This is a genomic window from Microbispora sp. NPDC088329 (assembly GCF_040685655.1).
GTDB lineage: Bacteria > Actinomycetota > Actinomycetes > Streptosporangiales > Streptosporangiaceae > Microbispora.
On record NZ_JBFBIP010000001.1, the window covers coordinates 507,397 to 618,570 of the forward strand.

A 111,174-nucleotide genomic window follows, 5' to 3' on the forward strand; every position below is an offset into this window, starting at 1 on the left:
GCGTGCTCGTGACGGCCGGGTCGGCGGACAAGCTCGCGCGCTGCCGCGAGCTGGGCGCGGACGAGGGCGTGAACTACCGCGAGGAGGACTTCGCGGAGCGGTTCGAGGGCCAGGCCGACGTCATCCTCGACATCGTCGGCGCGAAATACCTGCCCGGGAACCTCCGCGCCCTCGCCACCGGCGGCCGCCTGGTCGTCATCGGCATGCAGGGCGGCGCAAAGGGCGAGCTCGATCTCGGCACGCTCCTCGCCAAGCGGGCGGCGGTCCACGCGACCGGGCTGCGCAACCGTCCGGTGGACGACAAGGGCGTGATCTGCCGGGGCGTGGTGGACAACGTGTGGCCGCTCGTCACGGCCGGGGCCGTACGGCCCGTGGTGCACGAGCGGATCCCCCTCGACCAGGCCGCCCACGCCCACCGCATGCTCGAAGAAGGGCAACACGTGGGCAAACTCCTGCTGGTGAGGTGAGCTAGGTTGATGGGGTGAGCACGGTGTGCCCCGGCGAATCAGGAGATGTAAGCGATCGATGAACGCAGACGAGAGCACGCCGCAGATCGTGGTCGTGGGGCCGCAGGGCCTCTCGGTCTCCGGCGGCAACGGTAATGGCGAGCACGAGGAGCGGTCCGTCGCCGACCTGGTGGAGCAGCCCGCCAAGGTGATGCGGATCGGCAGCATGATCCGCCAGTTGTTGGAGGAGGTGCGGGCGGCTCCCCTCGACGAGGCCAGCCGCAAGCGGCTCAAGGACATCCACCAGAGCTCGATCAAGGAGCTGGAAGAGGGTCTCGCCCCCGAACTGGTGCAGGAGCTTGAACGGTTGTCCCTGCCGTTCAGCGACGAGACCGGCACCGCGCCCAGCGACGCGGAGCTGCGGGTCGCGCACGCCCAGCTCGTCGGCTGGCTGGAGGGCCTGTTCCACGGCATCCAGACCACGCTGTTCGCCCAGCAGATGGCCGCCCGCGCCCAACTCGAGCAGATGCGCCGCGCACTCCCCGGCGGCATGAACCCGGGCACGCAGGACGACCAGGGCCACCGCGCCGGCGGACCCTACCTGTAACGCTGGGCCCTGCCTTCACCTCAGAACAGGTTCTCCAGCACCACCGCCACACCGTCGTCGTTGTTGGCCGCCGTCACATGGTCGACGGCGGCCAGCACGTCGGGATGGGCGTTCGCCACGGCGTACGACGTGCCGGCCCAGGTCAGCATCGGCAGGTCGTTCGGCATGTCGCCGAAGGCGACCACCTCCGCGGGCTTGATCCCGCGCTCGTCGGCCAGCGCGGCGAGGGCCGTGGCCTTCGTCACACCGTGCGCGCTCATCTCGATCAGCGCCCGCCCGCTCGAGTGGGTCGGGGTCACGATGTCGCCGACGATCTCCAGCACTCCCCGGTGCAGCTCGTCGGGGTCCATCGAGACGTGCTGCGCGAGCAGTTTGGCGCACGGCCGGGACGTCAGCGCCGAGATCGCCACTTCCTGTCCGTAGGACAGCTCGCGCGAATCCCAGCCGCCCAGCGCGTAGTCGGACTCGTGCGCGAAGCCCCCCTCGTACTCGACCGAGAACGTCAGGCCGGGCACCTGCCGTCGCAGGCGGGCGACGCACTCCTGGAGGACGTCGGAGGCGATCAGATGCGCCTCGACGATCTCCTCGGTGTGCAGGTCGTACACGAGCGCGCCGTTCGCGCAGATCGCCAGCCCACGGTGCCGTACGGCTCCCGCCACGGTGTGCATCCACCTGGGCGGGCGGCCGGTGACGAAGACGAGCGTGCCGCCGGCCTCCTCCACCCGGGCGAAGGCGGCGGCGGTGCGTGGAGAGATCGTTCCGTCGGTGCGCAGAGCGGTGCCGTCGAGATCCGTGGCGACAAGGCGGGGGCAGGTCATGACAGGTTCCAGTGTGCACCGACATACGCCCGGGGACGCCCCCGGCCGCCCTCGGCACGAGAAATCTCCCCCGGACGTGGAACACCAACGGGCTACATAGTGTTAGATGTGAAGGCGTTGTATTAGCTGTTCCCGTAGCGAAAACCAGTTTGACTGTATGAGCCACCCGGGGAGCTGTGCGACACACCCGGGGTCCACGAGGTGTGGTCCCCAAGATTCACTTCCTTAGGGAGAGCAGTAATGGCTCAGGGAACCGTCAAGTGGTTCAACGCTGAGAAGGGCTTCGGCTTCATCGCACCGGACGGCGGCGAGCCCGACGTGTTCGTGCACTTCTCCGCGATCACGGGCAGCGGCTACCGCAACCTGGAGGACGGCCAGCGGGTCGAGTTCGAGGTCATCGCCGGTCCGAAGGGTCCGCAGGCGTCGAACGTCCGTGGCCTCTGACCTGACGACTTGAGAGAAGCGGGGCTCGCCGTGGCGAGCCCCGCTTTTCGCATTCCAGGGGCCGACCGGGCCCGAGGTGCACGCCCTCGGCCACCCCGCCAAGCCCGTCGGCGGGCGCCGCGAGGCCTGGCGGGAAGAACGCAGCACCAAGACCCCGCCGAGGCCGAGCCGGTGGCTCTGCGCGGGATTGAGGGCCGTCTGGGGCTTCTGAGGCCGTGTGCGGGGCCTTGGGCCGAGCTGAGGGCCGGTCTGAGGCTCTGAGTGGCTCTGAGCCGGGTTTGAGGGCCGCATCCGGGGCTGCGGCACGTGCTGCAGGCGGCAGCGGGGCCGTGGGCATGGCGTGAGGGTGGGCATGGCGTGAGGGTGGGCATGGCGTGAGGGTGAACGTGCCGCCGCCCAAGCCGCACACGTGGAGCGCGACGTACCGGACGGCCTTTGCGCATGAAAGTTTCACGATGAGGGCCTTCTCCGCGCCCCAACCTCGCCGAAACAGAGAGATTTACATCACATCTGACATCCCCTGCCGCCAACGCGCATATCGCATCCTTTGCCACCTCTGACGCTTTCGGCCCCCCAGGCCCCCCATGGGGCGTTCCGCTCGTATTCGGCCGGCCCGCACGGCAGGGCCGGGATTCGCCGGCCACGACCCCGGACATTCGGGCCGTCACGGTGAAACACGAAGACCTCCGGACGTGGCAGGCGGCACCACGCCGGAGGTCCTCATTCAGAGCGGGTCGATCGACTCCCTAACGGGACAGCGGCTCCAGCACGTCGAGCCCCACGTACGGCCGCAGCGCCTTGGGAACGACCACAGAGCCGTCGGCCTGCTGGTGGTTCTCCAGGATCGCCACGATCCAGCGGGTGGTGGCGAGCGTGCCGTTGAGAGTGGCCACGTGCTGCGGCTTGCCGTCCTCGTCCCGATAGCGCACCTTCAGGCGGCGGGCCTGGAAGTCGGTGCAGTTGGAGGTCGAGGTGAGCTCACGGTAGCGGCCCTGCGTGGGCACCCAGCCCTCGCAGTCGTACTTCCGCGACGCGGACGAGCCGAGGTCGCCACCCGCCACGTCGATCACCCGGAAGGGGATCTCGACCTTCTCCAGCATCTCCTTCTCCCACGCGAGGAGCCGCAGGTGCTCCTCGTGCGCGTCCTCGGGACGGCAGTAGGAGAACATCTCCACCTTGTCGAACTGGTGGACGCGGATGATGCCCCGGGTGTCCTTGCCGTACGACCCGGCCTCGCGGCGGAAGCAGGACGACCAGCCGGCGTACCGCATCGGCAGCGACGCCCGGTCGAGGATCTCGTCGGAGTGGTAGGCCGCCATCGGCACCTCGCTGGTGCCGACCAGGTAGAGGTCGTCGGCCTCCAGCCGGTAGACCTCGCTCGCGTGGGCGCCGAGGAAGCCGGTGCCGGCCATGGCCTCGGGCTTGACCAGCACGGGCGTGATCATCGGCGTGAAGCCGGCCTCGACCGCCTGCTGCATCGCCATGTTGAGCAGCCCGAGCTGGAGCCGCGCGCCGACGCCCTTGAGGAAGAAGAAGCGGGCGCCGGACACCTTGGCACCGCGCTCGGTGTCGATCGCGCCGAGCAGCTCGCCCAGCTCGACGTGGTCGCGTGGCTCGAAGTCGAAGACCGGCTTCTCGCCGATCTCCTCCAGCACCACGTAGTCGTCCTCGCCGCCGGCGGGCGCGCCCTGCTCGACGATGTTCGGCACGGTCATGAGCAGCTCGTCGAGCTCGCTCGCCAGCGCGGCGGCCTCGCTCTCGGCCGCCTTCACCTGCGCGGCCAGATCCTTCGCGCGATCGAGCAGCGCCTGGCGCTCGTCTCCGGACGCGCGGGACACCGACTTGCCGATGCTCTTCTGCTCGGCGCGCAGCGACTCGAAGTTGTTGAGCGCGGCACGGCGGCGCTCGTCGAGCGACAGCAGGGTCTCCACGACCGAGTCGTCCTCGCCGCGGACGCGCTGCGACGCCCGGAGCCGGTCAGGGTCCTCACGAAGGGTTCGCAGGTCAATCACGGCTCAAAGGCTACCGGAGCCGGTGCGGCTCCCGCCCGTTAAGCGAGACCGGCGCGGATCTTGGCGAGCCATTCTCCGGCCTCGGCGAAGTCCGCGTCCGCCGTACCCTCCCTGACCTGCGTCGCAACGCGGTCGGCGCGCGGATAGCTGCCGAGGAAACGCACGTCGTCGCAGAGCCGGCGGAGCCCGGTGACGGCCTCCCCGACCCGGGCGTCGGCGATGTGACCTTCCAGGTCGAAGTGGAAGAAGTAGCGGCCGATGCCGTCTCCGGTGGGTCGCGACTCGATGCGGGTCAGGTTGACCCCGCGCACCGCGAACTCGCTCAGCATCTCCAGCAGCGCGCCCGGGTGGTCGTCACGGAGGAAGGCCACGAGCGAGGTGCGGTCGGCGCCGGTGGGCTCGGGCAGCGGGCCGGGACGGTTCACCTTGATGAACCGGGTGACGGTGTCGGAGCGGTCTCCGATGTTCGAGGCGGCCTCGTCGAGCCCGTAGTACTCCCCGGCGATGGCCGGGCTGATCGCCGCGTCGTACGGCGACTCGGGAGAGGCGACCTCCTGCGCGGCGGCGGCCGTCGAGGAGGCCGCGATCACCACGGCGCCGGGCATCTCGCGCTCGATGAACCCACGGCACTGGGTGTGCGCCGCCGGATGGGTGATGATCCGCTTGATCTGGGCCAGCTCGGTGCCGGAGCGCACCAGCAGGGAGAACTCGACCGGAAGCAGCCACTCACCGGTGATGTGGAGCGGCTTCCCCCCGGCCAGCTCGTCGAGGGTCTGGGTGATCGCCCCCTCCACCGAGTTCTCCAGCGGGACCACCGCGCCGTCCGCCTCGCCGTCGCGGGCGGCGTCGAGCGCGGCTCCGACATTGGCGCAGGGCAGACGCTCGGCATTCGGCTCCAGAAGTCGTAGAGCCGCTTCACAGAAGGTGCCCTGGGGCCCTAGATACGCGAGCTTCGACATGTCATCCAGAGTATCCGCCGGCAGGTGTCGCGGTCGCGCGACGACACTCCTGTGGAAAACGTCCTCGTCAGCCCCGCCCTGTGGACGCCTCCCGCCCTCCGCCGTCCCACCTCAGCGTCGGACGCGATGCGGCTCGACCTCAGGACCCATGCCGAGTCTGGCCGCCCGTACGGCCCGGTCCTCCTCCGGCGACAGCGGCTGCACTCCCCTCCCTCCGCGTACGGCGCGGGCGTACGTGCGGGTCTCGGTGCGCCCGTTGATCGACGTCAGCACGACGCCGTCACCGAAGCCGTTGATGAGCGCGAGTGAGAACGACAGCCTGCCGGTCATCTCGTCGAGCGCGTCGTACCGGTACAACGCCACGTCGCGAATCGCCCTGGCGTCCACCCGCCCCTCGACGGCCGCCCGCCGGGCGAGGACGTCCAGGCATCGCCACACGGAGCGGCGGGCGGCCCGCAGCGCGATCAGGCCGATGACCATGCCGGTCGCACCCGCCACGACCCCGGCCAACCCCACAACGGTAACCAGCACGGCACCGAGAGTAATGAATTGGTCAAGTCGCCGCAGCGGGAACGGCGACAGCGGCCCGCCGCCGCGGCAACCAGGAGCCGAGGAGCCAGACGAGACCGATCGTGCCGAGCCCGAACGCGTTCTGCACGACTTTCCCCACGACCGGGCTGAGCACGGGGATCTCCAGCGCTTTGAGCGCCACCCCCCACCACGGGACGGGCAGCACGTAGTAGAGCCACACGCCCGCCGCGACCAGCAGCCGGACCGGGTCGCGCCCGGACCCCGCGAGAGCCGCGAGCACGACCACGACCCAGGCGATGTGGTGGATCCAGGCCACCGGCGACAGCAGCACCGCCATCAGCCCGGTGAGCGCCACCGCGGTCGTCACGTCGCCGTCCAGGTATGCCCGCCGGGCACGGCGGAAGCCGTACCAGCCGATCACGGCGACGGCGGCGAGCCAGAGCACCGTGGTCAGCCAGCCGGGCAGGTAGAGCCTGAGCAGCATGCCGCGCAACGACTGGTTGGTGGTGGCGGCGTTCGCGCCCAGGCGCTCGGAGTCGAGCAGCGCCCCGAACCAGAAGTCCCGGGCGTCGTCGAAGATCACCAGGAACGGCAGCAGCGTGAGCAGGGCCGCCGTGAACACCGCCATGAACAAGGCCCTGCGCTGTCCCTCATCCCCCTTCCGGGCGGGAAAGGCGGTGATCGCCAGGTAGACGAGGAACACGCCGGGGGTGAGCTTCACCGCCGTGGCGAGGCCGATCAGCATGCCGCGCGGCCACCACGGTCTGCGCGCCACGCAGTCGAGCAGGCACAACGCCAGGAGGAACAGGTCCACCTGGCCGAACCTGAACTGGTCCCTGACCGGCATCAGATACGTGCACGCGGCGCACAGCACGGCGAACAGCAACGGCGCGGCCAGTGCGCCGCGCACGCCGTCCAGGAAGGCGCGGAAGGCGTGCCGGACCGTCACGGCGAGGACGGCGACGAGGGCCGCGGTCCACACCCACTGCGCGACCGGCCACGACATCATGGCGAGCGGCACCGCCAGCATCGCGGCCACCGGCGGATACGTGAACGGCAGCAGTTGGGGAGCCGGCGTGATCACGTCGTAGACGGGCAGCCCCCGCAGCAGCGCCCAGCCGCCCGTACGGTAGACGTCCAGGTCCACCAGACGCTGGTCCTCCGGATTGGTCAGCCAGAAGGCGATCAGCGGCGCCGCCGCGGCGGCCACCGCCACCAGGGCGAGCGCCCATGCCCAGGCAGGCCGGCGGCCCCCGGCGATCCGGCCAGTCGTCATGACCAGGCAGGCTACCGTGGACCGTGTCCGCACCGTTATCGATCATGAGGGAGCGCGGGACAGTGCCACCTGGATCAGCCCCGGCTCCGGGCCCGGCGGCCCGAGCCGCGGCGGGGATCTTCGCGTCGATCCTGGTGCTCGTCGTGGCGGTCTTCGTCCTGCCCGCCTCTCCCGCGTCGGCGTCACGTCAGCCCGCCGCGGTGACGGGCCGGGTCGTGATGATCGGGGTGCCCGGTCTCCGCTGGGACGATCTGGATCCTCGGCGGACCCCCGCCCTGTGGGGGCTGGCCGCCCGCGGCTCCAGCGCGTCGCTGTCCACGAGGGCCGTCCCTCCCGAAGGGTCGCCCGTGACCTGCCCGGCCGCCGGATGGCTCACGGTCTCGGCCGGTCAGCGGGCGGGTGCGCCCGGCTCGGGCTGCACGCCCCTCCCCGGGCCCGTCACCGGCGCCGGCGGCACGGCCGCGATCCAGAACTGGTCCGAGCTGGTCGCCGTGCAGCAGGCCGGCCCGTTCAAGGCCCGGCTCGGGCTCCTCGCCGACGCCGTGACCGCCGCCGGAGGCCGCATCGCGGCCATCGGCCCGGGAGCCGCCCTGGCCGCCGCCGATTCCTCCGGCAGGGTCGCGACGTACGCCGCGACGCCCGCCGCGCTGCCCGACCTCACGCCGTACGCCCTCGTCGTCGCCGAGGCGGGGGAGATCACCGGGATCGAGACCGGCGGGCAGGGGCGGCGGGCGGCCGTGAGCGCGGCCGACCGGACCGTCGCGGAGGTGCTCGCCAAGGTGCCCGCCGGTGCGACCGTGCTCGTGGCGGGGCTGTCCGACTCCCCCGGCCGCGGCGAGGGCTCCGTCGCCCACCTGCACGTCGCGATCGCCGCGGGCGGGCCGTACGGGCACGGGTGGCTGACCGCCACCTCGACCCGGCAGCGGGCGCTGGTCACGATCACCGACGTCACGGCGACGGTCACGCACCTGCTCGGCGTTCCCACTCCCGAGGGCGTGGTCGGCAGGCCGTGGTCGGGCGGCGGCGCGGCCCCGCCTATCGCCGGGGCGGCCCGTCAGCTCGCCGACGCCGATCTCGCGAGCCAGGTGCTCAGGGAGGTCAGGGAGCCGTTCTTCATCACGCTGGTCGTCGCGCAACTGCTCTTCTACGGCCTGTCCGCGGTCGTGGTCAGGCGCCACCGGCGCATGCTGACGACCACTCGCGTCGTGGCGACGGTCAGCGGCGCGCTGCCGATATCGATCTTCCTGGCGCAGCTCGTGCCGTGGTGGAGCTTCGCGCACCCGATGCCCGCCCTGCTCGGCACGATCCTGGCCTTCGCCCTTCTGGCGGCGGGGCTCGCGTACGCCGGGCCGTGGCGCCGCCACGTGCTGGGGCCGCCCGCCGTGGTCGCCGGGATCAGCTCGCTCGCGCTCCTCGTCGACGTGGTGACGGGCTCGCGGCTGCAGGTCAACGCGGTGGCCGGGTATGAGCCGGTGACCGGCGGCCGGTTCTACGGCTTCGGCAACATGGCCTTCGCCGTCTACTCGACCGGCACGATCCTGCTCCTGGCGGCCGTCGCCCACGCGCTGCGCCGCCGGCCGCGGCTCGCCGTGGCCGTCTGCGTCGCGTACGGCCTGCTCGCGATCGCCGGGGACGGCTGGCCGACGTGGGGCGCGGACTTCGGCGGGGTGCCGTCGTTCGTCCTCGGCGTGGCGGTGTGCGTGCTGATGGTCGCGGGCAAACGGATCTCGGTCGTCCGGCTGGGGCTGATCGCCGTGGCGGGCGGCGTGCTCATCTCGCTGATCGCGGTGGCCGACTGGCTGCGTCCCGCCGATCGGCGCACGCATCTCGGCGCGTTCGTCGAGCAACTGATCGGCGGCGAGGGCGGCTCGGTCGTGGGACGCAAGCTCGGGGCGATGCTTCACACGCTGGGCAACCTTCCGCTGACGCTGCTGTCGCTGGTCGCACTGGCGTTCCTGTTCCTCGTGCTGGCCCGGCCGTCGCGGTGGGGCGCGCCCGCGCTGAGCCTGGCGTACGAGCGGGCGCCGGAGCTGAGGGCAGGACTGTTCGGCGCGCTGACCGCGGCGTTCGCCGGGTTCCTGATCAACGACTCGGGGATCGCGATTCCGGCGATGGCCCTGACGGTCGTGGTGCCGCTGGCGCTGGCGGCGTCCGTACACGCCCTCCAGCTCGCGCCGCCCACCACAACAGCACGATCGTCAGCGCCAGCAGAAGCGACGGCGCCACCCACTGCCTGACCACGTCGACGAGCCACGACAGGTCGTCCGGCTGGTGCGCCTTGCGCGCCGGGAGATAGGCCAGCGAGAGCACGGTGAGCCGGGCGACCAGGAACGCCTCCAGGCCCGGCCAGGCGACCAGGGCGAGCAGCGCGAAGCCCAGCCCGTCGTACCACGGCAGCGCGTACGGCGTGGCGAACAGCCAGGCCACCGCGACGGCGAGGGCGACGACCGGCCCCTCGCGCTCCGCCGCCGGACGGCCGCGCAGCATCAGGACGGCGAGCGCGGCCAGCAGGAGCAGCGACCCCGCCTGGATCCACGCGTGGTACGCCCCGGGTTCGAACACCGCCTGCAGCGCCTTCTTCGCGAGCGCCCACGGGGTGGCGAGCGAGACCAACCTGCTGGCGTTCAGCAACTGGTCGAGCGAGTGGGGCCCGGCCAGCAGGTACGCCACGACGACGGTGAGCGTGGCGAGCCCGGCGACCAGCGCGAGCCGCCGCGGGTTGCCGCGCAGCTCCCACGCCGTGCCCAGCGCCACCACGCCCACGGTGGCCTTGACCGCGACGCCGAGGCCGAGCGGCACGCCCCGGCGGGCGACGAGCCCGGCCACGACGAGCGCGACCGCGAGGGTGTCGAGGTGCATCCCGGCCACAAGCTGGTAGACGACCAGCGGGTTCGCCGTCCAGAGCAGGGCCGCGCGGCGCTGCCGCACGGGATCGCCGGCCGTGGCACGGTGCAGCAGCAGGCCGGTGGCGACGAAGGCGGCGGCGTTGACCAGAGCCATCACGAAGACCGTCAGGCGGACCGACTCGCCCCCGGCGTGACTCGCCAGCGCCTGCACGGCCGTCGCGACCGGGCCGTACACGCTGGGGGTGTCACGCCACTCCTCCACGCTGCCGACGACGGGATCGGCGGGCAGGTCGGCGGGCACGGTCGCGTACGGGTCGTAGCCGAGGGCCGCCAGCCGGCCGTACGCCGCGTAGTTGAGGTGGTCGGCCGACCCGGAGGGCGGCAGGAACGCGAGGACCGCGGCGGCGGCGCACCCGGCGACGACCAGCGTGCGCGCCCGCGGCATCCGGTCGGCGTACGCGAGGCCGGCGGCCAGGCCGAGCGTGCCGAGGACGAGCGCCGCGGCGGCCATGGCGACGACGAGATGACCGTCGGGCGCGACTTCGAACGAGTAGGAGGGCTGCCACGGCCGTCCGGGCAGCCGGGGCACCATCGCCGACGGCCCGAGGGCGCCGATCGCGATCGTGAGAAGGATCGAAAGACCGCCGGCGGCCGGGGCCAGCCGGGCGGCGATCCGTGCGAGCCCCCGCGAATCCACCCGAGAATTCCACCACATGAGGCCGCCGCCACCGGCCGGGCCGGCGTGCCTGTCGGCACGGCCGGGCGGCGTGCCCGGCGGCACCGGCCGGGCGGCGTGCCCGGCGGCACCGGCCGCGCGGAGGAAGACCATCGCCGCGCCGGCACGGCCTCTGGGGTGAGGCGCGGGTCAGCGGCGCGGGTCAGCGGCGCGGGTCAACGAGCCCCGGTCAACGAGCCCCGGTCAACGAGCCCCGGTCAACGAGCCCCGGTCAACGAGCCCCGGTCAACGAGCCCCGGTCAACGGGCCCAGGTTGGCGAGCCCGGGCCGGCGAGCCCAGGCCGGCGAGCCCAGGCCGGCGAGCCCGGTCAGCGGCGTGGGGAGCGGAGGGCGGCTCGCGCCTGGTTCACGGCGGGCTCGCGGGCGGCCAGGGCCAGGCCGACGTCGCGGAGCTGCTTGGCCCTGTGCATCTGCGAGCGCCAGTCGGTGCCGGTCGCCCGGTGCGACATCTCGACCTCGACCTCGGTCACCCTGAAGCCCTTCCTGAGCAGGTCGACGGTCATGCCTGTCTCGACGCCGAAACCGTGGGCGAGCGGCCGGGCCGCCTCGAACGCCGCCCGGGTGAGGCACCGCTGCCCGTTGAGCGGCTGGGTCGCCTCCCAGCCGGTGAGCCGCTTGATGCCGTCGCGGGCCAGCCGTACGACCATGCCGTGCCCGCCGAGCTTGACCCTGGTCGCGAACCTCGCGATGGTCATGTCGGCCTCACCCTCGCGGATCGGCGCGATCAGCGGAAGTGCCGCCGCCGCCGTTTCGCCCAGGTCGGCGTCGAGGAACAGCAGATGCCGGGGACGGTCCTCATCCAGGAGGCGTACGGCCTCGGCCCCGCTCTCCATCGCCGCGGCCTTGCCCCGGTTTCGGCTGTGCCGTACGACCCGGGCGCCCGCCGCCCTGGCCACCCGGCCGGTCTCGTCGGACGAGCCGTCGTCGACCACGACCACGAGATCCACGCCGGGCAGCTTCAGAGCGGCGGTCACGGTGGCGCCGATGCGGTCAGACTCGTCCTTCGCCGGGATCACCACCGCGGTGTCCGGCTCCGGCACTGCCATCTCCCCCATTCGCCTAGCCCTGATGCTCGGCCGTGAGCAGGTCGGCGGGCACCGTGTCGTGCACGGTGAACACCGAGTCCAGTCCTGTGACCTGCAGAATCTTTCGTACCGCCGGTCTCGGCGCGGCCACCTCCAGTGTGCCGCCACGCTCGCGCAGGCGCTTGAGCGCCGACAGCAGCACGTTCATGCCCGTGGAGTCGCAGAACTCCACTCCGGACATGTCGATGACCACGCGGTCCGGCCCGGTCTCCAGCAGACGGGTGAACTCCGCCTGCAGCCGGGGCGCCGTATATAGGTCGATTTCGCCGAAGACGGCCATGACGGCCTGACCGGCGTGGGATTGCGTCGCGACTTTGAGCTCCACGAGGCGCACACTAGCGTCGTCCCGGCCCCGGGTCACGCTCCATCGGATTCGTCGAAGAGTCGTCCGCCCTTTGTCCCCGATTCCGGCCCCATGTAAACGCCGAGTGCGCGAAGCTTGACGCTACGCGACACCGGCGTCGCCGGATGGAGGGCCCGGAACCTCCGCGTCTTGGTCGTCACTTCGCGAAGGAGGGCGGGCGCCGAGCACAGCGGGCCCGAGAGCAGATGAACAGTGAAATACCCGAGGATCCCCAGCGTCGAGTGCTGCGTGAGCATCTGGAGACCATCCAGGTCCGCACCGAGAAGGCCTCGTCGTGGCGTGACGCGGCCGAGCCGCTGCGCGGCCTGGTCAACCGCGAAGGGTACGTCCCGGTCAGCGCCCGGCTGGCGGCCGAGGACCTCGACTTCCTCGCCGAGGCGCGGGAGGAGCTGCTGAGCTTCTCTGAGCTCGGCATCCGGCTGCTCGACCTGCACCAGCCCAGGGACGCGGGCGGCATCTCGAGCGACTTCGCCAACCCCATCCTGCGGTGCCGCAGCTGCATGTGGCGCTGGCCGTGTCCCACGTTCCGCGCGATGGCGGAGGCGTTCACCCCGCGCCGGCGGGAGACCGCCCCGGACGTGCCCTCATGGCGCGGCCAGCTGGAGCACCAGGGCGACGACACATGACCTACATGCGGGCCGGCACCCCGCCGGCCTGCGCTTTCGCGCGGGAGCCCACGGCTCCAAGCGCCATCAAAGTCATCGTTAAGTGTTCTCCATGGAGGCGCTCGTAACTTCCCCTGTGTGAGGGCCGGCGTGCGGAGACGGACGCCGGCCGAGACAGACGAGGACCGCCGGGCCGCGGCACGGCTCGCCGGGTTCCGGATGGGAAGAGCGTCATGAAACTGGTCTACAAGATCCTGGCCTCGCTGGTCGCGGCCGAGGTCGCCGTGCAGGCGATGATGGTCGTGCTCGGCGACGCCGGCCTGTTCAAGTACGTCGAGCAGGGCGGTGTGATCGACAAGGCGGCCGCGGAGAGCGGGAACATCCAGTTCCCCGAGTTCTTCGCCTTCATGGTCCACGGCATGAACGGGATGATGGTCATCCCCACGATCGCGCTGCTTCTGCTGATCTCCTCGTTCTTCGCGAAGATCCCCGGAGCGGTGAAGGGGGCCGCCCTCGTGGTCCTGCTCGTCGTGGTCCAGGTCTCCCTGGGCCTGCTCGGCCACGAGATCCCCGCCCTGGGCGCCCTGCACGGCCTGAACGCGCTGCTGCTGTTCAGCGCGGCCGTCCACGCCGCGCGCCGCGGCCGCAAGGCGGCGGCGGACACGACGGCGAGCGCACCCGGCCAGTCGTACGCCCGTGCCGAAACCGTCGCCTGACGAACTCCCATGAACGCGACTCGCCGTCGCGGCGCCCGTCTCCGTCTCGTCCTGGCGGGCGCCGCGACCATCGCCCTGCTCGGCCCGGTGGCCTGGCTGTGGCAGGACAGTCTCATGCCCGGTGCGTACTCGGTCATGGACATGGGATACGCGGACCACGGCGGCGCCCTGACACACGTGGCCGGCACCTCCGCACACTCCGCACACTCGGGGCACGGCGGGCACGGCGGGCAGATGGCGCCGGCGCGCAGCCTGACGTCGTTGACCGCCGATCCGGAACGCACGCCCGACGTCGCGGTCACCCTGGTCGCCCGCAAGCAGCGGTTCCGGCTGCCCACCGGCCGCGAGGTGGACGGATACACGCTGAACGGCACCTCGCCCGGTCCGGTCATCCACGCGACGGTCGGACAGCTGGTGCAGGTCCGCCTGGTCAACGAGTCGGTGCCGGACGGCATCACGCTGCACTGGCACGGCGTCGACGTGCCCAACGCCGCGGACGGGGTCGCCGGCGTCACCCAGGACGCGGTCGGCGTGGGCCGGTCCTTCACCTACCGCTTCGTCGCGGATCGGGCGGGCACCTTCTGGTATCACTCCCATCAGGTGTCCCACGAGCAGGTGCGCCGCGGTCTGCTGGGCGCCCTGGTGGTGGCCCCGGCGGCGCGACCGCCCGCCGCCGTCGACGTCGTGGCGCTGCTGCATCTCTACGACGGAGCCCGCACCGTCAACGGGCGGGAGGGCGACGTCCGCACCGAGGCGGCCCCCGGCGCACGGGTGCGCGTGCGCGTGATCAACACGGAGAACGGCCAGACGCCCGTATGGGTCGGCGGCGCCCCGTTCCGGCTCGCCGCCGTCGACGGCACCGACCTGCACGAGCCCGCCGTCGTACGGGACACCGCCGTGCTGGTCACGGCCGGGGGAAGGGCCGACATCGAGGTGACCATGCCCGAGGACGGCTCACCGGTGCGGGTCCACGTCGGCGGCCCGACCGGCGTCGTGCTCGGTTCGCGGTCGTACGACGCGCCCGCCGCCCCCCGGCCCGCGACCACTCTTGACCTGCTCTCCTACGGCACGCCGGCGCCGCTGGGCTTCGACCCGGACCGGCCCGACCGGCGGTTCGACTACGAGATCGGGCGCCGCCCCGGCTTCCTCGACGGACGCCCCGGGATCTGGTGGACGATCAACGGCCACATGTTCCCCGACGTGCCGATGTTCGTGGTCGCCGAGGGCGACGTGGTGCGGGTGCGCATCGTCAACGACAGCAGCGAGCCGCACCCGATGCACCTGCACGGCCACCACGCCGTGGTGCTGAGCAGGGGCGGCGTGCGGGCGACGGGCAGCCCGTGGTGGGTGGACTCCCTCGAGGTCGGCACCGGCGAGACGTACGAGATCGCCTTCGTCGCCGACAACCCCGGCGTCTGGATGGACCACTGCCACAACCTGCCGCACGCGACCGAGGGTCTCGTCGCCCATCTCATGTACGAGGGAGTCACCACGCCCTTCACCGTGGGCGGGACGGCGGGGAACGAGCCGGAATGACTTCGGGGGCGAGGGCGCGCGACGGCACGGCACCGAAAGCACGCCGTCGCCCCGCGATCTCGGTCTCGCGTGTTGGAACGCTCCGCCCTCGGCCGTGAACCTTTCATGACAGACGATGTCAACGACACTCCGGCTCTCGTGCAGACCGGAAGGAACGCCGCATTCCACCGCAATGGAACCCCTGACAACGCTTCTCACTGACCACCTCGCGAAGGCTCATCGGTTGATCTCCATCGCCTCGATGAGAACGTGAGGGCGGCTGCTCGAACGAGCGGCCGCGAAGGGAGGAGTGTCGATGGTTCGCACGTTCCAGTCCTGGGGTGACCGCCTGCTCGCCCGCCTGGTGCCCCGGACCGAGGCGTCGGCCGCCGTGCCGTGCTGGTGCCCCGGATACAGCCAGCCCGGCCCGAACTGCCCCTGCAACAACGGCGTACGGCAGGTCTGCTGCTACGGCGGCAGCTACGGCTACTACTGCTACAGCCAGGCCTGCTGACATCCCGCCGAGCCCGGCCGGGGTCTCGGTGCGTGGGACGCGCGCGGGCGACGCCCGAGCGCGTCCCGAACCCAGCCGGTCCGCGCTTCCCGGACCGAACCGGCCCGCGTGTCCCGGACCCAGCCGGCCCGCGTGTCCTGGGCCGATCCGGCCCGGCGGTCGATGCGCGGCGGAGTCGAAGCCGAAAGGGGATCCGTGACCTACCTGCTCCTCGCCTGCCGGATGACCGTCGGGCTGACGTTCCTGGTCTCACTCGCCTCAAAGCTGCGCGGGCGGGAGCCCTGGTCGCGGTTCGCCGACGCCACGGCGCGGCTGCTTCCCGGCCGTACGCGGGCCCTGCGAGCGGAGCGGCGCCACGGGCTCGCGGCCACGGTGGCCGTCGCGGAGGCGGCCGTCGTCGTGCTGACGGCCGTCCCGGCCACGGCGTCCGCCGGGTTCGCGGTGGCGCTGGCCGCGCTGGCGGCGTTCTCCTTCGTCATCCGCACCGCGATCCGCAGGGGTCTCGCGGTGCCCTGCCACTGTTTCGGCGACCGGAGGCTGCCGGTCGGACCCGCCGACCTCGCGAGGAACGCCGTCCTCGGGTCGATCGCCCTCACCGGCCTGGCGCTGACGGTCCTCGTTCCCGCACGCGGGCCGGCCGAGCTCGCGGGAGCGGCGGTCGCCGCCCTGGCCGCGCTCCTGGTCACGGTCCTGGTCGTGCTGACGGGGGAGATCGTCGACCTGTTCGGGCTAACTCGGGAAAGCAGGTAGCGATGGCCCATCCGGCCCGGGTGCGGCCGATCCTCCTTCCTGGCGTGGCCGTGGCGCTCTCCGGCCTGGCCGTGGTCGCCCGGCTGCGCCGGGCCGCCCATCTGGTCGTCCTGGGCGACGACCGCCGCTCCAGCCCGGACTCGCGCCGGCGCGGCTTCGTGCCCGCCGACCGGGTCCTGGGCGTGGTCCTGCGGCGGCTGCCGCCGGACCACAGCCGATGAAACCCACGGCCCAAGCAGGGAGATCTCATGCCGTTCCTCATCGCCTTCGTCACGGTCGTCGGCGTCCTGTGCGCCGTGGACCTCGTCCTCTCGGTGGGCGTCATCCGCAGGCTCCGCGAGCACTCGGAGGCACTGGCGGCGTTGCGACGCGGCCCCGAGGTCATGGCCCCGGCGGGATCGGCCGTCGGACCGTTCGCCGCCGTGACCACGGACGGAGAGACGGTGTCCGACGACACCCTTCCCGGGACGCCCACGCTCGTGGGCGTCTTCTCCCCGGGCTGCCCGGCCTGCGCCGAGCGCATGCCGTCGTTCGTCGACGCGGCCAAGAACCGCGCGGGCGGGAGGTCGTCGGTCCTCGCCGTACTGGCCGGCCGCGAGGAGGACGTCGCGGCGGAGCGGGCCGCGCTCGAACCCGTCGCCCGCGTAGTGATCGAAAGCTCCGGCGGTGGCCTCACACGGGCGCTGTCGGTGTCCGGGTTCCCCGCTTTCGCACTGGTCGACGCCTCCCGCACGATTCTCGCGAGCGGCACCAGCATGGAGGGCCTGGGCGCGTGAGGGCCGTCCGGGCGGCCGTACGGCTGGCGTGGGAGGCGGGCAGGGCGCGGCTGGCGGTCTACGGCGCGCTGATCGCGGCCGCGGCGGTGATCCCGCCGGTGATCGCCTGGCTGACCAAGACCGTGCTCGACCTGGTCGCCCACGGGACGGCGACCGCGGAGTCGATCGCCGGGCTGGGCGCCGCGCTCGCCGCCTGCGGGACCGCGGCGGCCGTCGTGCCCCAGGCCACCCTGTATCTGCGGGAGGAGATCGGCAGGAGGATCGGCGTCGTCGCGCAGGACCGCCTGTTCGCCGCCACCGAGCGGTTCGTCGGGCTGTCCAGGTTCGAGGATCCCGCCTTCCTCGACACGCTCAGGCTCGCGCTGCAGTACGGCGGCGCCACGCCCGGCATGGTGGTCATGGCCGCTTTCGGGGTCGTCAGGTCGGTCGTGGCCGGTGTGGGCTTCCTCGGCGCTCTCGCCCTGATCAACCCGTGGATGGCCGTCCTGGTGGCAGCAACCGCCGTGCCGGGCCTCGCGGCCGAGGTCTGGCTGTCCCGGCGCCGCGCCGCGATGCTGATCGGCATAGGCCCGAACGAACGCAGGGAGTTCTTCTTCCAGGACCTCCTGCTGAGCGCCCAGGCCGCCAAGGAGATCAGACTGTTCGGCCTCGCGGGCCACCTTCGCGGCCTGATGCGCGAGCAGCGTGTGACCGCCAACGCCGAGCGCCGCCGCTCGGACCGCCGGGAACTGGCCGTCCAGAGCGTCATGGCGGGCGCGAGCGCGCTGCTGGCGGGAGCGGGTCTGCTGTGGGCCCTGCTGGAGACCCTCGGCGGGGGCCGGACCGTGGGGGACGTCTCGCTGTTCGTCGCCGCCGTCGCCGGGGTCCAGGCCGCGATCAGCGGTCTGGTCGGGGAGATCGCGACGATGCACCAGCAGGCCCTGCTCTTCGGTCACTACCTGACGGTTCTGATGGCCGCGCCGGACCTCCCGGTGCGGCCCGCGCCGGTCACCGTGCCCGAGCCGCGGCGGGGGATCGAGTTCCGCGACGTCTGGTTCCGGTACTCCCCCGAGCACGAGTGGGTGCTGCGAGGCGTCTCGTTCACCATCCCGTACGGGCACTCGGTCGGCCTCGTCGGCCGAAACGGGGCGGGGAAGAGCACCGTCGTCAAGCTGCTGTGCCGCATGTACGACCCGGAGCGGGGCGCGATCCTCTGGGACGGCGTCGACCTCAGAAACCTCGATCCCGCCGATCTGCGGCGGCGGATGGGCTCGGTGTTCCAGGACTACATGACCTACGACATGAGCGCGGCGGACAACATCGGCCTCGGCGACCTCGACGCGCTGGACGATCGGGAGCGGATCGCCGAGGCCGCCGGCCTCGCGGGTGCCGACGGTTTCGTCGGCGCGTTGCCACGGGGCTACGACACGCTTCTGTCGCGGATCTTCCTCGACGGCGGCGAGGCCGGGGTCCATCTGTCCGGCGGCCAGTGGCAGCGTCTCGCGCTGGCGCGCGCCTACCTCAGGGGCGGCCGCGACCTGCTGATCCTGGACGAGCCCAGCTCGGGTCTGGACGCCGAGGCCGAGCACGAGATCCACCGCGGGCTACGGCGGCACCGGGCAGGGCGGACGAACCTGCTCATCTCACACCGTCTCGGGTCGATCCGGGAAGCCGACCTGATCGTGGTGCTGGACGAGGGGCGGGTGGCCGAGCGCGGCTCGCACGCCGAACTGCTGCGCCTCGGCGGCCTGTACGCGAGCCTGTTCGCGTTGCAGGCGGAGGGCTACCAGGTCGGCTGACGCCGCGCTGTCAGGCCAGGGGCAGCGTGATCTCGAAGCGGCAGCCGGGGCCCTCGTTCACCACGCCGATGTCGCCGTCGTGGGCCTCCACGATGCCGCGCGCGATGGCGAGACCGAGCCCGGCGCCGCCGTCGGGGCCGGGCGTCCGCGCGGCCTCGCCGCGGAACGCGACGTCGAAAACCCGGGGAAGGTCCTCCTCCGGGATGCCGCCGCAGCCGTCGAGCACGGACAGGCGGGCGGTCGTCCCGTCCGCCGTCGCCCGCACGACGACCGTACCCCCGGCCGGCGTGTGGCGGATCGCGTTCACCACCAGGTTCCGTACGGCCCGGCCGAGCTGTCCGGCGTCCGCGTACACGGGGACGCGCGGATCCGCCTCGCCGGTCAGACGCACGCCCTTCGCACGGGCCAGCGGCTCGACGGCGGCGAGGGTGTCCGCGACGAGGTCGCCGAGCCCGGTGCGGGTGAGCGTGGGCCGCAGCGTGCCCGCGTGGATCCGCGACAGCTCGAACAGGTCCTCGACCATTCCGGCGAGCCGGTCGACCTCCACCCTGATCTGCACGTGGTAGCGCTTGACGGTCTCGGGGTCGTCGGCCACCCCGTCCTCCAGGGCCTCCACCATCGCGCGCATCCCGGCGAGAGGCGTGCGCAGGTCGTGGCTGACCCAGGCGACCAGTTCGCGCCGCGCGCTCTCCAGCGCCCGCTCACGCTCGCGGCCCAGCCGCAGGCGCTCGTACGCCTGCTCGAGGGCGGTGCTGATGGTCTGCAGTTCGGCCGGGAGCGGTGTCGGCGGCGGGACGAACCGGCCGGAGGGCGGCACGCTCTCCAGAGCGCCGACGAGGCTCCTGCTGGCGCGCACCACCGTCCGGGCGTTGACCAGCGCGACCCCGAGGCCTACCAGGCCGCCGATGCCGACGACGGTGAGCACGATGTTCTTCGGCCGGCCGTCGATGATCATGGCGAGCGTGATGGCGACCACCCCGGCCAGCGTCGCGGAGACCGTCACGGCCGCGACGACCGCGAGCATCACGCCGATCGAGCGGCGGCGCAGCACCCGCAGCAGCGCCAGGCCGAGGCCCGCGATGACGAGGCCGAGCCCGGCGGCGACCGCGACGATCTGGACGATCACGGCAGCGGCTCGTAGCGGTAGCCGACACCCCAGACGGTGACGATCCGGCGCGGCTCGGTGGGGTCGTCTTCGATCTTCTCCCGCAGCCTGCGCACGTGGACCGTGACGGTGGAGGAGTCGCCGAACGACCAGCCCCACACCTGGTCGAGCAGGGCCGTACGGCTGAACGCCTGGCGGGGATTGCGCAGCAGGTAGACGAGCAGGTCGAACTCACGGGCGGTCAGCGTGATCTCCTTGTCGCCCAGGCGCACCTCGTGGGCGCCGACGTCCACCACGAGATCGCCGTCACGCAGCACGCCGGTGCCCGTGGGCACCAGCGCGCCACGGGCCCGCCGCAGCACGGACTGCACGCGCAGCGCCAGCTCGCGCGGGCTGAACGGCTTCGTCACGTAGTCGTCCGCACCCGTCTCCAGGCCGACCACCCGGTCCATCTCCTCGCCGAGAGCGGTCAGCATGATCACCGGGACGGGCCACCGCTCCCGCAGCTTCCGGCAGACCTGAAGGCCGTCGAGCTTGGGCAGCATCAGATCGAGCACCATCAGGTCGGGCGGGTCGGCCAGGGCCCGCCGCAGCGCCTCGGCCCCGTCACCCACGCACTCGACCTCGTGCCCGTCCCGCTCCAGGTAACGGGCCACCACCTCGGCGACAGTGGGGTCGTCGTCCACCACCAGGACGCGAGCGGTATTCGCGGAGTTCTTCGAGGAGGGCACGCCCTCAACGGTAAGTCCGCCGCGCGGCCCGGCGGAGTCCCGTCACCGTCTCGTAAGAACCGGCCTCTCGAAAACCCGGCCGAGCCGCCTGCCTCACCGCCGCCTCTGTACGTGCGGGAGCCATCACCGTCGGCCGGTGAACCGCGGACCTAACGCGATGATTCACGTGAAACCTCACGGAACGCGGGTAGGGAAACCGATTTTGGATCAAGCTCGCGATTGTCGGTCCCACCGCGTACCTTGTGGCTATGGCCCGTACCGTACTGACCGTACTGGGAATCCTCGCAGCTCTCTGGCTGGTGTTCGGATTCGTGATCCCCGCGCTGTTCGCGACGCTGAAGTTCCTGCTCATCATCGGAATCATCGCTCTCGTCGCCGTGGTCGCGGTCACCGTCGTCGGGAAGCTGTCCCGCTGAGGTGAACGCTCTCCAGGCCGCCGTCGGATCGCTCGTCTGGCTGCTGGCCGGGTTGGCCGCCGGGTCCGCGGGGCCCGGCATGCTGACCGCGGTCGGCCTGGCCGGCGTGGCCGTCCTGGTGTTCGCCTGGATGCTCTGCCGGCTGACCGGCGTCCCCGTTCTGCGTCGGGGGCCGGGCAGGTCGTCGTACAACGGTGAGACGGCGATGGTCAGGCTGCGCGATCCCGGCACGCCTGGCCGTCCCCGTCCCCGTGCACCATCCGGAAGCCACGCGCTCGCCTGACCGGTGATCCGTCCGGTCACGAGCGCCTTCGTCATGCCCTCATTCACCAGCAGAAGGTCACAGACGAAAGGCTTTCCATGTTCGACTTCGTGCTCGACCCCGCCTACCGGCTCATCGGCGCGCTCAGCCACGTCACCGGCGCCGGACTCGCGATCGTCCTGGTCACCCTCGCCGTACGGCTGGCGCTGCTGCCGCTGAGCCTCCGCGTCGCGCGGGCGCAGCGGATCCGGATGCGGCTCGCTCCCCAGGCGGAAAGGCTGCGCACCCGCTGGAAGAACGATCCCCGGCGGTTCCAGCGTGAGATCAACGCGTTGTACGCCAAGGAGGGCGTCGGCCAGTTCACCGGCTACCTCCCGGCGTTCGCGCAGTCCCCGTTCTTCATGGTGACCTACCGGCTGTTCACCGCCGCGGTGATCGCGGGACACCCGAACCTGTTGCTGGCGCAGAGCGTGCTCGGCGTGCCGCTGGGGGAGCACCTGGCGGCCGCGGTCGCCGGGGCGGGCCTGGTCAGCCCGGCGGCCGGGGTGTTCGCCGGACTGCTCGCGCTGCTCGTGGCCGTGGCCGTGATCGCCGCCCGCCGGGTCGAGCCCACGGCGCCGATGCGGCGCCTCCAGGTCCTGGCGCCGTTCTGGACCGTGGTCGCGGCGGCCTTCCTCCCGCTCGCGGCGGGCGTCTACCTGCTCGTGAGCAGCGCCTGGACGACGGCCGAACGGGCCGTGCTCCACCCGCGCACGGCGTGACGTTGGGGCGAGGAACGGGGTGACGGCGCGGCCCCGTGCGAGCCGTACGCACCGGTCGGTGCGGATGCCCGCCGGTTCGGCCACCTTCACCCGGCGCAGCCCGCGCCGTGACGGGCGGGATGGAATGCTGACCGCATGGCCTCTGATCACGTGATCGGCATCTGGGCGGCCGGGGACACCGGCGGGGAGGGCCTGCGGGCGCTTCTGGCCGCCTATCACCTGCGCACCGAGGCCGAGAAGGGCGTGCCGGTCGCCGACGCGACGCATCTGCCCGAGCGCTACCGGGTGGAGGTCGAGGATCCGGGCGCGGCGTTCGCGGACGACGTCGTGCTGGTCGCACGTCGTGGGGACGCGACGATCGGCTGCGTGGTGCTCACGGCGCCCGCCGAGGAGCGGGCGAAGATCAAACGGCTGTGGGTGAACCCGGACGAGCGCGGCAGGGGCGTGGCCGCCGGGCTCGTCCGCGCCGCGCTCACCCGGGCGCACGCGGCCGGCCTGCGGTCCGTACGGCTGTCGGTGTGGCGCTGGCGGACGACCGCGATCGCCCTGTACGAGCGAATCGGCTTCACCGTCACCGAGTCATGGGACACCCGGGACGACCTCGTCTGCATGGAGTACGCCTTCGGCCGCCTCTGACCCGAACCCCCATCGACTCAAGCCGAACGCGTCCTTCGGCCCGCTGCCCCGTGTCGCTGCCCGTGTCGCGCCCCGAGGCTCAAGTGGCCGTCAACCGACCTCGCGCAGCACCGGAGTTTCGGACATCTCGACGTGTCCGTTCCGGGCGGGCCATATGGCGGGCACGACGGCCCAGACGGTGGTCGCCTCCTCCTCGTGCCGGACTCCCCAGCGCTCGGCCAGGTACTCGACGATGCCGAGTCCACGACCGCCGAGAGACGACAGCGTCGGACGGCCCGCGCGGGGTTCCGTATACGCGCCCCCGTCGCTCACGGCCACCTCGATCTGGGTGTCCGAGCAGAACCAGGCCACTTTGAGCCGGCCGCACGGGAGAGGATGGGCGTGGCGCAGCGCGTTGCTCAGCAGTTCGCTCATGATCAAGACGACGTCGTCGACAGCGGTGGCGAGCAGCCCCGCGTGCGAAAGCTCGGCGCTGAGGCGCTGACGTGCGACGGCGACGCTCGACGGTGCGTACGGCAGCATCACGACGCTCGACGCACTCACCTCCCCCTTACCCCCGTTCTGCGGCACGAGCCCTACGACCGAAATGCCCCGCTTGCTCGGCCGGGAAACCGTGCCCCGGATCACAGCTTGTGCACATTGGACAATAGTTCAGTCCTTAAGTGGTGACGCCACGCTCCGATCTGTCTTATCAGGATGAAGATCCTGCCGAGTTCAACACCAGTCGCATCCGGGTTCCCCCACCGGATCGCGGCAGCGCGGCGACGTCCCCGCCCTGGGCCCGGGCGAGGTTGCGCACGATGTAGAGCCCGAGCCCGACGCCGCCGAATCTGCGCCGGTCGCCGCTGTCGGCCTGGACGAACCGCTCGAAGACGCGCTCCCGGTCACCGGGTGCGATGCCCACTCCCTCGTCGTCCACCACCAGCACGACCCGCTCGTCCTCCGGCCATGCCTCGACCCGGATCAGACCGCCGTCAGGGGAGTACTTGAACGCGTTTTCCAGCAACTGGGCCAGGAGGATGTCGGTGGCGAGCGCATCCCCGAACACGAAGGGGAGATCGGGCGGGATGTCCACCTCCAGCCGGTGCCTGTCGGGCAGGACCGGAAGTCCGAGCGTCGCCGCGTGCACCCGGGCGGCCAGATCGAACGGCTCGACCCTGACCTTGAGCTCCTCCGCGCCCGACCGCGCGCCGAGCAGGAGATGATCCATGAGCTGCCCGAGCGAGCGGGCGCGCTCGGCGATCGTGTGGACCGCCGAACGCCGTTCCCCGTCGGACAGGTGGTCCCAGCGGGAGTCGAGCGTGCTGGCGAAGCCGTGCACGATCGTGATCGGCGTACGCAGCTCGTGGCTGGTGGTGGCGAGGAACAGGTCCTTGGCCTCCTCCAGCTCCTTGGCCCGGGTCACGTCGCGGAAGTCGACGACGCTCTCCCCCGTCTCCCTGATCTCCGCGCACAGCACGTCGAGCCAGCGGCCGGACGGAAGCTGGAAGGTGAGCTTCTCCCCCGGCGCCGGCAGCGGGAAGGGCGGCGGCCCCCCGATCACCCCGTCGGCAGGATGCCCGGTCAGCTCGGCCGCCGCCGGGTTCCACCGCACGACCACGCCCGTGCCGTCCAGCACGGCGATGCCGTCGGCGCTGGCGTCGAAGACGGCCCGCTCGTGGGCGCGCTGCCGCACCGCCTCCTGGTACGCCATCGCGTTGGCGACGGCGATGCCGGCGTGCCCGGCGAGCAGTTCGAGCAGTTCCAGTTCCAGGTGGCTGGGCTTGCGCCGGGCGAACAGCGCGTACAGCGCTCCGTACGGACGCCCGCCCACAGCGGCGATGCCGACGGCGATCGTGTGCAGGCCGGGCAGGCGCGCCCAGATCAGGTCCGGGAAGCCCTCGGGACCGGTCTCCAGCAGCACGGTCTTGCCGGTGCGCAGCAGCTTGGCGACCAGGCTGGTGTGCAGGTCGGCGGTGGCCCCGCGCAGCGTCTCCGGCAGTTGGTGCACGCCGACCAGGCGCAGCCGCTCCCCTTCGATGGACACGAAACCGCCGGCGTCGGCGCCGGTCAGCTCGGTCAGGCTCGCGGCGATCCGGTCGAGCACGACGGGCAGGTCGAGTTCGGCGTTGATGTCGCCGACGACGTCGGTCAGCCGCCGCACCAGGCGGGCGCGGCGCACCATCCTGCCGTGCGCGGCGTCGTCGTCCTCGGCGGCGTGGTAGACCTTCACGTATCCCAGCAGAACGCCGGCCGGCGAGCACAACGCGCTGGTGTCCACCCGCAGGTCGAGCAGCCGGCCGTCACGGTGGAGACGCTTGGTGGTCACCGACACCCGGCCGCCCGCGCGTACGCGTTCGAGCACGGCGTGATGCTCTGCCATCAGCTCGTCGGGCACGATCGGGGCCCGTCTGCCGAGCAGATCGGCCGCGGGCCAGCCGAAGAGCCTCTCGGCCGCCGCGTTCCAGCTCAGCACGGCCAGGTCACGGTCGAGGGTGACGATCGCGTCGGGGGAGCCGGCCAGGATCGCCTGCGCGAGGCCCTCCTCGACACCGCCGAAGGCCTCGTCCGCGTGCCCGCCGACGCTCCCGTTCGCGGTCGCGGCGGGGCTTCCGTTCACGGTCGTGGCGGCGCCCTCGCGGGGCTCCACGCCCGCACCGGGACCGCCGCCGGGCTCCACGCCGAACCTGCCCGCGGGCGGGTCCACGGCGTCAGGGATCGCGGGGGCGACACCCGCCGCCCGGCCGTCCACGCTGCTGTCACCCACGTCCCCATCGTGCCTTCTTTCACCTTTTGATCTTGGGGTTTTCCATCACCTCGCGACCGCTCCGATACGCTGCCTGCAGTAGTGACGAGAAAGTGGGGCGCCCATGTCCACCGAGGACCTCGAAGCCCTGCTCCGCGTGACCTCGCCGGGCTACGTCGGCGAGACCCCGCCCGAGGTCGCCTTCGGCACCGCCGACGCGCCGGTGGGCCGCCTGGTCCTCGCCGTGACCGCACGCGGCGTGCTGGCCTGCACCTATGAGGACGAGCACCAGCTCTTCGCCCGGATCTCCCGCGTCGTCGGCTCGTTCATCGGGCCCGACCCGCGCCGCCTCGATCCCCTGCGCAGGGAACTGGACGCGTACTTCACGGGCAGGCTGCGCACCTTCTCCCTTTCCGTGGACCTGCGCCTGGTCACCGGCTTCAGCCGTACGGTGATCCAGCTCATGCCGGCCGTGCCGTACGGCAGCGTCACCACCTACCAGGAGATCGCCGAGCGGATCGGGCGCCCGCAGGCGCCCCGCGCCGTGGCCAACGCCCTGTCGGGCAACCCGGTCTGCCTGCTCCTGCCGTGCCATCGCGCCGTGGAGGGCCCGGGCGCGCTCGGCGGGTACGCCGGCGGCCCGGCGGCCAAGGAGCACCTGCTCCGCCTGGAAGGCGCCCTCTGACCACCCCGGGCTCCACCTGGTGCCCGCAGGGCTTTTAGAAGATCACAAGTAAGCCTTTAGCCGCGCTCGGCAGGCTGCTTCCTGTCGGCACACCGGACTCGTCCCGCCGCGGCCCTCGGGCCGTGAGCGGGCTCTCCGGGCATGCCGCCGTTCCAAATGAAAGGTGGTGAAAAGCATGTCTGTTCGCATCGACGACCTCAACGGGGACGCCGAGCTGCCGGAGGACTTCCTGGACGACATCGTCGGCGGGTTGCCCCCGCTGATGGGCCCCGAGTGCGCTTGGGTGTCCTCCTCTCTCGGAGGCGGCCAGGGCGACCCGATGGACGTCCGCATCTGACGGTCGAACCAGCACGGCGGCGTGACCGGGCGCCCGGTCACGCCGTCCCCTCGGCGGGAAACCCCGACGGGAAACCTCGCCTGGAACCTCGACGGGAAACAGTACGTTGATCTTGATTCTCAGCGCCGCGGACGACGCGTCTGTGGAGATGGTCGTCCCGCATCTGCGTGAACGCGGGGCGGAGTTCCTGTGGTGGGATCCGGGCGGCTACCCGGCCGAGAGCCGGATCACCTCCCGGCTCACGCGCGAGGGCTGGCGCCACATCCTGCACACCGGCGGCAGGACGTACGACACGTCCCTGTTCAGCGCCGTGTGGAACCGCCGTCCCTCTCCGCCCCGGGCACCGGAGTCGGTGACCGACGCCGACCACCGGCGGTACGTCGAGAAGACGGCGCAGATCCTGCTGTACGGCTGGGAGGACACCCTCGACGCCCGCTGGTTCCCCGGCCGCAGCATCGACGTCATCCGGCTGCAGAACAAGCTGCTCAACCTCGCCGCCGCGGCCCGGCTCGGCTTCATCACCCCCGACACGCTCGTCACCAACGACTCCGAGGAACTCATCCCGTTCTGGGCGGAGGCGGACGGCGAGCTGATCGCCAAGCAGGTGGAGTACGTCCCGTTCCACATCGGCGGCGAGGAGCACGTGTTCTACACCACCCCGGTCACCCGGCGGCACCTCACCCATCGGCATCGGCTCGGCGCCTCCCCGGTGATCCTCCAGCCGTACGTGGAGAAGGCGATCGAGCTGCGGATCACGGTCGTGGGAGACCGGGTGTTCGCCGCGGAGATCCACTCTCAGGGGTCGCGGACGACCCGGTACGACTACCGCCACTACGAGCGCAGCTTCTCCGCGTACGGGATCCATCGGCTGCCCGAGGACGTGGAGCGCCGTTGCCTGGCGCTGACCGCCTCGCTCGGCCTGCCGTACGGCTGCATCGACATGATCCTCACCCCCGACGGGCGATACGTGTACCTGGAGATCAATCCCACCGGCCAGTGGGGCTGGATCGAGTCGGCCACCGGCCTGCCCATCTCCGCGGCGATCGCCGACTGGCTCGTCGCCGCCGAACCCGGCCCCCGCCCCGCGACCACGATGGAAAGCGCATGACCGTTCCTACCGAGGAGACCTCTTTCGCCGGCGTCCTGGCCGAGGCGGTGGAGCTCCTGCGCAGCCTGCCGCGTACGCGTGACGGCGTGGCCGCGGCGCGGCGCGCGGCCGAGCGCTGGCGGGCCGACCACCCGGACGCGCGGGCCCAGCTCGTGACCGACGTACGGCCCGGCAGCCCCACGGTCGACTACGACCTGGTGCTCGGCCATCCGGCCGGCGGAACCGTGGCGCTGACCGCCCCGGCCGACGACGGCGTCCCCTGGACGGTGGACCACTCCACCCATTGGGCCTCGGGACGGGTGCTGACCGTCGACGGCCAGGAGCTGCTGATCCAGAACGCGCTGCTGACGCTGCGCGCCCGCGCCGAGCGGGATCCCTCCGTGCCGGAGGAGCTGGTCGACCACTGCGTCCTGGAAGAGCTGATCGCGCGTGAGCCCGAGCCGACCGGGGAGGAGCTGCAGGAGGCGTCGGACGCCTACCGGCGGCGGCGCGGCCTGCACACCCGTGAGCGGATGCTGCGCTGGCTCGGTGAGGTCGGGCTCACCCAGGAGGCCTACGACAACCACATCCACGGGCTCGCCCTGAAGCGGCGGGTGCGGGCGCGGATCGAGCGGGAGACCGCGTGGGATTACCTGGAGCGCCACCCCGAGGAGTTCGACCAGGTCTGGGCGATATGGGCCGCGGGGAGCGCGGAGCGGCTGGCCGGCCTCGCCGCGGCGCGGGAACCGTTGGCCGCTCTCGGCGCGGCCGTGCTGTCGCGGGGCGATCTCAACGTGACGGCGGCGGTCCGGGTCGCCCGCGAACTGCCGGAACCGCTCCGGGACGCCGCGGCCGGCGCGGTCGTGGGGCCGATGCCGTACGGCGCCGGGCACCTGTTCGGGGTGGTACGCGAACGGCGGCCGGCCGACCTCGACGACCCGGCGACGCGGGCCGCGGCGGGACGGGCGGGCTTCGCCGCGTTCATGGCGGCGCGCCGCGCGGCGGCCGAGATCACCTGGCACTGGCTCTGAGCGGCAGCCAACGCCGTGAGCAGCACACCCGATCGTCGCCGGTCTCGCCGGCGGCGACACGAGACCTGGCCGGCGCGTATCCCGGGCTTCCTCGGCGGCGTCGAGCCGGGGCGACGCCGATGACCGCGTCAGCCCCCGTGCCCGGGCCGGACCCCGACAGCACCCGGCCGATACCCCACCGGCCCTCCGCCGGAACCGGGGAACGGGCACACCGGCCGCCGGGCCCGCCACCGGGTGGGCCCACCCCCGGCCCGCCACCCGAGCCGGGCGGTCCCGTCCCGGGGCAGGCACGCGGCGCCTTCCGGGAGGAGGCACTGCGGCGGCACGCCGTACGGAACCGGGGGCCGCGCGTGCCGGTCGCGCTCCGCGGGCCGTCGTTCCTGATGTTGTGGATCGCGGTGGCCGTGCTGGCGGCCGCCGGAGTGGTCGTGGCGGTGCTGGTGGCGGCGCAGATATCAGCGCGGTCAGCGGTGCCGACACCGGTGAAGACGCCCATGCCTGTGCCGGGGGCGGCCCGGTGAGGCGTGTCCCGGTGATGCTGCAGAACACGCCCACCGAGTGCGGCACCGCGTGCCTGGCCATGGTGCTGTCGCATCACGGCCACCGCGTCACGCTGACCGAGCTGTCGGAACGCCTCGGTGTCGGCCGCGACGGCCTGAGCGCCCGCGCGCTCCTGCAGGGCGCCCGTGAGCACGGCCTGAAGGCACGGGGGTTCTCGCTCGACCCCGAGGACCTGGCCCGGGTGCCGCTTCCGGCCGTCGCGCACTGGGAGTTCAACCACTTCGTGGTGGTCGAGCGGTGGTCGGCCGACCGGGTGGACATCGTCGATCCCGGGCAGGGGCGGCGGCGGCTGACCCAGGAGGAGTTCTCCGCCGCCTTCACCGGGGTGCTGCTGGTCTTCGAGCCGGGGGAGGGATTCCGGCGCGGGTCGTCGTCGCTGGCGAGCGCCTGGCGGCGGGAGTTCGTGCGCACGCTGCTGCGGCGCAGGCGCGGCCTGCTCGTGCAGGTCATCGCGGCCTCTCTGCTGCTGCAGCTGCTGGGCCTGGCCATGCCGCTGCTGTCGGAGGTGCTGCTCGACACGGTCATCCCGCGCGACGCCACCGCCCTGCTGCCGCTGCTCGGCGTGGGCGTGCTGCTTGCGGGGGCCGCCCAGTTCGTCCTCGCGTACCTGCGCGCGGCCCTGCTTGTGGCGGTGCGCGCCCGCGCCGACCGGGAGCTCACCGAGGGGGTGGTCGCCCACCTCGTGGCCCTGCCGTACCGGTACTTCACCCGGCGCGGCACCGGCGACCTGGTGACGCGGGCCACCAGCGTCACGACGCTGCGCGAGCTGCTCACCGGCCAGATCGTCACCGCCCTCCTGGACGGCCCGCTCGCCGTCGGCTACCTGGCGCTGGTCTACCTGCGCGACCCCGTCTTCGGCGTGGCGCTGACCGGTGTGGTCGTGCTGCAGTCGGCGCTGCTCGCGGCCACGTCCCGCCGCGTGCACCGGCTGGCGCAGCAGGAGCTCACGGCGCTGTCGGCCTCGCAGAGCAGCCTCATCCAGACGATCAGCGGAATCGAGACGCTCAAGGCGTCGGGCGCGGAACGCAGGGCGATGGAACAGTGGTCGTCCCACTTCGCCCGGCAACTCGACGCGGACGTGCGCAGCGGGCTCACCCACGGCCTCCTGGAGGCCGCGCTGTCGGCGATCCGCGTGATCACCCCGCTCGGGCTGCTGTGGCTCGGCGCCTGGCGGGTGCTGGAGGGGCAGCTCAGCGTGGGCGCCCTGGTCGCGCTCAACGCCGTCGCACTCGCCGCGCTCACCCCGCTCGCGTCGCTGATGACCGGCCTGCAGAGCCTCCAGCAGGCGGGCGCGCACTTCGACCGGCTGACCGACATTCTCGCCTCCGCCCCCGAACCGAGCCAGGGCATCGAGGTGCTGCGCCTGCGCGGCGCGATCGAGCTGCGGAACGTCGGCTTCCGGCACGACCCGCGCGGCCCGTGGACCGTACGCGGCGTGTCGGTGACGATCCGCCCGGGTCAGAAGGTCGCGCTGGTGGGAGCGTCCGGCTCGGGCAAGAGCACGCTGGCCCGGCTCCTGCTGGCGCTGCACATCCCGGTCGAGGGCGAGATCCGCTACGACGGCGTCCCCGCCGCCGAGCTGAACCTGAGCACGCTGCGCCGCCAGTTCGGGGTGGTCACCCAGGATGTGGCCCTGTTCAACGGCTCCATCCGGGACAACATCGCGCTCAACGACCCCGACGCGCCACTGGAGCGGATCATGCAGGCCGCCGGGCTGGCGGCTCTGCACGACGAGATCATGGCCATGCCCATGGGCTACGAGACCATGCTGACCGACGGCGGCGGGCTGTCCGGCGGCCAGCGGCAGCGCCTGGCCCTGGCCCGCGCCGTGCTGGCCCGGCCCAAGGTGCTGTTGCTGGACGAGGCCACCAGCAACCTCGACAGCGCCACCGAGGCCGCCGTCGAGGCCAACCTGGCCTGGCTCCCGCAGACCCGGATCGTCATCGCCCATCGGCTGAGCACGGTCAGGGACGCCGACCTCATCCTTGTCCTCGACTCCGGACACGTCGTGCAACGCGGCACCCACGACCAGCTGATGGCCCAGGGGGGCGTGTACGCCGCGCTCGTCGCGGCCGGCCTACGCCGCCAGTAGCGCCCCCACAGCCGCCGATAGCCTCGATAGCCCTCGACAGCCCTCGACAGCCCTCGACAGCCCTCAGCAGCCTTGGGGAGCCGTCCTGGGTGATCGACCGGCCGCGGCGACGGCGCGGTCCCGCCACGCGGTGAGACCCGCCCTGCCGGCGAGCCGTGCGAGCCCGGCGTGGTGCCGCGCCGCGGCGGCGTCGTCCCCCGTGGCCGAGGCGAGCATCGCCAGGAACCAGTCCACCGGCCCCAGGAAGGCGATCGCGGCTCCCACCGAGATCCGTCCCTCATAGGGCAGGAGGGCGGAGTACGTGGCCGCGCAGGCGTGCGCGTCGCCGACCGCCGCCTGCGCGGCGCCCTGGAGACAGGTGAAGGTCAGCCACGACCAGTCGCGCGGCACCGGCCGCCACCCCTCGGCGGCCTCCTCGCGCGCCTCCTCCCTTCTCCCTTGGCCGCACCGCAGGAGCACGCGGAGCGCCTGGTCCCCGCAGGGGTTGACGCCGGCCACCGCGTCGATCAGGGGCTCCGCCCCGTCCATCGTCCCCCTGTGGTAGGCGAGGAGGATGCGGCCCAGGGACACGACGGATCCCGCGTACCACATGCCGACGTGTCCGGCCTGCCGGTCGAGGTCGGCGTAGAGGGCCTCGGCGTCGTCGTACCGTCCGCGGAGCGTGAGCCGCCCCGCCCGCCACATGGTGTGCTGGAAACGCGGCCAGGGCAGGGGCATGCGGGCCAGCATGGCGTCGCAGCGGGCGGCCGCCTCGTCCGCTCCCGCGACGTCGAACACCTCCATGCGACGGTAGGTCCACATCATCTGCGCGAGCAGCTCGAACTCCGGCGCCCGGGTCTTGTGGCCCAGGTCTTCCAGCTCCCCGGCGATCTCCCGCGCCTCCTCGGTGTAGATCGAGCTGGGGATCGCCAGATATCGGGCGTTCAGCGTGTGCATCAGCAGGTGAGGGTCGCCGAGCCGGCGGGCCGTCTCGACCGCCTGCGCGGAGTAGACGTGGCAGCGCGGGTCGTCCGACCCGTCGTACAGCTCCTGGGCCAGCCCGCCGAGCAGCCGCGCCCGCTCGGGGGCGGCGGCCTCGGGCATGGCGTCCAGCGCGCGCCCGAACCGGTGCACGAGCTGGAGCTCGACCTCCTCGTACGGATTGCGCAGGTTCCAGATCGAGGGGGCGTCCAGCGCGGTGAGCGCCCGGGCGGCCAGCACGTGCCCGTCGGGGCCGGTCACCCGGTCGGCCACCCGTATCGCCCGCGCCCGCACGCTTCTGGCGGCCAGGGCGTCGCCGGCGTCGAGCAGGGCGCGGGCCTGCCGCAGCAGCAGCTCGACGTGGTCGGCGGGATCACCGGCCGCGGCCCCGTGTGCCTCGACCGCACGGCCCCACCAGGTGGCCGCCTCCTCGTAGGCCAGGCGGAGACCCGACTGCTCGGCCATCGCGGCGGCCCAGCGCGCCGCCTCCGCGTACGCCGCGGGCCCGGCCTGGATCGCGTGATGAGCGATGGCGGCGACGTCGGCGCCGGGCCGGGCGACGAACGCGTTCATCACCTGCCGGTGGATGACGGCCCTGCGCAGCGGCGGGATCTCCCGTAGAAGGGTCTCCCGCACCAGGTCGTGGGCGAAGCCCATCCTGCGCCCGGCGGCGACGACCAGACCGGTCCGCACGGCCTGGTCCAGGAGGTCGTAGACGGGCGCCGCCCGCACCTCGTCCACGACGCCGGGATCGAACTCCCTGCCGATCACCGCGGCGATCTCGAGCACCTCGGCGACCCGCGGGTCCAGCGCCGCCAGCCGCTGGCGGATCAGGCCGGCGACCGCGTCGGGCACCGTCTCCAGCGAACGGCCCCGCGCAAGCAGCCGGGCCGTCTCACGTACGAAGAACGGGTTGCCGCCGGTGCGCCGGGTCAGCAATTGAGCGGTCCGCTCGTCGATCTCCGCGCCCACGGTCACGGCGATGGCCCGGATGGCGGGGGTGTCGAGGCCCGTGAGCCGGATGCGAAGCAGGTTGTACGGGGCGAATATGCCGAGCACGTCGTCGAGCGGACCGGCCCGGGCCGTGTCCCTGAACGCGGTCACCAGCGTGAGCGGGACATGCTCCGCCGACTCGCCGACGAGCGCCGTCACATCGCGCAGCATTCCCAGGGTCGCCGGGTCGGCCCACTGGAGATCGTCCAAAATGATCACAACCGGCCGTTCCAGGGCGGCGGCGCAGAGCCAGTCGGCGACGGCCTGATGACGCCGCTGACGCGCCCCCTGTGCCGATCCCTGCGCCGATCCCTGCGCCGATCCCTGCGCCGATCCCTGCGCCGATCCCCGTGCAGATCCCTGCGGGACCTCCTCGTCGAGGAGCCCGGCCAGTGCCTCGGGGTCGGGAGCCGGACGGACGCGCTCCAGCGCCCTCAGGACCTGGATCCACGGCCGCAGTGGCAGGGCGTTTTCGAGATCGTGACAGCTACCCCAGAGGGTCAGGTGTCCCCTCTCCGCGCACCGGTCCCGGAACGCCTTCAGCAGCCATGTCTTGCCGATGCCCGGCTCCCCGGTCACCGCGATCGTGCTCACCCCGCCGCCGAGCATCGCCTCCATCTCCGCGAGCTGCCGGTCGCGCCCGTGCGGCGGGCGCGCCTTCCCGGAGGCCGGCCGGGCGGGGGTGGGTACGACGGGCTCGCCGGGGAGAGTGCGGGCCTGCGCGGTGAGAGACGGGGCAGAAGCGGACGGGGCAGGAGCGAGCAGGGTGGGGAGAGCCAGTGGGGTGAGAGACGGTGGGGTGAGAGACGGGGCCTGCCGGAGGATGTCCTGCTCCAACGCCCGCAGCTGCGGGCCCGGATCGAGCCCGAGCTGATCGGCGATGAGACTCCTGGCGCGCCGCAGTGTCGCCAGCGCGTCCGCCTGACGGCCGGTCCTGTAGTACGCCAGGGCCAGCAGCCACCACAGCCGTTCGCGTAGCGGATGCTCCCCGGTCTCGGCCTCCAGGTCCTGGATCACCGCCTCGGGCCGGCCCAGGTCGAGCTGTGCCCGTGCGCGGCGCTCGACGGCGACCAGACGCAGCTCGTGGAGGCGGTTCACCTCGGTGACGGCCCAGAGCTCGCCCGCGAAGTCGGCGTACGGCCGGCCGCGCCAGAGCCCCAGCGCATCGTCGAGCAGCGCGAGCGCCCGGGCGGGTGGCCTGCGTTCCGCGTAGGCGACGAGCCCGCCGAACCGCAGGGCGTCGACGTCCGAGGTGGCGAGCAGATAGCCCGGGCGTTTCGCGACGAGGAGCCGGGGAGGGGTGCGCGGCGCCCGCTGCGGTTCGATGACACGACGCAGGTTCGACACGTAGACGTGGATCGACTCGAGTGCGGTGGCCGGCGGCCTGCCGTGATAGAGGTCCTCGATCAACGTGTCCGTGGAGACGACCGCGCCGGCGGCGAGCACCAGCCGGGCCAGGACGGCCCGTTGCCGCGGGCCTCCGACGCCGACCGGCACCTCGCCGTCCCGCACTTCGAAAGGACCCAGAACCCCGAATTGCACTGCCCCCACGGCCTCTCTGACGGTGAAGGCCGGAGCGGGCCTTCCCTGAGCGGCAGTCTTGGGGCGTCGTCTTGCAACTCGCTTGCCTCTGGGTGAGAAGCCGACCCGAGAAACACGCCGGCCCCAGGGCGAGGCCGGCTGGGGTGAGAGGCCGGCCGGCTCTAACGGCGCGACCGCAGGCGGCGGGCCGGGACGGACAGCGCCGCGGTCACCAGCGCGGCGACGAGGAAGGCGGCGAGCGCGGCGTTCATCCAGGGCTGGTGGACGAACCCGAGAGCGAGGCGGACGTCGGTCCAGAACCCGTCCCACCAGCCGACGGTGGGGGTGGACGTCACGATCCAGTACGCCGCGAACCCGAGGATCCACGGCGCGACCATGAGCCAGCGGGAGGGGGCGTCCTCTGCCGTGTTCCACCGGGCGGCCCCGCCGAGCAGGAAGTAGTCGACCACGAGGACGGCGAACATCGGCACGAACACCGCCCCGATCACGCTCAGGAACGCGCCGTAGGAGTTCACGTCGGCGAACAGCGCGATCAGCGTGGTGAGCACGCCGATCACCACCGAGATCACCCGGCGGTCCCAGCGCGGGGCGAGGTTCTGGATCGACACCGTCGTCGAGTAGACGTTCGCGAACGACTGGTCGACCTCGCGCAGCACCAGGATGCCGAAGAACACGACGCCGAGAGGAGCGGCCACGAACGGGTCCCACACCTTGTCGCCGTCGTTGCCGACCAGGGCGAGCGCGGCGATGCCGAGGGCCAGGCAGGCGACCTGGGCGATCGTGTATCCCGCCACCACGCCGGTGAACGCCGCGCCGCTCGACCGCGAGTGCCTGGCGTAGTCGGCCGCCATCGGCACCCACGACACCGACAGCGCGATGACGTAGTCGACCGCGGGGGCGAAGGCGTCCCAGGAGCCGCCCCCCACGGACGGCCCCTGAGCGAACAGGGCGACCGACAGCCAGATCATCGCGATCACGACGCCCGCGGTGACGTAGCGGCGCAGCAGCCGCAGCGCGCCGAGCGGCCGGATCGTCAGCGCGATCGTCAGCGCGCCCGCCGTGACCGCCCACACGGCGTACGGCACCGCCGTGCCGAACAGCGCCTGCGCGCCGTTGGCGATCACCCACAGCTCGAAGGCGCCCCAGCCGAGCATCTGCACGATGTTCAGCACGGTCGGGATGTACGAGAGCCGGGCCCCGAACAGGCCGCGCAGCAGCACCATCGCGGGGCGGCCGGTCCGCGTGCCGGGGATCGCGGCCAGGCCGACCATCGCCGTCCCGACCAGGCTGCCGACGACGGCGGCCAGGACCGCGGCGGTGAACGTGAGCGGCTTCCCGCCCAGCGGGTCGAGCAGGAACAGCGCCCCGGAGAAGCCGAGAAGGCTCACCCCGAGGTTGGCCCAGAACGCCCCCTGATCGAGCAGGCCCAGATTTCTCGGGGCCTCCTCGTCCAGGGTGAGCGGAACCTCCGCGTGCGCGTCGTCGACGACGGCAGAAGTCATCACACGCTCCCTACGCCGGCATTATCCGGACAGGTTCATGCGGTCGGCGGCACGACTTCGATCCGCCCTCTCAGCCCGGTCACGCCCGAGCTCCCGCGGGTATTGATGATGTCTTTGCGATTATGGCACTACTTTGACCGTTCTCCTAAGCCTGCGCCGCCTGTTTCCGCGCCGGCCTGGTTCCCGCGCCGCCCGCTGCCCGCGCCGGCCTGGGTTCCTACGCGACGTAGGGCGCCGCGCCGGTCTCGCTCACCATCGGGCGTCCGACCGCGGCCCAGGACTGCATGCCGCCGTCCACGTTGACGGCGTCCCTGCCGATGTGGTTGAGCCACATCGCCGCGTGCGCCGACCGGCCGCCGACCCGGCAGACCACGTACACCCGCCGGTCGTGCGGCACCTCGTCCAGCCGCACCTGCAGCTCACCGAGCGGGATGTGAACGGCGCCGGGGGCGTGGCCGGCCACCCACTCCTCGTTTTCGCGGACGTCCAGCAGGTACGCGTCGTCGGGCAGGGCGTCAGGGGTGATTTCCGGCAATGTCATGCGCCCATTGTGGCGGCACGACACCCGTGCCCGGGCCCGGACCTGCAGCTGTGATCCTCGGTGGTCGCCGACGCTACTTCAGCGGCCGCTACTTCAGCAGGCGCGACAGCCGGCGGTCGGCCAGCGGCTTGCCACCGGTCTGGCAGGCCGGGCAGTACTGCAGCGACGAGTCGGCGAACGACACCTCCCTGATCGTGTCGCCGCACACCTCGCACGTCTCGCCCGCACGGCCGTGCACACGCAGGCCCGACTTCTTCTCCGACTTGAGGTCCTTGGCGGCCAGCCCCCTGGCCCGCCCGACCGCGTCCCGCAGCGTGCTCACGATCGCGTCGTGCAAATCGGCGATCTGGCCGTCGGTCAGCGTGCCGGCGACCTTGAAAGGGGACATCTTCGCGACATGCAGCACCTCGTCGGAGTAGGCGTTGCCGATGCCCGCGATCACCTTCTGGTCCCGCAGCAGGCCCTTGATCTGCGCGCGGCTGCCGCCCACGATCGTCTTGAGCAGGTCCGGGGTGAACTCCTCGGCGAGCGGGTCGGGCCCGAGGCCCGCGATGCCGGGGACCTCCCCGGCATCGCGCACCACGTAGACGGCCAGGCGTTTCTGCGTGCCGGCCTCGGTCAGCTCGAACCCGGGGGCGCGGCCGTCCTCGCCCGGCGACAGCCTCACCCGGACCGCGAGCGGGCCCTTGCCCGGCCGCACCGGCCGCGCGCCCGTGAGGTCGTCGCGCCAGCGCAGCCAGCCGCCCCGGGCCAGGTGGGTGACGAAGTGCAGGCCGTCGCAGTCGACGTCGAGGAACTTGCCTCGCCGCGCCACGCCGGTGACGAGCAGCCCTGCGAGCGCGGTGACGGGCGGGTTCACGGTCTTGAGCGCCTGGATGGCGGTCACGTCGACGCCGACGACGGCATGGCCGACGGCGTGCTCGCGGAGGAACTCGGCGAGCGCCTCGACCTCGGGCAGCTCCGGCATGCCTTCACACTAACCCGCGCGGTCAGGGGACGTCCCAGAACGCGAGCTCGTGCTCCATGCCCCGGACGAACAGCTCCCTGGCGCGCGCCGGGTCGGGAGCCGCCTCGTCGATCATCACGGCGATGCGCTCGGCGAGGGTGGCGAACCCGGGGTCGGCGTAGGTGTCCACCCACGCCTTGTACCGGGGCTCGGCGGGCGGGTCGGCGGCCAGGATCCGGCCGAGCGTCGAGTAGCCCCACATGCAGGGGTACAACGCGGCCAGGCCCTCCGCGTAGTCGGCCGCCGCCTCCAGCAGGAACGACGTGTACGCCGCGCAGGCCGGGCCCTTCACCGCGCCGTCGAGGTCGGCGCCGAACTCGGCCGACAGCGACCGGTGCAGGTCCAGCTCGTCGTGCCAGGTGGCGTACGCGAGGTCGACCAGGTCGCCGAGGTGGGCGTCCGGGGCCTGCCAGGCAAGCCGGCTGAACACCCGGACGTAGTCGAGCAGGTACAGATAGTCCTGCTCCAGCCACGACCGGAAGACCGGCTCGGGCAGGTCGCCCGCCGCGATGCCGCGTACGGTCGGGTGCGCGAGCTGGGCGTCCAGCATCGGCCGGCCGATGGCATGGAGGTCCGCAGAGATTCCCATAAGCGCCCATTCTGGCCCTGATCGGAGAGTTAGGCTCGTCTGCGTGACGCTGACGATCGCCGAGGAAGTGCTGCTGCTGGCCTACCGGGAAGACACCGGAAAGCCGGTCATCGGGTCGGTGGAGCTCGACTGCGCCCTGGGGGGTGCGCTGCTCGCGGAGCTCGCCGTACGCGGCCGGGTGGACCTCGACGGCGCGAAGGTCGTGCCCGTCGACCACACCCGGCTGGGCGAGGAGGAGCTGGACGCGACGCTCACCCGCATCGCGGAGGAGCCGCGCCCGCACAAGGCCGACTGGTGGGTGGGCAAGCTGCGCGCGGGCAGGCTGCGCAAGCGGCTGCTGACCCGCCTGGCCGCCCGGGGCGTGCTGAACGAGCAGCAGAGCAAGATCCTGGGCATCTTCCCCACCACGCGCTATCCCGAGCTCGACCCGAGCCCGGAGAAAGGCGTGCGGGAGCGTGTCCAGAGCGTGCTGGCCGGGGCCGAGCCGGACGAGCGTACGGCGGTCCTGATCGCGGTCATGCACGCGGCCAAGCTCGACCGAAAGGCGTTCCCTGACGCGCCGAAGGGCCGGATCAAGGAGATCGCCCAGGGCCAGTGGACGGGCGAGGCGGTCCGCAAGACGATCGCGTCCGTGCACGCCGCCGTGGCCGCGGCCACGGCCGCCGCGACGGTCGCCGCCACCGCCGGAAGCTGAGCGCTGCCCGCTCACCCCTGCCCGCTCGCCCCGCCCACCCCTGCCGCCCGTGCCGCGCGCGGAGCGCCCCGGACGAGCGGCCGTGTGAGCGGCCGGGACGGGTCGCATGGCCCGCACGGACCACCCGGAGGCTCCGGGAACGACCCCGCCGGGGCTACTTGGTGATGACGTCCTTGGGGACCTGCTTGTCGGCGGCGAGCGCCTCGAACAGGCGCAGCGCCTTCTGGGTGTCCCACTTGACCACCGCCTGCCCGCCGATCGTCGGCAGCGAGCCGATCGGCACGGCGGTGGCGATGGGGCCCTCACGCATGGCCAGGCCGACCGACAGCAGGTCGAACAGGCCGGAGCCGGGGTCGACGGACACCGAGTCGGCCGCGCTCAGCGCCAGCGGGACCGAGGTGAACGGGTTGATCAGCGTGCCGGGGCTCGCGGCCTTCTGCACGACGGCGGAGAAGAACTGGCGCTGCCGCTGGGTGCGCTCGAAGTCCGGGATGGCGCCGGTGGCCCGGGTCCGCACGTAGCCGAGCGCGGTGCCGCCGTCCATGTCCTGGCAGCCCTTCTTCAGGTCGATGCCGGCCTTCGGGTCCTTGATGTCCTGCTTCACGCAGATGTTGACCCCGCCGATCGCGTCCACGATGCCGACGAAACCGCCGAAGCCGATCTCCATGTAGTGGTCGATCCTGATGCCGGTCACCTGCTCGACCGTCTTGGCCAGCAGCTTCGGGCCGCCGAAGGCGTACGCCGCGTTCAGCTTGCCGCTGCCGTGCCCCTCGATCGGGACGTACGAGTCGCGGGGCAGGCTTACCAGGGTCGGCCGGCCGCTCTCGGGGATGTGCAGCAGCATCATCGTGTCGGTGCGCTTGCCGACCGCCTTTCCCGTGGCCAGCTTCCTGCGCTGCGCCGCCGTCAGGCCCGCCCGGCTGTCGGAGCCGACCAGCAGCCAGTCCGCGCCCGGTGTCTCGGCGGGCCGCCCGTTGTAGTCGGTCAGCGACTCGACCGGCCGGAGCCGGGAGCCGATCCAGAAATATCCGGCCACGGCGGCGATGAGCAGGAGCACGACCAGCACCACGACGCCCCGCAGGATGATCCTGCCGGTCCGCCGCGGTCCGCGGCCGCCGCCGCGGCCCCGCGGCCCGCCACCGCCCCCGCGCGGGGCGCTCTGCGGCTCCCCCGCCTCCTGTCCGCTCCCGCCGAGCGGGCGGACCGGGGTGTTGCCGGAACGTGGCTTTCCGTACACCTTCGAGCGAATGCGGGGGACCGTGTCCTCCCTGCCCGACCCCGCCGGAGCCGCCTGCCCGGGCTGTGCCGGGGGCCGGGCCGCCGGACGTTGCGCTGCCGGGGGCTGGGCCGTACGCCGGTACGCGCGGGTCGCCTCGTCCTCGTCGGCCACGTGAATCCCCAGCCCCTCAGCGTCCTTACGCGTGCTTTGAACGCAGCGGCCGAAGTGTTTGCCGATGCGCCCCCTTCTTCACGGTACCCAGACGCCTTCTAAGCAGTCGGTAAAGCCTGCCGGGAAACACAGGAGAGATTCCAGCCGTTACGGTGGTATACCACCACGCGAAAGGATCGTTCGTGTCCGTTTCGGACCCCTGGAGTACCTGCCCGTGCACAGGCACGGGATCTCATGATCGCACGGCGGGCGCCCGATGAGCGCCGCCCTCGGCCTTGTGGCCGTCCTCCTCCTGACCCTGGCCACCGGATTCTTCGTGGCGCAGGAGTTCGCCTTCGTGGCGGCCGACCGCGGCGTCCTGCGCGAGCAGGCCGCGGCCGGCGACGGGGCCGCACGCCGGGCCCTCGACATCACCGGACGCCTGTCGTTCATGCTCTCCGGCGCGCAACTCGGGATCACGATCACCACCCTGCTGGTGGGCTTCATCGCCGAACCCGCGGTCGCCGGCGTGCTGCGCGGCCCCCTCGAGGCCGCCGGGCTCCCCGGCTCGGCCGTCCCCGGTGTCTCCGTGGCCCTCGGCGTCGCCATCGCCACGATCGTGCAGATGATCCTCGGCGAGCTGGCCCCCAAGAACCTCGGCATCGCACGGCCCGACGACGTCGCGAAGTTCCTCTCCCGCCCGACGCACGTCTATCTCGTGGTCGCCGGGCCGCTCATCCGCCTGTTCGACGCCGCGGCGACCCGGCTCGTGCGCCTGTTCGGCATCGAGCCCGTGGAGGAGCTCGAACACGGCGCCACCCCGGAGGAGCTGTCGCGCATCGTGACGGAGTCGGCCGCGGCGGGCGAGCTGCCGCCCCGGCTCGCCGACATGCTGGAGCGGGCGCTGGAGTTCGGTGACCGCACCGCCGAGGACGTCATGGTCCCCCGCCCGCGTGTGGTCTCGCTGCGCGCCGAGTGGCCCGTCGCCGAGTTCCTCGACGCCCTGCGTACGCACGGGCACTCCCGCTACCCGGTCCTGGGCACCGACGCCGACGACGTCGTCGGAGTGGCCGGGCTGCCCGAGTATCTGAAAGCCGGCTCTCCCTCCGACGGGCTCGTCGGCGGCATCACCCGCGCACCGCTGCTCGTCCCCGCGACGCTGCCGCTGCCCGAGCTGCTGCGGCGGATGACCTCCGCCGGTGAGACGTTCACCTGTGTGATCGACGAGTACGGCGGGCTGGCCGGCGTGGTGACGCTGGAGGACCTGGCCGAGGAGCTCGTCGGCGAGCTGGTGGACGAGAACGACCCCGAGCCGCTCGGCGTCGTACGGCGTGGCGACGACGTCTGGGACGTGCCCGGCACCCTGCGCCTCGACGAGGTCGAGCGCGCGACCCGCGTCCGGCTGCCCGAGAGCGAGGACTACGAGACCGTGGCAGGTCTCGTCCTCGCGCTCCTCGGCCGGATGGCCGAGCCCGGCGACCGGGTCGTCTCCCCCCTCGTGCCCGAGCCCCACCTCTTCGACGAGGAGGAGGACGCCGAGCGGGCGGTGCTCACGGTCCTGAGTGTGCGCCGCCGCGTCCCCGAGTGGGTGCGGGTGTCGACGGAGACGTCCGCGGTGGAATCGGCGCAGGCGCCGGAGGAGGAACGGCCGGAGCGGGAGAAGGCCCGCACGGCCGCCCGCGCCCCGGGCGGCGCCGACTACGCCACCGAGCTGTTCTCCGCGCTGTTCCAGGGCAGGCCCGCATGAGCGAGCGGAGCGAGCGAATCATTGAACACAGCGTTCGGCGAGGTACCGCCTTGCGCGCCTCCGGCACGACCGGACTCCGAGCCGAAGGCGAGGAGGTGGCATGAGTTCTCTCACCGGCGTTCTGCTCGGCATCGTGCTGCTGGCCGCCAACGGGTTCTTCGTGGCGGCCGAGTTCGCCTTCGTCTCGGCCCGCAGGCACCGGCTGGAGGAGGTCGCGGGCAGCGGTGGCCGGTTCGCCAAGATCACGGCCCGCGCCGCGGTCAGGGGCGGGCGCGAGCTGTCGCTCATGCTCGCCGGGGCGCAGCTCGGGATCACCCTGGCCTCCCTGGGCCTCGGCATGGTCGCAGAGCCCTCCATCGAGCACCTGATGGAGCCGGTGCTGACGCTGCTGCCGGAGTCGCTGCGCACCCCCGTGGCGTACGTCGTGGCGCTCGCCCTGGTGACGTTCCTGCACATGGTCGTGGGCGAGATGGCGCCCAAGTCGCTGGCGCTCACACACCCCGAGCGCGCGGCGATGGGACTGGCGTTGCCGTTCCGCGGCTTCGCCTGGGTCGTCCGCCCGATTCTGGCCGTGCTGAACGCGCTGACCAACGGCGTCCTTCGGCTGGCGGGCGTACGACCCCGTGACGAGCTGGCCACCACCCGCACGCCCCGCCAGCTCGCCATGCTGGTGGCCGAGTCGGGCCGGATGGGCATGCTCGACCGTGACGAGCACGACCTGCTCACCCGCGCGCTGCGGGTCCACTCCCAGCCGGTCGAGCGGCTGATGGTGCCTGTCGGCGAGGCGTCCTCGGTGCCCGCGAACGCCGACGACCTGCTCGTACGCCGGACGGCGGCCCGCGGAGGCGGCCTGCGCATGCTGGTCGTCACCCCCGACGAGGTGGTCGGCGTGCTGCATGTGCGGGACGCGGTTCTCCAGCCGGGACGCCGGGCCGGCGAGCTGGCGACCCCGGTGCCCCGCATGGCGAAGGACACCACGGTCTCCGACGCCGTGACCCTGCTGCAGGAGGCCCGTGCCCAGCTCGGGCTCGTCACGGACGCCGGGGGCACGCCCGTGGGTGTGATCGATCTCACTACTCTGGTCGGCGAGCTGCTCGTCGCCTGAGCGGAACAGCCGCGGCGTGCCCGCCCGAGGAGCGGGCACGCCGGGCCCTGTTCGGGAGGCCCCTGCCCGTCCCCGCTCCTGCGACTTCACGACAGATCTCTCATCGTGAGACATGTGCTCTTAAAGAGCGGGACAAAAGGTAAAGGTCGCCGCCTGCAAGCGCGGGGAAAGTGGTTTGAAAGTCGGCCTCCTGAGAATGTGCAGTGCGCGACAGGCCCGGTCCGGTCCGACGGGGCCCCTGACGCGACACCACACACGGGCCCGTGCCGTACGGGCCGGAGGGAGGCCCGGAGGTGCACGACGGCGACATCGTCACGACGCCCGCCGGGCGAGGCTTGTCCTCCGGGCAGGGGTTCCAGAGAGTCGTCCCCCTGGGCGGCACAAAGAAAAAACCCCGCCGGGCTGTTGCCAAGCGAGGCGTGTCCTCCGGCCGGGGGTTCCAGGGGGTCGTCCCCCTGGGCGGCACAAAGAGAAAGCCCCGCTGGAAGGAAGCTGTGCTTCCGACCACGCGAGGCTGCTTTCTCGTGGGCAAGGGGGGAGTTGAACCCCCACGTCCTTTCGGACACACGGACCTGAACCGTGCGCGTCTGCCATTCCGCCACTTGCCCTTGCGGTTGGCCCCCATCTCTGGGTGCCTGGAAAGGTTAGCACGTATCCGCCCGTGCTTACGAACCCGGATACGATCCTTCTCAACGACGATGCGAAGGAGCTCAGTGCAGCACCGGAGCGGTCGCGACCGTAGTGGCAATGGAAGGGAGGTATCCGGTGGGAGTCCTTCAGCGCTTCGAGCGCAGGCTCGAAGGGTTGGTTGAAGGGGCCTTCGCGCGGGCGTTCAAGTCCGATCTCCAGCCGGTCGAGGTTGCCAGCGCCGTGCAGAGGGAGATGGACGAGCGGGCCGCGATCGTCGCTCAGGGTCGCACGCTCGTGCCGAACGACTTCGTGGTGGAGCTGTCGACGACCGACAGCGAGCGGCTGGAGGTGTACGCCGACAGCATCAGCCACGAGCTCGCCACTCTCGCGCGGGAGTACGCCAAGGAGCAGGGCTACTCGTTCGTCGGGCCGGTACGGGTGCGTTTCGAGACCGCGGACGATCTCGCGGTGGGACTCTTCCGCATCCGGTCGGGTGTGATCCGCGGCGCCACGGTGGAGCAGGACGAGATCCGTCAGCCGCCGAGCGACGTGCCGGCAGCCCGGACCAGCGCGTTCCAGGGCCGTCCCCGGCTGCTCGTCTCCACCCAGGACGACCCCCAGGGCCAGCGCTCGTACGAGCTGACCACACCGGTCACACTGCTGGGCCGCGGAACCGATTGTGATCTTCGGCTGGTGGATCCCGGCGTATCACGGCATCATGCCGAGCTAAGAGTGGAAGGGCCGCAGGTCGTGCTCGTGGACCTGGGGTCGACCAACGGCACCTTCGTCAACGGCCAGCCGATCCGCAGGATCGAGATGCAGGACGGGACGAGAGTGACGCTCGGCCGTACGACACTGGTGTTCAGGCGCGATTAGAGGTAGACAGACGGTCCATGTCCGAGCTAACGCTGCTGCTGATCCGGCTCGCCTTCCTGGCGGTGCTGTGGTTCTTCGTGATCGCCGCGGTCGGCGTCATCCGGACAGACCTGTTCGGTCCGCGTACGGCCCCCGCGCCCGCACGCAAGCCGGTCAAGCAACCCCGACCGGTTTCCAAGCCCAAGAAGGGCGAACCCCGCCAGCTGATCGTCACCGGTGGTCCCCTGCAAGGGACCATCATCAACCTCACGGAGACGCCAATCACCATCGGCCGGGCGAACGACGCCACGCTGGTTCTCAGCGACGACTACGCTTCGAGCCGGCACGCCCGGCTCTTCCCTCAGGACGGCCAGTGGATCGTGGAGGATCTCGGCTCCACGAACGGCACGTACCTCGAACGCTCGAAAGTGACCCGCCCGACCCCGGTGCCCCTCGGAGTTCCGATCCGCATCGGCAAGACCGTCATCGAATTGCGCAAATGACCATCGCACTCCGCTACGCCGCTCGCTCGGACGTCGGGCTCCTCCGTGAAGGCAACGAGGACTCGGCGTACGCCAGCGGCCGCCTGCTTGCCGTCGCCGACGGCATGGGCGGGCATGCCCACGGCGAGGTGGCCAGTTCGGTCGCCATCGCCGCACTGTCGTCCCTCGACCGGGACGCCTCCGGCGGTGACCTGCTCAGCGCCATCGAGGCGGCGGTCCGGGACGCCAACCACCAGTTGCACGCGATGGTGGCCCGGGACCCCAGCCTTAAGGGCATGGGCACCACCCTCACCGCGATGCTCTGGAGCGGCTCACGCTTCGCGCTGGTCCACGTGGGCGACTCCCGCGCGTACCTGCTCAGGAACGGCGAGCTGTACCAGATCACGCACGACCACACCCTGGTGCAGTCCCTGGTGGACGACGGACGGATCACCCAGGAGGAGGCCGCCAACCACCCCCAGCGCTCGATCCTGCTGCGCGCGCTGGACGGAAGCGGCGAGGTCGACCCCGACCTGCAGGACCGGGAGGCCCAGGTGGGCGACCGTTACCTGCTGTGCTCGGACGGCCTTTCCACGGTGGTCAGCGCCGAGACCCTGCACCACACCCTGACCACGCTCGACGATCCCGAGGACGTCGTCCGGCAGCTCATCGACCTGGCCAACCGGGGCGGCGGGCCGGACAACATCACCTGCGTGGTCGCCGACGTGATCGAGGTGGACGACCTGCAGCCGCCGCCGGGGATGGCGGCGGTCGTGGGCGCGGCCGGCTCCGGGCGGGTCCGCTCGGCGCCGCCCGACACCCCCGCGGGCAGGGCCGCCACGGTCACCGCGCCCCAACCGGTGATCACCGACGACGACCTGGACGACGAACCCGTGCGCGAGGCCCAGTCCTCCGCACGGCGTTCGCGCAAGGGCCGATCGGGGCCGAAGGTCGCCGTCGGGGTGCTGGTCGCCGCCGCCGCGCTCGGGGCCGGCGGCTATTTCGGCTACCAGTGGACCCAGAGCCAGTTCTACATAGGCGTTCAGGGGGACGAGCTCGTCGTCTTCCAGGGCGTCGACGCGGAGGTGGGCCCGGTGTCCTTCAAGAAGGTCGCCTACACCGATCACCTCCGCGTCTCGTCGCTGCCGGCCGTACAGCAGGACCAGGTCCGCAGCGGCATCCCGGTCGACGACCTGCAGGCCGGGATCAGCAGAATGAAAAGTTTCGGCGCCTCGGAGGCTCCCACCCACGACACCGAGGCGACGCCGACCCCCACGAGGTCCGCTAAGTGACTGCTGTCGAAGCCACGCCCGTACCGATGACCGCGAAGAGGCGGGGCGCCCAGCTGGGCATGCTCGCCTTCGCCGTGCTGATCGTGATGGGCGCGTACGCCGGCGTCGGGCTCGGGATCAACGGCAAGGTCCCGTCCGGCATGCTCGGCTACGGCCTCGGCCTCGGCGGTCTGATGCTCGCGGCCTATCTGGTGCTGGCCAAGTGGGCACCGTGGGCCGATCCCCTTCTGCTTCCCCTCGTGACGCTGGTCAACGGCATCGGCCTGGTGATGATCTACCGGATCGAGCAGACGGGTCAGGTAGGCGCCTCAGCCACCAACCAGCTCATGTGGACGGCGCTCGGTGTGGTGATGTTCTCCGCGACCCTGATCGTGTTGAAGGACCACCGTGCCTTGCAGCGCTTCACCTACACCGCCGGTTTCGTCGGAGTCGTGCTGCTCATCCTGCCCGTGCTGCCCGTCGTCGGTACGGAGCACTACGGCGCCAGGATCTGGATGAACCTCGGCCCGTTCTCCCTGCAGCCGGGTGAGTTCGCCAAGCTGGCCCTGGTCGTCTTCTTCGCCGGCTACCTGGTGGCCAAGCGCGACGTGCTGGCCCTGGCCGGTCGCAGGCTGCTGTTCATCGACCTGCCCCGCGCCCGCGACCTCGGCCCGGTCCTGATCACCTGGGGCGTCAGCATCGCCGTCCTCATCGCCGAGAAGGACCTCGGCACCTCGCTGCTGCTGTTCGGCGCGTTCATCGCGATGCTGTACATCGCCACCCAGCGCACCTCCTGGGTGCTCATCGGGCTCCTGCTCTTCGTCGGGGGCGCCGTCCTCGCAGGCCAGGTCTTCAGCCACGTTCAGGCCCGCTTCGACGGCTGGCTGCACGCCGACTCGGCCGAGGTCTACGGAGCCGGCACCAGCTACCAGCTCATGCAGGGGCTGTTCTCGATCGGCTCCGGCGGCATCCTCGGCACCGGCCTCGGCCAGGGCTACCCGAGGGAGATCCCCTTCTCCTTCTCCGACTTCATCTTCGACGCCATCGGCGAGGAGCTGGGCCTGACCGGCCTGATGGCCATCCTCATGGTGTACGCCCTGATCGTCGAGCGTGGGCTGCGCACGTCGCTGGCGGCCCGCGACCCGTTCTCCAAGCTGCTGGCGGGCGGCCTGTCGTTCCTCCTCGCCTGGCAGGTGTTCATCATCGTCGGCGGCGTGACCCGGTTGATCCCGCTGACCGGTCTCGTGACGCCGTTCATGTCCGCGGGAGGCTCGGCCCTGCTGGCCAACTGGATGCTCATCGCCCTGCTCGTACGGATGTCCGACGCGGCCCGCCGGCCACCGCCACAGGCGATCCAGGACGAGGGGATGACGCAGGTGATGCAGCGATGAACGGCACGATCAAGCGCATCTCCGTGGCCTGCCTGCTCATGTTCGGCCTGCTCATGGCCAACGTGACCTACCTGGGCGCGGTGAAGGCCGACGACCTGCGCAACGACTCGCGCAACGTCCGGATGCTGTACGCCCGTTACAAGGTCGACCGCGGCTGGATCACCGCCGACAACGGCAAGACCACGCTGGCCAAGACCATCGACACCGGAGACAAGACGTACCGGTTCGAGCGGGAGTACCCGCTCGGCAAGCCGTTCACGCACGTGGTCGGGTGGTTCGCGCCGGAGAGCGCCTCGGGCATCGAGGCCGCGATGAACCGCTACCTCGACGGCAGCCACCCCGACCTGGTGGTGCGCCGGGCCATCGACATGGTCAGCGGCAAGCCCGCCAAGGGAGCGAGCGTCGACCTCACGCTGAACACCAAGGCTCAGGAGGTCGCGTACAAGGATCTGGCGAACACCGGCAAGCGGGGCGCGGTCGTCGCGCTCGAGCCGAAGACCGGCAAGATCCTGACGATGGTCTCGGTGCCGTCCTACGACCCGAACCCGCTGGCCAAGGCCAACAAGGACAAGGTCAACAAGGCGTACAACAAGCTGAACAAGGACGAGAACAAGCCGCTGCTCAGCCGGGCCATCGACCTGACGTTCGCCCCGGGGTCCACGTTCAAGACGGTCACCTCGGCGGCCTACCTCAGCGACGACACCTCCCGCGACGAGAACACGCAGGTCGACGCGCCCGACTCGCTGCCGCTGCCGGGCACGAGCATCTCGCTGCCCAACTACCACGGCGAGTCGTGTGGCGGCCGGGCGACGCTGGTGCAGGCGCTCACGATCTCCTGCAACACGCCGTTCGCCATCATGGGCATGGACGTCGGCTACGACAAGCTCAAGGAGCAGGCGGAGAAGTTCGGGGTCGGCCAGCCGCTGGAGATCCCCCTCGGCGTCGCGGCCAGCAACATCGGCCCTGACGAGGGCAAGGCGGCCCTCGCCAAGACCGCGATCGGCCAGCAGAGCAACCAGATGACCCCGCTGCAGATGGCGATGGTCGCGGCCGGCATCGCCAACCAGGGCACGGTCATGAAGCCGTACCTGGTCAACAAGATCATGGGTCCGGACGGCGCGGAGATCGACGGGACCGACCCCGACGAGCTGGACGAGGCCGTCAGCCCCGAGGTGGCCGGCGAGCTGACCAAGATGATGATCGGCGTGATCGAGCACGGCACCGGCGGCGCGGCCAAGCTCCCCGGCATCACCGTGGCGGGCAAGACGGGCACGGCGGAGACCCTGCCGGGCAAGCCGTCGCACGCGTGGTTCATCTCCTTCGCCCCGGTGGAGGACCCGAAGGTCGCCGTGGCGGTCTTCGTGGAGTCCGGCAGCGCCGGCAACGACGCCACCGGCGGCGCGGTGGCCGCGCCCATCGCGCACGACGTCATGCAGGCGGTGCTCGGACAGTGATGGACTCATGACCGACACGGTGCTCGGCGGGCGGTATCGGCTGACCTCTCCCATCGCCGCGGGTGGGATGGGCGAGGTCTGGCGGGCCGACGACGAACTGCTCGGCCGGGAGGTGGCGATCAAGCTGCTCGGGCGCCATGTCGCGGGCGACGCCACCTTCCGCGACCGGTTCCGCTCCGAGGCCAGGATCACCGCCGCCCTGACCGACCCCGGCATCGCCCAGGTCTTCGACTACGGCGAGAACGACGGCCTGGCCTACCTCGTGATGGAACTGGTGAGGGGTGAGCCGCTGTCGGCCATCCTCGCCCGCAACGGCACGCTCGGGCCGGACGTCACGCTCGACGTCGTCCAGCAGACCGCCAAGGGCCTGCACGCGGCGCACCGGGCCGGGGTGATCCACCGCGACGTCAAGCCCGGCAACCTGCTCGTCACCGAGACCGGGCAGGTGAAAATCACCGACTTCGGCATCGCCCGCGCGCGGGAGGCCGCGCCGCTGACCGCGACCGGCACCATCCTCGGCACCGCCCAGTACGTGAGCCCCGAGCAGGCGTCCGGCACCACCCTCACCCCGGCGAGCGACATCTACTCGCTCGGGGTGGTGGCCTACGAGTGCCTCGCGGGCCGGCCGCCGTTCACGGCGGAGACCCCGGTGGCGCTCGCGCTGCGGCACCTCAACGACACACCCCCGCCGCTGCCCGGCAACGTGCCCGCGCCGGTGGTGGCACTGGTGATGTCCATGCTGGCCAAGGACCCGGCCGCACGGCCGGAGACCGGGCCGGTGCTCCTCGACAGGGTGCGGGTGTTGCGGGAGACCCTCGCGGGCACGGCCGCCTCGACCGCGGTGCTCGGCTCGCTGACCGATCCCCAGGGCTTCCCCGCGACCGGCGGGGCGGGCCGCGCCGCCACCGCCGCCGCGCCCGGCCTGACGGCGCCTCAAGGTCAGCCGGCAGGGCAGCCGACGGGCCGGGGAACTCGTCCCGGCGCCACCGCGCCACTGGGCCCGGTCCCGCCCTCCCCGCGCAGGGCACCCGCGGGCGTCCCCGACGACCGTACGCGGCGCCCCGGCGGTCCTGAGGGGCCCGCCGGGGGGCGTCGCCGCCGTCCCGCGATCCTGCTCCTCGCGACGGCGGGCTGCGCCGCCGCGGTCGGCATCGGGGTCCTGGCCTTCACCGCCGCCCGGAACGGGGAAGCGCCGCCGGACCCGGGTGAGACGGCCGCGCCCGTCTCACCGTCCCCCTCTTCGCCGTCGCCATCGCCGTCGCCGGCGCGTACGCACAGGTCAGAGGTTCCACGGACGCATCAGCCGACCGCTCCGGCGGCGTCGGACGAGCCGAGCGCCGTTCCGTCGGCTACCGTAAGCAGGTCGGCATCAACCACCCAGACGCCCACACCGGCTTCGTCCCCGACCTCGACCCCGACTCCGACGTCCACCCCGGCCACGGAAACCAGTGAGACTCCGCCCCCTACGGACGCCCCACCCGACACGAACCCTCCGGATGAGGGGGAGTGATGGAAAGAGGGGTCGATGATGGAGACCGGTGGCACCCCACGATGAACGGCAAGGGACAGTGCAGGAAATGACTCAGCCACGACTTCTCGGCGGACGCTACGAGCTGGATGGCGTCGTGGGGCGTGGCGGCATGGCCGAGGTGTATCGCGCCCGGGACATCCGGCTGGACCGTATCGTCGCCATCAAGACGCTCCGCTCCGACCTCGCCAGGGACCACACGTTCCAGGCGCGCTTCCGGCGTGAGGCGCAGTCCGCCGCCTCGCTCAACCACCCGTCGATCATCGCCGTGTACGACACCGGCGAGGACATGATGGACGGCACGCCCGTGCCGTACATCGTGATGGAGTACGTCGACGGGCGGACGCTGCGCGACCTGCTGCGCGCCGACCGGCGGCTGCTGCCCGAACGGGCCACGGAGCTGGTGGACGGCATCCTGCGGGCGCTGGACTACAGCCACCGGGGCGGCATCGTGCACCGGGACATCAAGCCGGCCAACATCATGTTGACGGTCAACGGCGAGGTCAAGGTCATGGACTTCGGCATCGCCCGGGCCATGGCCGACTCCGCCGCCACGATGACCCAGACCGCCCAGGTGATCGGCACCGCGCAGTACCTGTCCCCCGAGCAGGCCCGCGGTGAGCGCGTGGACGCCCGCAGCGACATCTACTCGACCGGCTGCGTGTTGTACGAGCTGCTCACCGGCCAGCCGCCCTTCACCGGCGACTCCCCTGTGGCGATCGCCTACCAGCACGTGCGGGAGGACCCGATCCCGCCGTCGCGGATCGACCCGGAGATCCCGCAGTGGGCCGACGCCATCGTGCTCAAGGCGATGGCCAAGGACCCGCTCCACCGCTATCAGAGCGCCGCCGAGATGCGCGCCGACATCCAGCGGGTCATGTCCGGCATGCCGGTCGACCCGCAGACCATGGCGATGGCCACCCAGCAGTACAACGGGTACGGCGGGGCCGACCGCACGCGGACGATGACCACGGCCGGCGGCGCCCCCATGACGCAGAACACCCGCGCCATCCCCGACTACGAGTACGCCCAGGAGGAGCGCGGCGGCGGCCGGTACGACGGCAGGCGGCGCAGCGGCGGCGGCAACACCGCGGTGAAGACCGCCCTGTGGATCCTCATCCCGCTGCTGGTGATCGGTGCCATGATCGGCGTCGGGTACGCCTTCCTCGGGGGCGGCGGCTCCTCCGCGGCCGACAAGGTCGAGGTGCCGCGAGTGAGCAACCAGACGAAGGCGGCGGCCCAGAAGGCGCTCGAGAGCCAGGGGTTCAAGGTCGCCTTCGGGCCGGAGGAGTTCAACGGCGACGTGCCCAAGGGCGCTGTCGTGAGCACCGACCCCCCGGGGGGCGAGCAGGCCGACCGGGGATCCACGGTCACCGTCATCGTCTCCAAGGGCGAGGAGAAGGTGACGATTCCCGACACCCTGATCGGGAAGTCGCCGGAAGAGGCCCGGGCCGAGTTGGAAGCGCTCGGTCTCAAGGTCAGCATCGTGCCGAAGGCCTCCAGCAAGCCGCAGGGCCAGGTGTTCGGCACCAAGCCCGAGCAGGGTGAGAAGGTCGAGAAGGGCGCCCTGGTCACGCTGTACGTGCCGAAGGAGATGACCGAGGTCCCCGGCGTGATCGGCCAGACGCTGGAGGACGCGACCCAGACGTTGAAGGGCGCCGGCTTCAGGGTCAAGTCGCAGGAGCGGCCGAGCGACACGGTGCCGCAGGGCAGCGTGATCGACCAGTCGCCGCCGGAGGGCACCAAGCTCAACCCCGGCACCACCATCACGCTGACCATCTCAAGCGGCCCGCCCCAGGAGCAGACGCCGACCCAGCCGCCCACCGGCGACACGCCCACGGAGGGCACCGGAGACGGCGGTGACGGCACCGGAAACAGCGGTGACGGCTCCGGAGACGGCACCGGAGGCGACGACGGCGGCAGCGTCCAGGTCGGACCCCCGGGAGAGGGCGGGGACAACCCGTTCGGCAACTGACGACACGAGCGGACGGCGGTCACCGCGCTGCGGTGGCCGCCGTCGGCGTTTCCGGCTGCCGGATCGCGGTCATACAGGTCGCGGTCAGGACGCGGACATGAGGAAGGGCTTCCGCCACTCGGGGGCAATGGCGGAAGCCCTCACTCTTGTAGTCGTAACGAGAGCGGAAAGCGTTACACGATCTGCGCGAGCCAATTTCCGAGCAGCCGATGGCCGTGCTCGGACACGATCGACTCGGGATGGAACTGCACGCCCTCGACGGGGGCCTCGCGGTGGCGCAGGCCCATGATGACGCCGTCGGCGGTGGTGGCCGTCACCTCCAACGCGTCCGGCACGGTGCCGGGGACCACGGCGAGCGAGTGGTAGCGCGTCATCGTGACCGGTGAGGGCAACTCCAGGAACACGCCCCGCCCGTCATGGGAGATCAGGCTGGTGCGGCCGTGCATGAGCTCGGGCGCCCGGTCCACCACGGCCCCGTACGCCACGGCGATGGCCTGATGACCGAGGCAGACCCCGAGGAGCGGCAGGCCGCGCTCGGCGCAGTGCCGTACGAGGGGAACCGACACTCCGGCCGCCTCCGGCGTGCCGGGCCCCGGCGACACGAGCACGGCGTCGAAGCCGTCGGCGTCGCCCACCGTGACGCGGTCGCGCGGCCGTACGTCGCATTCCGCGCCGAGACCGCGCAGATACTGCACGATCGTGTGGACGAAGCTGTCGTGATTGTCGACCACGAGCACCCGGATCGGGCTCATGCGTGTCTCCCGCCTCACCGGGACGGCTGCGTGTGCGGAGCGGAAATCGGACTTTCAGCGTACGTCAATTCCGCATGGGGGATCGCCCGGCGGGGGCCGCGCCGACTATCCTGGCTCGGGACTTCACCGCCACAGCGATTACGCTATTGAGACCAGCCCGCACGACCGCGCGGGTACCCACCAGGAGACGCTCCCGTGCCCAAGTCGAAGACCCGCAAGAAGCCCGTTTACACGCCGCCGCAGAAGGCGCAGACGGTGAAGGTCAGCCCCCGTTGGCTCGCCCCCGTCATGGTGGCCTGCTGGATCATCGGTATCGCCTGGATCGCGATCTACTACATCGCGCCGAGCGTTCCCGGTATCTCCACCCTGGCGAACTGGAACCTGCTGATCGGTTTCGGGCTCATCATCGTCGGCGTCGTCCTGTCGACGAAGTGGCGCTAGACGTCTCAAATTCTTTCCACAGTTTTTATCCACAGCCTGTGGGCAACAGGTGACCGACGGGTGCGTGCCGCCCGATCCCCGCATGGCGCATGCGGGCCGGGCGGCTGACCCGTCCGGGCCCCGACCTGGAGAAACTCAGCTCCGGCCGAGCATCTCCGCGGTGAGGACCTGGCCGCCGAGGCCCCAGCCGCCGTCGGGAACCTCCTCGACGAGGACCAGGGTGGTCGCCCGGGCGCGCTCGCCGTACACGGCCGCGTACGCGTCGGTGACGGCGTCGATGAGCTTCTTCTTTGACTCGGGGGTCAGGGTGTCGGCGGGCACCTTGAGGTTGGCGAACGGCATGGTCGTTCCTTTCGGGGTGTTTCGGGTGTTGCGTTACCGGAATGTGGCTGCGTTACCGGAATGTGGCTGCGGAGTGCGGCGGGGTCAGACGATGCCGCCGTTGGCGCGCACGACCTGCCCGTTGACCCAGTGCCCCGCGGGGCTCGCCAGGAAGGCGACGACCTCCGCGATGTCCTCGGGAGTGCCGAGGCGTTCGAGCGGAGGCTGCTTGGCCATGCGCTCGATGGTGGCCTCGTCCTTGCCGTCGAGGAACAGTTCGGTGGCGGTCGGGCCGGGCGCCACCGCGTTGACCGTGATCTGCCGCCCCCGCAGTTCTCGGGCGAGCACGAGAGTCATCGCCTCGACCGCGCCCTTGCTGGCGACGTACGCCCCGTAGTTGGGCAGCTGCAGGCCCACGACGGACGTGGACATCGTGATGATCGTTCCTCCGTCGCGCACGCGGCGCGCGGCCTCCCGCGCCATGACGAAGGTGCCGCGGACGTTGGTGCGGTGCAGAGCGTCGAGGTCGGCGAGGTCGAGGTCCGCGATCGGGGACAGCGACAGCCGCCCCGCCGAGTTGACGACCACGTCGACCCCGCCGAACTCCTTGTCCGCCGCGTCGAACATCGCCGCGACCGCGTTCTCGTCCGCGACGTCGGCCTGGGCCGCGATCGCCCGGCCGCCGGCCGACGTGACCGCGCCGACCACCTCTGCCGCGGCGGTGGCGGAGCCCTGATATCCCACGACGACGGCGAAGCCGCGTGCGGCGAGCGTCGTCGCGATCGCCCGGCCGATCCCACGGGAGGCGCCGCTGACGACGGCCACGCGCTGATCACTCATTGGGAAAACCCCCTTCCCTAGCGCCGATATGGCTCATCCATATCGATGTTACGCAGGAAACGTTAGCACGGTCTCCGTATCGGCGCTAGCCAGAGTCCGTATCATTGGTTACATGGCAGGTGCGGACACCCTACGAGCGGCGATGATCGAGGCCGCCGAGAAGCAACTGGCGTCGTCGTCCGACAACGACATCGCCACCCGGGCGGTCTGTGAGGCGGTGGGCGTCACCCAGCCCGTGCTCTACCGGCTGTTCGGCGACAAGCGGGGGCTCCTCGACGCCGTCGCCGACCACGGGTACGAGCGCTACGCCGCGCTCAAGGCCGCGCAGGAGCAGACCGCCGACCCGGTCACCGACCTCCGGGCCGGCTGGGACGGCCACATGGCGTTCGCACGGGAGAACCGGGCCCTCTACCAGCTCATGTTCGCCCCTCGGCCGTGGTCGCGGTCCACGGCTCGCGAGCGGGTGTTCGAGCTGTTGGAGGCCACGCTCGTACGATGCGCGGCGATCGGCGCGCTGAGGGTCGAGCCGCGGATCGCCGCCCGGCTCATCCTGGCCGCGAGCGTCGGAACCGCCCTCGACCACATCGCCAGTCCGGAGCTCTTCGACGACCCCGCGATGTCCCACCGCATGCGCGACGCGGTGTTCGCGCACGTGCTCACCGAGGCGACCGCGCGGCAGGACGCCGATCCCCTGCGCGAGGCCGCGCTGCGCCTGCGCGCGCAGCTCGACCTCGCCGGCACCGAGGCCCTGGAGCCGGTCGAGACCGCCCTGCTCCGGCGGTGGCTCGACCGCATCACGCAGCCCGGCGCGGGGAACGTCAGGTGAAGGCGCCCTCCAGCGGGCTGTGCGGCGGGAGCATGGTGATGAGCAGGACCAGCGCCACCAGCACGGCGACGGCGACGCCGGCCTGTACGAGGGTCCGGTTGCGCGGCGGGGCGTAGGCGAAGCCGGCGGCGACGATCACGCCGGTCACGAGCCCGCCGAGGTGGCCCTGCCAGCTGATGCCGGGCACGACGAACGTGAGCACCACGTTGATGCCGATCAGCCAAAGGACGCCGCGCGCGTCGTACCCGAGCCTGCGGGCGACGACGAACAACGCGCCGAACAGGCCGTAGATGGCGGTCGAGGCGCCAAGGGCCTCGGTGCCGAACAGATAGACGGCCACCGAGCCGCCCAGCGCCGACAGCAGGTAGAGCGTCGCGAACCGGCCCGAGCCGAGCCTGCGCTCCAGCTCGGGGCCGAGGGCGTAGAGCGCCCACATGTTGAACAGGATGTGCCAGAAGGACGGCGGCGGGGCGTGCAGGAAGGCACTGGTGATCAGCCGCCACCACTCGCCGTTGTGCACGCCGAAGGACCACATCTCGAACTGCCGGATGACCTCGTACGGCCGCAGGACCTCGGCCCCGTACGCGAGCACGTTGAGGACCAGCAGCGTCCAGGTGACGCGGGGCGTGGTCACGGCGGCGCCGCCGAACGTGGCGCGGGTCTGCCGCACCTCACGGTTGCCCTCACGGACGCACTCGGGGCACTGGTGACCGACCGCCGCATCCCGCATGCAGTCGGGGCAGATCGGGCGCTCACAACGCTGGCAGCGGACGTAGGTCTCGCGGTCGGGGTGCCGGTAGCAGGTGGGCACGGCTTGCGCCCCCGGCTGCGGGGGCGGCGGAGGCTGGGAGGTCATGGGGGTCCTTTCCTGGCGTGTCCCTGTGCGGGAGCGCATCCACGAGCCAGCCTATAAGCCGGAAACGCCCCGGCCGCGCTTTCGCTGCGGCCGGGGCGCCGGGATCGGACGACGCGGCGTCAGGACCGCTCGATGGTGACCTCTTCGAGGACCACGTCGTTCACCGGGCGGTCGTTGCGGCCGGTGGGGGTCTTGCCGATCGCGTCGACCACCTCGCTGCCCTCGATCACCTCACCGAAGATCGTGTGGCCCTGGTTGAGGTGCGGCTGCGGGCTCATGGTGATGAAGAACTGGGAGCCGTTGGTGCCCTTGCCGAACCGCTTGCCCGCGTTCGCCATGGCGAGCAGGTAGGGCCGGTTGAACTGGTTCTCCGGGTGGATCTCGTCGTCGAAGCTGTAGCCGGGCCCGCCGACGCCCTGGCCGAGCGGGTCGCCGCCCTGGATCATGAACCCGTTGATGACGCGGTGGAAGATCGTGCCGTCGTAGAGCTTGACGTTCGTCTGCTTCTCGCCGGTCTCCGGGTGGGTCCACTCCCGGGTGCCCTCGGCGAGTTCGACGAAGTTGCGCACGGTCTTCGGCGCCTTGTTGGGGAAAAGCTGAACGCGGATCGTGCCGTGGTTCGTACGCAGATTCGCGATGAGGTTGTCAGCCACGAGGGCCGCCCCCTTTGTCTGATCGTGTTTGTTGTCCGTGAACAGGGTAGCGAGCATGCCTTCAAGCACTGCTCGTGATTGAGCCGCGACCATCCGGGAAGGGGTCGTCTCGGGGCCCCGTCGATTGGGGAGGTTGATCGTGTCCCTGACAATGAACAGAAGGCGCCGCGCCGAGGTAGTCATCCCGCAAACGTGGCTGAGCAGGATGAGAGACCAGGCGAGGAAGGCAAGCGGCCGGATGAGCCCGGTGGCGGAGACCGCACGGGATCTCGCCACGCACCGGCTCGAGGACGCCAGAGTCTGGGCGGCGCCGAAGCTCGACCAGGCGGCTCAGTCGGTCGAGGAGCAGATCGCTCCGATCGTGAGCGCGTTCCTGGCCGAATTGGCCCGCCGGATCGATGTGAGCAGCGCCAGGAAGACCCGCCGGCGCTGGCCGGTCGTCGCGCTGCTGGGTGGAGTCGCCATCGGCGCCGTGGGCGTGGCGATGTACCGCAACAACGCCCAGCGGTGGACCGAGACCATGCGGGAGAGCATGCGGCACACCGGCTCCGACGCCAGCAAGTGGGTCGGCGACAAGGCCGGGGAAGTCGGCGAGAAGGCCGACAAGGCCGCCGACGAAATCTCGGGAAAAATGTCCTAGCCCGTCCCTCACAGCCACCCGGTGCGGCCGGCGTTCCCCCAACGCCGGCCGCACCGTGTTTCCCGCTTCGCCATCGGGACGCTCACTCCCGGTGGGGTCGTGCCGGAGGCGCGCCGGGGGCACGCCCTCGTCACGTGCTCGCTCGTTCCTCGCTGCGCGCGTTCCTCAGTCCAGACACCGGCGCGCCCCTCCGGCTCGCTCGGCGTTTCCCGCTTCGCTCATCGGGACGGAGCGAGGGAGCGGAGCGGAAGGGAGCGAGGACCGGAGCGAAGGCCCAGCGGAGCGGGCTTCGCGAGGACCGGAGGTTCCTTCCGGCGCAGTGACCGGCCCGCCAACGCAGTGACCGGCCCGCCAACGCAGTGACCGGCCCGCCAACGCGGTGACCGGCCCCTCGACGCGGTGACCGGCCCCTCGACGCGGTGACCGGCCGGGCTGACGACCGCGAAAATCCGTTAGCTGATCGGATTCTCCAAGCGGTGCAGGACGGCGGGGAGGCGGTCCTCGTAGACCACGGTGAGCCGCCGGGTCGCCCGGGTGATGGCGACATACAGGTCCTGGCCGCCCTGCGGCGACTGGCGCAGGATGCCTTCGGGATCCACGACCACCACCGCGTCGAACTCCAGGCCCTTCGAGCCTCGGACGGTCAGGACGGCCACCGGGCTGTCCAGCGGGTCGACGGCCTCGGGGAACAGCGCGGCGACCTCCGCGTGCCGGGCGTCCGGCGTGACGACGCCGACCCGTCCCTCTTCGATCTCGCGCAGTTCCGACTCCACCAGCAGCCGCAGGTCGGTGCCGTCGGCGGGCACGGCGCGGGGGCGGGCGCCGCCGAACCGGACCGACTCGGGCGGCTCCTCTCCGGGCGCCACTGCGCGCAGCACGTCGGCGGCGACCTCCATGATCTCGGCCGGCGTGCGGTAGTTGACCAGCAGGCGCTCCTCCCGCCAGCGTCCCTTCACGTACGGGTCGAGCATCTCGCCCCACGACCGCGCGCCCGCCGCCGAGCCGGTCTGGGCGATGTCGCCGACGACCGTCAGGGAGCGGGCCGGGACCCGCCGCATCACCGTCCGCCAGGCCATCGCCGACAGCTCCTGCGCCTCGTCCACGATCACGTGCCCGTACGCCCAGGTGCGGTCACGGCCGGCCCGGTCGGCCGTCGTCACGTACGGCCCGTCGTCGCGGTTGCGGCCGGCCAGCAGGGTCGCGTCGAGCACCGGATCGACGTCGGTGATGGTCAGGACCTCCCTCGCGTACAGTTCCTCCTCGCGCCGGTCCTCCTCCGCGCGGCGCCGCCTGGCCCCGGCGCCGTAGTCGTACTCGCCGAGCAGTTCGGCGGCCTCGTCCAGCAGGGGGACGTCGCCGACCGTCCACGGCGCCTCGCGAGGCCGGAGCAGGAGCATGCGCTCCTGCTCCGACAGGTGGGGCCTGGCCGCCGCGCGCAGCCGTTCCTCGTCCGACAGGAGCTCGCGGACGAGCCGCTCCGGGGTGATCTCCGTCCACAGGGCGTCGAGCGCGTCGCGCACCGCCCGGTGCTCCCACAGGGTCGTTGCGGCGTGCCTCAGGTCGCCGTCCTCCAGCGGCCGGTCGAGCCGTGCCGCCTCGTCCAGGGCCAGTGCCCGCAGCACCTGGTCCACGAACGTCCATCGGGCGATGTTGTGCTGACGCCGCAGGCCGCGGGCGCGGTCGCGGGCCCGCAGGCAGATGGCGTGGTCCACCCGCAGCGTCATCTCCTCGACCACGACCTCCACGCCGCCGCGCACCGACGTACGGATCGGGATCTTCACCTCCAGGTCCCCCTCTGGCACGCGCTCGCGGTCGCGCACCGCCTCCTCGATCACCTTGGCCATCCGCAGGTCGCCCTTGACGACGGCGACGGCCGGCTCGTCCTCGGCGGTGGCCCGCACCCCGGGGTGGAGCCCGCCCATGCTCGTCAGCACCACCTGCGTCTCGCCCAGCGCGGGCAGCACCTGGCTGATGTAGCGGGAGAAGGTGGCGTTGGGACCGACGACGAGCACGCCGCGCCGCTCCAGCGTGTCGCGGTGGGTGTAGAGCAGGTACGCCGCCCGGTGCAGGGCGGCGACGGTCTTGCCCGTGCCCGGCCCGCCCTGCACGACGAGCGCTCCCGCCAGGCCGGAGCGGATCACCCGGTCCTGCTCGCGCTGGATGGTGGCGACGACCTCGCCCATGCGTCCGGTGCGCCCCCGGCGCAGCGCCGCGAGCAGCGCGGCCTCGCCGACGAGCGTTCGGCGGTCTCCGTCGGCCATCCGGTCGAGGTCGAAGACCTCGTCGTCGATGCCCACGACATCGCGGTGCCGGGTGTGCAGGTGCCGGCGGCGTACGAGGGCGCCCGGGTCGCTGGGGGTGGCGACGTAGAAGGGGCGCGCGGCGGGGGCCCGCCAGTCGACGAGCACGGACGTGTGGTCGTCGTCGCGCAGCCCGACGCGGCCGATGTAAAGGGTCTCGCCGTCGGCATCGTCGATGCGGCCGAAGCACAGGCCGCGTTCGACCGCCGACAGTTGCGCGAGGCGGCGGGCGTGCTCGCCCGCCGCCACCTCCCGCTCCACGACGGCCTGCCGGGTTCCCGTGCCGCCGCGGGCGAGGACGTGCCGCATGCCGCGCTCGGCCCGTTCTCGGGCGATGTCGAGGCGGTCGTACAGCATGGAGACATAGGACTGCTCGATCCGCAGGGCCTCGGCGCGAGCGGAGTCGGATTGACGGTCACTCATCCCTGTGATAAACTCCTAGTGAGAGAGGTTTATTTTTCCACTGGCCTGGAAACTCTCACTATAACTCATCGCGCGCCTCGCATAGTGTCCGCGTTGTGCCGCAATCCACTCCGTTTCGGGGTGGATTTTTTCTTTTCCGGGGCTTCTGGGACGGATGTGAGTGATGTCGCGTCCGTCCTGGGTAGCCGACGTTCGGCGCAATCGACCAAGACGCATCGCCACGTTTCGTCCGAATTACGTCGCGACCTGGTCAACCGCCGCGCACCGCGGGACGTCTTTGCAAACAAGGAGGCCCGGATGGACGTCCTCGACAGCCTTGTGGACGACGAGCTCCGCCTGGAGCTCGTCCTCATCGAGGCATTGCACCATGAGGCGGAACGGCTGGCCGCCCCAGCCGTACGCTGAGATCGCCCCGCCCGCCGCCTCACCTCGGGGCGGCGGGCGGACTCCACCTCACGCCCAGGGGCGGAAGACGGCGCGGACGCAGCCGTCCTTCTTGTGCTTGAACATGTCGTAGCCCTTGGGCCCCTCGTCGAGCGACATGGTGTGCGTCGCGAGGTAGGAGGTCTTCAGATCGCCCTTCCCGATGCGGTCCAGGAGCTTCGGGATGTACCGCTGGCCGTGCTGCTGCGCGCCCCGCAGGGTGAGGCCCTTGTTCATCAGCGCGCCGAGCGGGAACTTGTCCACGAATCCGGCGAAGACCCCCAGCACGAACACCGAGCCGCCCTTGCGGCAGGCGTGGATGGCCTCCCGCACCGCGATCGGCCGGTCCTGCTCCAGGCGGAGCTGCTGCTTGACGCCGTCGTACACGCGCTGCATCCCGGTGCTGTCGGCCTCCATGCCGACGGCCTCGACGCACACGTCCGGGCCCCGCCCGCCGGTGCGCTCGCGCAACTCGGCGGTGACGTCGGTGCTCGTGTAGTCGATCACCTCGCAGCCGACGTGGCGGGCGGTCATGGCCAGCCGTTCCGGGTAGCGGTCGATCGCGATGACCCGCTCGGCGCCGAGGAGCATGGCGGCCCTGGCGGCCATCTGGCCGACGGCGCCGCACCCCCACACCGCGACCACGTCTCCCGGCTTCACCCCGCCGAGCTCCGCGCCCATCCAGCCGGTCGGGGCCGCGTCGGAGGCGAACAGGGCGTCGATGTCCGAGACGCCCTCGGGAACCGTGAACGCGTTGTAGTCCACGAAGGGCACGCGAATGTACTCGGCGTGGCTGCCCCGGAAGCCGCCCATGGCGTGGGAGTAGCCGAAGATGCCGGCGGTCGTGCCACCCCACATCAGGTCCGTAATGCCCGGTTTGGGGTTGCTGTTCTCGCACAGCGACCACTCGTCGTGCCGGCAGGCCCAGCAGCGGCCGCATCCGATGATGGAGCAGACCACGACGCGGTCGCCCGCCCGGTGCCGGTTAACCTCGGGGCCGACCTCGACGATCTCGCCGATGAACTCGTGCCCGATGACGTCACCCGCCCGCATCGCGGGGATGTATCCGCCGAGCAGGTGGAGATCGGAACCACAGGTGGTGCTCGCCGTCACCTTCACGATCGCGTCCTGGGCGTTGAGGATCGCGGGGTCGGGCACCTGCTCGACCGACAGCTCGTTCACGCCCTGCCAGCACAGCGCCTTCACAGCCGCCCCCCTTCGGACGCGCGTCCCAGCGCCATGTCGAGCACCTTGCCCGGCACCGTCGGCCTGGTCGTGCCGATCTCCTCGTCCGACCGCAGCACGTCGCCGGTCTCCAGCAGGGACTTCGTCTCACGCAGGGCCGTACGGACCACGGTGCGGGGATCCTCACCCCGCAGCCGGGCGAAGACGCCGTCGGCGCCGGCGCGGTGCTGCCTCGGCCGGGCGTAAAGCTCCGTGCCCCGGTCGCCGGGCGCTTTGTTCATCCGCACCTCGGCGTCCACCCGGGCCAGCGGCTCCGGCAGGTGCCCGCTCGGAGCGACCTCGTCGGGCGGCCGGTTGATCGTGACGCCCAGCCAGCGGCCGGCCTCCAGAGGGTCCTTCGCCGGGGACGGCACCCGGCCGCGCGAGGCCGCCCATCGCGCCATCCCCAGGCCCGCGGCCGCAAGAACCGCCGCTCCGGCAACGAGACGTTTCATGACTTCGCCCCCTCCACGGCCGACTCCTCGGGTGCTACCCCCGGCTCGTGGGCTCTATCCCGCCCGTGGCGGCACCTGTGGAGGTGTTGGCCGCGCGATGGCGGACCGGCGGGCTACTCCTGGTCACGGGACGGCGCGGCGGCGAGGGCGTCCTCGACGGTGGGGAAGACCGGAACATGGGAGGTCAGTCCCGTGATCCACAGCGCGCGGGCCGCGCCCCGCTCGACCGCGACGAGGGCCAGCCAGCCTCCCTCGTCCAGCGCGCGCTTCCAGCAGGTGACCAGCAATCCCGTCGCTCTGGAATCGAGGAAGTCCAGTTCGAGCAGGTTCACCACGAGATTCGGCCCGAACTGGGCGAAGGCCTTGTCGAAGAATTCCGTGGCCGGCTCGTGCGTGGTGAAGTCGAGCGTCCCCCGCACCGTCAGCACTCCGATGCTTCCGCTGCTCTCCGCGGCGAACGTGGTCTCGGCTGCCGAGATGTTGGGAAGATCAGACATCAGGACACTTCCAGAGAGTTCGGCAAAATGCGCGCGACCAGAATGCAGGTGTCATCGCCGGTGTTACTCGGCGCCAGGGCCTCCATGACCGCCGCCACCCTGTCCTGGGGCGGCACCTGCGGCACTGTCTCGGCGATCGCCGCGCTGAGGATGTCGAGGCCTTCGAACAGGTCCCGGCCCGGCCGTTCGATGAGACCGTCGGTGAACATGAGGAGCAGATCATCCGGCTCCAGCCGGATCTCGGCACAGCTGTAGGTCACGTCCTCGAAGACGCCGAGGAGCACGCCGGGGTGCAGCAGCCGATGGACCTTGTGCCCTCGGACCAGCAGCATCGGCGGGTGACCCGCGTGGGTCCACCTCAGCGTGCGGTCCTTGGTGCGGTAGCGGGCCACGACCGACGTCGCCAGCACGTCGGGACGCATGCGCCGCAGCAGCCGGTTGAGCGCCACGAGGATCTGCGCGGGGTCGTGGTCGGCGAAGGCAAGCCCGGTGATCGCATGGCGCAGCTTGGCCATCGCGGATGCGGCGGCCAGACCGTGCCCGGCGACGTCTCCGACGGCCAGCAACGCCTCCTCGTTGTCGAGGTGGATGGCCTGATACCAGTCGCCGCCCAACGGCGCCGTCTCCGCAGGGAAGTAGCGCACGCCGATCTGCAGCCCCGGCACCGCGTCCTGCACCGGCAGGATGATGCTCTGCAGCCGCGCGGTGAGCTGCGACTCCTCCTCCAGCCGCTGGGTGACCTCGGCGAGCTCGTCGGCGGTCCTGCGCCAGTCGGTCACGTCCTGCACGACGCCGTGAATCTCGACGGGCCGGCCGCCCGCGTCCCTGCTGACCTCGGCCGTGGCCCTGATGTGCCGGTATTCGTCGCGGACGCGAATGCGGATCTCGAACTCGTGCGGCCCGCCGGTGCTGGTCAGCGTCGTGAGCGCGTGCTCCACGACCGGGACGTCGTCCGGGTGGGCGATCTCGCGATAGTGCTCCAGCGCGAACGGCCCCTCGGCCGGGTCGCGCCCGTGGATGACGTAAAGCTGGTCCGACCACTCGGCCTCGCCGGTGATCAGGCTCCAGTGCCCCCATCCGAGATGGCCGAGGCGCTCGGTGTGGAGCAGCCGGGCCGACAGGCGCTCCTCCCTGTCGTGCCTGTCGTGGCGCACCCAGGAGGTGAGCAGGCCGCCCTGCAACCGGGCGAGATGGACGCCGTAGGTGGACGGCTGGGGGACGTCGTCCCCGTCTTCCCGGTGCACGTAGGGGTCGACGTCCTCGACTTCCCCGGTCTCCATGACGCGGAGGTACGCGTCCCACAGAGCAGAGCCGGCGATGCCCGGATACGCCTCGAGCGTGCGCAGGCCCACGAGCTCCTTGCCGGTCCGGTTGTGGATATCCCGGGCTTCGGGACTGGCAGCGAGCACCTCGAAGTCGAGGATCACACCGGCCTGATCGCGGATGGGCATCACCCAAGCGCCCTGGATCGGAGCCGCATCGAGCATGGCCTGCACCAGCCCGGCCATCACTTCGACAGACGACTCGCCCGAGTCGACAGACTGGCCGCTCGCTGGATGAAGCCGCAGGATGCGATCACCTCCGCTCATTTGATCCGCCGGCCACCTTCCGCAAGGCATCCACAAGAGCGGACGTTCGGGAGGATCGCTCTTGCCTTCCCGATGAGGTTACCCTCCACTGCCCAGGATAGTGCTGGACGCCCCTTGGTCTCCCGGCGATGTTCCGACCTCCGCGTTCCGCGCGATCCGTCTGAGGGGACGCCCGACTCCCGGCGCCCGCTTCGCGTGCGGCGATAAATGGGGTGACGAGCAGGAACCGGAGACGGCACGATGGACTGTCCCCCCTTCTTCGTGTTCCACGTCCTCCGGAGTTCTCCCATGCCTGGCTTCCGCCGAGATCTCGGCCTGCTCAGGGATCGACGGTTCGCCCTGCTGCTGGCGGCCCGGACGATCTCCGTGCTCGGCACCGCCTTCGCCCCGGTGGCCCTCGCCTTCGGCGTGCTGGGGCTCCCGGGCGCGGACGGCACCACACTGTCGGCCGTGCTCACCGCCGAGGCGCTGCCGATGGTGCTGTTCATGCTCGTCGGCGGCGTGATCGCCGATCGGCTGCCACGCCACCGGGTGATGACGACGGGGGAGTCGATCAACGCGGTGGCGTACTTCTGCCTGGCCGCGATGATGCTGACGGGTTGGACGCCGCTGCCCGCGCTCGTGACGGCCAGCGCCGTCAGCGGCATCGCGACCGCGATCCTGTTCCCCGCGCTGACCGGCATCATCCCCGACGTCGTGCCCGCCGAGCGGTTGCAGACCGCCAACGCGCTGCTGGGACTCGGCCAGAACATCTCCCGGGTCGCCGGTCTCGTGCTGAGCGGCGCGGCCGTGGTGCTGCTGGGCGGCGGCTGGGCGCTGGCGGCCAGTGGGGCGATGTTCGCCGTCGCCGGCGTTCTGATCGCACTGCTGCGCCTCACGCCGGCCGAACGCGCGCCCGGCGGGGGGCACTCGGTGCTGACCGAACTGCGGGACGGCTGGCGCGAGTTCGTCTCCCGGCAGTGGCTGTGGGTGGTCGTCGCCCAGTTCTCGATCCTGGTCATGGCGCTGCAGGCCGCCCACGGGGTGCTCGGGCCGCTGGTGGCCAAGGAGTCGCTGGGCGGGGCGCCCGCCTGGTCGGCCGTCCTGGCGGGGGAGGCCGTCGGCATGATCGTGGGGGTGGTCGTCACGCTGCGCCTGCGGCCCCGGCGGCCGATCCTGGTCGCCACGCTCGTCACCCTGCCCACGGCTCTGCCGTACCTGCTGCTGGGCATGAGCGCACCGCTGTGGACGGTCGTCGGCGGCGCGTTCGTGATGGGGGTGTGCTTCGACATCTTCGGCGTGCTGTGGCAGACCACGATGCAGCGCGAGATCCCGGCCGAGTCGCTGTCTCGGGTGAGCTCCTACGACGCGCTGGGTTCCCTGATGTTCGGGCCGATCGGCCTGCTGCTGGCCGGGCCCGCGGCCGTCGCGGTCGGGCCGCGGCCGGCACTGGTCGCCTGCGGGACGATCATCGTGCTGGTCACGCTGGCCGCGCTGCTGGCCCCCGGCGTACGGCGGCTGCGGGTGGTCGACGAGAAGCCCTCGCCCGTGCCGACCCCGTCCTGAAACCGCACGCCCTAAGTTGACGCCGGTCGTGCGGGCCCGAGCGGCCCTGCCCGGCGCCGGAACACGTGCGTCCCGGCTCCGGGCAGGGCCCCGGCGTCAGGCCGGCCTGGTCAGCCGGACCTCGACGCTGATCCCCTCCGTGCGGATCTCGCAGGTGCCGAACGCGCTCTCGGCGGCGAGGCGGGCGAACAGGCCCCGCGAGTAGGCGCGGCGGCGCAGCGCCAGCAGCGGCACCTTGGTCATGAAGGAGTTCAGCGGCGTGAGGCCCATGCCCCTGACCTCCTCGTCGATGTCGGCCCTGGACGCCTCCCGGCTCATGTCGTGGATCACCGCCGTACCGCCGGAACGCAGCACCCGGTGCATCTCGTCGAGCGCGCGGACGGGCCGCCCGAAGTTCTTGAACGCGGCCTGGCAGACGACCAGGTCGAAAGAGCCGCCGGGGAAGGGGAGGTCGGCGGCGTCGCCGTGGCGCACGTCGACGCGCACCCCCGCCCTCCGGGCGTTGTCCGCGGTGATCTCCACGAACGTGCGGCTGAGGTCGAGCGCGGTCACCGCACAGCCGAGCCGCGCCATCTCGACGGCCAGGTAGCCCGGCCCGGGAGCCACCTCCAGGACGTCCGCCCCCGCCGGCAGACCGGCGGTGACCTGCGCGGCATACCGCCGTACGGCGGCGATCTGGGGCGCCGAGGCGCGCTGCCGCGCGTACCACCGGGCCATCGCGCCTTCCATGCCGGGCGCCTGATTCTGCGTGATCTTCTCCATGGTCTCCTCCGGTTCCGGATCGCGGGTGTCCGAACCGGCCCGTGGAGGGAGCCCGGCTATCCTTGCGGTTGCCACTTTCCGACCGGATTCCGCCCGCGGGTTTCGGTTCGGGGGTCACGGGCTCCGGCCAGGTGTTCCCGCACCTCGCCGGGGCCCGTATCAACGAGTTCAGTCCGTCGTGCGGCCCCTTTCGGCGAGTTCGGCCACCTCGGGCGGCATCTGCCCGGACTCGTGCCACGCCCGCCACAGAGGCAGGTCGGGGAACGACCCCGTGGTCAGCTCCTCGAGGAAGGACCGGACCCAGGACGCCTCGGCCTCACGGACGGCGAGGTCGTACTCCGCCTCGACGAGGAACAGCCGGGGCACCGCCTCCCCGCGCGACGCGTCGAGCATCTCCCGCTGGGCGGCGACGTCCTCCTCCAGCAGGGCCAGCCGCCGCCGCAGCAGGCCGGCCAGCTCGTCCGGCGGGAGCACGGCGCTCACCGACAGCCCGGCCTGGAAGCGTGACCGCTCCCGTTCCGGCGTCGCGATCAGGTCGCGCACCCAGTCGGCCAGCTCCGCCCGTCCCGCGTCGGTGATGCGGTAGATCGTGCGTTCGGGGTGCGCCCCCTCCCGTACGGTCCCCTCCACGGCCAGGAACCCGTGTTTCTCCAGGTTGCGCACGACCGTGTAGAGCGAGCCCCACTTGACGTCCATGTCGCGGTCCTTGCCGCGGGCACGGATCAGCGTGGCCATCTCGTACGGGTGCATCGGCCGCTCGACGACGGTCGCGAGCACGGCCAGGCCCAGAAGGTTGTTCACCTTCCGCCCTCCGGCCATCGTCCCCACCTCATTCTGATACTCGCTGGCGAGTATACGTATGCGAGTATTACTCGTCCATCCGTGAACTCGGAGAGGGACGAGTGGCGAGACACGGCTGTCAGATCCCCGACGGTTAGGCCGGCTCGATGCCATGGTGTCCTTGATGATCCCCCTTGCCGCCTCGCGCATGGACTCGGATTTGATCGCCGAGTCCAGGGCGCGGCCCGAGGCGTTCGCGGCGCTGTTCGACCGCTATGCCGGGATGCTCTACCGCTACGTGTCCCGCCGGCTCGGGCCAGAAGTCGCCGAAGACCTGGTGGGCGAGACGTTCCTGGTCGCGTTCCGGCGCCGGGACCGCTACGACCTCACCCGCCCGGACGCCCGTCCCTGGTTGTTCGGGATCGTCAGCAAGCTCGTCTCGCGGCACCACCGCGACGAGGCCGCCCGCTATCGGGCGCTCACGCGCAGCCCGCTGGACGACGTCGCGGAGTCCCCCGCGGAACGGGTCGAGGACGGCGTGCGCGCGACGACGGTCCGCCCCCTGCTCGCCTCGGCGCTCACGCGCCTGTCCAAGGGCGATCGCGACGTCCTGCTGCTCATCGCCTGGGCCGACCTGTCGTACGACGAGACGGCGCAGGCTCTCGGCATTCCCGTGGGCACCGTGCGCTCACGCCTGAACCGGGCCCGCCGCAAGGTGCGCGAGGCGCTCGGCCACACCAATCCGCTGCGGGACGAGGAGTAGCCATGGACGACCTGACGATGCTCCGCGATCTCGGCCGCGGACTCGAACACGACCCTCCCGCCGGTCTCGCACGCCAGCGGCGCCGCCTGCTCGACGAGGCGGCGGGCGGGCGCCGGCGGCGCCTCACGAGATGGACCGGCGGCCGCCGGGCGGGGTGGATCGCTCTGGCGGCGGTCGCGGTGGTCACCGCCGCGCTGGTCGTGGTGCCGACCGTGCTGTTGCGCGGGACGACCGGTGCGCACATCGCGGCACACACCGTGGCGCCGCCCGCGGGGGACCGTCCGCCCAAGAAGGGCGGGGCGCTGACCGTGCTGCTCCTCGGCTCCGACCGGCGTCCGACGTCCGCCAAGGTCGGCGACCTGGGCGAGCGCAGCGATCTCATGATCATCCTGCGGCTGTCGGCCGACCGGAAGCGGGCGACGGCCGTCAGCCTGCCCCGCGACTCCATGGTCCGGATCCCGCAGTGCCGGTCGGCCGACGGCCGCACCGTCGCCGCACATGAGGACATAATCAATAAGGCGTACGCGATCGGCGGCCTGACCTGCGCCTGGAAGACTGTGGAGATCACCACGGGCGTGCGCGTCGACCACGCCGTCGCCATCCGCTACGACGGCCTGGCGAAGCTGGTCGACGCGCTCGGCGGCGTCGAGGTCACCCTCCCCCAAGCGGTGAACGACCCCAAGGCGAAGCTGAGGCTGCCGGCCGGCCGCTCGGTGCTCGACGGCGAGACCGCGGTGGCCTACGCACGGCTGCGGTTCGCGTTGGGCGACGGCTCCGACGTCGCCCGCATCAAACGGAACGTGGCACTGATGCAGACGATGCTGCAGAAGGTCTCGCGTCTCGGCGATCCCGCCGCCCTGACCCGCCTCGTCCGCGTGACCGCGGCGTCCGTCACCACGGACGCGGGGCTGGACCTGGACACCATGCTCACCCTGGCCCAGGACGTGCAGCGGGCCGGCACCCGGGTCTCGTACGTGACCGTGCCGTGGCGGCCCCACAAGGAGGATCCCAACCGGATCGAGTGGAAGCAGCCCGAGGCCTCCCGCCTGTTCGCGCGGCTCGCTGACGACTGAACCCCCGGCCGTGCTCCCGCGGTGCTGGGGCTGTCAGCGGCCCCGGCCACGCTGGCGGCATGGAGACCACGGATGCGGTCCGGCTGGAAGCCGTCCGCAAGATGTACGGCGGGGGCGGCGGAGCCGTCGAGGCGCTGGCCGGTGTCACGATCGGCTTCCCGAAAGGCACGATGACGGCCGTCATGGGCCCCTCGGGGTCGGGGAAGACGACGTTGCTCCACTGCGCCGCGGGGCTGGACCAGCCCACGTCGGGCTCGGTCACGCTGGAGGGCCGCGAGATCACCGGCATGAGGGAGAAGGCGCTCACCCGGCTGCGGCGCGAGCGCCTGGGCTTCGTCTTCCAGGGCTTCAACCTGCTGCCCGCCCTCACCGTGCTGCAGAACGTCACGCTGCCGCTGCGGCTGGGCGGGCGCCCGGTGGACGACGCGCAGGTGGCCGCCGTGATCGAGCGGGTGGGCCTGGCCGGCCGGGTCGGCCACCGCCCCGCGGAGCTGTCCGGCGGCCAGCAGCAGCGCGTCGCGATCGCCAGGGCCCTGGTGACCCGGCCCGCGGTGATCTTCGCCGACGAGCCGACCGGCGCCCTCGACACCCGGACCGCGCTGGAGGTGCTCGGCCTGCTGCGGGAGATCGTGCGCACCGGCGGGCAGACGATCGTGATGGTCACCCATGACCCGGTGGCCGCCGCACACGCCGACCACGTCGTGTTCCTCGCCGACGGCACGCTCGTCGACCGGCTCGACCGGCCCACCGCCGACGCCGTGGCCAAGCGGATGACCGGTCTCGGCGCGTGGGGGCGGTCCTGATGTGGTCGCTCGCTCTCGGCACCCTGCGGCGGCGCGGCAGCGCCTTCGTCGCCACGTTCGTGGCCCTGCTCGTCGGAACCGCGATCGTCGCGGCCTGCGGCGGACTGATGGAGACCGGCATCACGCTCGCCGTCACACCTCACCGGCTCGCCGCCGCGCCGGTCGTCGTCACCTGCGACCAGACGTACGACCTGCCCAAGGCCGACCCGGCCGACGAGGAGGAGGACGTCGAGTCGGCCGTACTGCCCGAGCGGGTGCGCCTGGACGGCGACGCGCTCGCCCGGGTCTCCCGTGTGCCCGGCGTGCTGCGCGCCGAGGCGGACCGCGAGAGCGGCGCCGTCGCCGTGTGGACGACACCGGACTCCGGCGAAGCGGTCGCGGACCGCATCGAGCGGGCGGTGCCGGGCACGGTCGCGCTGACCGGGGACGAGCGGGGGCTGGCCGAGCACCCGGAGGCCCTGCTCAGCCGGGAGAACCTGGTCGTCCTGGCGGCCGTGTTCGGGGCGATGGCCGTCATGGTGGCGTTGTTCGTCGTGTCCACCACACTGGCTCTGGCGGTGCGGCAGCGCCGCCGCGAGATGGCGTTGCTGCGGGCGGTCGGAGCCACCCCGTCGCAGGTGCGGCGCATGGTGCTGATCGAGGCGCTGGCGGTCGCGGCGCCGGCGACCGCGCTCGGCTGCCTGGCCGCGCCGTTCCTCGGCCGGTGGCTGCTCGCCCGCCTGGCCGGTGCGGGCGTGGTTCCACCGGTGGTCGAGTTCCGCCAGGGCCTGATCCCCCCGCTGGTCGCCGCCGGGGTGGCCGTGCTGACCGCGGTCGTCGCCGTCCTGGCCGGCGTGCGCGGCACCGTGCTCGCCCGGCCCACCGAGGCGCTCGCGGAGGCGGCCCTGCCCGCCGGACGCGTCGGGCCGCTGCGGCGGGCGCTCGCGGCGTTCTGCTTCGCGGGCGGCGTCGCGCTGGCCCTGGTGAGCGTGCTGTTCATGCCGGTCTCGCTGGTCAGCAGCACGGCCGGGCCTGCGGTGCTGCTGTGGGCCGTCGGCCTGGCGCTGCTCGGCCCGGCGCTCGTCAAGTGGATCACGAACGCGCTGCCCTGGCCGTTCCGCGGTCCGGCGGGTCATCTCGCCATCCTCAACTGCCGCGCCCGCGCGGTCACGCTGGCCGCGGTGATCACTCCAATCACGCTCGCCAGCGGGATGGCCACGGCGAACCTCTACATGCAGACCACACAGGCCGGCGCCGCCTCCGCCGCCTACGCCCACACGCTGCGCGCCGACGCGGCGCTGTCCCCCGTCTCCCCCGGCCTGCTCGACCGCGTACGCGCCGTGCCGGGCGTCGAGGGCGCCTCCGAGTACGTCACCAGCACCGGCTTCGTGGAACGGCCGCACGACAACTGGCAACGCGAGGACGGCTGGCCGCTGTGGGGAGTGACCGCCGAGGGCGTGGCACGCACGATGGCGTTCGACGTCGCCGCGGGCTCGCTCGCCGACCTGCGGGGAAACACCGTGGCGCTCACCATCGAGCACGCCCGCGACATCGGGCGCGGCGTGGGCCTCGGCGACACGATCACCCTGCGCCTCGGCGACCGTACGGCCGTCGACCTGCGGGTGGTCGCGCTGCTCAGGGTCGAGACCGGCGCCGAACTGTTCGTGCTGCCCGCCGCCCTGCTCGCGCCGCACACCACGGCCGGTGTGCCCGAGAGCGTCCTGGTGAGCGCGGCGCCGGGCACCGACCTGGGCGGGCTCGGGGTGGACGTGCGGGACCGCGGCGCGCTGACGGCCGCGCACGACGCCGGGCAGAGCACGCAGGCCTGGGTGAACTACCTGCTGATCGCGATGATCCTCGCCTACACCGCGATCTCTCTGGTGAACACGCAGGTGATGGCCACCGCGCAACGACGCCGGGAGTTCGCCCTGCAACGGCTCACCGGCGCGACCCGGGCGCAGGTGATGCGCATGACCGGGCTGGAGAGCCTGCTCGTCACCGGCGTCGGCGTCCTGCTCGGCACCGTGGCCGCCGTCGTCAGCCTGGTGCCGTTCGCCGTCGCCGTCGCCGGCACACCGTTCCCCTCGGGACCGGTGGCGATCTACCTCGTGATCGTCGCGGCCGCGGCGGCGCTGGTGCTCGCCGCGACCTGGGCGCCGGCCTGGGCGACGACGCGCGGCCGCCCCGCCGACGCCGTGGCAGAGGTATGAGCACGACAACCGGGGGCTCAAGACCCGATAATTCGGGACATGCGGTTCGGGATCTTGGGCGAGACGGAGGTCTGGGCCGGGCCAGACCGGATCCCCGTCGGCGGCGCCCGGGTGCGCGCCGTCCTGGCGCTGCTGCTGCTCGCCCCGGGACGCCTCGTCACCGCCGAGCACATCATCGACGGGGTGTACGGCGACGCCCCGCCGACCGGCGCCGGCAACGCCGTCCAGTCGCAGATCGCCCGGTTGCGCCGCATGCTGGGCGACGACGGCCTGATCCGGTCCCGCGCGGGCGGCTATGTCCTTGAGGCCGGCCCCGACGACGTCGACGCGCACCGCTTCGAGCGCCTGGCCGCCGAAGGGCGGCGGATGCTCGCCGCGAGCGACCACCGGGGGGCCGCCGGGCTGCTGCGCGAGGCCCTCGGGCTGTGGCGCGGGCCGGCCCTCGCCGACGTCGGCCCCGCGCCCTTCGCCGCCGCGCGGATCGCGCGCCTGTCCGAGCTGCGGCTCGCCGCGACCGAGGACCGGATCGAGGCCGACCTCGCGGTGGGTGAGCATCGTGGCCTGGTGCCGGAGCTGGAGGAGCTGGTCGCCGCCCATCCCGTGCGTGAGCGCCTGCGGGCCCAGCTCATGCGGGCCCTGGCCGCCTCCGGGCGGCAGACCGAGGCGCTGGAGACGTACGCGGACATGCGGCGCGTCCTCGCCGACGAGCTGGGCGCCGATCCCTCCGCCGAGCTCGCCGCCGCGCATCTCGCCGTGCTTCGGGGACAGACCGGGCTTGGGGAACATTCAGGGCTCGGGGAACATCCGGGACTCCGGGCAGAGGCGGGCGGGGAACGGCCCGCGCGGCCGTCCGGTGGAGCCGGAGTGCCCGTGCCGCTGACCGGCATCGTCGGCCGCGACGACGAGGTGGAGCGGGTCACCGGGCTGATCGCCCGGCATCGCCTCGTCACCCTGACCGGGCCCGGCGGCGTGGGCAAGACCCGCCTCGCCACGGAGGTGGCCGGCAGACAGCCGGGCGAGACGTACTTCGCCGAGCTGGCCGCGCACCCCGACGTCCTGCCTGCGCTTCTCGACACTCTCGGTCTGCGCGACGGCGGGCTGGGCGCCCCCGCCACCGGGCCGGATCCGCTGGAGCGTCTGGTCGCCGTCCTCGCCGGCCGTCCGGTGCTGCTGGTGCTGGACAACTGCGAGCACGTCGTGGACGAGACGGCGCGGGTCGCCCAGCGGCTGCTGGCCCGCTGCCCCGGGCTGCGTGTGCTGGCCACGAGCCGCGAGGTGCTCGCCGTGACCGGCGAGGCCGTCGTCCCCGTCCAGCCGCTCCCGCTCGACGCGGCGGTCCGGCTGTTCACCGAGCGGGCCACGGCCGCCCGGTCGTCGTTCGCCGCCGACCCGGCCACGCTGGAGCGGATCTGCGAACTGCTCGACCGGCTGCCGCTGGCCGTCGAGCTGGCCGCCGCACGCCTGCGCACGCTGCCGCTGGCGGACATCGAGGCCCGCCTGGACGACCGCTTCGCGCTGCTGTCCCAGGGCAGCCGTACGGCGCAGCGGCACCACCGCACCCTGCGCGACGTCGTGGAGTGGAGCTGGAACCTCCTCGACCCCGCCGAGCAGGCGGCGGCGCGGCGGCTGGCCGTGTTCGCCGGCGGAGCGACCACGGCGGCGGCCGGGCGCGTGTGCGGCGCGGGGGCCGCCGAGGCGCTGTCGTCGCTGGTGGACAAGTCTCTGGTGGACTTCGACGGCGAGCGGTATCGCATGCTCGCCACCATCCGTGCCTTCTGCTGGGACGGATCGCCGGAGGCCCGCCGCGCCCACCTGGACTACTTCCTCGCTCTTGCCGAGGCCGCCGAGCCGTGGTCGCGCCGCGCCGAGCAGGTCGAGTGGCTGGCCGCGCTCACCGCCGAGCACGCGAACCTGAACGCGGCCCTGCGCTGGGCCGCAGAATCGGGCGACCTGACGGCGGGGCTACGGCTCGTGGCCGCGCTGGCGCCGTACTGGATGCTCGGCGGCCGGGGCGGCGAGGCCGGCCGTGCGGCGGCGGAGGTGCTCGGCGGCATCGCGGAGCACGACCACGCGGAGCGGGTCCCTGCCGGGCTTGAGGAGGAGTACGTCCTGTGCGTGCTCATCGCTGCTGCGGTCGGCCTCGCGCCGCCCTCGCATGTGGCGCGGGCCCGCGCCCTCATGGAGGGCCGGGCGCCGGCGGAGAGCCGGGCGGCCCGTCCGTTCCTGACCTTTCTGTGGGGCAGTTTCTCCGGCATCGCCGACGGACCGGCCGACCTGCGTGCCGCCACGGATCCGTGGACGCGGTCGCTGCTGCACTACGGCCTGGGACTGCGGTCGTGGTGGGTGGAGTCCGACCAGGCCGAGGCCGAGCGCGAGTTCGGCCTCGCTCTCGGCGGGTTCCGGGGGCTCGGCGAGCGCTGGGGCATGGCCACCACCCTCTCCGACCTGGCGCTGCTGGCCGACGCCCGGGGCGACACCGCCGCCTGCGCGGCCATGGCGGAGGAGGCGCTGGGCCTGTTCGGCGCCCTCGGCTCGACCGAGGACATGGCGCGCCTGCTGTGCCGCCGGGGGGACGCCCGCCGTGCCCGCGGCCTGCTCGCCGACGCCACCGGCGACTACGAGCGCGCCGCCGGGCTCGCCGGACGCGCGGGGGCGCCGGGCATGGTCGCCATGGCCCGGCACGGCCTCGCCGAGGCGGCGCGGGAGCGCGGCGATCTGCCGCTGGCCCGGCGGTTGTGCCGGGACGCGCTCGCGGCCTGTCCCGCCGGCTGGGTCACCGGCGAGGAGACCCGCGCCAGGATCCACCTCACGCTGGGCGAGATCGCCCGGGCGGAGGGCGACGCCGGTGAGGCCAGGACGTGGCTGCGCCGCGCTCTCGGATCCCAGAACCTCGAGACCAGGACGGCCGCCACCGCCGCCCTGGAGTCCCTCCCCGACCCGGCGGTCAGCCCCGGCCCGGCCGCCACCGCCCGCCCGTCGACCGGCTGAGCCGCGGTCAGGGCACGGCCGGTTCCCAGAGACCGGCGGCTCGGGCTGCGACGAGACCGCCGATGTGGGCCAGCGCCTCCGCGGCGAGCATCGCGTCCAGGGCGCGTCCGTCGCGCAGGCGCAGCGCGACCTCGTCGCCCGCGGCCTCCTTCGCGGCGATCACCGCCTGGTAGGGCGGTCGCCGTCACATCGAAATGGGGCCGAGGTCGGCGGCGGTCTGGGCCAGTGCGCGTATGGAGGGGCTGTCGGCGGTGGAGCGCCACGTCAGGGCCCATTGGAGGGCGGGAGCGTCACGGATGGGCAGGAAGACGACGCCGGGCGGCCTGTTGTAACGGGCGGCGAGATCGCCCAGCGGGTGGACGCAGTGTCCGGCGGCGACCAGGGAAAGGATCTCGTGGAAGGTCCGCGCGGCGGGCCCGCGTGGGATGCGGCGGCCGAGCGGTGTACGCGTTGGAACCATGGACGTGACCCAGTACTCGGGAGCGTCGGGGCCGAGGTCGACGACATGGTTGTCCGCGAGGTCCTCCAGGGAGGCGGTGCCGCGCTCGGTGAGCGGATGGTCCGCCGGCACGGCCAGCACGCGGCCTCCGGTGAGCACGGTGGGGCCGACCGTGAGGTCCGGTTCGGCGACGGGCAACCACAGCACGTTCACGTCGTGCTCCCCTGTGCGCAGGGCGGTGAACGGATCGCTGCCGTAGATCTCGCCGAACTGGACGTCGGCGCCGGGGTAGCGGGCGCGGAACGCGTCGACGAGGGGACGCAGTTCGTGTCCGGCATGGCCGAAGACGCCCAGCCGCAGGGTCCGGCCCGCGCCCAGGCCGGCCGCCTCGGCGCGGGCGAGTCCCGCCTTGAGCAGGTCGAGGGCCTGCTGGAGGTCCTCGCGGAGGCGCCGGCCGACAGGGGTCAGGGTCACGCGCCGGCTGGTGCGATCGAACAGGGCCACGCCGAGGCGCCGTTCCTGCCTGCCGATGGCCTGGCTGACGCGGGCCTGGGACACATGAAGGCGCTCCGCGGTACGGCCGAAGTGCAACTCCTCGGCCAGCGTCAGGAAGATCTCGATGTCGCGTAGCTCCATCAATAACTCCAAAGTTATGGATCGCCCCACGAAGCGTACATTGTTCCGCCGCTGACCTGCCTCGATGCTGGACGCATCGGCAGCGGACAGGCGGCACACGCCTGCCGGCACATGGACAAGGCAGGGAGACCGATGAGCGACACGCAGGCCGTCGTCGACCGCTTCGAGATCGAGGCGCTGCGCGCCGAGCTCACCGACGCGGTGACGATGCGCGACCACGACCGCGCCACATCGCTGTTCACGCCCGAGGCCGCGGTGCGGTGGCCGCACATCGGCAGGCAGTTCGTCGGCAGGGACGAGATCCGCGCGGGGATCGAGTGGGGGCAGGGGCTCTGGGAGTTCTTCGTGCAGCACGTCCACCCGGGCGTCATCCGGCTCGACGGCGACACCGCGACCGGCCGTGCGTACATCCAGGAGTTCGGGCGGATGCGCGACGGCGGCTCCCATCTGAACTACGCGCTGTATCACGACCGCTACCAGCGCACCCCCGACGGCTGGAAGTTCAGCGAACGCGTCTACGAGGTCAGATATCTCGACTCCACCCCCCTCACGGGCTCGCCGCCCCCCGTGGCCGCCCGAGTCCCGGACGCGGCTCACGACCGGCCCGGAGCCGGACGATCGGCTCTTCCCCCTTTCCCCCAGGAGCGACCAGAGTGACGACCACAGCTCTGACCGGCGACTACACCCTCGACACCGCCCGCACCCGGATCGGCTTCGTCGCCCGGCACACGATCGGCCCCGAAGTCCGCGGACAGTTCGAGAAGTTCGAGGGCAGCGCGCACCTGGACGGCGACGACCCGGCCAATTCGAGCGTCGAGCTCACGATCCAGGTCGGCAGCATCCAGACCCGCAACGCGCGGCGCGACGACACGCTGCGCCGCAAGTTCCTCAAGCTGGACGATCATCCGACCATCACCTTCGTCTCGACCGGCGCTCGGCAGGTCGGCGAGAGCACCTTCGAGCTCGCCGGCGACCTGACCATCCGCGGCGTGACCAAGCCGGTCACCGTGGCTTTCGCGCGCATCGGCGCCGAGCACGACCCGCAGGGCGATGTCCGGATCCGCTTCAGGGGCAGCGCCACGATCGATCGCAAGGACTGGGGCGTGCGCTGGACCGCCGCCGCGGGCCTGGTCGGCGGGAAGGTGGCGCTGGAGCTCGACGTCGCCGCGATCCGGCGGCCCGGAGAGGACGCCCTATAGGTTGTATTCCTAACTAGGTCGCTCTATCGTCTAGCTCGTAACCTGACGTAGCAAGGGCGGCAATCCATGAGCATCTCTGCGAGCTTCTCGTCCCCCGGCCTGTTCCTGACGGTCGCGCTGACGGCCTATCTGGCCTTCGTCTCCCCGTGGCTGGGCAGGCGGCAGTACGACCGGCTGGCGAGCCGCCGCGCCCACGATCCCCGGGCGCTGACGCGCGCGTACCGGCTGTGGATCGCCGAGGAGTGGGTCTGGGTGACCGTGCTGGCCCTGATCCTGGTGCTGTCGCCGGGGATCGATCTCGCGGACGTGGGCCTCGCCAAGCCGGACAACCTCGGCCGGGTCGCCCCGATGATCGCCGGTATGTCCGGCGCCCTCGTGATCGGCACCGTGCTGCTGCGCCACCTCGCCCGCACCGGACGCGCCGTGCCGGGCCAGGCGGCCGTGGCGGAACTGATGCCGCGCACATCCGGCGAGCGGTGGCACGCCCTCGCCATGGCGGTGACCGCGGGAGTCTGCGAGGAGATCGTCTACCGCGGCCTGCTCATCGCGTTCGGCGTCGGCGTGCTGGGCCTCGGCACCGCCGCGGCGGCGGCCCTCGCCCTGGTGGTCTTCGTCGCGGGTCACCTCTACCAGGGCTGGAAGGGCCTGGTCGTGGTGGCACTCCTCGGCTTCTGGCTCACCACCGTGTACCTGTCCACCGGCAGCCTGCTGCTCCCGATCATGGCGCACATCCTGATCGACGTCCGGGGTCTCGTGTGCATGCCCGCGCCCACCCGGAAGACAGTCGGTCACGCCGCCTAGGTAGCACCCCTACCGTGCGAGGATGAGGGAATGGCGACCGACCGCCGCGCGAGCTGGCTCAAGGGCGTCCTCGACCTGCTGGTGCTGGCCAGCCTGACCGAGGGCGAGAACTACGGCTACGAGATCGCCAAGATGCTCGCCGGCTCCGGACTCGGCCAGATCCGGGGCGGCACGCTCTATCCCGTGCTCAACCGGCTGGAGGAGGCGGGCCTGGTGTCCGCCGAGTTCCGGGTGACGGAACGAGGACCGGGCCGGCGCTACTACCGGCTGACAGAACAGGGCAGGCAGACACTGGCCGAGCAGGGCCGCCTGTGGCTGGCGTTCGACGAGTCCGTACGCACCGTGCTGGCCTCGGGAGGGCTGAAGTGAGCGGCTATTTCGACGAGCTCTCCACCCTGCTGCGCGCGGGCGGCGTGCCCGCGGAGCAGGTCGAGGCCACGGTCTCCGACCTCGCCGCGTACGTCGCGGAGACCGGCGCCGACCCGGAGGAGGAGTTCGGCCCGGCCGGTGACTTCGCCGGGCAACTGCTGGCGGCGCGCAGGCCCGAGGCGGACGCGGCGGACGCGACGGAATGGCGGTGGACCGCCGACGTCTTCGCCGAGCGGCAGATGCTCGCCCGGCTCGGCGACCAGGGCTGGGAGGTCGACCGGGTCGACCACCTCGGCAGGTTCGTCAGCCATCGCGACCCGGAACGGCCGCAACGATGGGAATACCGCAGGGAGCTGGTGCCCCCGGGCGGCGCCGGCGCGCTGGTCGCGCGGCTGGCGCCCGACGGCTGGGAGCCCTGCGGCACCTGGATCTGCTTCGAGTACTTCAAGCGGCCCAAGGCCGCCAGCGTGGGGCCGGCCGCGCAGCTCGAATCCCCGCCCGCGGCCCCCGGCCGGAACGTCTTCTTCAGCCGGCGGTTCTATCTGGTGCTGGCGGTCCTCCTGCTCGCCCTGATCGTGCCCGGGATCATATTGGGGTCCTCGGACGGCGACGCGGCGGACTTCTACGCCGGCATGACCGTCGGGGTCTGTGTCGCGGTCGCGGTCCTGACGCTGATGTGGCTCTGGACGGCCCGCCGCCGCCCCTGAGCGCCGTCGCCGGGTCCCCCGCTCGGACCGGCGCCGTTCGAGCGTGACCCCTGATACGGCATAGCCTGAGGCGCGATGGACCGTATGACGACGGCGCGGGGAGACTTCGACCTCGCCCGGTTTCCCGAGGATCCCCGCGACCCGCTGCGCGCGTGGGACGCGGCCGACGAGTATCTGCTGCGGCACCTCGATGAGCGCGAGGACGGGCCGGTGGACCTGTCGGGGACCGTGGTCGTGCTGGGCGACCGGTGGGGCGCCCTCGCCACCACGCTCGCCGCGCGCCGTCCCGTCCACCCGCCGGTGCAGATCGGCGACTCCTTCCTCGGGCAGCGGGCCACCCTCGCCAATCTCGAGCGCAACGGCCTCGACGCCGGCGCCGTACGGCTGCACACGACCAGAGACGCGCCACCGGGCCGGATCGACGTGCTGCTGGTGCGGGTGCCCAAGAGCCTCGCCCTCCTGGAGGACCAGCTGCACCGCCTCGCCCCCTCCGTGCACGAGGGCACGGTGATCGTCGGTGCGGGTATGGTCACCGAGATCCACACCTCGACGCTGAAGCTGTTCGAACGCCTTGTCGGGCCCACCAGGACCTCGCTGGCCGTGAAGAAGGCGCGGCTGATCTTCTGCTCGCCGGCCCCCGGCCTGCCGCGAGAGGCCGATCCGTGGCCGCGCGGCTACGCGTTGCCCGCCGACGCCGGGGTGGTCTCCGGCCTGACCGTCGTCAACCACGCCGGTGTCTTCTCGGCCGAGCGCCTCGACGCCGGCACCCGGCTGCTGCTGCGCAGCCTGCCCGCGCGTACGGGCTCCGGGCACGTGGTCGACCTCGGCTGCGGCAACGGGGTGATCGGGCTCGCCGCCGCGCTGGCGGGCGACGAGACCGAGGTGACGTTCATCGACGAGTCGTACCAGGCGCTGGCCTCGGCGGAGGCGACGTTCCGGGCGAACGCCCCGGCGGGCGCCACCGCCCGGTTCGTCGCGGCCGACGGCCTGTCGGGCTTCCCTCCGGGCACGGCGGACCTGGTCCTGAACAACCCGCCGTTCCACACGCACCGGGGCAGGACCGACGCCACCGCGTGGCGGATGTTCAACGGCTCGCGTGCCGCGCTGCGCCGGGGCGGCGAACTGTGGGTGGTCGGCAACCGCCACCTCGGCTACCACGTGAAGCTGCGCCGGCTCTTCGGCAACTGCGAGGTCGTGGCGAGCGACCCGAAGTTCGTCGTGCTGCGGGCCGTGAAGCGCTGACTCAGAACAGGGTCAGCGGCTCCTCCGGCGCGTTCGGCATGGGCTCGGGCAGCGGCTCCACGCCGGGCACCTCGGCGCGTACGTCGTCGTGGAACCGGCGGGCGAGCGTCAGCGCGTCGGCGTTGTCGGGGGTGTGGACGAACACCGTCGGCGAGCGCCCTTCACGCAGCCACCCCGCGACCTCGTCCACCCAGTGCCGCCAGCCCTCGGCCGTACGGTCCGGGTCGTCGCGGCCGATGTAGCGGACGATCGGGCGGTCGGTGAGAGCCGTGGTCCGCAGCGGCACGCGCGGCTTCTTCGACCAGGCGTCCCGTTCGGCGTCGCTGGTCGGCGGGCTGCGGAACAGGACGGTCGTGTCGAACGGGATCCACTCGGCGTCCGCCCCGGTCAGCACCCTCTCCAGGAGCCGTACGGCCCGGGGGTCGTCGAAGAACGCGCGGTGCCGGACCTCCACGGCGTATCGGTACGACCGGGGAAGGCGGCCGAGGAAACCCGCGAGCGCGCCGACGTCCGCCGGGCCGAACGAGCCCGGAAGCTGGATCCACAACGCGTGGACACGCGGGCCCAGCGGCTCGATCGCGTCGAGGAACGCGCGGAGCTCCTCGTCCGCCCCGATGAGGCGCCGCTCGTGCGTGATCGGCCTGGGCAGCTTGACCACGAAGCGGAAGCCGGGATCGGTCTGCCGCGCCCAGGACTCGGCCGTGCTCCGCGAGGGCGTCGCGTAGAACGTCGTGTTGCCCTCGACCGCGTTGCACCAGCTCGCGTAGGCCCGCAGCCGCTCTCCGGGAGGAAGCGGATGCGGCAGGAGACGCCCCTGCCACGGCGCGTGCGTCCACATCGCGCATCCCACATGAAGCCGCATGGCCCCGACGCTATCCGGTTCGGATCACTCCCTGGCTCACTCCCCGGCTCACTCCCCGGCGACGGGCGGCGGCACGTCCGTCACCGACCACGTGACGCGGTGGCGCAGCACCTCGCCGGGCGCGAGCGAGGTCAAAGGCGACATGGTCTCGGCCTCGACCAGCCGGGCGGTGGGACGCAGGCCCTCCAGCCCCTCCAGCTCCTCCTCCTTGGGGTACTGCATCCAGACGGCGATCTCCGAGCCTTCGTCGGGGTAGGGCGCGCCCGGCCGCACGTCGAACCGCTGCGTCAGCGTCGCCCCGCCGGGCGCCACCACGGCGAGCCACCCGGCCGTGCCGCCGATGCCGATCTTGCCGACCACGTCGCGCACCGGCACCCGGCCCGCCGAGGGGGAGACCCGCTCCAGGACCGGCGCGCCGTCGGGGGCGAACAACGTCACCGGCGCCCGGTGCCGCTCGGTCAGCCCGACCCACACCCCGCACCGAGGGTCGTCATCATCGCGGAACGACTCGGTCGCGAACTGGGTCACCGTCCAGGCCGCCCACCTCACCGGATGGTCGGTGACGTTCTCCAGCTCGCTGTCGACCACGAGGACGGGCTCGCCGGCCGACATCGTGACCGTGCGGGTGACGGCCAGGCCGGTGCGCGGGTCGTCGCCGCTGCGCATCCGTACGCGCAGGTCGTCGTGCTCCAGCACGGTGTAGGCGCCGGCGTCGAGCACCGGGTCGGGCGGCCCCGCCCACTCCTGCGCCGACGACCATCCCTGCGGGGCGGGCCAGGTCTTGTCTCCGCCCCAGTTCGCCCAGCTCGCGAACCCTGTGGGGGCGGGCAGCCGCCGCGCGGCGGAAGTGAGCCCGAGCGACGCGTCGAGCAGGTCGGGGTTGCGCCACAGCCACTCCCGATCCGCGGCGCGCAGCGCGATGATCCGCCCGCCGCGGCCCGGCAGGACGACCGCCTCCCCCCAGGGCGCGGCCAGCCTGACCAGCGGCTCCGGGCTCATCATGCGCTCTGCGTGGGAACCAGGCAGACCTTGCCGGTCCGCCCCGAGTCGGCCAGGCGGTACGCCTCGTCGGCCTTCTCCAGCGGCAGCACGTCGGTCACCAGCCGCTCCGGGCTCGCGCCCCACCGCACCAGGCGGAAGGCCAGCTCCTCCATGGCCTGCAACGAGGTGACCCAGGAGGCGTACAGGGTGAGCTGGCGGTGCAGCAGCAGGTCGGAGACCTCGGTCTCCAGCCGGCCGCCCTCGCCCACCAGGGAGACGCGACCCCACTCGGCCGCGCCCCGGATCGCGACGCTGCGGCCCGCGGCCGAGCCCGAGCAGTCCATCGTCACCGAGCAGCCGCGTCCCCCGGTGGCCTCGTCCAGGGCCTCGGCGACCCCGTCGTCGGCGATCAGGACGTCGTCGAACAGGCCGAGCGACCGGGCGTGCGCGGCGCGCTCGAGCGAGCGCTCCACGCCGAGCACCCGGGTCGCGCCAAGACCGCGGGCGATCATGGCGGCGGCCAGCCCGACCGGCCCGAGGCCGACCACCAGCAGGTCGTCGCGCCCGCCGACCCCGGTGCGCAGCAGCCCCTCGTACGCCGTGCCGAACCCACAGGCGATCAGGGCGCCGTCCACGCAGGACAGCTCGTCCGGCAGCGGCACGGCCGTGCTCTCCTCGACCAGGATGTACTCGGCGTGCCCGCCATCGCGCTGCCAGCCGTACGCCGACCTGCGCTCGGGGTCGGAGCAACTGATCATGTGGCCGCGGCGACAGTTGGAGCAGCGCCCGCAGCCGGAGATGTGGTAGACGATCACGCGGTCGCCCACCCCGAAACGCCGGCAGCCAGGACCGGTCTCCACGACCTGGCCGCTGGGCTCGTGCCCGGCGACGACCCCCTTGTACGCCGCGCCCTCCTGGCCGACGTGGGTCTTGTGCCCCCGGTAGATGTAGGACAGGTCGCTGCCGCAGATGCCGGACGCGCCCACCCGTACGAGCAATTGGCCGGGACCTGGCGTGGGCACCTCGACGTCGCGGAGCACGGCGGTGAAGTCGCCGGGCAGGAAGACGCCTTTCATGGTGGTCATGAGCTACGGGCTCCGTTCCGCTGGGAGAGCATCACGTTGATCAGCACGGCGCCGACGATGATGACGCCGCGAACCACGTCCTGGAAGAAGGCGTTGACCCCGAGCAGCACGAGGCCGTTGCCGATGATGGTGATGAAGGCGACGCCCAGCAGAGTGCCGAGCAGGGATCCCTTGCCGCCGGCGAGAGAGGTGCCGCCGATCACGACCGCGGCGATCACGTCGAACTCGAGGCCGACCGACGCGCCGCCGTTTCCGGACCCGAGGCGTGCGGCCAGCAGCAGGCCGCTGACCGCGGCGAGCAGGCCGGTCGTGGCGAACAGGATCACCCGGATCCTGGAGACGTTGATTCCCGCGAGACGGGCCGCCTCGGCGTTGCCGCCGACCGCGAAGACCGAGCGGCCGTACGCCGTGCGGTTGGCCACGAAGAGGAACACCACGAACAGGACCGCCATGATGATCGCGGGGGTCGGGATGCCGAGGATGCTCCCGGACAGGACGTCGAGGAACCCGTTGGCCTCCAGCGGGACCGGCAGGCCGTCCGTCATGTACTGCGCCAGTCCGCGCAGGGCGCTCCACAGGCCCAGCGTGGCCACGAACGACGGGATGCCCCAGCGGGCGCGCAGGAAGCCGGCCCCGGCCCCGAGCAGCAGGCCCACCGCGAGGCAGACCGGTACGGCGAGGGCGAACGGGATGTGCCACTCCCCGGTGGCCTTGGCCAGCAGGACCGAGGAGAACGCCACGGCCGGGCCGATGCTGATGTCGATCTCACCGGCCACGATGACGAGGGTCATCGCCCACGCCACGACGCCGATCGTCGCCGCGTCACGCAGGATGGCCAGCTGGTTCGTCACGGACAGGAACCCCGGCGCCGTGGCCGAGAGCACCACGAACAGCACCACGATGGCCCCGATGAGCCCGATCTCGTTCAGCCGTTGCGTGTTGCGTCCCAGCAGTCCGCCCCGGGCGTCCGCCTTGGCCACGGGCGGGCCCGTGGGCGTGGTCGTGCTCATGTTCTCCCTCACTCCTCGGCAATCGCCAGGGCCATGACCCTGTTGAGCTCGATCTCGTCGCCGCTCAGCTCGGCCACCGCACGCCCGCCGCGCAGGACGACGATCCGGTCGCAGACGTCGGCCAGCTCCTCCACCTCGCTGGACACGAAGACCACCGCGCGCCCGTCGTCGGCCAGCCGGCGCATCTGGTCGTAGATCTGGCGTTTGGCCTCCACGTCCACGCCGCGGGTGGGCTCGTCGAGCAGCAGCACGTCGCTTCCCGCGTGCAGCCACCGGGCGAGCACGGCCTTCTGCTGGTTGCCACCGCTGAGCGTGCCGATCGGCGTCCCCGGACGGGCCGTCTTGATCGCCAGGCGGTCGATGAGCGCCCGGGCCGCCTTCCGTATCGCCCGGCGGTCGAGCACGCCCGACCTGCTCACCCCGCGCAGGTCGCTGATGACGATGTTCTCGTCGACGCCCATCAGCGGCACGATGCCCTCGCGCCGCCGGTTCTCCGGGGTCATGCCGAGCCCCCTGCGGAGCATCGCGGCGAAGGCGCCGGGCCGTACGGCCTCGCCGCGCAGGCGGATCTCGCCGGAGGCCGGGCGGTCGAGCCCCACCAGGGCGCGCAGCGTCTCGGTGCGGCCCGAGCCGAGCACCCCGGCGATGCCCAGGATCTCGCCGGGACGCACGTCGATGTCCAGGCCGTTCAGCCGGTCGCTGACCAGGCCGCGCGCCGACAGCACCGGCGGCTCCGCGCTCGGGCGACGGGTCCGGGCCGCCACGGCCTCGGGCGCCGTGCCGAGCATCATCGCGACGATCTCGTGGGTCGAGGCCGTGCGCACCGGCAGCGTCTCCACGATCCTGCCGTCGCGGACGACCGTGGCGGTGTCGGCCACCTGCCGGATCTCGTCCATCCGGTGGCTGACGTAGATGACCGCCACGCCCTGCTCCGCGACGGTCCGTACGACATCGATCACCTGCCGCACCTCGGCCGCGGCCAGGGAACTGGTCGGCTCGTCGAGGATGAGCAGGGTCGGCTTCTGGGCGACGGCGCGGGCGATCTCCACGAGCTGCTGCCCGGCGGCGCCCAGCGAGCCGACCGGGCTGTCGACGTCGATGTCCACGCCGATGCGCGCCATCGCCGCCTTCGCGTCGGCGCGCATCCTGCGCAGGTCGAGCCCGCCGCGGGAGCGCGGCCAGGCTCCGAGGAACAGGTTCTCCGCGACCGTCATCTCCGGCACCAGGCTCAGCTCCTGGTAGACGGTCGCGACCCCCAGGGCGGCGACGTCCCGCGTCCCGAGCCCCGCCAGCGGCTTGCCGCGTACGAGCGCCTCACCGGAGTCGAGGTGCTCGGCACCGGACAGGACCTTGATCAGGGTGGACTTGCCTGCGCCGTTCTTGCCCAGCAGCGCGCGGACCTCGCCGCGCCGCACCGCGAAGTCGACGTCGCTGAGAGCGGTGACGCCGGGGTAGCGCTTGGTGCCCGCACGCACCTCCGCGACGACGTCGGTGTTCGACATGGGAGCCTTCCTGGGAGCCTTCGGTGGGGACAGGGGACTGCGCCTCTGACAGGGGGACGGCTTACGGGATCCCGTCGGCGTGCTCGGTCAGCCACTTCTCGTTGGTGGCCTTGTCGTCGGCGGTGTAGAGGACCGGGTCCACCGGGATGACGAACGAGTCGTTCTTGGCGCCGCTCGACGCCTTGCGTGCGGCCTCGTAGGCCAGCTTGCCCACGGTCTGCGCGGGGACGTCGATCTCCGCCTTGAGGATGCTGCCGTCGACCAGGGCCTTGGCGATGTCGACGGTCATGTCGCTGCCGAACACGACGGTCTTGCCTACGCGGGAGCGCGTGGTGACGGCCTTGATGCCGGCCAGGGTGCCGCCGCCCGCCACGGCGTAGAACGCGTCGAGCTCGGGGTTGGCGGTGATGATGTTCTCGGCGACCGGAGTGGCCTTGTCGACGACCGCGCCCTCCTGGTCGGCGACGTACTGGGCGCCCGGCACCGACTCGGCCAGGCCGTCCTTGAAGCCGCGCTTGCGCTCCTTGCAGACCTCCACGAAGTCGCAGTTCAGGATCGCGATCTTCGGCTTGTCGATCTTCTGGGAGGTGAAGTACGTGCCGGCCTGCTCACCCAGCTTCTTGCCGAAGACGTACGGGTCGGACAGGACGTAGCCCCAGACGTACTTCTTGGCGTCCGCGTCGTTGATGCAGGTGTTGTAGCAGACGACCGGGATCCCGGCCTTGCTCGCCGCCGCGATCGCCGGGGTGGACGCCGTGGCGGAGACGGCCGAGGTGATGATCGCGTCCACGTTGGAGGCGACCAGGGTCGACATGAACGAGGACTCCTTGGCCGCGTCGCCCTGCGCGTTGTTGCCCAGCAGCTTGAGCTGCGAGTCCTGGGCGGCGGCGGTCTCGATGCCCTTCTTCACGCCGGCGTAGAAGCCCTGCGAGTCCAGGTAGATCACGCCGACGCGCAGCTGTTCCTTCGCGCCCGAGGCGCCGCCGGACCCGGCGGTCTGGCCGCAGGCGGCGAGCACGGCGCCGACGGCCAGCAGGGCGATGCTCCGCATCGCCGTGAGTCGAACTGATGCCACGAATGGCCTCCCATGAGTCTGTCTTCGGTTGGCGACGCCACCGGGTAGGGCGCGCTGCGCCACGTTCCAGATGATGAGGCGGGCGTAACGCGCCTGTCAATAAATTGTCATAAAAAAACACTTATCGTAGAGTGGCGGCGTGAACCTCCCCGGACCTTCCACGGAGGCCGGATGCTGCGCGGTCGTGACCGGCGCCGCCTCCGGCATCGGCGCGGCCACCGCCAGGCGCCTCGGCGCGACGGGCACGCCCGTCCTGCTGTGCGACATCTCCCCGGCAGGGGAGGACGTCGCCGCGGCTGTCGTCGAGGCGGGCGGCACGGCAAGATTCGTGCGCATGGACGTCAGCGACGAGAGCGCGTGGGGGGAACTCCGCCGCGTCGCCCACCGGGAGTACGGCCCGGTGCGGCACCTCGTCAGCAACGCCTACGTCGTGGACGTGAGACCCGTCCACGACCTGGGCGCGGCATCGTGGAACCGGCAGCTGGAAGTGAACCTCACCGCCTCCTACCTGGCCTTTCGCACGCTACACGAGGATTTGAAAGCGACGTCGGGGGCGGTCGTCCTCGTCTCGTCGGTGCACGCCCTCGTCGGCCTGCCCGGCCACCCGGCGTACGCCGCGACGAAGGCGGCGCTGGTGGGTCTCGGCCGCCAGCTCGCCGTGGACTACGGCCCCGGCGTACGCGTCAACACCGTGCTGCCCGGGCCGATCATGTCCCCCGCGTGGGACCGTGTGGCGGAGGACGACCGGCGCCTGAGCGTGGAGGCCACGATCGCCAAGCGGTTCGGCGAGCCCGCCGAGGTCGCCGCGGCGATCGCCTTCCTGCTCTCGGACGAGGCGTCCTACATCACCGCCACCACCCTCGTCGTCGACGGCGGCTGGAGCGCGACGAAGAACTCCTCCTGAGAGGGATGACCGCAGAGCATGAGCACCTACAAAGGGCGTGGCATCCACGGCCAGGTCGTCGAGATCATCGGCCGCCGCCTCGTCACCGGGAAGTTCGCCGAGAACGGGCGCATCGACCTGGTCGAGCTGGAGGCCGAGCTGCAGGTGTCCCGCACCGTGGTGCGCGAAGCGCTGAAGGTGCTGGCCGGCAAGGGCCTGGTCGACTCCCGGCAGAAGCGGGGCACGGTGGTGCGCCCCCGCAGCGAGTGGAACCTGCTCGATCCCGACGTGATCAGCTGGGAGTTCGAGAACCGGGGCAACGAGATGCTCGGGCAGCTCGCCGAAGTGCGGCAGATGTTCGAACCGGCCGCCGCCGCGCTGGCCGCCGACCGGCGCACCGACGCCGACCTCGCCGAACTCGAGGCGGCTCTGGAGGACATGACCGCGGCCACGACCCCGGCCGAGGCGGCCTCCGCCGACCTGCGTTTCCACCGCGCCGTCCTGGCCGCGACGGGCAACGAGCTCCTGGTCCGCATGGAGGTCGTCATCGAGTCCGTGCTCGCGGAACGGGACCGCATCGTCCACGACGTCGTCACCGCCGACGACCCGGTGCCGAGCCACCGCGCCCTGCTCGACGCCATCCGGGCCGGGGACGGCGAGGCCGCCAGAACCTGCGCGCTCGCGCTGCTCGACAAGTCCATGGCCGACGTCGACCGCGCGGCCCGCCTCCAGGGAGACCGGTGAAGATCACGCGCATCGAAACGTTCCTGGTTCCGCCCAGGTGGCTGTTCTGCCGGGTGGAGACCGACGAGGGACACGTCGGCTGGGGCGAGCCGGTCGTCGAGGGACGGGCCGGCTCGGTCAGGGCGGCTGTCGGCGAGATCGCCGAGCTGCTCGTCGGCGCCGACCCGCTGCGCATCGAGGACCACTGGCAGGTCATGACCAAGGGCGGCTTCTACCGCGGCGGACCCGTGCTCGCCAGCGCCGTCGCCGGCCTCGACCAGGCCCTGTGGGACATCGCCGGCAAGGCACGCGGCGTCCCCGTCCACGAACTGCTCGGCGGGCCCGTACGCGACCACGTCCGCGCGTACGCCTGGATCGGCGGCGACGAGCCCGGCGAGATCGAGGATGAGGCCCGCCGCCAGGTCGAGGCGGGCTTCACCGCGGTGAAGATGAACGCCAGCGGCCGCATGTCCCCCATCGCGGGCCCGGGTGAGATCGACGAGGTCATCGGCCGCGTCGCGGCGGTCCGCGAGGCGCTCGGCCCGGGCCGCGACGTCGCGGTCGACTTCCACGGCCGGGTGTCCTATGCGAACGCCCGGCGGCTGCTGCCGCTGCTCGAACCGCTCACGCCCCTGTTCGTCGAGGAACCGGTCGTGCCGGAGTCGATGCCCCAGGTGCGCAGTCTCGTGGAGGCGTCCAACATCCCCATCGCCCTGGGCGAGCGGCTCTACTCCCGCTGGGACTTCCTGCCGGCGTTCCAGGCGGGCGTCGCCGTGGCCCAGCCCGACCTGTCCCACGCCGGCGGCATCTCGGAGGTCCGCCGCATCGCCGCCCAGGCCGAGGTGTTCGGCGCCCTGCTCGCTCCCCACTGCCCGCTGGGACCGATCTCCCTGGCCTCCAGCCTCCAGGTGGCGTTCGCGACCCCCAACTTCCTCATCCAGGAACAGAGCATCGGCATCCACTACAACGACGGCAACGAACTGCTGGACTACCTGGTCGATCCGTCCGTCTTCGCCTTCACCGACGGCCGGATCTCCCGGCCGACCGGGCCCGGGCTGGGCATCGTGGTCGACGAGGCCGCGGTGCGCGAGGCCGACAAGCGGGGCCACACCTGGCGCTCTCCGATCTGGCGTTACCCCGACCACTCCTTCGCAGAATGGTGACCGGCGTGCAACCACACGATCTGCTCGACCTCCTCACGACCAGGCGCCTCCTGGCCATCGTCCGCGGCGACGACCCGGCGGCGGTGCTGCGCAGCATCGACGTCCTCGCCGAGGAGGGCGTGACCCTGATGGAGGTCTCGCTCAGCGGCGCCGACGCGCTGTCGGTCATCCGGAAGGCGGCCTCCACCCTGGGTGCGGGCGTGCACCTCGGCGCCGGGACCGTGCTGACCGCGCGGGACGCCGTCGCGGCCAGGGACGCGGGCGCGACGTTCGTCGTCACGCCCGGCCTGGGCGAAGGAGTGGACGAGGCGCTGCGCCTCGGACTGCCCGTGCTCGCCGGGGCGATGACCCCCACCGAGGTCATCGCCGCGACCGCGCGGGGCGCCGCCGCCGTCAAGCTCTTCCCCGCCTCGGTGGGAGGGGCCTCCTACCTGCGCGCGCTGCGCGATCCGTTCCCCGCCGTGCCGTTCGTTCCGGTCGGCGGCGTCGGCCTCGACAGCGTGCACGCCTATCTGGAGGCCGGCGCCGTCGCGGTCGGCCTCGGCTCGCCGCTGCTCGGCGACGCCCCGCGCGGCGGCGACCTGGACGGCCTGCGCCGCCGGGTAAGGAAGGCGCTCGACCTGGTGGGCGCTTCGTGAGGGCGGACGTTCTGACGGTCGGCGAGGCGATGGTCACGGTCCGCTGCGCCGGATCGCTACGGCTCGGCGGCGACTCGCGGGTGTCCGTCGCCGGCGCGGAGGCCAACGTCGCGATCGCCCTGTCCCGCCTTGGACACTCCGCCCGCTGGGCCGGCGCCCTCGGGAACGATGAGCCGGGCGAGCTGGTCCTGCGCACGCTGCGGGCCGAGGGCGTGCTGACCGACCACGTCGTGCGGCGCGCGGACGCCCCGACCGGCCTGCTGCTCCGGGACGTGGCGGCCGGGGCCCGGGCCCGCGTGCACTACTACCGCAGGGACTCGGCCGCCTCGACGCTGTCGTGGGACGAGGTGCGCCCCGCCGTCGAGGCGGGCCAGGCGGGCCTGCACGTCACGGGCATCACGCCGGCGCTGGGTCCCGCGCCGCTGGAGGCCGTCGCCGCCGCCGCCGAGCAGGCGCACCGGTCGGGCGCCTGGGTGAGCCTCGACGTCAACCACCGTTCGCTGCTGTGGACCCGGGAGGCCGCCGCGCGGGCGCTGCGCCCGCTGTTGCCGTACGTCACGGTGCTGATCGCGTCCGACGACGAGCTGGACCTCGTGGCGGACGGCGACGGCGAACGCGACCGCGTGGCGGCCCTGCTGGACGCCGGTGTCGAGGAGGTCGTCGTCAAACGCGGCGCGGCGGGCGCGAGCTACCACGACGCGCGGACCTCGTTCGACGTCCCCGCTCGCGCGGTGCCCGTCGTGGACGTCGTCGGCGCGGGCGACGCGTTCACCGCCGGATACCTGTCCGGGCGGCTCGACGGGCTCGACGCGTACGGCCGGCTCGGACGGGCGACCCTGCTCGGCGCCGCCTCCGTGGCCTGCGCCGGAGACTGGGAGGGCCTGCCCACCCGGGCCGAGCTGCCCGCGCTGGCCCTGCCGGAAGGGGAGACACTGCGATGACGGCTTTCGCGGACAGCGCGCGAATGCTGGTCCAGGCCGGTCTCGAGCTCGGCGAGGGCGCCCGCTGGCTCGGAGACCGCTGGGTCGTCGTGGACATCCTCGACGGCGCGCTGTATGAGGTCTCAGAAGGACCCGGCGCGTCCCTGACGCCGCTGCTGCGCACCGGCGGAGAACCGCTGGGCGCGGTCGCCCCGCTCAGGGACCGCCCCGGGCACTGGATCGCGGCCGTCGGCGAGGGCGTCGCCGTCCTCGGCCCTGACGGCACGGCGGACTGGCTGGCGCGCCCCGAAGCGGGCAAGAGCGTGCGCTGCCGGATGAACGACGGCGCGGCCGATCCGGTGGGCCGCTTCTGGGCCGGCAGTATGGCCTACGACGGCACGCCGGGGGCGGGCAGCCTCTACCGGGTCGATCCAGACGGGACCGTGGTCACCGCTCTGACCGGAGTGACCGTCGCCAACGGGCCCGCGTTCTCCCCGGACGGCACCAGGCTGTATCTCGCGGACAGCGCGCGCGGCGTCGTCAGCGCCTATCCCCTGGACCCGCGCACCGGAGCGCTCGGCGCCCCGGAACCGCTCATCCGTCTGGACGGCGCGAGCCCGGACGGCATGACGGTGGACGACGAAGGCTTCCTCTGGACGGCGATCTGGGGCGAGTCCCGTGTCCTGCGCGTCAGTCCGTACGGCGAGATCGACCGCGTGGTGCGCCTGCCGTGCCGGCAACCGTCGTCCGTGGCGATCGGCGGTCAGGACGGGACACGGCTGCTGGTGACCTCGGCGCGGTACGGCCTCGACGACCCGGCCCCGGCCGACGGCGCGTTGTGGACCTGCGACGCGAGGGTGACCGCCCCGCCGGCCCGCGCCGCCGTCCTGTCCCGCTACCCCACGTCCCCGGCTCGCTGATTCGGGCGGCGGGCCGGCGGGTGCCGCCGGTCGCGTGAACGGCATGTACCCGGGCCGGCAGCCGCGCCGCTCGTCGTCGCGGACGTGGATGCGCCGCCGGATGGAACCTCGCGCGGCCCCCGGCCGTATGGAGAACGACATCGCGGCGGTCCCGGACGTGGACGCGGAGCCGGTCGGGCAGAGCCCTGCCGCCGGTGCGGACGACGTTCGCAGGCCGGGAGCCGCCGCAACGTTCCCGATGAGGGCTCCCGCCGTCGTCCCGCACGCGGGCCGGGACGGACCGCGGGCTCCCTCCATGAGGAGGTCGGTGTGGTGATCAGACGTGGCCTTTATGCCCTCGGCGCGCTCGTCGTGACCGCCGGGTGCTCGGCCGGCGGCCAGGCGCCCGAGCACCGGGACGCCCGGCGGCCGTCCGGCTCGTGCGTGTCCACCGTCAGCAGGGACGCGCTGCCGACCTGGGCGCGAGCGGGCTTCAGCGACGATGGATCGGGAGTTCCGCACGTGTTCGGCGAGCGCGGCGACATACTCGCCGTGCTGTTCGAGTATCCGCCGAAGGCGTCGTCCGATCCCGACGACGGCACCAAGATCTTGTGGGTCTCGCGGCTGCCGCAGCAGCCGATGCGGCCGCTGACGATCGAGGCGCGCCTCGACGGGACGGCGACCTCGGTGACCCGCGAGATCACGGGAGGCGCCGGCCCCTCGTCGGTCGACCTGCCCAAGGCGGGTTGCTGGCGCCTGACCTTGAACTGGTCGGGACACACCGACGCCATGACGCTCACGTTCGTCTGACCGCGCGACCGCCTCAGCAGTGGGGCGGTAGCCGGAAAGGCTGTGCCGCCCGCCCCGGACCAAGCCGTGGAGAACCGACAAAAAAAACTGTCTTGACAATCGATCTGGTCGGCTGCGAATCTTGAGTCACCCGAACGCGAGACAGAGGAGACCCGAATGCGCAGGATCGTCGCCAGCTTCTTCATGTCCCTCGACGGTGTCGTCGAGTCGCCCGACCAGTGGCACTTCCCGTACTTCAGCGACGAGATGGGCGCTGCCGTCGGCGCGCTGATGACGGAGTCCGACGCGATGATGATGGGCCGGGTCATGTACGAGGCCTGGGCGGCCTACTGGCCGGGCAAGACCGACGCGGACGACCCCTTCGCCGGCTTCATCAACAACGTCCGGAAGTACGTCGTCTCATCGACCCTCGACACGGTCGAGTGGCAGAACTCCACGCTCGTCAACGGCGACTTCGCCGAGGAGATCACCAAGCTCAAGCAGCAGCCGGGCAGGACCATCGGCATCAGCGGCAGCACGAACCTCGTGCGCTCCCTGCTGCGGCACAACCTGCTGGACGAGCTCCGGCTGCTGGTCCATCCCCTCGTGGTCGGCAAGGGCCAGCGCCTGTTCGAGGACGGCCTGGAGATCCCGATGAAGCTCACGTCCTCGCAGACCTTCTCGACCGGCGTGCTGTCCCTCGCCTACCAGCCCGTCGCTCTCGAGCCCGGGGAGAAGTGATCGTCGCGGCCGACGACGCCCCGCCGCCGGGCCGGAGCGTGGGTAGTATCCGGCCACATGACCGAAGCGCAGCCCGTGATCCGGCAGGTCTCCTCTCGCATCGTCTACAGCAATCCATGGATGACGGTGCGAGAGGACGCGGTCGAGCACCCTGACGGGTCTCCCGGCCTGTACGGGTATGTGGTCAGGCCCGACTTCGTCCTGATCGTGCCGGAAGAGGACGACGGCTTCCACATCGTGGAGGAGTACCGGTATCCGATCGGCCGCCGCTCGTGGAGCTTTCCCCAGGGAGTGGCCTAGGCGGACACTCGCGAGGACGAAGCCCGGCGTGAGCTGGTGGAGGAGGCCGGGCTCCTGGCCGACCGGCTGCGCTACCTGGGGCGCATGGACAGCGCCCACGGGATGACCGACCAGGGGCTGCACGTCTACTGGGCGACCGGCCTCACCAGGGGTGAGCCCCGCCGCGAGCACACCGAGCAGGACATGCGCCAGCGGTGGGTGCACCGCACCGAGTTCGAGCAGATGATCCTCGACGGCGTCGTCAGCGACTCGTCGTCCGTCGCCGCCTACATGCTCTGGCGGCTCCGCCGAAAGTGATCGCGGCGCCGTACGGCCGGTGTCGTTTTTGTACAAGACCGGGGCGAGGGCTTCCCCCTAGCCTTTCATTCGCAGTCAGTTATACGACACGAGGAGCAAAGCAAGTGGCCAGGATCGTCGCGAACTTCTTCATCTCCCTCGACGGCGTCGTCGAGTCGCCCGACCAGTGGCACTTCCCGTACTGGAACGACGAGATGGGCGCCGTGATCCAGGCGGGCATGCAGACCTCGGCCGGCATGCTGATGGGCCGCAAGCTGTACGAGGAGTGGTCCGCCTACTGGACGACGACGGACCAGGACCCGGAGATCGCCGCGGTCTTCAACAGCGCCCCCAAGTACGTCGTGTCGAACTCCCTGGAGAAGGCGGACTGGAACAACACCACCGTCGTCAACGGCGACGTCGCGGCCCGGTTGCGCGAGCTCAAGGAGCAGATCCAGGGCGGCGACCTCCAGATGTCCGGCAGCGCGACGACCGTGCGGTGGCTCCTCGACAACGGGCTGCTCGACGAGCTGAACCTGCTCGTCCACCCGATCGTCGTCGGCCACGGCCAGCGGCTGTTCGAGGACGGCCCCACGCACAAGCTGAAGCTGGTGAAGTCCGAGACGTTCAAGACCGGCGTGCTCAACCTGTCCTTCGTGCCGGACGCCGGCTGACGGACGCCCCGCCCCGGTCTCGCGGGCCGGCCGGGGCGTCCGGCGGCACCGCCGTCAGACGTAGTAGCCCTCGACCGGTACGCGTGCCTCCTCGAAGAGCGCCGGCCCCTCCTGCCGGAAGGACGATGGGCCGGCGGGCGGCTTGAGCGTTCCGAGCTGCTCGCCGGAGAGCGCGAAGACGACCCGGCCGAGCCCGGAGCGCTCGATGGCGCCCGCGCACATGCCGCACGGCTGGCAGCTCGTGTACATGGTCGTACCGGCCGCGGTGGCCGAGTCGAGCTCGCGGGCGGCCCAGCGGGCGAGCTTCAGCTCGGGATGAGCCGTGATGTCGGAATCGGTGAGCGTGGTGTTGCGCTCCTCGGCGAGCACGTCGCCGTCCGGGCCCACCAGCAGCGAGCCGAACGGCGGGTTACCGCCCGCCCGGGCCCCGGCCGCCAGCTCGATAGCCCTGCGCAGGAACTTCTCGTCGTGGGGTGTCATGAATGCTCCGCTTTCGTGTACGCGGCCACTGTTTCGAGCATGTGCCAGGCCGTCTCCGGATGGTTCGTCTCCTCGGGGTCCCCGCAAAAGGGATCGAGGAGCACGGTCTCCGCACCCAGGAGACGCAGCCGTTCCAGGTCGTCCATGACCTGGTCGATGGTGCCCTCACCGGCCCGGCGTCCCTCGCCGCTCACGGGTGCGCCGGTGATCCGCAGCAGGATGCGCGGGGCCAGGACGGGGACGGGGCGCCCCAGGCTTTCCGCCACCGCGGCCAGCCGGCCCATCCGCTCGTCGAGCCACGGGAGCGTGAAACGCAGCGGGTGCCAGGCGTCGCCGAGGAGCACCGCCCGGCGGAGAGCGGCGTCGCCGCCGCCGCCGACCCAGATCGGGATGCGCCCGGCCCGGTAGTCCTCCTCCCCCTGCCAGGCCAGGCGCATCGCCCGCAGGTGCTCGTCGGTGAGCGCGCCGCGCCGCCCGTACGGCACGCCGAGCGCCTCGAACTCCTGCCGGGCCCAGCCCACGCCCACGCCGAGAACCAGCCGTCCCCCGCTGAGGTCCTGGAGATTGGCCGCCATCCGGGCGGTCAGCAGCGGGTGCCGGTAGGGCAGGATCAGCACGGTGGTGCCGAGCCTGATCCGGGTGGTGATCCCGGCGAGCCAGGACAGCGTGGTGAAGGGCTCGTAGAACGGCCCGGGATACTGCTCGGCCACGTCGGGGGTCACTACGACGTGATCGGAGACCATGAGCAGGTCGAACCCGAGCCCCTCGGCCGTCTCGGCCCAGCCCCGCAGCACGTCCGGCCGGGTGCCCGGCCCGAAGTTCGGGACGTTGACGCCTAATTTCACCGGACCAGCGTATTCAGTCGAACAGGCCGTCCGGAAGAAAGAACCCCCTGGTTGGAGGCGGTTTCGCCGTGAATTCCACGGTATATTCGGCCGATGGCCGAGAGTCTTGACGCGACGGACTGGTCGATCCTGGCCGAGCTGCAGCGCGACGGCCGCGTACCGCTCACCGAGCTGGCCCGGCGGGTGAGCCTCAGCGCCTCCGCGACCACCGAGCGGGTGCGGCGCATGGAGGCGGCCGGCGTCATCAGCGGCTACCGCGCGGTCGTCGACCTGGGAAAGGCCGGATACGCCGTGCTCGCCGTGGTGCGGCTGAAATATCCGGGCAGCCGGCACGAGCCGCTGCACCGGCTGCTCGGCGAGCGTACGGAGATCCTGGAGTGCCTGCGCACCACCGGCGACGACTGCTACACGCTCAAGGTCGCCGCGACCTCCATGGCCCACCTGGAGAAGGTGGTGGACGAGCTCGCGCAGTTCGGCAGCACCACCACCAACATCGTCTACAGCGAGACCCTCTCGTATCGGGGACCGCACGCCCCGTGACATCGAGCGAGCCTGAGGGGCGCGCCACCGGTCCGGACTGAGGAACGAGCGAGCACGCGAGCCATGGCGACGGCGCTCAGGACGAGACCGCGACGGGACGGCAGAAGGTCGACGGGTCGTCGAGGCGGTCCACCACGAAGGCGGCCAGATCGGCGCGGGAGGTACGGTCGCCGACCCGCCCGGTCGCGCCGATCGAGACGCGCGGACGGCCCGTGCCAGGCCGGTAGGTCAGGCCGGTCGGCCGCACCGCCGTCCACCTGAGGCCGCTCCCGGCGAGCAGCTCTTCCATGCGGGCCATGTCGGCGTACGTGTCCCGCATCAGGCGATGCAGGACACGTCCGAGCAGCCGGGTTCCCGGTCCGGCGTCCGCCGGGACCGCGAGACCGGCGGACGAGATCACCATGAGACGGGCGTCCGGCGGCAGCGCCGCGACGATCGCGGCCGTCCCGGCCGAGTAGACGGTGGTGGGTCCCCGCCCGGCCGAGCCGAGCGCGGAGACCACGACACGCAGTCCGGTGAGGGCGTCGCGGAGCGCGCCGGGGTCGAGCACGTCGGCGGCGCTGCGGGTGAGGCGCGGATGGTCGAGGCCGAGGTTCTCGGGGCGGCGGGCGACGGCGGTCACGTGGTGCCCGGCCGCCAGGGCGCGTTCGACGACGAGGCGGCCGGTGCGGCCGGTGGCGCCGACCACGGCGAGACGGGCCATGGGAGTCCTCCTCCGGTCGGTGCTGATCAGGCGGCGGGCTTGGTTGCGGGCTGAGCCCGGAAGGAGATGGCCTCCATGAGGGCCTTGTGCTTGGTGTTCTGGAAGGCGGCGACCTTCCAGCCGCCGTCCGCCTGGCGGACCAGCGTGTAGGTCTGGATCTTGCCCAGCTTGCCGGGCCTGCCCTTGTGGACGTCGCCGCGGGTGACGACCAGAGCGGTGTCCGGGCCGGCGAAGCGGATAGCGACGATCTCGCAGGCGAGCCGGGTGCCCTTGAGAAAGCTGCCGAAAAGCGCCTGGTGGGCGCTGCCGATCTCGGCGCCGCCGACGTAGAGGGTGCCGACGTAGGTGATGTAAGTGGCGTCCGCGGTGAACTCAGCGCCGTAGGCGGCGCCGTCCCCGGCGTTCCAGGCGGCGGTGAGACGGTCCAAGACGGCGGTGACAGCGGCGGTGTCGGCGGCGACGGAGGCGTTCATGAGCCATACCCTCTCGTGATAGCTTCTTTGCAGCATTTACTTTTCGAAAGATTTCTCTTTTCTGAGGAAGAGATTAAGGAAGGAGTGAGGTCGTGTCAACAGCCGACGACGCGGGAGCGGTGTACCGGCGCTACCTCAGCGCCGTGATGCTGCACGGTCACGCCGGTGCCAAGGCCGTCGGCCTGGGCGCGACCGACCTGTACGCGCTGAACATCCTGGGGCTGGGCGGCGCGATGACCCCCGGCGAGCTCGGCCGGCGCACCGGCCTGACCACCGGGCCCACGACCCGGCTGATCGACCGTCTCGAGCAGGCAGGCTACGTGCGCCGCGCGCCCGACCCGGACGACCGCCGCAAGGTCATCGTCGAACTCCTCGCCCAGCCCGGCGGCCTCGACGAGGCGCTGGCCCCGGCCCGCCGTAAGATCGGCGCCATCGTCCAGGGCTACTCGCCCGAGCAGCGGGCCGTCCTGTTCGACTACTTCGCCCGCGCCGCCGACGCGTATCTGGAGGCCACCGCGGAGCTCCACGGCAGACGGACCGACTGACGGACGTCGACGGGCCGGGACGCGCCGGACCGGGTCATGCCTCCTGTGTCAGTCCGGCCGATCTCGCGACGGCGGCGCAGCGGTCCTCGCCGGGGGCCGCCCCGGTCGCGGCGTGCTCCAGCAGCGCCCGGAGGACATGCCGGTCCTCGGGCGGGAGGGTGGAGAGCAACTCGTCCTCGGCCTGCGCGACGCGCGCGTCCACTTCGGCGAGGACCCGCCGGCCGTGGTCGGTCGGCACGATGCGCCGCGCCCGGCGGTCGGACGGGTCCTGCCGGCGCTCCAGGAGATCGCACCCCTCGAACTTGTCGAGCAGATAGGTCATGACCGTGCGGTCGATGCCGAGGCGGGCGGCGAGCGCGGCCTGCGTGGGCGGGGCGTCGTGCACGACCGCGGAGAGCACCTGGTAACCGCGCACGCCGTGCGGCAGGTCGCGTGAGGCGTCCTCGACCCGCGCGCTCCACTCCCGCAGCAGCACGGTGAGGGACCACCCGAGCACGGAACCGTGTGATGACGAACCGTGTGATGACGAACCCTGCGATGACGACGTCGTGGAGTCGGCGGGTTCGCGAGTGGTCACATCATCCACTCTAACCCGGAATACGATGATGCTCCGATAAGTTGTGCCGCATATCGTCTGTTCGACAGATTACTTCTCGGAGAGGCCCGGCATGACGGACTACGGCCACGAACTGGCCTTCGGCACGTTCCTCACCCCGCAGAACAAGGACCCCCAGGGGCCGGTCCGGCTCGCACAGGTCTCCGAGGCCGCCGGACTGGATCTCGCGACTTTCCAGGACCATCCGTACCAGCCGGGTTTTCTGGACACCTGGACGCTGCTGTCCTGGGTGGCCGCGCGCACCGAGCGCATCACGGTCTCCGGCAACGTGCTGAACCTGCCGCTGCGTCCGCCGGCCGTGCTGGCCCGCGCCGCGGCCTCGCTCGACCTCCTCTCCGGCGGCCGGTTCGCACTCGGCATCGGCGCGGGCGGCTTCTGGGACGCGATCGAGTCGATGGGCGGCACCCGCCTGACGCCGGCCGAGTCCGTGACCGCGCTGGAGGAGGCCATCGAAATCATCCGCGGCATCTGGGACGTCAGCGAGCGCCGCATCCTGCGCGTCGACGGCGAGCATCACCACGTCGCCGGGGCCAAGCGCGGCCCGGCCCCCGCGCACGACATCCCGATCTGGCTCGGCGCCTACAAGCCGCGGATGCTGCGCCTGGTGGCGCGCGAGGCCGACGGCTGGCTGCCCTCGCTCGCCTACCTCAAGGACGGCGACCTGCGGCGCGGCAACACGATCATCGACGAGGCCGCCGAGGAGGCCGGGCGCGACCCCGCGCAGGTGCGCCGCCTGCTGAACATCGGTGGCGCGGTCACCGAGGCCCGTCAGGGCTTCCTGCGGGGGCCGGTCGGGCAGTGGGTGGAGGAGCTGACCGCTCTGGCGCTGGAGGACGGCGTCGGCACGTTCATCCTGGGTACGGACGACCCGCGGCTCATCCAGGTGTACGGCGAGGAGATCGCCCCCGCCGTACGGGAGGCGGTGGCACGCGAGCGCGCGGCCGCCGGCACCGTCTCCGCGGCCGCCCGCCGCGGCGCCGCCGCGATCGCGCTGCGCCGCGACGGCATCGACTACGACAACGTGCCGGCGAGCCTCGCGGCCGACGCCGTCGAGCCCGGCGACCGCGCCTACGAGTCCGTGCGGCACAACTACCTGCGCGCGGGGTCTCCCGGCCTGGTGCTGCGTCCCCGGACGGCCGGCCAGGTCGTCGAGGGCCTCGCGTACGCCCGCTCCCAGGACGTGCCGCTCGGCGTACGCTCCGGCGGGCACGGGATCAGCGGCCGTTCCACGAACGACGGCGGCATCGTGCTCGACGTCGGCGCGCTCAACGCCGTCGAAGTCGTGGATCCGGCCACGCGCCGGGTGCGGCTGGGCGCGGGCGCGACCTGGGGCGAGGTGGCCGAGGCCTTGGCGCCGCGCGGATGGGCGATCAGCTCGGGCGATTTCGGCGGCGTGGGCGTGGGCGGCCTCGCGACGACGGGCGGCGTCGGCCTGCTCGGGCGCAAATTCGGCCTGACGATCGACCACGTCGTCGCGGCGGAGGTCGTGACCGCCGACGGGCGGGTGCTGCGTGCCTCCCAAGAGGAGAACCCCGACCTGTTCTGGGGCCTGCGCGGCGCCGGGGGCAACCTCGGAGTGGTGACCTGGGTCGAGGTCGAGGCGATGGAGCTCGGCGACGTCGTCTTCTCCCAGATGACCCTGGACGCCAGTGACACGGCCGGGCTGCTCGAGCGCTGGGGCGCGGCCGTGGAGAAGGCCCCGCGTGAGCTGACGAGCTTCCTCATCCTCTCCCCGGCGCGCCGCGGCCAGGACGCGGTCGCCCAGCTCATGACCGTGTACGCCGGAGCGGACACCGAGGCCGCGGTGAGCGAGCTCGAACGGCTCGCCGAGGCGGGCCCGCTGCTGGGGCACCAGGGATACGTGCTGCCCTATGCGGGCGTGGTGCAGCCGGCCGAAAAGCACCACACCGGCGGCGGCAGCCCCGCCGTACGTTCCGGCCTTGTCACCCATCTCGACGGGGACGTGAGCCGCGCCTTCGACAGAATGGCGCGCTCCGGCCTGTCCTACTTCCTGCAGATACGGGCCACCGGTGGCGCCGCGCACGACCTGGCTCCCGACACGACCGCGTATCCGCACCGGCACCAGAACTTCCTGCTCACGGCCATGGGCGCCGCGCAGCCGGCCCTGAATGCCGCATGGGACGCCGAGGTCGCGCCGTACACCGACGGCCTCTACCTCTCCTTCGACACCGACACCCGGCCCGAGCGGCTGCTCGACGCGTTCGGCGCCACCAACCTCGCCCGGCTGCGGCAGGTCAAACGCGCCTACGACCCGGACAACCTGTTCCACGCGAACTTCCCCATCCAGCCGGCCGACGACTGAGCATCGTGCGAGTGATCCATTTGCCGACTACCCTTCGGACATGACCGGCCGGAAACCGACCTCGCCCCCGCGGCCGATATCACCGGGGGACATCGTGGCGACATTCTCCGAGTCTCTCGGCGCGTGGACGGCCGCACAGATCACCGACCTCAATCCGGACTGGCGGACGGCGGGAGTGCTCGAGCTGGACTGGTCGGGGCCGGAGCCCGCCTCGGTGGCGGACCTCGGCGAGGTGTCACCCCTGGTGCTGACGCATGCCAACTGGGCCGACGGCCTGTCCCACTGCAATCACGAGTGGGTTCTTCCACGCAGCTACAAGGTCATCGGCACGCTGCCGCTGTTGCGCACCACGCCCTCACAGAGCTACTCCATAGGCTGGCGGCTCGGCGACCAGCTCGCTCGGCAGAGGCGCTGGGACAGGGGCGAGCGTGGCCCCTGGCCGGATCCGCGCGAGATGATCACCACGGGCGCCGACCTCGACCGGATGACGTACGACCCCGGCGAACCCCGGCGAGACATCCATCACCTGCGCGTCACACAGGTCGAGTCGCTCGACTGCGACCGGCTCGCCGAGCGCTTTCCCGAGCTGAGGACGCTCTGCCTGTCCGGCGACCTCGGCCTGCTCGTCCACGCGTCGCATCTCAACCGGCTGGCATCGCTTCGAGAGCTCTGGATCACCGATCTTTTCGGCATGAGCGCGCCCGATGCTCTGCTGCCCGAACGCGTTCCCGCGCTGGAGTTCTTGTGCCTGCGCAGCATCCCGCACGAGTACGCCGTGGCGATGCGGTCGAGATGGCGCCCCCAGGTCGCGTACGGCACCTACGTCGACATCACCGCTGCCCGCACACCCGAGTGGGTCGCGGAGAACCGCGGCAATCCGTTGCGCGACTGGGATGGCCGCGAGCAGATCAGCAGAACCTGCTTCAGAAAGGCCGTGGCGCAGTACAGGAAGACACGGGCGGCGCTGATCACGGCCCTGTCCGACGGCTCTCCGGAGGACCGCGCGGCCCGGCTGTACGAGATCGGCCGCGAGTACGGCGAGGGCTTCAACCTGCTCGACCGCCGGACGGGGTTCATCGAGACCGAGGAACGCGAGGAGCTCTTCGCCGCCCTCGACGTCATGGTGAGTGACGCCGAAGCGGCTCTCGGCGTACGGCTCGAATCGGCGGCGGACATGCTCGCCACGGGCGTGAACGCGGTACGCGACTGGTAGAGCCACTCCCAGTCCGGGTGTCAGCAGGCCCGTTGGAACCGGGCCCCCCACTCATGGATCTCGTCGAGCAGTTCGGGCGGGGCGAGGACGCGGAACTCCGCGCCGGCCATCCCCAGTGCCATCGCCGGCCAGTGCAAGGAGTGGGTGACCATCCGGATCCGGCAGCGTCCGGCGTCGACCTCCTCGACCGTGCACCAGTGGCCGATCCGTTGGCGCACGGTGGCCGCCGGAGCCTCGGCGAGCGCCTCCACCCGGTACGGACGGGGCAGATTGTCCATGGCGGCGCGGACGAACTCGGCGGCGTCGGCGGCGGGCAGGTCCCGGGGACGGAACCGGGAACCGGTCCCCTCGGGCTCGGCCAGCCGGTCGACCCGGAAATTCCGCCAGTCGTGCCGGGTGAGGTCGTACCCGACCAGATACCAGCGGCGGCCGAGACGGACCAGCCGGTGCGGCTCGACCTGCCGGTCCGTCCGCCGGCCGTCCGCGGAGGTGTAGATGAAGCGAAGCCGTTCATGGTCCCGGCACGCCAGCGCGACCGTGGTGAGCATGTCCGGGTCGACGCTCGTCGCGGCCTGGCCGTCCCACCCGGCGGGTACGGTCATCGTCCGCAGCGCCTCGACCCTGTGCCGCAGCCGGGTGGGCATCACCTGCACCACCTTGGCCAGCACCCGCACCGAGGACTCGGCGATGCCCTCCACCGCCCCCTGGACGGCGGTCTGCAGTCCCACGGCCAGCGCGACCGCCTCCTCGTCGTCGATCACCAGCGGCGGCAGCGCGGCGCCCGCGGCGAGCTGGTAACCGCCGTCGACACCGCGCTGCGCCTCGACCGGATAGCCCAGCTCTCGCAGCCGGTCGATGTCCCGGCGCAGGGTGCGTACGGAGACTCCCAACCGTTCGGCCAGTTCACCGCCCTGCCAGTAGCGGTGGGTCTGGAGCAGGGAGAGCAGCCGCAGTGTCCGCGTGCTGGTGTTCGCCATGGTCGCGATTGTCTCGTCGATTCAGGTCAGAAAGTGACCGTTATGGCTCCTAGCGTGGTCCTCGACCGAGCGGAACAACGGAAGGCAGACGATTGTGACCGTCAACGAGCCGGCCACCTCCGACCACGCCGGCACGCCGGCGGGCAGCGGCGAGCGCGCCGACCTGCTGGCGATGCTGGCCAAGACCCGCCACTTCCTGCGCCTCACCACCCGCGACCTCACCGACGAGCAGGCCGGGCGGCGGACCACCGCCAGCGAGCTGTGCCTGGGCGGCCTGATCAAGCACGTCACCCTGACCGAGCGGAACTGGGCGAACTTCATCGTGGAGGGCCCGTCGGCGATGGGCGACGCCACCGCCATGACCGAGGCCGACTGGGCCGCGTGGGCCGGCCAGTTCCGGATGCTGCCCGGCGAGACACTCGCCGGCGTGCTGGCCGGCTACGCCGAGGTGGCTCGCCGTACGGACGAACTGGTGACCGGCCTGCCCGACCTGGACGTGACCTGGCCGCTGCCGAAGGCCCCGTGGTTCGAGGCCGGCGCGCGATGGTCGGCCCGGCGGGCGCTGATGCACATCATCGCCGAAACCGCGCAGCACGCCGGCCACGCCGACATCATCCGCGAGTCCCTGGACGGCGCCAAAAGCATGGGCTGACGCGGGGCTTCCGCCGATGCCGCGGCGACCGCGCCGGCCGCTCCAGAAGTGACCGTGGCCGGGTGGACGAGGTGATGACCACGGTGTCGCCTCGTCTCTACGCCGCTTCCTTGACGATGTGGCCCGCCGCCGCCCGTTCCCTCGTGACAGGGCGGCGCCGGGCCGGCAGCCCGAGCATCGGGTTGGCCACGGCCCAGGCCGCGCCCTTGCAGATGAGCTCCTTGTAGACGGCGGCGAGCCGTCCGGTCAGGACCGCCAGCACGGCCCGGTCGTCGGCCGTGACGTACTGGATCAGCCCATCCTTGCGGCCCAGCGAGATGCACTGGTTGAAGTAGCGGATCGGCGCGTTGGGGAGCTTTCCGCCGGTCAGGCGTGCCGCGATGGCGTCGGCGGCCTGCCATGCGGCCGGAGTGCCGGAGGCGCACGACATCCGCAGCGGCTTGTTTCCCGGGCCCATCGCCATGGCCGCGTCGCCGACGGCGTACACGTCGGGGTGCGAGACGGAACGCATGGTCCCGTCGACCACGATCTGACCGGTGCCGGTGACCTTCAGTGTGGTCTCCTTCGCGATCGGGTGGACCGCGAAGCCGGTGGTCCACACGGTGACCGCGGCCGGGATGGCCGTGCCGTCGGCGGTGACGACGCGATCGGCGTCGACGCCGGTGACGACGGTGTGCTCGCGCACGGTGATCCCGAGCGTGTGGAAGACCTTCCGCAGGTGCTCGCGGCCCTTCGGCGAGAGCCAGTCGCCGAGGTCGCCGTCGGCCACCAGGGTGACGTCGAGGTCGGGACGGGTCTCGGCGATCTCGGCCGCGGCCTCCAGACCGGTGAGGCCGCCACCGACTACGACCACGGTCTGCCCGGCGGTCAGGCGGGCCAGGCGTTCGCGCAGCCGGAGCGCTCCGGCGCGGCCGGCGATCTCGTAGGCGTGCTCGGCGGCCCCGCGGACGCCTTGCGCGTTCCAGCCGCTGCCGAGGGCGTAGACGAGGGTGTCGTAGGCGAGCTCTTCGGCGCCGGACCCGGGCGCGATCGAGCCGGCGCCGAACCCGGGCGCGATCGAGCCGGCGCCGAACCCGGGCGCGATCGAGCCGGCGCCGGACCCGGGCGCGGTCGGGCTCGCGCCGTTCGCGTCGACGACGGCGACGGTCTTGCGGTCGACGTCGACGCCGGTGACCCTCGCGAGCCTGACTTCGACGCCGGTGCCCGCGAACATCTCGCCCAACGGCCGGGGGGTGAGATCCTGCCCGGCCGCCAGCTGGTGCATGCGGACGCGTTCGACGAAGTCGGGCTCGGCGTTGACGAGCGTGATGGCGACGTCCTCGCGGCGGAGCCGCTTGGCCAGTCGACCGGCGGCGATGGCTCCGGTGTATCCGGCTCCGAGGACGATGATGCGGTGCTGCATGCCCGTCTCCTGTCTTCCGCGATGTGCCACCTGAACCGGACAGCGCGCCGTTTCCTGACAGGATCGTGGTGTGAAGCACCTCACATAGCGATCAGAGGGCCGTGAACAGGGGTTCTCCGTGGTCGGTGGCGGCCCACCGCGTGGTCGCGCGTTCGAGCTTGTCGGGATTGATCTGGTTGCGGACCGCGGCGACGCCCTCGGCGGTGACCTCCAGGCACATGATGCCCACGACCCGGCCGTCCACGACGGCCACGACGGCGGGGTCGCCGTTCGCGGTCCAGATGTGGACCTCGGGCGTGCCGCCGATCATGGCGCGCTTGACCTCGGCCGGTCTGAACAGGCCCCGCAGGAACTTCGCGACCGCGACGGCACCCTCGAACGCCTTGGTGCGGGCCGGGATCTTCCCGCCGCCGTCGCCGACCGCGATGGCGTCCTGGGTGAGCAGGCGCACCAGCGGCTCGATCCGGCCGCTGGTGGCGGCCGTCAGGAACTCCTCGACCACCCGCCGGGCGGCGACCTGGTCGATCCGGGCGCGGGCCTTGCCCTCCGAGACGTGCTTCTTGGCACGGTGGAAGATCTGCTGGCTGGCGGCCTCGGTGATGTCGAGGATGTCGGCGATCTCCCGGTGCGGGTAGCCGAAGGCCTCCCGCAGCACGTACACCGCCCGCTCACTGGGAGACAGACGCTCCATGAGGGCGAGAACCGCGTACGAGACCGATTCACGCTGCTCGGCGCTGTCGGCCGGGCCGAGCATCGGGTCGCCGGCGAGCAGCGGCTCGGGCAGCCATTGGCCCACATAGGTCTCGCGGCGCACCCGCGCGGAGGTGAGCTGGTTGACGCACAGGTTGGTGAGCACCTTCGTCAGCCAGGCCTCGGGGACCTCGACCCGGCCGACGTCGGCGGCCTGCCAGCGCAGGAACGTCTCCTGTACGGCGTCCTCGGCCTCCGCGGCGGAGCCGAGCAGCCGGTAGGCGATGGCCTCCAGACGCGGCCTGGCCGCCTCGAAGCGGCCGACGTCGTCCAGGGTCAAAGCCATGCCCCGATCCTAAGTCGCGCGGCACGAATCGGCCGTCCGGGCTCCTCGCATCGAACGAGACGCTCAGGGCCGGGAGTCGCCGGGGCACCGCCGAGCACGCCACTCACACCTCGCGGTGCCGGGCCCACTGGATTGTCACCGTCGATCGGCATGATTCGGGAGTCGTCCTTCGAGGAGCCTCACATGCGGAAGTCCATGCCCTCCGACTATCTCTGGCAGAACGGAGACGCCCCGCTCGGCGAGATCTACACGATCACCTTCGTCAGGGGACTCGGCGACGCCGAGACGCTCGAACGCTTCAGCCCCGACCCCCTCGACATCAGGCGGTTCTCCGAGGACGAGGTCATGGCACGCGTGGAAGAGACCCAGGGCTGCTGCGACATCATCGGTGTGAGACGGCTGGCGGGCTGGACCGTGGCGTACGAGTACTGCGGGTGGGAGGGCGCCCGCAAGGAACTCCAGCGGGAGTTGTCACGCGACGGCGGCGAGGCCGTCACCGTCTGCCGGCACGATTACGGGCACGACCGTTTCTCCTATTCGGTGGACGGCGAGATCGTCACGTCTTTCGACCCGATGTTCCCGGAGGACCGCTGGGGAACCGGCCCCGACCGCCTCCTGTCCCACATCGCCGAGCTCGGGCTGGATCCCGATCGCGCCCCCGGCGAGTCCGTCGCGAACAGGATCGCCGCGTCGCTCGCCCTGGCCGGCCGCGTCAGCGGTGTCCTGGTGCGTGAGGACGACCTGACCTGGCCGATGCTGGGAGCTCGAATCACCACCCATGTCCCCAGCGATCCGGCCGCACCGTGGCGTAGAGGCCCCAGGGGCGGATCGGGCACGTGACGAGTGCGGAAGAGTGGCCTACGGCTCACGCGGTGAGCGGCTCGCAGGGCCGGGCTCACGCAGATACACGGGGAGTTCCTGGTGACCGTTGCTGATGAGGGTGGGTATCGGCCGCAGCGCTGCGGCCGGCACCGCGAGTGACATGCCGGGGAAACGCTCGAAGAGCCGGCGCAGGACTTCGGCGACTTCGAGGCGGGCCAGAGGAGCGCCCAGGCAGAAGTGCACGCCATAGCCGAACGCCAGATGGTCCTTGGCTCTGCGGGTGACGTCGAAGGTGTCGGCGTCCGGCCCGTGCCAGTCCGGGTGACGGTTGGCGGCCCCATAAGCGGCGAGGATGGGGTCTCCCGCGGAGATGACCTGTCCGTCGGGCAGCTCGACGTCGGTGACGGCGAAGCGCATCGGCAGATACTTGATGGCCGGCTCGAGGCGGAGGGTTTCCTCCACCACGTCGTCCCAGGTGGCCTGGCCGGTCCGGACGAGGTGAAGCTGTTCCGGTGACGTCAGCATCGCGAAGACGGCCTGGTCGATGACGTTGACGGTCGTCTCGTACCCCGCGTTGATCATCAGGACCAGCGTGTCGCGTAGTTCCTGATCGGTGAAGCCGGCGCCGTCCGACTCCTCGTCGCGCGCGGCGATGAGGAAGGAGGTCATGTCATCGCCGGGGTTGTCGCGCTTGGTGGCGATCAGCTGGTCGATGCGCTCGTAGAGACGCACGACGTTGGCCTGGGCCTGCTCAGGCGTGAGCGTGCTGTCGAAAACGCGGTCGACGATCTGCCGGAAACCGTCCCGCTGGTCTTCCGGCACGCCCATCAGGTGGCCGATCACGGCGATGGGCAGCGGAAAGGCCAGTCGCTCGCGCAGGTCCACCACCTGACCGCCGGGCACCGCGGCGAGGTCGTCCACCAAGCCGCCGACCATGGACTCGATGACCGGCTTCAGCTTCGCGATGCGGCGTGCGCCGAAGGCGGGAGCCACCATCCGCCGTAACCTGCGGTGGTCGGCGCCGTACGCCGTGAGCATGCTCTGCACCTCGATCCACAGGGCGAGCGGCCACGTGCTGGTCGTCCGCTGAAAATCCGGGTAGTGGGCGCGGCCGTCCTTGGAGACGCCGGGACTCGTGAGAAGGGTCTTGAGGACCGCGGGGTCGCTGACCGCCCAGGCACGCAGGCCGAGGATGTCCACGGGGGTGGCCGGGCCCCGGGCCCGCAGTGCACGGTATTCGGCATGCCGGTCGGCGCCGGTGGGATCGATGACGAACGGGAGGGGCTGTGACGATGCCTGAACCTGGACCGGCTGCCGAGTCACGCCGCCCGAACGGATCGGCCCGGAGGGCTTTCCCGCCGCGGAATCGCCGAGATGGTCGAGACGTGGATTCACTGTCATCTCCTCGCCGTGGTGGGGATACACACGATTGACCGGACAGCCCGGCAATGCGTGACAGAAAGGCGGAGATGACGTACGTCTCGCCAAAGCAAGCTCGGCAGCGCGTACGGCATAGGCGAGTTCACCGAGGCCGTGCAAAGCCCGTGGTCGAGGGCTGCTCGACCGGCGACCACGCCCGGCGCAGAGGGCGACGCACGCTCATCGGGCGTCACGGAAATCGTCAGAAGAAGTCGTACAGGTGATCCGTCGAACCGATGAGGACGGGACGGGCGTACTGATCCCTGGAGAGGCCGACTCCGGTGGCTCGTGAAGCCAGGGCGAGGGCGCCGGGGACGGGGTCGCCGCTCGCGTCGAGGAGACCGAGTTCGCGCACGTCGTCAAGGAGCCGGTCGGGGTCGTCGCCCTCGCGGAAGCGGTAGCTGTGCAGTCCGAAGGTCGTGATCAGACTGTTGTCCACCTCATAGGTGAACTCCGCTCCCTTGATGTCCACGTGCACGGTTGCCGCCTTCGTGGCGTAATCGGCCGCGGTCGCACCGCCCATCTTCTCTCCCTCGATCGGTCGTCGCACGCTACTCGATCTTGCGTGGTGTACGTGGCCCGGCCGCCGGTCGGGCGCGGGGGGAGATCGGCGTTCCGAAAGGTGGCTGGACGGATTTCCCGATGACCTCAGGCTTGAGTCTCGAGTGGCTCGAAGGTGCAGGCTCGTCCTCGTGAGTGACGGAACAGAGCTCTACACCGTGGGCCAAATCGCTCGGCATATCGGCCTTTCGGTGCACACCATCCGCTTCTGGTCCGACAGCGGCCTGATCGTGCCCACCGGCCGCTCGGCCGGCGGGTACCGCCTCTACGACGCCGCCGCCGTGGCCCGGTTCGATCTGGTCCGAGCCCTGCGCGAACTCGGCATCGGGCTGGAGGCCGTCCAGCAGATCCTGGTGCGGCAGACCACGCTGGCCGAGGTGGCCGAGGTGCACGCCCGAGCGCTGGACGCGGAGATCAGAGCTCTGAAGCTTCGTCGCGCCGTGCTTCGCACGATCGCCAGGCGCGGCGGCACGACCGAGGAGACGATGATGACGCACAAACTCGCCCAACTGTCCGCCACTCAGCGGCAGCAGGTCATCGACGAGTTCATCGAGACCACGTTTTCGGGAATCAGGCTGGACGACGACGCGAAGGTCATCGCGGAGTGGATGCGGGAACTGCCCGACGAACTGCCGGACGATCCGACGCCACGCCAGGTCGACGCCTGGA

General features: G+C 71.9%; 111 protein-coding genes, 1 tRNA gene, 1 pseudogene and 1 riboswitch (2 of these 114 cut by a window edge). Of the genes and pseudogenes, 64 read left to right on the plus strand and 49 right to left on the minus strand.

What is annotated here, in order from left to right; all coding sequences use genetic code 11:
• Positions 1-467, plus strand: the end of a protein-coding gene (locus tag AB0O28_RS02515; RefSeq protein ID WP_363635446.1) for an NAD(P)H-quinone oxidoreductase. 496 nt of this gene lie to the left of the window's left edge; only the last 467 of its 963 coding nucleotides appear in the window; its start codon lies off the left edge, out of view; the stop codon is at positions 465-467.
• A gap of 58 nt (positions 468-525) precedes the next feature.
• Positions 526-1,053, plus strand: coding sequence for a bacterial proteasome activator family protein (locus AB0O28_RS02520; RefSeq protein ID WP_363635448.1), 528 nt, complete (start codon positions 526-528; stop codon positions 1,051-1,053).
• Between the two features lie 20 nt (positions 1,054-1,073).
• Here AB0O28_RS02520 and AB0O28_RS02525 read toward each other — a convergent pair whose 3' ends face one another.
• The gene (locus tag AB0O28_RS02525; protein WP_363635450.1) at positions 1,074-1,871 is read right to left on the minus strand and encodes a Cof-type HAD-IIB family hydrolase; all 798 of its coding nucleotides are present in this window, start codon (positions 1,869-1,871) and stop codon (positions 1,074-1,076) included.
• A 240-nt stretch (positions 1,872-2,111) separates the two neighbouring features.
• Here AB0O28_RS02525 and AB0O28_RS02530 point away from each other — a divergent pair, with 240 nt between their 5' ends.
• Positions 2,112-2,315, plus strand: coding sequence for a cold-shock protein (locus AB0O28_RS02530; RefSeq protein WP_041952879.1), 204 nt, complete (start codon positions 2,112-2,114; stop codon positions 2,313-2,315).
• Between the two features lie 746 nt (positions 2,316-3,061).
• On the opposite strand, the gene serS is transcribed toward AB0O28_RS02530, so the two are convergent.
• From serS to AB0O28_RS02565, 7 genes are all read right to left on the minus strand, one after another.
• On the minus strand, positions 3,062-4,327 hold the full coding sequence (serS, locus tag AB0O28_RS02535) for a serine--tRNA ligase (RefSeq protein WP_363635452.1): 1,266 nt from the start codon (positions 4,325-4,327) through the stop codon (positions 3,062-3,064).
• Between the two features lie 38 nt (positions 4,328-4,365).
• Positions 4,366-5,286, minus strand: a complete 921-nt coding sequence (gene pheA / locus AB0O28_RS02540; RefSeq protein WP_363635454.1) for a prephenate dehydratase — start codon at positions 5,284-5,286, stop codon at positions 4,366-4,368.
• A gap of 111 nt (positions 5,287-5,397) precedes the next feature.
• Positions 5,398-5,817 (minus strand): DUF4446 family protein, encoded by a 420-nt coding sequence (locus AB0O28_RS02545; protein WP_363635456.1) that lies wholly within the window; start codon positions 5,815-5,817, stop codon positions 5,398-5,400.
• Positions 5,818-5,839: 22 nt separating this feature from the next.
• Entirely contained in the window at positions 5,840-7,093 is a 1,254-nt protein-coding gene (locus AB0O28_RS02550) for a glycosyltransferase 87 family protein (RefSeq protein ID WP_363635458.1), read from the minus strand.
• A gap of 2,082 nt (positions 7,094-9,175) precedes the next feature.
• Positions 9,176-10,768 (minus strand): polyprenol phosphomannose-dependent alpha 1,6 mannosyltransferase MptB, encoded by a 1,593-nt coding sequence (mptB, locus tag AB0O28_RS02555; RefSeq protein ID WP_363635460.1) that lies wholly within the window; start codon positions 10,766-10,768, stop codon positions 9,176-9,178.
• A gap of 215 nt (positions 10,769-10,983) precedes the next feature.
• Positions 10,984-11,715 (minus strand): glycosyltransferase, encoded by a 732-nt coding sequence (locus AB0O28_RS02560; protein ID WP_363635462.1) that lies wholly within the window; start codon positions 11,713-11,715, stop codon positions 10,984-10,986.
• Between the two features lie 19 nt (positions 11,716-11,734).
• Positions 11,735-12,085 carry an STAS domain-containing protein gene (locus tag AB0O28_RS02565; protein ID WP_030511009.1) on the minus strand — a complete coding sequence of 117 codons (351 nt, stop codon included), beginning with the start codon at positions 12,083-12,085 and terminating at the stop codon, positions 11,735-11,737.
• A 260-nt stretch (positions 12,086-12,345) separates the two neighbouring features.
• On the opposite strand from AB0O28_RS02565, the gene AB0O28_RS02570 reads away from it, so the two are divergent.
• The 8 genes from AB0O28_RS02570 to AB0O28_RS02605 all read left to right on the plus strand — a co-directional run bounded on the left by AB0O28_RS02570 (position 12,346) and on the right by AB0O28_RS02605 (position 18,778).
• The gene (locus tag AB0O28_RS02570) at positions 12,346-12,750 is read left to right on the plus strand and encodes a hypothetical protein (protein ID WP_363635465.1); all 405 of its coding nucleotides are present in this window, start codon (positions 12,346-12,348) and stop codon (positions 12,748-12,750) included.
• Positions 12,751-12,962: 212 nt separating this feature from the next.
• Positions 12,963-13,445 (plus strand): hypothetical protein, encoded by a 483-nt coding sequence (locus AB0O28_RS02575; RefSeq protein ID WP_363635467.1) that lies wholly within the window; start codon positions 12,963-12,965, stop codon positions 13,443-13,445.
• 9 nt (positions 13,446-13,454) lie between these two features.
• Positions 13,455-14,981, plus strand: coding sequence for a multicopper oxidase family protein (locus tag AB0O28_RS02580; protein WP_363635469.1), 1,527 nt, complete (start codon positions 13,455-13,457; stop codon positions 14,979-14,981).
• A 295-nt stretch (positions 14,982-15,276) separates the two neighbouring features.
• On the plus strand, positions 15,277-15,474 hold the full coding sequence (locus tag AB0O28_RS02585) for a hypothetical protein (protein ID WP_363635471.1): 198 nt from the start codon (positions 15,277-15,279) through the stop codon (positions 15,472-15,474).
• Between the two features lie 195 nt (positions 15,475-15,669).
• Complete coding sequence (locus AB0O28_RS02590) at positions 15,670-16,224, plus strand: MauE/DoxX family redox-associated membrane protein (protein WP_363635473.1); 555 nt, start codon at positions 15,670-15,672, stop codon at positions 16,222-16,224.
• Positions 16,225-16,226: 2 nt separating this feature from the next.
• Positions 16,227-16,445, plus strand: coding sequence for a S26 family signal peptidase (locus tag AB0O28_RS02595; protein ID WP_363635474.1), 219 nt, complete (start codon positions 16,227-16,229; stop codon positions 16,443-16,445).
• A 27-nt stretch (positions 16,446-16,472) separates the two neighbouring features.
• Positions 16,473-17,000 (plus strand): TlpA disulfide reductase family protein, encoded by a 528-nt coding sequence (locus tag AB0O28_RS02600; protein WP_363635476.1) that lies wholly within the window; start codon positions 16,473-16,475, stop codon positions 16,998-17,000.
• Entirely contained in the window at positions 16,997-18,778 is a 1,782-nt protein-coding gene (locus tag AB0O28_RS02605) for an ABC transporter ATP-binding protein (protein ID WP_363635478.1), read from the plus strand. The genes AB0O28_RS02600 and AB0O28_RS02605 overlap by 4 nt, the downstream gene beginning before the upstream one ends.
• A 10-nt stretch (positions 18,779-18,788) precedes the next feature.
• Here AB0O28_RS02605 and AB0O28_RS02610 read toward each other — a convergent pair whose 3' ends face one another.
• Entirely contained in the window at positions 18,789-19,904 is a 1,116-nt protein-coding gene (locus AB0O28_RS02610; protein WP_363635480.1) for an ATP-binding protein, read from the minus strand.
• Complete coding sequence (locus tag AB0O28_RS02615) at positions 19,901-20,614, minus strand: response regulator transcription factor (RefSeq protein WP_363635482.1); 714 nt, start codon at positions 20,612-20,614, stop codon at positions 19,901-19,903. The genes AB0O28_RS02610 and AB0O28_RS02615 overlap by 4 nt, the downstream gene beginning before the upstream one ends.
• A gap of 248 nt (positions 20,615-20,862) precedes the next feature.
• Here AB0O28_RS02615 and AB0O28_RS02620 point away from each other — a divergent pair, with 248 nt between their 5' ends.
• The 4 genes from AB0O28_RS02620 (at position 20,863) to AB0O28_RS02635 (ending at position 22,689) form a co-directional block, all read left to right on the plus strand.
• Complete coding sequence (locus tag AB0O28_RS02620) at positions 20,863-21,030, plus strand: hypothetical protein (RefSeq protein WP_363635484.1); 168 nt, start codon at positions 20,863-20,865, stop codon at positions 21,028-21,030.
• A gap of 1 nt (position 21,031) precedes the next feature.
• Positions 21,032-21,313, plus strand: a complete 282-nt coding sequence (locus AB0O28_RS02625; protein ID WP_363635486.1) for a DUF6412 domain-containing protein — start codon at positions 21,032-21,034, stop codon at positions 21,311-21,313.
• 77 nt (positions 21,314-21,390) lie between these two features.
• Positions 21,391-22,053 carry a membrane protein insertase YidC gene (yidC, locus tag AB0O28_RS02630; RefSeq protein ID WP_363635488.1) on the plus strand — a complete coding sequence of 221 codons (663 nt, stop codon included), beginning with the start codon at positions 21,391-21,393 and terminating at the stop codon, positions 22,051-22,053.
• 135 nt (positions 22,054-22,188) lie between these two features.
• Positions 22,189-22,689, plus strand: a complete 501-nt coding sequence (locus AB0O28_RS02635) for a GNAT family N-acetyltransferase (protein ID WP_363635490.1) — start codon at positions 22,189-22,191, stop codon at positions 22,687-22,689.
• Between the two features lie 90 nt (positions 22,690-22,779).
• Here the strand turns inward: AB0O28_RS02635 and AB0O28_RS02640 are convergent, their stop codons facing one another.
• Both AB0O28_RS02640 and AB0O28_RS02645 read right to left on the minus strand, forming a co-directional pair.
• Entirely contained in the window at positions 22,780-23,232 is a 453-nt protein-coding gene (locus tag AB0O28_RS02640) for an ATP-binding protein (RefSeq protein ID WP_363635492.1), read from the minus strand.
• 148 nt (positions 23,233-23,380) lie between these two features.
• Positions 23,381-25,195, minus strand: a complete 1,815-nt coding sequence (locus AB0O28_RS02645; protein WP_363636157.1) for a PAS domain-containing sensor histidine kinase — start codon at positions 25,193-25,195, stop codon at positions 23,381-23,383.
• A gap of 343 nt (positions 25,196-25,538) precedes the next feature.
• Here AB0O28_RS02645 and AB0O28_RS02650 point away from each other — a divergent pair, with 343 nt between their 5' ends.
• From AB0O28_RS02650 to AB0O28_RS02675, 6 genes are all read left to right on the plus strand, one after another.
• Positions 25,539-26,099 (plus strand): methylated-DNA--[protein]-cysteine S-methyltransferase, encoded by a 561-nt coding sequence (locus AB0O28_RS02650; RefSeq protein ID WP_363635494.1) that lies wholly within the window; start codon positions 25,539-25,541, stop codon positions 26,097-26,099.
• Positions 26,100-26,274: 175 nt separating this feature from the next.
• A complete protein-coding gene (locus AB0O28_RS02655) occupies positions 26,275-26,436 on the plus strand; it encodes a hypothetical protein (RefSeq protein WP_363635496.1) in 162 nt (53 codons plus the stop codon).
• 106 nt (positions 26,437-26,542) lie between these two features.
• Complete coding sequence (locus AB0O28_RS02660; RefSeq protein WP_363635498.1) at positions 26,543-27,544, plus strand: MvdC/MvdD family ATP grasp protein; 1,002 nt, start codon at positions 26,543-26,545, stop codon at positions 27,542-27,544.
• Positions 27,541-28,554 carry a TIGR04500 family putative peptide maturation system protein gene (locus AB0O28_RS02665; protein ID WP_363635499.1) on the plus strand — a complete coding sequence of 338 codons (1,014 nt, stop codon included), beginning with the start codon at positions 27,541-27,543 and terminating at the stop codon, positions 28,552-28,554. Before AB0O28_RS02660 ends, AB0O28_RS02665 begins: the two co-directional genes overlap by 4 nt.
• A gap of 119 nt (positions 28,555-28,673) precedes the next feature.
• Positions 28,674-29,075 (plus strand): hypothetical protein, encoded by a 402-nt coding sequence (locus tag AB0O28_RS02670; protein WP_363635501.1) that lies wholly within the window; start codon positions 28,674-28,676, stop codon positions 29,073-29,075.
• A gap of 14 nt (positions 29,076-29,089) precedes the next feature.
• Entirely contained in the window at positions 29,090-31,207 is a 2,118-nt protein-coding gene (locus AB0O28_RS02675; RefSeq protein WP_363636159.1) for a peptidase domain-containing ABC transporter, read from the plus strand.
• A gap of 63 nt (positions 31,208-31,270) precedes the next feature.
• Here the strand turns inward: AB0O28_RS02675 and AB0O28_RS02680 are convergent, their stop codons facing one another.
• The 5 genes from AB0O28_RS02680 to AB0O28_RS02700 all read right to left on the minus strand — a co-directional run bounded on the left by AB0O28_RS02680 (position 31,271) and on the right by AB0O28_RS02700 (position 38,340).
• Positions 31,271-34,711, minus strand: a complete 3,441-nt coding sequence (locus tag AB0O28_RS02680; RefSeq protein ID WP_363635502.1) for a BTAD domain-containing putative transcriptional regulator — start codon at positions 34,709-34,711, stop codon at positions 31,271-31,273.
• 152 nt (positions 34,712-34,863) lie between these two features.
• On the minus strand, positions 34,864-36,204 hold the full coding sequence (locus AB0O28_RS02685; RefSeq protein ID WP_363635503.1) for a cytosine permease: 1,341 nt from the start codon (positions 36,202-36,204) through the stop codon (positions 34,864-34,866).
• Positions 36,195-36,311: riboswitch (TPP riboswitch) on the minus strand. Its footprint overlaps the gene before it by 10 nt.
• Positions 36,312-36,421: 110 nt before the next feature.
• Positions 36,422-36,745, minus strand: a complete 324-nt coding sequence (locus AB0O28_RS02690) for a rhodanese-like domain-containing protein (RefSeq protein WP_363635505.1) — start codon at positions 36,743-36,745, stop codon at positions 36,422-36,424.
• Between the two features lie 88 nt (positions 36,746-36,833).
• Complete coding sequence (locus tag AB0O28_RS02695; RefSeq protein WP_363635507.1) at positions 36,834-37,712, minus strand: DNA-formamidopyrimidine glycosylase family protein; 879 nt, start codon at positions 37,710-37,712, stop codon at positions 36,834-36,836.
• A gap of 22 nt (positions 37,713-37,734) precedes the next feature.
• The gene (locus tag AB0O28_RS02700) at positions 37,735-38,340 is read right to left on the minus strand and encodes a TenA family protein (protein WP_363635508.1); all 606 of its coding nucleotides are present in this window, start codon (positions 38,338-38,340) and stop codon (positions 37,735-37,737) included.
• Between the two features lie 43 nt (positions 38,341-38,383).
• Between AB0O28_RS02700 and AB0O28_RS02705 the strand changes: the two genes are divergently transcribed.
• A complete protein-coding gene (locus AB0O28_RS02705; RefSeq protein WP_363635510.1) occupies positions 38,384-39,034 on the plus strand; it encodes a GPP34 family phosphoprotein in 651 nt (216 codons plus the stop codon).
• Between the two features lie 154 nt (positions 39,035-39,188).
• Here AB0O28_RS02705 and AB0O28_RS02710 read toward each other — a convergent pair whose 3' ends face one another.
• A complete protein-coding gene (locus AB0O28_RS02710) occupies positions 39,189-40,424 on the minus strand; it encodes an LCP family protein (RefSeq protein ID WP_363635512.1) in 1,236 nt (411 codons plus the stop codon).
• A gap of 256 nt (positions 40,425-40,680) precedes the next feature.
• Here AB0O28_RS02710 and AB0O28_RS02715 point away from each other — a divergent pair, with 256 nt between their 5' ends.
• Entirely contained in the window at positions 40,681-42,150 is a 1,470-nt protein-coding gene (locus AB0O28_RS02715) for a hemolysin family protein (protein WP_363635514.1), read from the plus strand.
• A 100-nt stretch (positions 42,151-42,250) separates the two neighbouring features.
• The gene (locus AB0O28_RS02720) at positions 42,251-43,255 is read left to right on the plus strand and encodes a hemolysin family protein (protein WP_363635516.1); all 1,005 of its coding nucleotides are present in this window, start codon (positions 42,251-42,253) and stop codon (positions 43,253-43,255) included.
• A 525-nt stretch (positions 43,256-43,780) separates the two neighbouring features.
• Here the strand turns inward: AB0O28_RS02720 and AB0O28_RS02725 are convergent.
• Positions 43,781-43,863, minus strand: a tRNA-Leu gene (locus AB0O28_RS02725).
• Positions 43,864-44,020: 157 nt separating this feature from the next.
• On the opposite strand from AB0O28_RS02725, the gene AB0O28_RS02730 reads away from it, so the two are divergent.
• From AB0O28_RS02730 to pknB, 7 genes are all read left to right on the plus strand, one after another.
• Complete coding sequence (locus AB0O28_RS02730) at positions 44,021-44,761, plus strand: DUF3662 and FHA domain-containing protein (protein ID WP_363635518.1); 741 nt, start codon at positions 44,021-44,023, stop codon at positions 44,759-44,761.
• 17 nt (positions 44,762-44,778) lie between these two features.
• Entirely contained in the window at positions 44,779-45,243 is a 465-nt protein-coding gene (locus tag AB0O28_RS02735) for an FHA domain-containing protein (protein WP_079313436.1), read from the plus strand.
• Positions 45,240-46,514 (plus strand): Stp1/IreP family PP2C-type Ser/Thr phosphatase, encoded by a 1,275-nt coding sequence (locus AB0O28_RS02740; RefSeq protein ID WP_363635519.1) that lies wholly within the window; start codon positions 45,240-45,242, stop codon positions 46,512-46,514. The genes AB0O28_RS02735 and AB0O28_RS02740 overlap by 4 nt, the downstream gene beginning before the upstream one ends.
• 26 nt (positions 46,515-46,540) lie before the next feature.
• Entirely contained in the window at positions 46,541-47,884 is a 1,344-nt protein-coding gene (locus AB0O28_RS02745) for an FtsW/RodA/SpoVE family cell cycle protein (protein ID WP_363636161.1), read from the plus strand.
• Positions 47,881-49,338, plus strand: a complete 1,458-nt coding sequence (locus AB0O28_RS02750) for a penicillin-binding transpeptidase domain-containing protein (RefSeq protein ID WP_363635521.1) — start codon at positions 47,881-47,883, stop codon at positions 49,336-49,338. Before AB0O28_RS02745 ends, AB0O28_RS02750 begins: the two co-directional genes overlap by 4 nt.
• Before the next feature lie 7 nt (positions 49,339-49,345).
• Positions 49,346-50,848 carry a serine/threonine-protein kinase gene (locus tag AB0O28_RS02755; protein WP_363635523.1) on the plus strand — a complete coding sequence of 501 codons (1,503 nt, stop codon included), beginning with the start codon at positions 49,346-49,348 and terminating at the stop codon, positions 50,846-50,848.
• A gap of 67 nt (positions 50,849-50,915) precedes the next feature.
• Entirely contained in the window at positions 50,916-52,841 is a 1,926-nt protein-coding gene (pknB, locus tag AB0O28_RS02760) for a Stk1 family PASTA domain-containing Ser/Thr kinase (RefSeq protein WP_363635525.1), read from the plus strand.
• Positions 52,842-53,014: 173 nt separating this feature from the next.
• On the opposite strand, the gene AB0O28_RS02765 is transcribed toward pknB, so the two are convergent.
• Positions 53,015-53,593, minus strand: a complete 579-nt coding sequence (locus AB0O28_RS02765) for a gamma-glutamyl-gamma-aminobutyrate hydrolase family protein (protein WP_363635527.1) — start codon at positions 53,591-53,593, stop codon at positions 53,015-53,017.
• 195 nt (positions 53,594-53,788) lie between these two features.
• Between AB0O28_RS02765 and AB0O28_RS02770 the strand changes: the two genes are divergently transcribed.
• Entirely contained in the window at positions 53,789-54,034 is a 246-nt protein-coding gene (locus AB0O28_RS02770; RefSeq protein WP_363635529.1) for a cell division protein CrgA, read from the plus strand.
• Positions 54,035-54,169: 135 nt separating this feature from the next.
• On the opposite strand, the gene AB0O28_RS02775 is transcribed toward AB0O28_RS02770, so the two are convergent.
• Together AB0O28_RS02775 and AB0O28_RS02780 are read right to left on the minus strand one after the other, a co-directional pair.
• Positions 54,170-54,376 (minus strand): tautomerase family protein, encoded by a 207-nt coding sequence (locus AB0O28_RS02775; protein WP_363635531.1) that lies wholly within the window; start codon positions 54,374-54,376, stop codon positions 54,170-54,172.
• Positions 54,377-54,460: 84 nt separating this feature from the next.
• Entirely contained in the window at positions 54,461-55,195 is a 735-nt protein-coding gene (locus AB0O28_RS02780; protein ID WP_363635533.1) for an SDR family oxidoreductase, read from the minus strand.
• A 112-nt stretch (positions 55,196-55,307) separates the two neighbouring features.
• On the opposite strand from AB0O28_RS02780, the gene AB0O28_RS02785 reads away from it, so the two are divergent.
• Complete coding sequence (locus AB0O28_RS02785; protein ID WP_363635535.1) at positions 55,308-56,021, plus strand: TetR/AcrR family transcriptional regulator; 714 nt, start codon at positions 55,308-55,310, stop codon at positions 56,019-56,021.
• Here AB0O28_RS02785 and AB0O28_RS02790 read toward each other — a convergent pair.
• Both AB0O28_RS02790 and AB0O28_RS02795 read right to left on the minus strand, forming a co-directional pair.
• Complete coding sequence (locus tag AB0O28_RS02790) at positions 56,014-56,877, minus strand: rhomboid family intramembrane serine protease (protein ID WP_363635537.1); 864 nt, start codon at positions 56,875-56,877, stop codon at positions 56,014-56,016. The two genes, AB0O28_RS02785 and AB0O28_RS02790, sit on opposite strands and share 8 nt — an antisense overlap.
• A gap of 119 nt (positions 56,878-56,996) precedes the next feature.
• On the minus strand, positions 56,997-57,530 hold the full coding sequence (locus AB0O28_RS02795; RefSeq protein ID WP_363635539.1) for a peptidylprolyl isomerase: 534 nt from the start codon (positions 57,528-57,530) through the stop codon (positions 56,997-56,999).
• 238 nt (positions 57,531-57,768) lie between these two features.
• Here AB0O28_RS02795 and AB0O28_RS02800 point away from each other — a divergent pair, with 238 nt between their 5' ends.
• Positions 57,769-58,170, plus strand: coding sequence for a hypothetical protein (locus tag AB0O28_RS02800; RefSeq protein ID WP_363635541.1), 402 nt, complete (start codon positions 57,769-57,771; stop codon positions 58,168-58,170).
• Between the two features lie 452 nt (positions 58,171-58,622).
• Here AB0O28_RS02800 and AB0O28_RS02805 read toward each other — a convergent pair whose 3' ends face one another.
• The 5 genes from AB0O28_RS02805 to AB0O28_RS02825 all read right to left on the minus strand — a co-directional run bounded on the left by AB0O28_RS02805 (position 58,623) and on the right by AB0O28_RS02825 (position 65,081).
• Positions 58,623-60,893, minus strand: a complete 2,271-nt coding sequence (locus AB0O28_RS02805) for an ATP-binding domain-containing protein (RefSeq protein WP_363635543.1) — start codon at positions 60,891-60,893, stop codon at positions 58,623-58,625.
• 453 nt (positions 60,894-61,346) lie between these two features.
• A complete protein-coding gene (locus AB0O28_RS02810) occupies positions 61,347-62,522 on the minus strand; it encodes a zinc-dependent alcohol dehydrogenase (protein ID WP_363635545.1) in 1,176 nt (391 codons plus the stop codon).
• On the minus strand, positions 62,519-62,995 hold the full coding sequence (locus AB0O28_RS02815) for a hypothetical protein (RefSeq protein WP_363635547.1): 477 nt from the start codon (positions 62,993-62,995) through the stop codon (positions 62,519-62,521). Before AB0O28_RS02815 ends, AB0O28_RS02810 begins: the two co-directional genes overlap by 4 nt.
• 113 nt (positions 62,996-63,108) lie before the next feature.
• Positions 63,109-63,492: an STAS domain-containing protein gene (locus tag AB0O28_RS02820; RefSeq protein WP_363635549.1), complete on the minus strand. Its 384-nt coding sequence runs from the start codon at positions 63,490-63,492 to the stop codon at positions 63,109-63,111.
• Positions 63,492-65,081: a SpoIIE family protein phosphatase gene (locus tag AB0O28_RS02825; RefSeq protein WP_363635551.1), complete on the minus strand. Its 1,590-nt coding sequence runs from the start codon at positions 65,079-65,081 to the stop codon at positions 63,492-63,494. The genes AB0O28_RS02820 and AB0O28_RS02825 overlap by 1 nt, the downstream gene beginning before the upstream one ends.
• Before the next feature lie 288 nt (positions 65,082-65,369).
• Between AB0O28_RS02825 and AB0O28_RS02830 the strand changes: the two genes are divergently transcribed.
• Positions 65,370-66,626 carry an MFS transporter gene (locus AB0O28_RS02830; protein WP_363635553.1) on the plus strand — a complete coding sequence of 419 codons (1,257 nt, stop codon included), beginning with the start codon at positions 65,370-65,372 and terminating at the stop codon, positions 66,624-66,626.
• A gap of 96 nt (positions 66,627-66,722) precedes the next feature.
• Here the strand turns inward: AB0O28_RS02830 and AB0O28_RS02835 are convergent, their stop codons facing one another.
• Both AB0O28_RS02835 and AB0O28_RS02840 read right to left on the minus strand, forming a co-directional pair.
• Complete coding sequence (locus AB0O28_RS02835) at positions 66,723-67,388, minus strand: class I SAM-dependent methyltransferase (protein WP_363635555.1); 666 nt, start codon at positions 67,386-67,388, stop codon at positions 66,723-66,725.
• Between the two features lie 168 nt (positions 67,389-67,556).
• Positions 67,557-68,207 carry a PadR family transcriptional regulator gene (locus AB0O28_RS02840; RefSeq protein ID WP_363635557.1) on the minus strand — a complete coding sequence of 217 codons (651 nt, stop codon included), beginning with the start codon at positions 68,205-68,207 and terminating at the stop codon, positions 67,557-67,559.
• 145 nt (positions 68,208-68,352) lie between these two features.
• Here AB0O28_RS02840 and AB0O28_RS02845 point away from each other — a divergent pair, with 145 nt between their 5' ends.
• From AB0O28_RS02845 to AB0O28_RS02865, 5 genes are read left to right on the plus strand one after another with little or no spacing between them, the layout of a single operon-like run.
• Positions 68,353-68,931: a sigma-70 family RNA polymerase sigma factor gene (locus AB0O28_RS02845; protein ID WP_363635559.1), complete on the plus strand. Its 579-nt coding sequence runs from the start codon at positions 68,353-68,355 to the stop codon at positions 68,929-68,931.
• A 2-nt stretch (positions 68,932-68,933) separates the two neighbouring features.
• The gene (locus AB0O28_RS02850; RefSeq protein WP_363635561.1) at positions 68,934-70,004 is read left to right on the plus strand and encodes an LCP family protein; all 1,071 of its coding nucleotides are present in this window, start codon (positions 68,934-68,936) and stop codon (positions 70,002-70,004) included.
• Positions 70,005-70,063: 59 nt separating this feature from the next.
• Positions 70,064-70,807, plus strand: coding sequence for an ABC transporter ATP-binding protein (locus tag AB0O28_RS02855; protein ID WP_363635563.1), 744 nt, complete (start codon positions 70,064-70,066; stop codon positions 70,805-70,807).
• Positions 70,792-72,996 (plus strand): FtsX-like permease family protein, encoded by a 2,205-nt coding sequence (locus AB0O28_RS02860; protein ID WP_363635565.1) that lies wholly within the window; start codon positions 70,792-70,794, stop codon positions 72,994-72,996. Before AB0O28_RS02855 ends, AB0O28_RS02860 begins: the two co-directional genes overlap by 16 nt.
• Positions 72,997-73,035: 39 nt before the next feature.
• Entirely contained in the window at positions 73,036-75,984 is a 2,949-nt protein-coding gene (locus tag AB0O28_RS02865) for a BTAD domain-containing putative transcriptional regulator (RefSeq protein WP_363635567.1), read from the plus strand.
• 7 nt (positions 75,985-75,991) lie between these two features.
• Here AB0O28_RS02865 and AB0O28_RS02870 read toward each other — a convergent pair whose 3' ends face one another.
• Complete coding sequence (locus tag AB0O28_RS02870) at positions 75,992-76,147, minus strand: hypothetical protein (RefSeq protein WP_363635569.1); 156 nt, start codon at positions 76,145-76,147, stop codon at positions 75,992-75,994.
• A 21-nt stretch (positions 76,148-76,168) separates the two neighbouring features.
• Complete coding sequence (locus tag AB0O28_RS02875; protein WP_363635571.1) at positions 76,169-77,059, minus strand: LysR family transcriptional regulator; 891 nt, start codon at positions 77,057-77,059, stop codon at positions 76,169-76,171.
• A gap of 132 nt (positions 77,060-77,191) precedes the next feature.
• On the opposite strand from AB0O28_RS02875, the gene AB0O28_RS02880 reads away from it, so the two are divergent.
• The 6 genes from AB0O28_RS02880 to AB0O28_RS02905 all read left to right on the plus strand — a co-directional run bounded on the left by AB0O28_RS02880 (position 77,192) and on the right by AB0O28_RS02905 (position 81,377).
• A complete protein-coding gene (locus AB0O28_RS02880; RefSeq protein WP_363635573.1) occupies positions 77,192-77,716 on the plus strand; it encodes a nuclear transport factor 2 family protein in 525 nt (174 codons plus the stop codon).
• Complete coding sequence (locus AB0O28_RS02885) at positions 77,713-78,258, plus strand: YceI family protein (protein ID WP_363635575.1); 546 nt, start codon at positions 77,713-77,715, stop codon at positions 78,256-78,258. Before AB0O28_RS02880 ends, AB0O28_RS02885 begins: the two co-directional genes overlap by 4 nt.
• Before the next feature lie 66 nt (positions 78,259-78,324).
• Entirely contained in the window at positions 78,325-79,059 is a 735-nt protein-coding gene (locus AB0O28_RS02890; RefSeq protein ID WP_363635577.1) for a CPBP family intramembrane glutamic endopeptidase, read from the plus strand.
• A gap of 30 nt (positions 79,060-79,089) precedes the next feature.
• Positions 79,090-79,428: a PadR family transcriptional regulator gene (locus AB0O28_RS02895; RefSeq protein WP_193201864.1), complete on the plus strand. Its 339-nt coding sequence runs from the start codon at positions 79,090-79,092 to the stop codon at positions 79,426-79,428.
• Positions 79,425-80,135, plus strand: coding sequence for a hypothetical protein (locus AB0O28_RS02900; RefSeq protein ID WP_363635579.1), 711 nt, complete (start codon positions 79,425-79,427; stop codon positions 80,133-80,135). The genes AB0O28_RS02895 and AB0O28_RS02900 overlap by 4 nt, the downstream gene beginning before the upstream one ends.
• A 75-nt stretch (positions 80,136-80,210) precedes the next feature.
• On the plus strand, positions 80,211-81,377 hold the full coding sequence (locus tag AB0O28_RS02905) for a methyltransferase (RefSeq protein WP_363635581.1): 1,167 nt from the start codon (positions 80,211-80,213) through the stop codon (positions 81,375-81,377).
• Position 81,378: 1 nt separating this feature from the next.
• On the opposite strand, the gene AB0O28_RS02910 is transcribed toward AB0O28_RS02905, so the two are convergent.
• The 6 genes from AB0O28_RS02910 to AB0O28_RS02935 form a co-directional block, all read right to left on the minus strand.
• On the minus strand, positions 81,379-82,239 hold the full coding sequence (locus AB0O28_RS02910; RefSeq protein ID WP_363635583.1) for a DUF72 domain-containing protein: 861 nt from the start codon (positions 82,237-82,239) through the stop codon (positions 81,379-81,381).
• A 48-nt stretch (positions 82,240-82,287) separates the two neighbouring features.
• Positions 82,288-83,241: a DUF4380 domain-containing protein gene (locus AB0O28_RS02915; protein WP_363635585.1), complete on the minus strand. Its 954-nt coding sequence runs from the start codon at positions 83,239-83,241 to the stop codon at positions 82,288-82,290.
• On the minus strand, positions 83,238-84,305 hold the full coding sequence (locus AB0O28_RS02920; RefSeq protein ID WP_363635587.1) for a zinc-binding dehydrogenase: 1,068 nt from the start codon (positions 84,303-84,305) through the stop codon (positions 83,238-83,240). The genes AB0O28_RS02915 and AB0O28_RS02920 overlap by 4 nt, the downstream gene beginning before the upstream one ends.
• Entirely contained in the window at positions 84,302-85,315 is a 1,014-nt protein-coding gene (locus AB0O28_RS02925; RefSeq protein ID WP_363635589.1) for an ABC transporter permease, read from the minus strand. The genes AB0O28_RS02920 and AB0O28_RS02925 overlap by 4 nt, the downstream gene beginning before the upstream one ends.
• A gap of 8 nt (positions 85,316-85,323) precedes the next feature.
• A complete protein-coding gene (locus tag AB0O28_RS02930) occupies positions 85,324-86,817 on the minus strand; it encodes a sugar ABC transporter ATP-binding protein (protein ID WP_363635591.1) in 1,494 nt (497 codons plus the stop codon).
• Positions 86,818-86,878: 61 nt separating this feature from the next.
• On the minus strand, positions 86,879-87,868 hold the full coding sequence (locus tag AB0O28_RS02935; RefSeq protein ID WP_363635594.1) for a substrate-binding domain-containing protein: 990 nt from the start codon (positions 87,866-87,868) through the stop codon (positions 86,879-86,881).
• 163 nt (positions 87,869-88,031) lie between these two features.
• On the opposite strand from AB0O28_RS02935, the gene AB0O28_RS02940 reads away from it, so the two are divergent.
• From AB0O28_RS02940 to AB0O28_RS02990, 11 genes and pseudogenes are all read left to right on the plus strand, one after another.
• Positions 88,032-88,796 (plus strand): SDR family oxidoreductase, encoded by a 765-nt coding sequence (locus AB0O28_RS02940; RefSeq protein WP_363635596.1) that lies wholly within the window; start codon positions 88,032-88,034, stop codon positions 88,794-88,796.
• Between the two features lie 18 nt (positions 88,797-88,814).
• Complete coding sequence (locus AB0O28_RS02945; protein WP_363635598.1) at positions 88,815-89,519, plus strand: FadR/GntR family transcriptional regulator; 705 nt, start codon at positions 88,815-88,817, stop codon at positions 89,517-89,519.
• Positions 89,516-90,661 (plus strand): galactonate dehydratase, encoded by a 1,146-nt coding sequence (gene dgoD, locus AB0O28_RS02950; RefSeq protein ID WP_363635600.1) that lies wholly within the window; start codon positions 89,516-89,518, stop codon positions 90,659-90,661. Before AB0O28_RS02945 ends, dgoD begins: the two co-directional genes overlap by 4 nt.
• Positions 90,662-90,666: 5 nt before the next feature.
• Positions 90,667-91,299, plus strand: coding sequence for a bifunctional 4-hydroxy-2-oxoglutarate aldolase/2-dehydro-3-deoxy-phosphogluconate aldolase (locus AB0O28_RS02955; RefSeq protein WP_363635602.1), 633 nt, complete (start codon positions 90,667-90,669; stop codon positions 91,297-91,299).
• On the plus strand, positions 91,296-92,240 hold the full coding sequence (locus AB0O28_RS02960) for a sugar kinase (protein WP_363635604.1): 945 nt from the start codon (positions 91,296-91,298) through the stop codon (positions 92,238-92,240). Before AB0O28_RS02955 ends, AB0O28_RS02960 begins: the two co-directional genes overlap by 4 nt.
• Positions 92,237-93,139, plus strand: coding sequence for an SMP-30/gluconolactonase/LRE family protein (locus tag AB0O28_RS02965; RefSeq protein ID WP_363635606.1), 903 nt, complete (start codon positions 92,237-92,239; stop codon positions 93,137-93,139). The genes AB0O28_RS02960 and AB0O28_RS02965 overlap by 4 nt, the downstream gene beginning before the upstream one ends.
• A gap of 309 nt (positions 93,140-93,448) precedes the next feature.
• On the plus strand, positions 93,449-93,928 hold the full coding sequence (locus tag AB0O28_RS02970; RefSeq protein WP_363635608.1) for a hypothetical protein: 480 nt from the start codon (positions 93,449-93,451) through the stop codon (positions 93,926-93,928).
• Between the two features lie 156 nt (positions 93,929-94,084).
• Positions 94,085-94,648: a dihydrofolate reductase family protein gene (locus tag AB0O28_RS02975; protein WP_363635610.1), complete on the plus strand. Its 564-nt coding sequence runs from the start codon at positions 94,085-94,087 to the stop codon at positions 94,646-94,648.
• A gap of 57 nt (positions 94,649-94,705) precedes the next feature.
• Positions 94,706-94,948, plus strand: a complete 243-nt coding sequence (locus AB0O28_RS02980) for a hypothetical protein (RefSeq protein WP_363635612.1) — start codon at positions 94,706-94,708, stop codon at positions 94,946-94,948.
• A 27-nt stretch (positions 94,949-94,975) separates the two neighbouring features.
• Positions 94,976-95,245 (plus strand): annotated as a pseudogene (locus tag AB0O28_RS02985) (NUDIX hydrolase); the annotation flags it as partial.
• Positions 95,246-95,349: 104 nt separating this feature from the next.
• Positions 95,350-95,898: a dihydrofolate reductase family protein gene (locus AB0O28_RS02990; RefSeq protein ID WP_363635614.1), complete on the plus strand. Its 549-nt coding sequence runs from the start codon at positions 95,350-95,352 to the stop codon at positions 95,896-95,898.
• Positions 95,899-95,952: 54 nt separating this feature from the next.
• Here the strand turns inward: AB0O28_RS02990 and AB0O28_RS02995 are convergent, their stop codons facing one another.
• Positions 95,953-96,378 (minus strand): nucleoside deaminase, encoded by a 426-nt coding sequence (locus AB0O28_RS02995; protein ID WP_363635616.1) that lies wholly within the window; start codon positions 96,376-96,378, stop codon positions 95,953-95,955.
• The gene (locus AB0O28_RS03000) at positions 96,375-97,223 is read right to left on the minus strand and encodes an LLM class flavin-dependent oxidoreductase (RefSeq protein ID WP_363635618.1); all 849 of its coding nucleotides are present in this window, start codon (positions 97,221-97,223) and stop codon (positions 96,375-96,377) included. Before AB0O28_RS03000 ends, AB0O28_RS02995 begins: the two co-directional genes overlap by 4 nt.
• 93 nt (positions 97,224-97,316) lie before the next feature.
• On the opposite strand from AB0O28_RS03000, the gene AB0O28_RS03005 reads away from it, so the two are divergent.
• Positions 97,317-97,763: an Lrp/AsnC family transcriptional regulator gene (locus AB0O28_RS03005; RefSeq protein ID WP_363635620.1), complete on the plus strand. Its 447-nt coding sequence runs from the start codon at positions 97,317-97,319 to the stop codon at positions 97,761-97,763.
• Positions 97,764-97,839: 76 nt separating this feature from the next.
• On the opposite strand, the gene AB0O28_RS03010 is transcribed toward AB0O28_RS03005, so the two are convergent.
• Complete coding sequence (locus AB0O28_RS03010; RefSeq protein WP_363635622.1) at positions 97,840-98,466, minus strand: NAD(P)H-binding protein; 627 nt, start codon at positions 98,464-98,466, stop codon at positions 97,840-97,842.
• Positions 98,467-98,492: 26 nt separating this feature from the next.
• The gene (locus AB0O28_RS03015; RefSeq protein WP_363635624.1) at positions 98,493-98,939 is read right to left on the minus strand and encodes an SgcJ/EcaC family oxidoreductase; all 447 of its coding nucleotides are present in this window, start codon (positions 98,937-98,939) and stop codon (positions 98,493-98,495) included.
• 92 nt (positions 98,940-99,031) lie between these two features.
• Here AB0O28_RS03015 and AB0O28_RS03020 point away from each other — a divergent pair, with 92 nt between their 5' ends.
• Complete coding sequence (locus tag AB0O28_RS03020; protein WP_363635626.1) at positions 99,032-99,484, plus strand: MarR family transcriptional regulator; 453 nt, start codon at positions 99,032-99,034, stop codon at positions 99,482-99,484.
• Between the two features lie 34 nt (positions 99,485-99,518).
• Here AB0O28_RS03020 and AB0O28_RS03025 read toward each other — a convergent pair whose 3' ends face one another.
• The gene (locus tag AB0O28_RS03025) at positions 99,519-99,980 is read right to left on the minus strand and encodes a MarR family winged helix-turn-helix transcriptional regulator (RefSeq protein WP_363635628.1); all 462 of its coding nucleotides are present in this window, start codon (positions 99,978-99,980) and stop codon (positions 99,519-99,521) included.
• A gap of 172 nt (positions 99,981-100,152) precedes the next feature.
• On the opposite strand from AB0O28_RS03025, the gene AB0O28_RS03030 reads away from it, so the two are divergent.
• Together AB0O28_RS03030 and AB0O28_RS03035 are read left to right on the plus strand one after the other, a co-directional pair.
• Positions 100,153-102,423: an LLM class flavin-dependent oxidoreductase gene (locus AB0O28_RS03030; RefSeq protein WP_363635631.1), complete on the plus strand. Its 2,271-nt coding sequence runs from the start codon at positions 100,153-100,155 to the stop codon at positions 102,421-102,423.
• A 94-nt stretch (positions 102,424-102,517) separates the two neighbouring features.
• Positions 102,518-103,636 (plus strand): hypothetical protein, encoded by a 1,119-nt coding sequence (locus AB0O28_RS03035; RefSeq protein ID WP_363635633.1) that lies wholly within the window; start codon positions 102,518-102,520, stop codon positions 103,634-103,636.
• Positions 103,637-103,656: 20 nt separating this feature from the next.
• Here AB0O28_RS03035 and AB0O28_RS03040 read toward each other — a convergent pair whose 3' ends face one another.
• Positions 103,657-104,613 carry a YafY family protein gene (locus AB0O28_RS03040; RefSeq protein ID WP_363635635.1) on the minus strand — a complete coding sequence of 319 codons (957 nt, stop codon included), beginning with the start codon at positions 104,611-104,613 and terminating at the stop codon, positions 103,657-103,659.
• 94 nt (positions 104,614-104,707) lie between these two features.
• Here AB0O28_RS03040 and AB0O28_RS03045 point away from each other — a divergent pair, with 94 nt between their 5' ends.
• Complete coding sequence (locus AB0O28_RS03045) at positions 104,708-105,265, plus strand: DinB family protein (RefSeq protein ID WP_363635637.1); 558 nt, start codon at positions 104,708-104,710, stop codon at positions 105,263-105,265.
• A 97-nt stretch (positions 105,266-105,362) separates the two neighbouring features.
• On the opposite strand, the gene AB0O28_RS03050 is transcribed toward AB0O28_RS03045, so the two are convergent.
• On the minus strand, positions 105,363-106,667 hold the full coding sequence (locus AB0O28_RS03050) for an FAD-dependent oxidoreductase (protein WP_363635639.1): 1,305 nt from the start codon (positions 106,665-106,667) through the stop codon (positions 105,363-105,365).
• 91 nt (positions 106,668-106,758) lie between these two features.
• Entirely contained in the window at positions 106,759-107,703 is a 945-nt protein-coding gene (locus AB0O28_RS03055; RefSeq protein ID WP_363635641.1) for an RNA polymerase sigma-70 factor, read from the minus strand.
• A 183-nt stretch (positions 107,704-107,886) separates the two neighbouring features.
• Between AB0O28_RS03055 and AB0O28_RS03060 the strand changes: the two genes are divergently transcribed.
• A complete protein-coding gene (locus AB0O28_RS03060) occupies positions 107,887-108,543 on the plus strand; it encodes a DUF6461 domain-containing protein (RefSeq protein ID WP_363635643.1) in 657 nt (218 codons plus the stop codon).
• 18 nt (positions 108,544-108,561) lie between these two features.
• On the opposite strand, the gene AB0O28_RS03065 is transcribed toward AB0O28_RS03060, so the two are convergent.
• Together AB0O28_RS03065 and AB0O28_RS03070 are read right to left on the minus strand one after the other, a co-directional pair.
• Positions 108,562-109,920 carry a cytochrome P450 gene (locus AB0O28_RS03065; RefSeq protein WP_363635645.1) on the minus strand — a complete coding sequence of 453 codons (1,359 nt, stop codon included), beginning with the start codon at positions 109,918-109,920 and terminating at the stop codon, positions 108,562-108,564.
• A 226-nt stretch (positions 109,921-110,146) separates the two neighbouring features.
• Complete coding sequence (locus AB0O28_RS03070; RefSeq protein ID WP_363635647.1) at positions 110,147-110,494, minus strand: DUF6461 domain-containing protein; 348 nt, start codon at positions 110,492-110,494, stop codon at positions 110,147-110,149.
• A 142-nt stretch (positions 110,495-110,636) separates the two neighbouring features.
• Between AB0O28_RS03070 and AB0O28_RS03075 the strand changes: the two genes are divergently transcribed.
• On the plus strand, positions 110,637-111,174 hold the 5' portion of the coding sequence (locus AB0O28_RS03075) for a MerR family transcriptional regulator (RefSeq protein WP_363635649.1). Its footprint extends 389 nt past the window's final position; only the first 538 of its 927 coding nucleotides appear in the window; its start codon is at positions 110,637-110,639; its stop codon lies beyond the right edge, outside the window.

Bases quoted from the DNA above. Each gene is read 5' to 3' on its own strand.
- AB0O28_RS02520 (WP_363635448.1), top strand. From the start codon at position 526: ATGAACGCAGACGAGAGCACGCCGCAGATCGTGGTCGTGGGGCCGCAG.
- AB0O28_RS02525 (WP_363635450.1), bottom strand. From the start codon at position 1,871: ATGACCTGCCCCCGCCTTGTCGCCACGGATCTCGACGGCACCGCTCTG.
- AB0O28_RS02530 (WP_041952879.1), top strand. From the start codon at position 2,112: ATGGCTCAGGGAACCGTCAAGTGGTTCAACGCTGAGAAGGGCTTCGGC.
- pheA (WP_363635454.1), bottom strand. From the start codon at position 5,286: ATGTCGAAGCTCGCGTATCTAGGGCCCCAGGGCACCTTCTGTGAAGCG.
- AB0O28_RS02550 (WP_363635458.1), bottom strand. From the start codon at position 7,093: ATGACGACTGGCCGGATCGCCGGGGGCCGCCGGCCTGCCTGGGCATGG.
- mptB (WP_363635460.1), bottom strand. From the start codon at position 10,768: ATGGTCTTCCTCCGCGCGGCCGGTGCCGCCGGGCACGCCGCCCGGCCG.
- AB0O28_RS02575 (WP_363635467.1), top strand. From the start codon at position 12,963: ATGAAACTGGTCTACAAGATCCTGGCCTCGCTGGTCGCGGCCGAGGTC.
- AB0O28_RS02580 (WP_363635469.1), top strand. From the start codon at position 13,455: ATGAACGCGACTCGCCGTCGCGGCGCCCGTCTCCGTCTCGTCCTGGCG.
- AB0O28_RS02585 (WP_363635471.1), top strand. From the start codon at position 15,277: ATGGTTCGCACGTTCCAGTCCTGGGGTGACCGCCTGCTCGCCCGCCTG.
- AB0O28_RS02595 (WP_363635474.1), top strand. From the start codon at position 16,227: ATGGCCCATCCGGCCCGGGTGCGGCCGATCCTCCTTCCTGGCGTGGCC.
- AB0O28_RS02600 (WP_363635476.1), top strand. From the start codon at position 16,473: ATGCCGTTCCTCATCGCCTTCGTCACGGTCGTCGGCGTCCTGTGCGCC.
- AB0O28_RS02620 (WP_363635484.1), top strand. From the start codon at position 20,863: ATGGCCCGTACCGTACTGACCGTACTGGGAATCCTCGCAGCTCTCTGG.
- yidC (WP_363635488.1), top strand. From the start codon at position 21,391: ATGTTCGACTTCGTGCTCGACCCCGCCTACCGGCTCATCGGCGCGCTC.
- AB0O28_RS02635 (WP_363635490.1), top strand. From the start codon at position 22,189: ATGGCCTCTGATCACGTGATCGGCATCTGGGCGGCCGGGGACACCGGC.
- AB0O28_RS02650 (WP_363635494.1), top strand. From the start codon at position 25,539: ATGTCCACCGAGGACCTCGAAGCCCTGCTCCGCGTGACCTCGCCGGGC.
- AB0O28_RS02655 (WP_363635496.1), top strand. From the start codon at position 26,275: ATGTCTGTTCGCATCGACGACCTCAACGGGGACGCCGAGCTGCCGGAG.
- AB0O28_RS02665 (WP_363635499.1), top strand. From the start codon at position 27,541: ATGACCGTTCCTACCGAGGAGACCTCTTTCGCCGGCGTCCTGGCCGAG.
- AB0O28_RS02670 (WP_363635501.1), top strand. From the start codon at position 28,674: ATGACCGCGTCAGCCCCCGTGCCCGGGCCGGACCCCGACAGCACCCGG.
- AB0O28_RS02675 (WP_363636159.1), top strand. From the start codon at position 29,090: ATGCTGCAGAACACGCCCACCGAGTGCGGCACCGCGTGCCTGGCCATG.
- AB0O28_RS02685 (WP_363635503.1), bottom strand. From the start codon at position 36,204: ATGACTTCTGCCGTCGTCGACGACGCGCACGCGGAGGTTCCGCTCACC.
- AB0O28_RS02690 (WP_363635505.1), bottom strand. From the start codon at position 36,745: ATGACATTGCCGGAAATCACCCCTGACGCCCTGCCCGACGACGCGTAC.
- AB0O28_RS02695 (WP_363635507.1), bottom strand. From the start codon at position 37,712: ATGCCGGAGCTGCCCGAGGTCGAGGCGCTCGCCGAGTTCCTCCGCGAG.
- AB0O28_RS02700 (WP_363635508.1), bottom strand. From the start codon at position 38,340: ATGGGAATCTCTGCGGACCTCCATGCCATCGGCCGGCCGATGCTGGAC.
- AB0O28_RS02715 (WP_363635514.1), top strand. From the start codon at position 40,681: ATGAGCGCCGCCCTCGGCCTTGTGGCCGTCCTCCTCCTGACCCTGGCC.
- AB0O28_RS02720 (WP_363635516.1), top strand. From the start codon at position 42,251: ATGAGTTCTCTCACCGGCGTTCTGCTCGGCATCGTGCTGCTGGCCGCC.
- AB0O28_RS02735 (WP_079313436.1), top strand. From the start codon at position 44,779: ATGTCCGAGCTAACGCTGCTGCTGATCCGGCTCGCCTTCCTGGCGGTG.
- AB0O28_RS02740 (WP_363635519.1), top strand. From the start codon at position 45,240: ATGACCATCGCACTCCGCTACGCCGCTCGCTCGGACGTCGGGCTCCTC.
- AB0O28_RS02745 (WP_363636161.1), top strand. From the start codon at position 46,541: ATGACCGCGAAGAGGCGGGGCGCCCAGCTGGGCATGCTCGCCTTCGCC.
- AB0O28_RS02750 (WP_363635521.1), top strand. From the start codon at position 47,881: ATGAACGGCACGATCAAGCGCATCTCCGTGGCCTGCCTGCTCATGTTC.
- AB0O28_RS02755 (WP_363635523.1), top strand. From the start codon at position 49,346: ATGACCGACACGGTGCTCGGCGGGCGGTATCGGCTGACCTCTCCCATC.
- pknB (WP_363635525.1), top strand. From the start codon at position 50,916: ATGACTCAGCCACGACTTCTCGGCGGACGCTACGAGCTGGATGGCGTC.
- AB0O28_RS02765 (WP_363635527.1), bottom strand. From the start codon at position 53,593: ATGAGCCCGATCCGGGTGCTCGTGGTCGACAATCACGACAGCTTCGTC.
- AB0O28_RS02775 (WP_363635531.1), bottom strand. From the start codon at position 54,376: ATGCCGTTCGCCAACCTCAAGGTGCCCGCCGACACCCTGACCCCCGAG.
- AB0O28_RS02780 (WP_363635533.1), bottom strand. From the start codon at position 55,195: ATGAGTGATCAGCGCGTGGCCGTCGTCAGCGGCGCCTCCCGTGGGATC.
- AB0O28_RS02785 (WP_363635535.1), top strand. From the start codon at position 55,308: ATGGCAGGTGCGGACACCCTACGAGCGGCGATGATCGAGGCCGCCGAG.
- AB0O28_RS02790 (WP_363635537.1), bottom strand. From the start codon at position 56,877: ATGACCTCCCAGCCTCCGCCGCCCCCGCAGCCGGGGGCGCAAGCCGTG.
- AB0O28_RS02800 (WP_363635541.1), top strand. From the start codon at position 57,769: ATGAGCCCGGTGGCGGAGACCGCACGGGATCTCGCCACGCACCGGCTC.
- AB0O28_RS02805 (WP_363635543.1), bottom strand. From the start codon at position 60,893: ATGAGTGACCGTCAATCCGACTCCGCTCGCGCCGAGGCCCTGCGGATC.
- AB0O28_RS02815 (WP_363635547.1), bottom strand. From the start codon at position 62,995: ATGAAACGTCTCGTTGCCGGAGCGGCGGTTCTTGCGGCCGCGGGCCTG.
- AB0O28_RS02820 (WP_363635549.1), bottom strand. From the start codon at position 63,492: ATGTCTGATCTTCCCAACATCTCGGCAGCCGAGACCACGTTCGCCGCG.
- AB0O28_RS02825 (WP_363635551.1), bottom strand. From the start codon at position 65,081: ATGAGCGGAGGTGATCGCATCCTGCGGCTTCATCCAGCGAGCGGCCAG.
- AB0O28_RS02830 (WP_363635553.1), top strand. From the start codon at position 65,370: ATGCCTGGCTTCCGCCGAGATCTCGGCCTGCTCAGGGATCGACGGTTC.
- AB0O28_RS02835 (WP_363635555.1), bottom strand. From the start codon at position 67,388: ATGGAGAAGATCACGCAGAATCAGGCGCCCGGCATGGAAGGCGCGATG.
- AB0O28_RS02840 (WP_363635557.1), bottom strand. From the start codon at position 68,207: ATGGCCGGAGGGCGGAAGGTGAACAACCTTCTGGGCCTGGCCGTGCTC.
- AB0O28_RS02845 (WP_363635559.1), top strand. From the start codon at position 68,353: ATGATCCCCCTTGCCGCCTCGCGCATGGACTCGGATTTGATCGCCGAG.
- AB0O28_RS02850 (WP_363635561.1), top strand. From the start codon at position 68,934: ATGGACGACCTGACGATGCTCCGCGATCTCGGCCGCGGACTCGAACAC.
- AB0O28_RS02855 (WP_363635563.1), top strand. From the start codon at position 70,064: ATGGAGACCACGGATGCGGTCCGGCTGGAAGCCGTCCGCAAGATGTAC.
- AB0O28_RS02865 (WP_363635567.1), top strand. From the start codon at position 73,036: ATGCGGTTCGGGATCTTGGGCGAGACGGAGGTCTGGGCCGGGCCAGAC.
- AB0O28_RS02875 (WP_363635571.1), bottom strand. From the start codon at position 77,059: ATGGAGCTACGCGACATCGAGATCTTCCTGACGCTGGCCGAGGAGTTG.
- AB0O28_RS02880 (WP_363635573.1), top strand. From the start codon at position 77,192: ATGAGCGACACGCAGGCCGTCGTCGACCGCTTCGAGATCGAGGCGCTG.
- AB0O28_RS02890 (WP_363635577.1), top strand. From the start codon at position 78,325: ATGAGCATCTCTGCGAGCTTCTCGTCCCCCGGCCTGTTCCTGACGGTC.
- AB0O28_RS02895 (WP_193201864.1), top strand. From the start codon at position 79,090: ATGGCGACCGACCGCCGCGCGAGCTGGCTCAAGGGCGTCCTCGACCTG.
- AB0O28_RS02905 (WP_363635581.1), top strand. From the start codon at position 80,211: ATGGACCGTATGACGACGGCGCGGGGAGACTTCGACCTCGCCCGGTTT.
- AB0O28_RS02910 (WP_363635583.1), bottom strand. From the start codon at position 82,239: ATGCGGCTTCATGTGGGATGCGCGATGTGGACGCACGCGCCGTGGCAG.
- AB0O28_RS02915 (WP_363635585.1), bottom strand. From the start codon at position 83,241: ATGATGAGCCCGGAGCCGCTGGTCAGGCTGGCCGCGCCCTGGGGGGAG.
- AB0O28_RS02920 (WP_363635587.1), bottom strand. From the start codon at position 84,305: ATGACCACCATGAAAGGCGTCTTCCTGCCCGGCGACTTCACCGCCGTG.
- AB0O28_RS02925 (WP_363635589.1), bottom strand. From the start codon at position 85,315: ATGAGCACGACCACGCCCACGGGCCCGCCCGTGGCCAAGGCGGACGCC.
- AB0O28_RS02930 (WP_363635591.1), bottom strand. From the start codon at position 86,817: ATGTCGAACACCGACGTCGTCGCGGAGGTGCGTGCGGGCACCAAGCGC.
- AB0O28_RS02935 (WP_363635594.1), bottom strand. From the start codon at position 87,868: ATGCGGAGCATCGCCCTGCTGGCCGTCGGCGCCGTGCTCGCCGCCTGC.
- AB0O28_RS02945 (WP_363635598.1), top strand. From the start codon at position 88,815: ATGAGCACCTACAAAGGGCGTGGCATCCACGGCCAGGTCGTCGAGATC.
- AB0O28_RS02965 (WP_363635606.1), top strand. From the start codon at position 92,237: ATGACGGCTTTCGCGGACAGCGCGCGAATGCTGGTCCAGGCCGGTCTC.
- AB0O28_RS02975 (WP_363635610.1), top strand. From the start codon at position 94,085: ATGCGCAGGATCGTCGCCAGCTTCTTCATGTCCCTCGACGGTGTCGTC.
- AB0O28_RS02980 (WP_363635612.1), top strand. From the start codon at position 94,706: ATGACCGAAGCGCAGCCCGTGATCCGGCAGGTCTCCTCTCGCATCGTC.
- AB0O28_RS02995 (WP_363635616.1), bottom strand. From the start codon at position 96,378: ATGACACCCCACGACGAGAAGTTCCTGCGCAGGGCTATCGAGCTGGCG.
- AB0O28_RS03005 (WP_363635620.1), top strand. From the start codon at position 97,317: ATGGCCGAGAGTCTTGACGCGACGGACTGGTCGATCCTGGCCGAGCTG.
- AB0O28_RS03010 (WP_363635622.1), bottom strand. From the start codon at position 98,466: ATGGCCCGTCTCGCCGTGGTCGGCGCCACCGGCCGCACCGGCCGCCTC.
- AB0O28_RS03015 (WP_363635624.1), bottom strand. From the start codon at position 98,939: ATGAACGCCTCCGTCGCCGCCGACACCGCCGCTGTCACCGCCGTCTTG.
- AB0O28_RS03030 (WP_363635631.1), top strand. From the start codon at position 100,153: ATGACGGACTACGGCCACGAACTGGCCTTCGGCACGTTCCTCACCCCG.
- AB0O28_RS03040 (WP_363635635.1), bottom strand. From the start codon at position 104,613: ATGGCGAACACCAGCACGCGGACACTGCGGCTGCTCTCCCTGCTCCAG.
- AB0O28_RS03050 (WP_363635639.1), bottom strand. From the start codon at position 106,667: ATGCAGCACCGCATCATCGTCCTCGGAGCCGGATACACCGGAGCCATC.
- AB0O28_RS03055 (WP_363635641.1), bottom strand. From the start codon at position 107,703: ATGGCTTTGACCCTGGACGACGTCGGCCGCTTCGAGGCGGCCAGGCCG.
- AB0O28_RS03060 (WP_363635643.1), top strand. From the start codon at position 107,887: ATGCGGAAGTCCATGCCCTCCGACTATCTCTGGCAGAACGGAGACGCC.